Annotated in this window: 96 protein-coding genes, 3 tRNA genes, 2 pseudogenes and 1 riboswitch (1 of these 102 only partly in view); of the genes and pseudogenes, 31 read left to right on the top strand and 70 right to left on the bottom strand. The window is 70.2% G+C overall.

Annotated features, from left to right (window positions below; translation table 11 throughout):
• The 8 genes from pafA to HMPREF9062_RS07170 form a co-directional block, all read right to left on the bottom strand.
• Nucleotides 1–1,076 carry the 5' portion of a Pup--protein ligase gene (gene pafA / locus HMPREF9062_RS07205; protein ID WP_009749430.1) on the bottom strand. It extends 352 nt beyond the left edge of the window, so only the first 1,076 of its 1,428 coding nucleotides appear in the window; the start codon lies at nucleotides 1,074–1,076; its stop codon lies beyond the left edge, outside the window.
• Entirely contained in the window at nucleotides 1,073–1,252 is a 180-nt protein-coding gene (locus HMPREF9062_RS07200) for a ubiquitin-like protein Pup (RefSeq protein WP_034253922.1), read from the bottom strand. Before HMPREF9062_RS07200 ends, pafA begins: the two co-directional genes overlap by 4 nt.
• Before the next feature lie 46 nt (nucleotides 1,253–1,298).
• The gene (locus HMPREF9062_RS07195) at nucleotides 1,299–3,050 is read right to left on the bottom strand and encodes a proteasome accessory factor PafA2 family protein (RefSeq protein ID WP_009749428.1); all 1,752 of its coding nucleotides are present in this window, start codon (nucleotides 3,048–3,050) and stop codon (nucleotides 1,299–1,301) included.
• On the bottom strand, nucleotides 3,047–4,843 hold the full coding sequence (gene arc, locus HMPREF9062_RS07190; RefSeq protein WP_009749427.1) for a proteasome ATPase: 1,797 nt from the start codon (nucleotides 4,841–4,843) through the stop codon (nucleotides 3,047–3,049). Before arc ends, HMPREF9062_RS07195 begins: the two co-directional genes overlap by 4 nt.
• Entirely contained in the window at nucleotides 4,836–6,017 is a 1,182-nt protein-coding gene (locus HMPREF9062_RS07185) for a tRNA (adenine-N1)-methyltransferase (protein ID WP_009749426.1), read from the bottom strand. The genes arc and HMPREF9062_RS07185 overlap by 8 nt, the downstream gene beginning before the upstream one ends.
• A 127-nt stretch (nucleotides 6,018–6,144) precedes the next feature.
• Nucleotides 6,145–7,044 (bottom strand): methyltransferase domain-containing protein, encoded by a 900-nt coding sequence (locus HMPREF9062_RS07180; protein WP_050795264.1) that lies wholly within the window; start codon nucleotides 7,042–7,044, stop codon nucleotides 6,145–6,147.
• A 191-nt stretch (nucleotides 7,045–7,235) separates the two neighbouring features.
• A complete protein-coding gene (locus HMPREF9062_RS07175) occupies nucleotides 7,236–8,051 on the bottom strand; it encodes a polysaccharide deacetylase family protein (protein ID WP_253270679.1) in 816 nt (271 codons plus the stop codon).
• Between the two features lie 68 nt (nucleotides 8,052–8,119).
• Nucleotides 8,120–9,238 (bottom strand): site-2 protease family protein, encoded by a 1,119-nt coding sequence (locus tag HMPREF9062_RS07170; RefSeq protein ID WP_009749423.1) that lies wholly within the window; start codon nucleotides 9,236–9,238, stop codon nucleotides 8,120–8,122.
• A gap of 335 nt (nucleotides 9,239–9,573) precedes the next feature.
• Between HMPREF9062_RS07170 and HMPREF9062_RS07165 the strand changes: the two genes are divergently transcribed.
• The 4 genes from HMPREF9062_RS07165 to HMPREF9062_RS07150 all read left to right on the top strand — a co-directional run bounded on the left by HMPREF9062_RS07165 (nucleotide 9,574) and on the right by HMPREF9062_RS07150 (nucleotide 13,483).
• The gene (locus tag HMPREF9062_RS07165; RefSeq protein ID WP_034254835.1) at nucleotides 9,574–10,389 is read left to right on the top strand and encodes a PD-(D/E)XK nuclease family protein; all 816 of its coding nucleotides are present in this window, start codon (nucleotides 9,574–9,576) and stop codon (nucleotides 10,387–10,389) included.
• A gap of 627 nt (nucleotides 10,390–11,016) precedes the next feature.
• Nucleotides 11,017–12,165, top strand: coding sequence for a YeeE/YedE family protein (locus HMPREF9062_RS07160; RefSeq protein WP_009749419.1), 1,149 nt, complete (start codon nucleotides 11,017–11,019; stop codon nucleotides 12,163–12,165).
• 73 nt (nucleotides 12,166–12,238) lie between these two features.
• Nucleotides 12,239–12,460, top strand: coding sequence for a sulfurtransferase TusA family protein (locus tag HMPREF9062_RS07155; protein ID WP_009749418.1), 222 nt, complete (start codon nucleotides 12,239–12,241; stop codon nucleotides 12,458–12,460).
• Between the two features lie 48 nt (nucleotides 12,461–12,508).
• Nucleotides 12,509–13,483 (top strand): aldo/keto reductase, encoded by a 975-nt coding sequence (locus HMPREF9062_RS07150; protein WP_009749417.1) that lies wholly within the window; start codon nucleotides 12,509–12,511, stop codon nucleotides 13,481–13,483.
• A 580-nt stretch (nucleotides 13,484–14,063) separates the two neighbouring features.
• Here HMPREF9062_RS07150 and HMPREF9062_RS07140 read toward each other — a convergent pair.
• Together HMPREF9062_RS07140 and HMPREF9062_RS07135 are read right to left on the bottom strand one after the other, a co-directional pair.
• On the bottom strand, nucleotides 14,064–14,387 hold the full coding sequence (locus tag HMPREF9062_RS07140; RefSeq protein ID WP_009749415.1) for a hypothetical protein: 324 nt from the start codon (nucleotides 14,385–14,387) through the stop codon (nucleotides 14,064–14,066).
• A 10-nt stretch (nucleotides 14,388–14,397) separates the two neighbouring features.
• A complete protein-coding gene (locus HMPREF9062_RS07135; protein WP_009749414.1) occupies nucleotides 14,398–15,516 on the bottom strand; it encodes an FAD-dependent oxidoreductase in 1,119 nt (372 codons plus the stop codon).
• A 227-nt stretch (nucleotides 15,517–15,743) separates the two neighbouring features.
• Here HMPREF9062_RS07135 and HMPREF9062_RS07130 point away from each other — a divergent pair, with 227 nt between their 5' ends.
• On the top strand, nucleotides 15,744–17,486 hold the full coding sequence (locus HMPREF9062_RS07130; protein ID WP_009749413.1) for a pyruvate dehydrogenase: 1,743 nt from the start codon (nucleotides 15,744–15,746) through the stop codon (nucleotides 17,484–17,486).
• 248 nt (nucleotides 17,487–17,734) lie between these two features.
• On the opposite strand, the pseudogene HMPREF9062_RS07125 reads toward HMPREF9062_RS07130, so the two are convergent.
• From HMPREF9062_RS07125 to HMPREF9062_RS07105, 5 genes and pseudogenes are all read right to left on the bottom strand, one after another.
• Nucleotides 17,735–19,274 (bottom strand): annotated as a pseudogene (locus tag HMPREF9062_RS07125) (MFS transporter).
• 1 nt (nucleotide 19,275) lies between these two features.
• The gene (locus HMPREF9062_RS07120; protein WP_009749409.1) at nucleotides 19,276–20,445 is read right to left on the bottom strand and encodes a bifunctional GNAT family N-acetyltransferase/nucleoside triphosphate pyrophosphohydrolase family protein; all 1,170 of its coding nucleotides are present in this window, start codon (nucleotides 20,443–20,445) and stop codon (nucleotides 19,276–19,278) included.
• Between the two features lie 161 nt (nucleotides 20,446–20,606).
• Nucleotides 20,607–21,875 (bottom strand): MFS transporter, encoded by a 1,269-nt coding sequence (locus HMPREF9062_RS07115; RefSeq protein ID WP_034254832.1) that lies wholly within the window; start codon nucleotides 21,873–21,875, stop codon nucleotides 20,607–20,609.
• Nucleotides 21,876–21,956: 81 nt separating this feature from the next.
• Nucleotides 21,957–22,044 (bottom strand) — tRNA-Leu (locus HMPREF9062_RS07110).
• A gap of 101 nt (nucleotides 22,045–22,145) precedes the next feature.
• Nucleotides 22,146–23,003: a D-hexose-6-phosphate mutarotase gene (locus HMPREF9062_RS07105; RefSeq protein WP_009749407.1), complete on the bottom strand. Its 858-nt coding sequence runs from the start codon at nucleotides 23,001–23,003 to the stop codon at nucleotides 22,146–22,148.
• 73 nt (nucleotides 23,004–23,076) lie between these two features.
• On the opposite strand from HMPREF9062_RS07105, the gene HMPREF9062_RS07100 reads away from it, so the two are divergent.
• From HMPREF9062_RS07100 to HMPREF9062_RS07090, 3 genes are all read left to right on the top strand, one after another.
• Nucleotides 23,077–23,766, top strand: coding sequence for an HAD hydrolase-like protein (locus HMPREF9062_RS07100; RefSeq protein WP_009749406.1), 690 nt, complete (start codon nucleotides 23,077–23,079; stop codon nucleotides 23,764–23,766).
• A gap of 138 nt (nucleotides 23,767–23,904) precedes the next feature.
• Nucleotides 23,905–25,179: an AI-2E family transporter gene (locus HMPREF9062_RS07095; protein WP_009749405.1), complete on the top strand. Its 1,275-nt coding sequence runs from the start codon at nucleotides 23,905–23,907 to the stop codon at nucleotides 25,177–25,179.
• A gap of 225 nt (nucleotides 25,180–25,404) precedes the next feature.
• Nucleotides 25,405–26,883: an amino acid permease gene (locus HMPREF9062_RS07090; RefSeq protein ID WP_009749404.1), complete on the top strand. Its 1,479-nt coding sequence runs from the start codon at nucleotides 25,405–25,407 to the stop codon at nucleotides 26,881–26,883.
• Between the two features lie 29 nt (nucleotides 26,884–26,912).
• On the opposite strand, the gene HMPREF9062_RS07085 is transcribed toward HMPREF9062_RS07090, so the two are convergent.
• The 4 genes from HMPREF9062_RS07085 to HMPREF9062_RS07070 form a co-directional block, all read right to left on the bottom strand.
• Nucleotides 26,913–27,602 carry a beta-carotene 15,15'-monooxygenase gene (locus HMPREF9062_RS07085; protein WP_009749403.1) on the bottom strand — a complete coding sequence of 230 codons (690 nt, stop codon included), beginning with the start codon at nucleotides 27,600–27,602 and terminating at the stop codon, nucleotides 26,913–26,915.
• Nucleotides 27,599–28,315, bottom strand: coding sequence for a SatD family protein (locus HMPREF9062_RS07080; RefSeq protein WP_009749402.1), 717 nt, complete (start codon nucleotides 28,313–28,315; stop codon nucleotides 27,599–27,601). The genes HMPREF9062_RS07085 and HMPREF9062_RS07080 overlap by 4 nt, the downstream gene beginning before the upstream one ends.
• A gap of 324 nt (nucleotides 28,316–28,639) precedes the next feature.
• Nucleotides 28,640–28,715 (bottom strand) — tRNA-Val (locus HMPREF9062_RS07075).
• A 77-nt stretch (nucleotides 28,716–28,792) separates the two neighbouring features.
• Nucleotides 28,793–29,197 (bottom strand): DUF3052 domain-containing protein, encoded by a 405-nt coding sequence (locus HMPREF9062_RS07070; RefSeq protein WP_009749401.1) that lies wholly within the window; start codon nucleotides 29,195–29,197, stop codon nucleotides 28,793–28,795.
• Between the two features lie 350 nt (nucleotides 29,198–29,547).
• Between HMPREF9062_RS07070 and aceE the strand changes: the two genes are divergently transcribed.
• Nucleotides 29,548–32,295: a pyruvate dehydrogenase (acetyl-transferring), homodimeric type gene (gene aceE / locus HMPREF9062_RS07065; protein ID WP_009749400.1), complete on the top strand. Its 2,748-nt coding sequence runs from the start codon at nucleotides 29,548–29,550 to the stop codon at nucleotides 32,293–32,295.
• 179 nt (nucleotides 32,296–32,474) lie between these two features.
• Here aceE and aspA read toward each other — a convergent pair whose 3' ends face one another.
• Entirely contained in the window at nucleotides 32,475–33,950 is a 1,476-nt protein-coding gene (gene aspA / locus HMPREF9062_RS07060) for an aspartate ammonia-lyase (RefSeq protein ID WP_009749399.1), read from the bottom strand.
• A 248-nt stretch (nucleotides 33,951–34,198) separates the two neighbouring features.
• Between aspA and HMPREF9062_RS07055 the strand changes: the two genes are divergently transcribed.
• From HMPREF9062_RS07055 to HMPREF9062_RS07045, 3 genes are all read left to right on the top strand, one after another.
• Complete coding sequence (locus HMPREF9062_RS07055; RefSeq protein WP_009749397.1) at nucleotides 34,199–35,395, top strand: PucR family transcriptional regulator; 1,197 nt, start codon at nucleotides 34,199–34,201, stop codon at nucleotides 35,393–35,395.
• Nucleotides 35,396–35,522: 127 nt separating this feature from the next.
• Entirely contained in the window at nucleotides 35,523–35,771 is a 249-nt protein-coding gene (locus tag HMPREF9062_RS07050; RefSeq protein ID WP_009749396.1) for an acyl carrier protein, read from the top strand.
• Between the two features lie 64 nt (nucleotides 35,772–35,835).
• A complete protein-coding gene (locus HMPREF9062_RS07045; RefSeq protein ID WP_009749395.1) occupies nucleotides 35,836–37,047 on the top strand; it encodes a beta-ketoacyl-[acyl-carrier-protein] synthase family protein in 1,212 nt (403 codons plus the stop codon).
• Between the two features lie 56 nt (nucleotides 37,048–37,103).
• Here the strand turns inward: HMPREF9062_RS07045 and HMPREF9062_RS07040 are convergent, their stop codons facing one another.
• From HMPREF9062_RS07040 to HMPREF9062_RS07025, 4 genes are all read right to left on the bottom strand, one after another.
• Nucleotides 37,104–37,604 (bottom strand): DUF3145 domain-containing protein, encoded by a 501-nt coding sequence (locus tag HMPREF9062_RS07040; RefSeq protein ID WP_034254829.1) that lies wholly within the window; start codon nucleotides 37,602–37,604, stop codon nucleotides 37,104–37,106.
• Between the two features lie 248 nt (nucleotides 37,605–37,852).
• Entirely contained in the window at nucleotides 37,853–39,937 is a 2,085-nt protein-coding gene (locus HMPREF9062_RS12515) for a hypothetical protein (protein WP_009749393.1), read from the bottom strand.
• 230 nt (nucleotides 39,938–40,167) lie between these two features.
• Nucleotides 40,168–40,239: transfer RNA gene (locus HMPREF9062_RS07030), tRNA-Asn, on the bottom strand.
• A gap of 91 nt (nucleotides 40,240–40,330) precedes the next feature.
• Nucleotides 40,331–40,912: a hypothetical protein gene (locus tag HMPREF9062_RS07025; protein ID WP_156789985.1), complete on the bottom strand. Its 582-nt coding sequence runs from the start codon at nucleotides 40,910–40,912 to the stop codon at nucleotides 40,331–40,333.
• Between the two features lie 102 nt (nucleotides 40,913–41,014).
• On the opposite strand from HMPREF9062_RS07025, the gene def reads away from it, so the two are divergent.
• Together def and HMPREF9062_RS07015 are read left to right on the top strand one after the other, a co-directional pair.
• On the top strand, nucleotides 41,015–41,506 hold the full coding sequence (gene def, locus HMPREF9062_RS07020; protein ID WP_034253915.1) for a peptide deformylase: 492 nt from the start codon (nucleotides 41,015–41,017) through the stop codon (nucleotides 41,504–41,506).
• A 51-nt stretch (nucleotides 41,507–41,557) separates the two neighbouring features.
• Complete coding sequence (locus HMPREF9062_RS07015) at nucleotides 41,558–42,286, top strand: TMEM164 family acyltransferase (protein ID WP_009749390.1); 729 nt, start codon at nucleotides 41,558–41,560, stop codon at nucleotides 42,284–42,286.
• 39 nt (nucleotides 42,287–42,325) lie between these two features.
• On the opposite strand, the gene hemW is transcribed toward HMPREF9062_RS07015, so the two are convergent.
• The 5 genes from hemW to lepA all read right to left on the bottom strand — a co-directional run bounded on the left by hemW (nucleotide 42,326) and on the right by lepA (nucleotide 48,470).
• Nucleotides 42,326–43,603, bottom strand: a complete 1,278-nt coding sequence (gene hemW / locus HMPREF9062_RS07010; protein WP_009749389.1) for a radical SAM family heme chaperone HemW — start codon at nucleotides 43,601–43,603, stop codon at nucleotides 42,326–42,328.
• Between the two features lie 52 nt (nucleotides 43,604–43,655).
• Nucleotides 43,656–44,678 (bottom strand): AAA family ATPase, encoded by a 1,023-nt coding sequence (locus HMPREF9062_RS07005; RefSeq protein ID WP_009749388.1) that lies wholly within the window; start codon nucleotides 44,676–44,678, stop codon nucleotides 43,656–43,658.
• Nucleotides 44,671–45,672, bottom strand: coding sequence for a tRNA (guanosine(46)-N7)-methyltransferase TrmB (gene trmB, locus HMPREF9062_RS07000; protein ID WP_009749387.1), 1,002 nt, complete (start codon nucleotides 45,670–45,672; stop codon nucleotides 44,671–44,673). Before trmB ends, HMPREF9062_RS07005 begins: the two co-directional genes overlap by 8 nt.
• A gap of 18 nt (nucleotides 45,673–45,690) precedes the next feature.
• Nucleotides 45,691–46,527 (bottom strand): MOSC domain-containing protein, encoded by an 837-nt coding sequence (locus tag HMPREF9062_RS06995; RefSeq protein ID WP_034253912.1) that lies wholly within the window; start codon nucleotides 46,525–46,527, stop codon nucleotides 45,691–45,693.
• Nucleotides 46,528–46,592: 65 nt separating this feature from the next.
• Nucleotides 46,593–48,470, bottom strand: coding sequence for a translation elongation factor 4 (gene lepA / locus HMPREF9062_RS06990; RefSeq protein ID WP_009749386.1), 1,878 nt, complete (start codon nucleotides 48,468–48,470; stop codon nucleotides 46,593–46,595).
• A 964-nt stretch (nucleotides 48,471–49,434) separates the two neighbouring features.
• Between lepA and HMPREF9062_RS06985 the strand changes: the two genes are divergently transcribed.
• From HMPREF9062_RS06985 to ribH, 10 genes are all read left to right on the top strand, one after another.
• Nucleotides 49,435–51,174, top strand: a complete 1,740-nt coding sequence (locus HMPREF9062_RS06985) for an anthranilate synthase component 1 (protein ID WP_009749384.1) — start codon at nucleotides 49,435–49,437, stop codon at nucleotides 51,172–51,174.
• Nucleotide 51,175: 1 nt separating this feature from the next.
• The gene (locus HMPREF9062_RS06980; RefSeq protein ID WP_009749383.1) at nucleotides 51,176–51,919 is read left to right on the top strand and encodes an anthranilate synthase component II; all 744 of its coding nucleotides are present in this window, start codon (nucleotides 51,176–51,178) and stop codon (nucleotides 51,917–51,919) included.
• A complete protein-coding gene (gene trpD / locus HMPREF9062_RS06975; protein WP_009749382.1) occupies nucleotides 51,900–53,069 on the top strand; it encodes an anthranilate phosphoribosyltransferase in 1,170 nt (389 codons plus the stop codon). Before HMPREF9062_RS06980 ends, trpD begins: the two co-directional genes overlap by 20 nt.
• On the top strand, nucleotides 53,066–55,330 hold the full coding sequence (gene trpB, locus HMPREF9062_RS06970; RefSeq protein WP_009749381.1) for a tryptophan synthase subunit beta: 2,265 nt from the start codon (nucleotides 53,066–53,068) through the stop codon (nucleotides 55,328–55,330). Before trpD ends, trpB begins: the two co-directional genes overlap by 4 nt.
• A 1-nt stretch (nucleotide 55,331) precedes the next feature.
• Nucleotides 55,332–56,195 (top strand): tryptophan synthase subunit alpha, encoded by an 864-nt coding sequence (trpA, locus tag HMPREF9062_RS06965; RefSeq protein ID WP_009749380.1) that lies wholly within the window; start codon nucleotides 55,332–55,334, stop codon nucleotides 56,193–56,195.
• A gap of 308 nt (nucleotides 56,196–56,503) precedes the next feature.
• Nucleotides 56,504–56,764 carry a 30S ribosomal protein S20 gene (gene rpsT / locus HMPREF9062_RS06960; protein ID WP_009749379.1) on the top strand — a complete coding sequence of 87 codons (261 nt, stop codon included), beginning with the start codon at nucleotides 56,504–56,506 and terminating at the stop codon, nucleotides 56,762–56,764.
• Nucleotides 56,765–56,976: 212 nt separating this feature from the next.
• A riboswitch (FMN riboswitch) is annotated at nucleotides 56,977–57,104 on the top strand.
• Nucleotides 57,105–57,183: 79 nt separating this feature from the next.
• Nucleotides 57,184–58,326: a bifunctional diaminohydroxyphosphoribosylaminopyrimidine deaminase/5-amino-6-(5-phosphoribosylamino)uracil reductase RibD gene (ribD, locus tag HMPREF9062_RS06955; RefSeq protein WP_009749378.1), complete on the top strand. Its 1,143-nt coding sequence runs from the start codon at nucleotides 57,184–57,186 to the stop codon at nucleotides 58,324–58,326.
• Nucleotides 58,307–58,921 carry a riboflavin synthase gene (locus HMPREF9062_RS06950; RefSeq protein WP_009749377.1) on the top strand — a complete coding sequence of 205 codons (615 nt, stop codon included), beginning with the start codon at nucleotides 58,307–58,309 and terminating at the stop codon, nucleotides 58,919–58,921. Before ribD ends, HMPREF9062_RS06950 begins: the two co-directional genes overlap by 20 nt.
• Nucleotides 58,918–60,189: a bifunctional 3,4-dihydroxy-2-butanone-4-phosphate synthase/GTP cyclohydrolase II gene (locus HMPREF9062_RS06945; RefSeq protein ID WP_009749376.1), complete on the top strand. Its 1,272-nt coding sequence runs from the start codon at nucleotides 58,918–58,920 to the stop codon at nucleotides 60,187–60,189. The genes HMPREF9062_RS06950 and HMPREF9062_RS06945 overlap by 4 nt, the downstream gene beginning before the upstream one ends.
• On the top strand, nucleotides 60,186–60,656 hold the full coding sequence (ribH, locus tag HMPREF9062_RS06940; RefSeq protein WP_009749375.1) for a 6,7-dimethyl-8-ribityllumazine synthase: 471 nt from the start codon (nucleotides 60,186–60,188) through the stop codon (nucleotides 60,654–60,656). The genes HMPREF9062_RS06945 and ribH overlap by 4 nt, the downstream gene beginning before the upstream one ends.
• A 48-nt stretch (nucleotides 60,657–60,704) precedes the next feature.
• On the opposite strand, the gene holA is transcribed toward ribH, so the two are convergent.
• The 6 genes and pseudogenes from holA to HMPREF9062_RS06910 form a co-directional block, all read right to left on the bottom strand.
• Nucleotides 60,705–61,736, bottom strand: a complete 1,032-nt coding sequence (gene holA / locus HMPREF9062_RS06935; protein WP_034254823.1) for a DNA polymerase III subunit delta — start codon at nucleotides 61,734–61,736, stop codon at nucleotides 60,705–60,707.
• A gap of 131 nt (nucleotides 61,737–61,867) precedes the next feature.
• Nucleotides 61,868–62,842: pseudogene (locus HMPREF9062_RS13615) on the bottom strand (ComEC/Rec2 family competence protein); the annotation flags it as partial.
• A gap of 638 nt (nucleotides 62,843–63,480) precedes the next feature.
• Nucleotides 63,481–64,290: a helix-hairpin-helix domain-containing protein gene (locus tag HMPREF9062_RS06925; protein ID WP_050795331.1), complete on the bottom strand. Its 810-nt coding sequence runs from the start codon at nucleotides 64,288–64,290 to the stop codon at nucleotides 63,481–63,483.
• 144 nt (nucleotides 64,291–64,434) lie between these two features.
• The gene (locus tag HMPREF9062_RS06920) at nucleotides 64,435–65,262 is read right to left on the bottom strand and encodes a DegV family protein (RefSeq protein WP_009749371.1); all 828 of its coding nucleotides are present in this window, start codon (nucleotides 65,260–65,262) and stop codon (nucleotides 64,435–64,437) included.
• A 72-nt stretch (nucleotides 65,263–65,334) separates the two neighbouring features.
• Nucleotides 65,335–67,347 carry a DNA primase gene (gene dnaG, locus HMPREF9062_RS06915; RefSeq protein WP_009749370.1) on the bottom strand — a complete coding sequence of 671 codons (2,013 nt, stop codon included), beginning with the start codon at nucleotides 67,345–67,347 and terminating at the stop codon, nucleotides 65,335–65,337.
• A 76-nt stretch (nucleotides 67,348–67,423) separates the two neighbouring features.
• A complete protein-coding gene (locus HMPREF9062_RS06910) occupies nucleotides 67,424–68,647 on the bottom strand; it encodes a deoxyguanosinetriphosphate triphosphohydrolase (protein ID WP_253270756.1) in 1,224 nt (407 codons plus the stop codon).
• 267 nt (nucleotides 68,648–68,914) lie between these two features.
• Here HMPREF9062_RS06910 and HMPREF9062_RS06905 point away from each other — a divergent pair, with 267 nt between their 5' ends.
• From HMPREF9062_RS06905 to HMPREF9062_RS06895, 3 genes are all read left to right on the top strand, one after another.
• Complete coding sequence (locus tag HMPREF9062_RS06905; RefSeq protein WP_009749368.1) at nucleotides 68,915–70,141, top strand: alpha-glucosidase; 1,227 nt, start codon at nucleotides 68,915–68,917, stop codon at nucleotides 70,139–70,141.
• Between the two features lie 699 nt (nucleotides 70,142–70,840).
• Nucleotides 70,841–71,170 (top strand): maltose ABC superfamily ATP-binding cassette transporter permease, encoded by a 330-nt coding sequence (locus HMPREF9062_RS13220; RefSeq protein ID WP_009749366.1) that lies wholly within the window; start codon nucleotides 70,841–70,843, stop codon nucleotides 71,168–71,170.
• A 105-nt stretch (nucleotides 71,171–71,275) separates the two neighbouring features.
• On the top strand, nucleotides 71,276–72,301 hold the full coding sequence (locus tag HMPREF9062_RS06895; protein WP_034253910.1) for a LacI family DNA-binding transcriptional regulator: 1,026 nt from the start codon (nucleotides 71,276–71,278) through the stop codon (nucleotides 72,299–72,301).
• A gap of 136 nt (nucleotides 72,302–72,437) precedes the next feature.
• Here the strand turns inward: HMPREF9062_RS06895 and HMPREF9062_RS06890 are convergent, their stop codons facing one another.
• Together HMPREF9062_RS06890 and HMPREF9062_RS06885 are read right to left on the bottom strand one after the other, a co-directional pair.
• Nucleotides 72,438–73,646 carry a glycerate kinase gene (locus HMPREF9062_RS06890; protein WP_009749364.1) on the bottom strand — a complete coding sequence of 403 codons (1,209 nt, stop codon included), beginning with the start codon at nucleotides 73,644–73,646 and terminating at the stop codon, nucleotides 72,438–72,440.
• 16 nt (nucleotides 73,647–73,662) lie between these two features.
• On the bottom strand, nucleotides 73,663–75,063 hold the full coding sequence (locus HMPREF9062_RS06885) for a M20/M25/M40 family metallo-hydrolase (protein ID WP_009749363.1): 1,401 nt from the start codon (nucleotides 75,061–75,063) through the stop codon (nucleotides 73,663–73,665).
• Nucleotides 75,064–75,104: 41 nt separating this feature from the next.
• Here HMPREF9062_RS06885 and HMPREF9062_RS06880 point away from each other — a divergent pair, with 41 nt between their 5' ends.
• On the top strand, nucleotides 75,105–75,701 hold the full coding sequence (locus tag HMPREF9062_RS06880) for a DUF3043 domain-containing protein (protein WP_009749362.1): 597 nt from the start codon (nucleotides 75,105–75,107) through the stop codon (nucleotides 75,699–75,701).
• Here the strand turns inward: HMPREF9062_RS06880 and HMPREF9062_RS06875 are convergent.
• The 6 genes from HMPREF9062_RS06875 to HMPREF9062_RS06850 all read right to left on the bottom strand — a co-directional run bounded on the left by HMPREF9062_RS06875 (nucleotide 75,689) and on the right by HMPREF9062_RS06850 (nucleotide 82,554).
• Entirely contained in the window at nucleotides 75,689–76,969 is a 1,281-nt protein-coding gene (locus HMPREF9062_RS06875; protein WP_009749361.1) for an MFS transporter, read from the bottom strand. The two genes, HMPREF9062_RS06880 and HMPREF9062_RS06875, sit on opposite strands and share 13 nt — an antisense overlap.
• Before the next feature lie 167 nt (nucleotides 76,970–77,136).
• On the bottom strand, nucleotides 77,137–78,180 hold the full coding sequence (locus tag HMPREF9062_RS06870) for a quinone-dependent dihydroorotate dehydrogenase (protein ID WP_034253908.1): 1,044 nt from the start codon (nucleotides 78,178–78,180) through the stop codon (nucleotides 77,137–77,139).
• A gap of 402 nt (nucleotides 78,181–78,582) precedes the next feature.
• Nucleotides 78,583–79,632, bottom strand: a complete 1,050-nt coding sequence (locus tag HMPREF9062_RS06865) for a hypothetical protein (protein ID WP_009749359.1) — start codon at nucleotides 79,630–79,632, stop codon at nucleotides 78,583–78,585.
• Nucleotides 79,633–79,634: 2 nt separating this feature from the next.
• A complete protein-coding gene (locus HMPREF9062_RS06860) occupies nucleotides 79,635–80,066 on the bottom strand; it encodes a GNAT family N-acetyltransferase (RefSeq protein WP_172634834.1) in 432 nt (143 codons plus the stop codon).
• 67 nt (nucleotides 80,067–80,133) lie between these two features.
• Entirely contained in the window at nucleotides 80,134–81,360 is a 1,227-nt protein-coding gene (hemA, locus tag HMPREF9062_RS06855; RefSeq protein WP_009749357.1) for a 5-aminolevulinate synthase, read from the bottom strand.
• 18 nt (nucleotides 81,361–81,378) lie between these two features.
• The gene (locus HMPREF9062_RS06850; RefSeq protein WP_009749356.1) at nucleotides 81,379–82,554 is read right to left on the bottom strand and encodes an MFS transporter; all 1,176 of its coding nucleotides are present in this window, start codon (nucleotides 82,552–82,554) and stop codon (nucleotides 81,379–81,381) included.
• Nucleotides 82,555–83,207: 653 nt separating this feature from the next.
• On the opposite strand from HMPREF9062_RS06850, the gene HMPREF9062_RS06845 reads away from it, so the two are divergent.
• The 3 genes from HMPREF9062_RS06845 (at nucleotide 83,208) to HMPREF9062_RS06835 (ending at nucleotide 85,295) form a co-directional block, all read left to right on the top strand.
• Nucleotides 83,208–84,083, top strand: coding sequence for a MerR family transcriptional regulator (locus HMPREF9062_RS06845; protein WP_253270678.1), 876 nt, complete (start codon nucleotides 83,208–83,210; stop codon nucleotides 84,081–84,083).
• 282 nt (nucleotides 84,084–84,365) lie between these two features.
• On the top strand, nucleotides 84,366–84,878 hold the full coding sequence (locus HMPREF9062_RS06840) for a flavodoxin family protein (RefSeq protein WP_009749354.1): 513 nt from the start codon (nucleotides 84,366–84,368) through the stop codon (nucleotides 84,876–84,878).
• Nucleotides 84,879–85,043: 165 nt separating this feature from the next.
• The gene (locus HMPREF9062_RS06835) at nucleotides 85,044–85,295 is read left to right on the top strand and encodes a hypothetical protein (RefSeq protein WP_009749353.1); all 252 of its coding nucleotides are present in this window, start codon (nucleotides 85,044–85,046) and stop codon (nucleotides 85,293–85,295) included.
• 115 nt (nucleotides 85,296–85,410) lie between these two features.
• Here the strand turns inward: HMPREF9062_RS06835 and HMPREF9062_RS06830 are convergent, their stop codons facing one another.
• The 27 genes from HMPREF9062_RS06830 to HMPREF9062_RS06700 all read right to left on the bottom strand — a co-directional run bounded on the left by HMPREF9062_RS06830 (nucleotide 85,411) and on the right by HMPREF9062_RS06700 (nucleotide 114,977).
• The gene (locus HMPREF9062_RS06830; RefSeq protein WP_009749352.1) at nucleotides 85,411–85,689 is read right to left on the bottom strand and encodes a DUF350 domain-containing protein; all 279 of its coding nucleotides are present in this window, start codon (nucleotides 85,687–85,689) and stop codon (nucleotides 85,411–85,413) included.
• A gap of 264 nt (nucleotides 85,690–85,953) precedes the next feature.
• Entirely contained in the window at nucleotides 85,954–86,346 is a 393-nt protein-coding gene (locus tag HMPREF9062_RS06825; RefSeq protein ID WP_009749351.1) for a metal-sulfur cluster assembly factor, read from the bottom strand.
• 121 nt (nucleotides 86,347–86,467) lie between these two features.
• Entirely contained in the window at nucleotides 86,468–86,932 is a 465-nt protein-coding gene (gene sufU / locus HMPREF9062_RS06820) for a Fe-S cluster assembly sulfur transfer protein SufU (protein ID WP_009749350.1), read from the bottom strand.
• Nucleotides 86,933–86,934: 2 nt separating this feature from the next.
• The gene (locus HMPREF9062_RS06815; protein WP_009749349.1) at nucleotides 86,935–88,272 is read right to left on the bottom strand and encodes a SufS family cysteine desulfurase; all 1,338 of its coding nucleotides are present in this window, start codon (nucleotides 88,270–88,272) and stop codon (nucleotides 86,935–86,937) included.
• Between the two features lie 113 nt (nucleotides 88,273–88,385).
• Nucleotides 88,386–89,135: a Fe-S cluster assembly ATPase SufC gene (gene sufC, locus HMPREF9062_RS06810; RefSeq protein ID WP_009749348.1), complete on the bottom strand. Its 750-nt coding sequence runs from the start codon at nucleotides 89,133–89,135 to the stop codon at nucleotides 88,386–88,388.
• 54 nt (nucleotides 89,136–89,189) lie between these two features.
• On the bottom strand, nucleotides 89,190–90,479 hold the full coding sequence (sufD, locus tag HMPREF9062_RS06805) for a Fe-S cluster assembly protein SufD (protein ID WP_009749347.1): 1,290 nt from the start codon (nucleotides 90,477–90,479) through the stop codon (nucleotides 89,190–89,192).
• A gap of 98 nt (nucleotides 90,480–90,577) precedes the next feature.
• A complete protein-coding gene (gene sufB / locus HMPREF9062_RS06800) occupies nucleotides 90,578–92,017 on the bottom strand; it encodes a Fe-S cluster assembly protein SufB (RefSeq protein ID WP_009749346.1) in 1,440 nt (479 codons plus the stop codon).
• Complete coding sequence (locus tag HMPREF9062_RS06795; RefSeq protein ID WP_009749345.1) at nucleotides 92,014–92,748, bottom strand: helix-turn-helix transcriptional regulator; 735 nt, start codon at nucleotides 92,746–92,748, stop codon at nucleotides 92,014–92,016. The genes sufB and HMPREF9062_RS06795 overlap by 4 nt, the downstream gene beginning before the upstream one ends.
• A 377-nt stretch (nucleotides 92,749–93,125) precedes the next feature.
• A complete protein-coding gene (locus HMPREF9062_RS06790; RefSeq protein WP_009749344.1) occupies nucleotides 93,126–94,040 on the bottom strand; it encodes a glycosyl hydrolase family 32 in 915 nt (304 codons plus the stop codon).
• A 3-nt stretch (nucleotides 94,041–94,043) separates the two neighbouring features.
• Nucleotides 94,044–94,973 carry a carbohydrate ABC transporter permease gene (locus tag HMPREF9062_RS06785; RefSeq protein WP_009749343.1) on the bottom strand — a complete coding sequence of 310 codons (930 nt, stop codon included), beginning with the start codon at nucleotides 94,971–94,973 and terminating at the stop codon, nucleotides 94,044–94,046.
• 1 nt (nucleotide 94,974) lies between these two features.
• Nucleotides 94,975–95,880 (bottom strand): carbohydrate ABC transporter permease, encoded by a 906-nt coding sequence (locus HMPREF9062_RS06780; RefSeq protein WP_009749342.1) that lies wholly within the window; start codon nucleotides 95,878–95,880, stop codon nucleotides 94,975–94,977.
• A 74-nt stretch (nucleotides 95,881–95,954) separates the two neighbouring features.
• Nucleotides 95,955–97,250, bottom strand: coding sequence for an extracellular solute-binding protein (locus HMPREF9062_RS06775; RefSeq protein WP_009749341.1), 1,296 nt, complete (start codon nucleotides 97,248–97,250; stop codon nucleotides 95,955–95,957).
• 70 nt (nucleotides 97,251–97,320) lie between these two features.
• Nucleotides 97,321–98,328: a LacI family DNA-binding transcriptional regulator gene (locus HMPREF9062_RS06770; RefSeq protein ID WP_009749340.1), complete on the bottom strand. Its 1,008-nt coding sequence runs from the start codon at nucleotides 98,326–98,328 to the stop codon at nucleotides 97,321–97,323.
• Between the two features lie 135 nt (nucleotides 98,329–98,463).
• Nucleotides 98,464–100,122 (bottom strand): glycoside hydrolase family 32 protein, encoded by a 1,659-nt coding sequence (locus HMPREF9062_RS06765; protein WP_009749339.1) that lies wholly within the window; start codon nucleotides 100,120–100,122, stop codon nucleotides 98,464–98,466.
• A 223-nt stretch (nucleotides 100,123–100,345) separates the two neighbouring features.
• Nucleotides 100,346–101,014 (bottom strand): NUDIX domain-containing protein, encoded by a 669-nt coding sequence (locus HMPREF9062_RS06760; protein ID WP_009749338.1) that lies wholly within the window; start codon nucleotides 101,012–101,014, stop codon nucleotides 100,346–100,348.
• Nucleotides 101,011–102,756: a CTP synthase gene (locus tag HMPREF9062_RS06755; RefSeq protein ID WP_009749337.1), complete on the bottom strand. Its 1,746-nt coding sequence runs from the start codon at nucleotides 102,754–102,756 to the stop codon at nucleotides 101,011–101,013. Before HMPREF9062_RS06755 ends, HMPREF9062_RS06760 begins: the two co-directional genes overlap by 4 nt.
• Nucleotides 102,757–102,851: 95 nt before the next feature.
• A complete protein-coding gene (locus tag HMPREF9062_RS06750) occupies nucleotides 102,852–104,027 on the bottom strand; it encodes a glycosyltransferase family 4 protein (RefSeq protein ID WP_009749336.1) in 1,176 nt (391 codons plus the stop codon).
• Nucleotides 104,024–105,742 (bottom strand): murein biosynthesis integral membrane protein MurJ, encoded by a 1,719-nt coding sequence (murJ, locus tag HMPREF9062_RS06745; protein ID WP_009749335.1) that lies wholly within the window; start codon nucleotides 105,740–105,742, stop codon nucleotides 104,024–104,026. Before murJ ends, HMPREF9062_RS06750 begins: the two co-directional genes overlap by 4 nt.
• Nucleotides 105,739–106,689, bottom strand: coding sequence for a hypothetical protein (locus HMPREF9062_RS06740; protein WP_009749334.1), 951 nt, complete (start codon nucleotides 106,687–106,689; stop codon nucleotides 105,739–105,741). Before HMPREF9062_RS06740 ends, murJ begins: the two co-directional genes overlap by 4 nt.
• A 151-nt stretch (nucleotides 106,690–106,840) precedes the next feature.
• Complete coding sequence (locus HMPREF9062_RS06735; protein ID WP_009749333.1) at nucleotides 106,841–107,773, bottom strand: copper transporter; 933 nt, start codon at nucleotides 107,771–107,773, stop codon at nucleotides 106,841–106,843.
• A gap of 17 nt (nucleotides 107,774–107,790) precedes the next feature.
• The gene (gene steA, locus HMPREF9062_RS06730) at nucleotides 107,791–109,017 is read right to left on the bottom strand and encodes a putative cytokinetic ring protein SteA (protein ID WP_009749332.1); all 1,227 of its coding nucleotides are present in this window, start codon (nucleotides 109,015–109,017) and stop codon (nucleotides 107,791–107,793) included.
• Nucleotides 109,014–110,858, bottom strand: a complete 1,845-nt coding sequence (locus HMPREF9062_RS06725; protein ID WP_009749331.1) for a DNA repair protein RecN — start codon at nucleotides 110,856–110,858, stop codon at nucleotides 109,014–109,016. Before HMPREF9062_RS06725 ends, steA begins: the two co-directional genes overlap by 4 nt.
• Nucleotides 110,855–111,721 (bottom strand): NAD kinase, encoded by an 867-nt coding sequence (locus HMPREF9062_RS06720; RefSeq protein ID WP_034254814.1) that lies wholly within the window; start codon nucleotides 111,719–111,721, stop codon nucleotides 110,855–110,857. The genes HMPREF9062_RS06725 and HMPREF9062_RS06720 overlap by 4 nt, the downstream gene beginning before the upstream one ends.
• Before the next feature lie 77 nt (nucleotides 111,722–111,798).
• Nucleotides 111,799–112,659: a TlyA family RNA methyltransferase gene (locus HMPREF9062_RS06715; protein ID WP_009749329.1), complete on the bottom strand. Its 861-nt coding sequence runs from the start codon at nucleotides 112,657–112,659 to the stop codon at nucleotides 111,799–111,801.
• A 73-nt stretch (nucleotides 112,660–112,732) separates the two neighbouring features.
• Nucleotides 112,733–112,942 (bottom strand): hypothetical protein, encoded by a 210-nt coding sequence (locus HMPREF9062_RS06710; protein ID WP_009749328.1) that lies wholly within the window; start codon nucleotides 112,940–112,942, stop codon nucleotides 112,733–112,735.
• Nucleotides 112,943–112,954: 12 nt separating this feature from the next.
• The gene (locus HMPREF9062_RS06705; protein ID WP_009749327.1) at nucleotides 112,955–114,031 is read right to left on the bottom strand and encodes an HAD-IIA family hydrolase; all 1,077 of its coding nucleotides are present in this window, start codon (nucleotides 114,029–114,031) and stop codon (nucleotides 112,955–112,957) included.
• A 1-nt stretch (nucleotide 114,032) separates the two neighbouring features.
• Entirely contained in the window at nucleotides 114,033–114,977 is a 945-nt protein-coding gene (locus HMPREF9062_RS06700) for a hypothetical protein (protein ID WP_009749326.1), read from the bottom strand.
• Between the last annotated feature and the right edge of the window lie 366 nt (nucleotides 114,978–115,343).

The raw sequence follows: 115,343 nt of genomic DNA, 5'->3' as shown, positions 1-115,343 counted from the left end.
TCGTCCAACTCGGCGCCCGTGCGCTCTGCGTAACGGGCCAGGAGCTGGTGCTTGGCCGCCCAGTCCAGGTCCGCGGCCACGTCCTGGGGCGTGCCCGCGCGTACGGCGTTCAAGCCCCGCTCCCACAGGTCGAGGACCCGACGCTGCAGGTCGGTCAGATCCAGATTCCGCGCGTGCTCGCTCACCCGGGCCAGATGCTCGGCCTGCAGGTCCACCGGGGTGATGGTGCGGCCGTCGGCCAGCTCCAGGGCGACCGCACCGGTCAGATCGTGACAGGTATCGCGGATGGCCTTCATAGGGTTGGCGAGTTGAAGATCGACGAGGCGGCCGCCCTTCTCCAGGTAGTCCAGAAGAAGATCCATGGCGCCGACCTTGAGCAGAGTGGAGCTCTGAGCGATATTGGAATCCCCGACGATGACGTGCATGCGCCGATAAAGCTCAGCGTCGGCATGCGGCTCGTCACGGGTGTTGATCAGGGGACGCGAGCGGGTGGTCGCCGAGGAGACGGCGTCCTCCATCTGGTCGGCGCGCTGGGAGAAGACGTACCGGGGCCCGTGGACCGCATCACCGGGCAGGACGCGCCCGGCGCCAATGAGGATCTGGCGGGTGACCAGATGGGGCACGAGGGTGCGCGCGTCGTTCCAGAAGCCGCCGCGGCGGCGCACGAGATAGTTCTCGTGGCAGCCGAAACCGGCACCTCCGGCATCGAGGTTGTTCTTGAACATGTGGATGCGACCGGGCACCCCCCGGGCGGCCAGGCGGTCGGTGGCCCGTTCGGCGAGATCGGCCATGATCAGCTCCCCGGCCCGGTCCTGGGCCAGGAGATCGGCCAGGCCGTCACACTCGGCGGTGGCGAACTCCGGGTGGCTGCCGACGTCGAGATAGAGGCGGGCCCCTCCGCGGGTAAAAATATTGGAGGAACGTCCCAGCTGCACGACGGGATCGAAGAGCTCGCGAGCGGCGTGGTCGGCGTCCAGGGGCGGCGCACCGCCCGTGGTCGAGGCGCAGGTGATGCCGTACTCCGTCTCGACGCCGATGATCCGCCGCGCCGGCCGCCGCGGGGGCGGCACCGTCACTGACCGCCCTTCTGGACGAACCCCTGCACGAAGGCCGCCGCATCGGTCTCCAGGACGGTGTCGATCTGGTCGAGGATGTCGTCGACGCCACCGGCGACCCGCTCCTGGCCGCTCGTGTCGGCGGCCCCGTCGTCGGCGGACCCCCCGGTAGGCTGGATCTGCTCGTGGATGCTCATAGTGCCTCCTGACTGGTGGAGGGCGCCCTCCGACGCCCCGATGAGCTCAGTCTCCCCCCGAGCGGCGACGTGTCCCAATCGTTATCGTGATCTGGTCGAGCATGTCGGCGACCTGCTCGGGATCGGCGCGCACGTCGTCGGGCAGGGCAAGGCGCAGCAGGCGCTCGCGGTCAGGCAGGTCGAGCACGAGGCTCGTCCAGGACGCGGCGACGACGGCGCCGTCACGGGCCACGGCGGCCCCGCGGATGGCGGCGCGCGTGCCGGGCGGCGGGTCGCCCGCGGCGGCCTCGGCCTCGGCGTCCGCGATGAGCCTGCGAGTGCGACCGGCTGCGATGAGCCTATCGGCGATGCCATGACCTGCGCGCAAGTCCGCCCACCGGATGTCGAGGGCCGCCAGGCGCGGGTCGTCCCAGCCGGCGTTCGTTCTCATCCGCAGAGCGTCGCACAGTTGCTTTTTGGCGATCCACTCCACGAGTGCGGCAGCGCGCGCAGTGGCCCCCGGCCCGCCAGGCGTGCCCTGCGCGGCTGCGTAGCCCTCCAGGACCGACAGCGTCTCGTCCCACAGGGCGATGGCGGCGGCGGTCTCCTCCCCCACGTGCCCGGGCTCTACGCCTCCGTAGTCCTCACAGAGGGCCCCGACGACCGCCGCCAGATGGGCGCGCTGGATCTCCAGGGCAGTCATCGGGCCGCAGGCCGTGGCCAGGGCGTGAGCCAGGGCGGTGTCGTGGGAGACCGCCCAGTGCTCCTCCACCGGGTCGCCCGTCAGGCGCACGCGTCCCAGCGCGCCGAGACGCCGACCCCGCGCCGAGGCGCGCTCGAGATACCACAGGAGAAGGTCGGTGGTGGCGATCTTGAGGTAGTCGGGCACATCGAAGCGGTTGGCGTCGCCGTTGATGACGTGGAGGCGGCGGAAACGGGACGCGTCCGCATGGGGCTCGTCGCGGGTGTTGACGATCGGACGGTTGAAGGTGGTCTGCAGACCGATATCGGTCTCCACGTAGTCGGCGCGCTGGCTGATCTGGAAGCCGGGACGCTGGGAGCGCTGACCGATGCCGACGCGGCCGGCTCCGACGAGGACGGGGCGCGTGACGAGGAAGGGGATGAGGGCCTGCACCAGGTCGTCGAAGACCAGGTCGCGGCGCACGAGGTAGTTCTCGTGACAGCCGTAGGCCGCGCCCTTGCCGTCGACATTGTTCTTGTACAGGACGACTTCGCCGTTCGCCGCGCCCCCGGGGCCGTCGGCCAGAGCGCTCATGGCACGGCGCGCGATCAGCTCACCGGCGCGGTCCCACACGACGGCGTCACGAGGCGTGAGCACCTCCGGCGAGGAGTACTCGGGGTGGGCGTGGTCGACGTACAGGCGAGCCCCGTTGGTCAGGACCACGGTGGAGGCGCGCGGGAGGGCCGCCTCGGCCGCGCTGGGGCGGGGCCTGGTCCCCCACGGCGCGGGCGGAGGGTCCGCAGGCCGCTCGGCCTCAGGGATGTCGCCGGCCGGAGCGAGGCGGTTCGGATCATCGGTGAGCAGGCTCGGATGAGCGACGGCGCGGTCGAGGCGACCCCCGCGCAGGTCGGCGAGAGGGTCCTCGCCCTCGTAGTCCCAGCGCACCGCCCCTGCGGGGGAGCCGTCAGGCCCGTTGACGCCGGGCCGTGAGACGGCTCCGTAAGCCTCGACGATCCGGCTGGCCATGACGACCGCATTGGCGTACGGGTTGCCGGGCTCGAGGACTCCGAGCTCCGTCTCGATGCCGACGGGCCGCACAACCGGGCCCTGCACCGGTGGCGTGCGCGTCTGACTCATACGTCCTCCCTCATGTTCTCCCGCGGCATCCGGGCGGACGCGGCAGTCAAATTCCGCACCGAGCGGACTGTCTCGTCGCGACGGCCTATGAGCCGGGCCCAATCCCTCGGGCCGGTGGCGCCGGTGATCTCCTCGTTCTGCCGGGACTCCACGGCGATGGCCTCCAGCAGACGAGGAGTCGAGATTCCTCCGCTCCCGCCGTCCAGCTCATCTTTGATGGCAGCGGTCTTGGCGCGTGCGACGACAGCGGCGAGCATGGCGCCGCTGACCAGGTCGGCGAGGTGAAGAATCTCCCGCCCACCGGAGGCGTAGGCGACCTCCAGCACTTCGGTGGCGGGAGTGCGGGCGTACAGGGCTCGAACGGTGGCCCGGCGCATGGTCTCGGCGGCGGTCTCGCGATCTCCACCGGCGGCGGCCAGCTCGGACGGGTCGAGCGGCAAGTCGGCCGTCAGGTGCTTGGCCAGGACTTGTCGGGCGCCCTCGGCGTCGGGTCTGCCGATCCGGATCTTGATATCGAGGCGTCCGGGGCGCAGTACGGCCGGGTCGATCATGTCCTCCCGGTTGGAGGCCCCGATGATGACGACGTTGCGCAGCGACTCCACACCATCGATCTCCGCCAGGACCTGCGGAACGATCATGGTCTCGACGTCGGAGGACACCCCCGTGCCGCGGGTGCGGAAGAGCGCCTCCATCTCGTCGAAGAAGATGACGACGGGTCGGTCTTCGGCGGCGACCTTGCGGGCCTGCTCGAAGATAGCGCGGATCTGCCGCTCGGTCTCGCCGACGAATCTGCTGAGCAGTTCGGGACCCTTGATGTTCAAGAACGCGGCGGACGGCGTTCTCCGCGCCCCGGCGGACGCCGACGAACCGGCCAGGGACGTGGCCACGGCCTTGGCGATGAGCGTCTTCCCGCAGCCGGGAGGGCCGTACAGGAGAAGTCCCTTGGGGGCGCGCAGGCCGTAGGAGCGGTAGAGGTCGGGATGGGTGAAGGGCAACTCGAGAGCGTCGCGGACCTGCTCGATCTGGGAGCCGAGGCCCCCGATGTCGTCCCAGGAGACGTTGGGGGCTTCGGCGACGACGAGCTGCTCGACACTCGTGCGTTCGACCAAGGCCGTGGCCAGGCCGGCCCTCAGGTCCGCGGCCAGCGTGTCGCCGGGGCTGAGGGCCTCGGCGTCCAGGCGGCCGGCCAGGTGGAGGATGCGGGTGGCTCCGCTGCCGGTCGTGACTAGGGCTCGGGGGGCGCGGGAGCCGGACGAGACGAGGACCTCCTCCACGGTGACGGCCTCGCCGGTGTCGGGAGCGGGCAGGGCGTCGACGACCAGCATCCGGTCGTTGACGGCCACCAGCTGCCCCACTGCCAGATCCCGGACGTCGATGCTCGCGTGCAGACCCAGACGCATAGGTCGTCCGGAGAGCATGACGTCGACCTCCGCGGGCCGGTCGACGTCTTCGATCTCGACGTCGACGCGTGGATGAGAAATGGTGCGCTCATGGGTGTCGTACCCACCCGCCCGGCCGGGGCTGTCCAGACGCGCCCGGTCCTCGCTCGGCCGGTCGGCGCCGTGCCGCCTCCCCCCGGCGGGAATGCCGGTCAGGAGTGCGAAGGTGACCGGCGGCAGTGTGACGGAGTCGAGCTGGGTACCCAGCTCGACGATGCGTTCGCGGGCCTCGGTGAGCGCGGCGACGAGGCGCTCGTTCTTCGCGGCCAGGCTCACCGCCTCGGCGCGGGCCTCGCGCAGCTGGTGACTGGTGAAGTCGCGTGAGGACGTGCCCGGGCTCCGGCGCTCAGACATCGGACCGCACCCGCTCGTCGTCGGCCGATCCGCAAACGCCGGGCAGAACGGGGGTGGCATCCTCGGGCTGCTTGGCGAGACTGTCACGCAGGACTCGTCGGACCTTGCGGTCGGTGCTTGTGCGCTCCCCCACCTCCTCGGGCGTCCAGTATCCGCCGTCGTCGTAGGCGCCGCGGGCGGGCGGGCGCCGACGGGTCAGCGGGCGGGAGCCGGCAGCCAGGCGACGGGCGGTCAGGAGGAAGCCGGTATGGGCGACCATGCGGTGGTCGGGGCGCACGGACAGGCCGTCAACGTTCCAAGTGCGCACCATCGACTCCCAGGATTCGGGCTCGGTGAACATCCCAGAGTGGCGCAGGGCCTCGACAGTGCGGGAGAGCTGGGTCGTCGTGGCGGAGTAGACGACCAGTACCCCACCGGGGATGAGTACGCGCGCCGCTTCGACGATGTTCTCCCAGGGGGCGAGCATGTCCAGCACGATGCGGTCGACGTCGGCGTCGGGAACGCGAGCGGCGGTGACGTCGGCGAAATCACCGGTGCGCAGCTCCCAGGCGGGATGATGGCCCCCGAACCAGGAGTCGACGTTGGACGCGGCGATCCGGGCGAAGTCCTCGCGCCGCTCGATGGACAGCAGGCGGCCGGTTTCCCCGATGGCCGATAGGAGACTCATGGTCAGCGCTCCGGAGCCGACCCCGGCCTCCAGGACGCGGGCGCCGGGGAAGATGTCCCCCATAGCGACCACCTGGCCGGAGTCCTTGGCGTAGACGACCTGGGCGCCCCGGGGCATGGACAGGACGTAGTCGGCCAGCAGCGGACGCAGCAGGAGCAGCTCATGGCCGGATTCGGTGGTGATGACGGTGCCCTCGTCCAGGCCGACGACGTCGCAGTGGCGGAAGCCGCCGCGACGGGAGCGGAAGCAGCCGTGCGGGTCGAGTCGGAAGGTGTTCCTGGTGCCCTTGGTGTCGGTGACCTGGACGCGCTCACCGTAGCGGAAGGGACCACGGCGACCGGCCTGCCCGAGGGTCTCCTGGACGCCGGACCTCGGGGGGTGCTCCGACGCGGACGGTGCGGTCCTCGTCGGCTCCACGGGCTCATCGGCACCCGTGATCGTCGAACCGGGGCCGATGGCTCCGGCGCCATCGGCCCCGACGGGTCCCGGACTGCGCTGCTCACTCATCACGGCGAGTCTAATGAGTCCTCCCGGCGGATCGCTCGACCGTTCATCGGAGCGACGGCCCTCCTGAGACCCGTCGGACGGGGCGGGGCACGGGTCCGTCGTCCACGGCTCGAGTCCCCGGGGGCGCTCAGGCCGGCTCGTCGGCGCCCTCCGACGACGGTGCCGGGACGGCCTCCCCGCCGCCCCGGCGCGCGACGACGAGCAGCTGGAGCGGGAGCATCTCGCGCATCACCGGGTCGGTGAGGCGGTAGCCCTCCCGACAGGGCTCCATGAGATCCGGCCAGCGGCACCAGGCGGAGACGCGCGACTCGGCGACCTCGTCCAGGACGAGTCCGGCGCGGAGGAGAGCCGTGAGGACCTCCCCCACCGCGTGGTTCCACTGGTGGTTCCGGGTATGGGCGATCGGCGGGGTCCCATCGGGCGCGGCGACGTAGGAGCCGTCGTCCTCCCAGGTCATGGGCTCGGGCTGCTGGAAATAGGGCTCGTGGAGGGTGAGCCCGTGGGCGGTGTCGTCCCCCACGGCCATGAGAACGGGGTGATCGTCACGCAGCAGCAGGCGACCGCCCGGGCGCAGGAGGGAGGCGATGACGCTCGCCCACGCCTCGACGTCCGGCAACCAGCACAGAACGCCGAGAGTGGTGTAGACGAGGTCGAAGGAGCCCGTGACGACGGCGCGGGCGTCGTAGACGTTGGCCTCGACCAGCTCGATGCCGGCTCCGGCGCGCGCGGCCAGGGCCCGGGCGCGGCGCAGCGACTCCGGGGAGAGGTCGAGGCCGACGACACGGGCCGCCCCCAGCCGTGACAGAGAGATGGTGTCCAGGCCCAGGTGGCACTGGAGGTGGATGACGTCGAGACCGGTCAGGTCGCCGAGGAGCTCGGTGTCCCGGGCGACCTCCCGGGTGATGGCACCGGGCGAGGCGAGGAGCTCGGCGATGCCGTAGCCGCTGGCCTCGTGAAGAGCCGCGCGGTCATCCCAGTTGGCGCGGTTCTCCGCGAAACGAATGGCCTGATCAGACTGCGATGTCATGAATGGCGCCGCGGAGGATGCCGTCGTGGGCGCCGACTGCCCCATCATGAAAGAAGCCTATACGGACGCGGCCGCGCGGGCGCGCTCCGGCGTCCGGCGCGGTGACCGGGCGGCCTCCTCCGACCGACCGCCCGGCGCAGGCCGGCAGGAGCCGGCGACCACGGTGCAATCATGGCGTGGTCATGGCGTGGTCACGGTTCGATCACGGTGCCGATGCCGCCTGCGGCGCCCTCCAGCATTCGACTGCCGGTCACGAAGGCCAGTCCTCGCGCCTGCAGCGCGGCGATCGACTCGCCCAGGGTGCGCAGCAGCTCTTCGCTGGGCTGGCTGCGCCCGTCGTGGCACAGGATCACCGAACCAGCATGAGCCGCGCCGGCCGCGTCCGCCGCAGCCTGCGCCGTCGGCGTGTGCTCGCTCCACAGCAGGACGTCCAGCCCTCGTTCGGCCGCCACCATGAGAGCGGGAGCGTCGACGCGGCCGTAGGGCGGACGCCACAGGCGTGGTGCTGACGCCCCGGCGTCCTCGATCGCCGCGATAGTCCGGTCCACCGAGTCCCGCAGCTCGCCGACCTCCACCCCGTAGACATCGGTGTGCGCCCAGTTGTGAATCGCAACCTCGTGCCCGGCCTCCGCCTCACGGGCGACGAGCTCGGGGTGAGCGGTCACCGCCTCGCCTAGCACGAAGAAGGTCGCGGGCACGCCCAGGTCGGCGAGAATGTCGAGAACGAGCGGCGTCCAGCGCGGGTCGGGGCCATCATCGAAGGTGACGCAGGCCCGGGCGCAATCGGACGCGCCCTGGAAGAGGACGCGGACCGCATACCGGCCCGGTTCATCGGGCCGCGGCGCCACGCGCGCCGTGGGCGACAAGTGGGTGTCGGAATAGCGGACGGCGCCCGCTCCGGCCCCGCCGCCGACGGCGAGCGCCGCCGCGCCCGTCAACCCCACGCGCAGAAGACCGCGCCGGCCGGTGCTCTCCGGCGGATCGGCGGCGGGTACGGACGTGGGCACGGCGCAAGCGTAGGCCGGGACGGCCGACATGGCTTCATCCCGTCCCGGCCCCGAGGCAGGGGCGGCCGTCACCGCGCCCCGGTGGGCACGGCGCCGGTCATGCGGCCGTCCTCGATAACGATCAGCCAGCGAGACACAGAACGTGCACGCTTGAGGGCGTCGGCAGCGGGCCGACCGGTGAGCTCGTCGCTGACGGCGGCCGCTGGAAGCGCGGTGCAGACCTCGCTCGCGGCTGCAGACCCTTGGGACCCCTGCGGCAGGGCGAGCTCGCCCAGGCCGACCTCGTCGATGACGCCCAACAGCACGGGGCCATCCACGACCAGCACGACGGCGGCCCGCCCGCTGAGTTCGACACGGACGCGATCGACGGTCGCCGCCGCCTCAACCACTGCCACCGGGCGCATGAGTGGACGCAGGTCGAACCGCTCCGCCGCTCGATCCCCGCCCGCGAGCCCGAGAACCCGCCACGACGTCGAGGCGATCGGCCAGGCGACCATGACGACCAGGATCAGGGAGAAGGAATCGGGTTGCGAGCCGTGAGCCACCAGCGGCTCCAGAACCCAGCGCCAGAGGATGCCGGCGACCAGGAGCAGGCCTCCGACGGCGGCGACCCGCCGGCCCGCCTGCGGCCGCCCGGTGAGCTGGGCGATGAGGGATGCCAGGGCGTGCCCTCCATCCAGCGGCAGCGCCGGCAGAGCATTGAAGACGGCAAGAGCGAAGTTCACCCAGGTCAGTGCCGAGATGGCCACGTGCACCGGGGCCGAGACGATGCCTCCGCCGCCCAGCAGTGCACGGCCGGCCGCCCACAGGGCGAGATTCGCCGCCGGCCCGGCCAGCGAGGTGACGACGTCCTTCCACGGCGCCCAGGCCCGAGACGACCCGAAGGTCGTGCGCCCGCCCCACAGGTAGAGCTCGTAGCGCACGGGCCGTCGCCCCAGAACGGTGCCCGCCAGGCCGTGGGACAACTCGTGGACGAGGACGCTGAGCCCCACGCCCAGCACCGTGCCCGCCACGGTCACCAGGACCACAGGGGCGCCCAGGCCCAAACGCGCCAGGGTGGAGGACACCGGGGGATACCAGGATGCGGCGATGAGCAGGCCCAGCAGGAGCGAGGTCGGGGAGACGACGACGGGTGCGGCGCCAATCCGCCCGAGCACCCAGCCTTGGGGCGTGGAGGCAGGCGACATGTCCGTGAGCCTAACCGGCCTGGAGGGGAGGGCGGGGCAACCTCCGGTCGACGACTCCGAGACGCCACCGCCTCGAGACGCGAAGCCATCGGAACGGGCGGCGGGAAGCGCACGAACGCCCGCAGGACGCACCGATGACGGCTACCTGTGGACAGCTGCACGGGCACATCGACCGAGCGGGGTAGGTTCGTTCCGTGAGCGAGAACATCACATCAGCGCCCTCGACCGTCTCGGCCGCCTCGTCGGCCGAGGTACCCGGGATATCGGAGCGGGCCGCCCGGCCCCGCACCACCGGGCCCGCAGCGGGCCGCGCTCGCCGCTCCGGCCGAGCGGCGCTGTCGCCGTCGCGCGCCAAGGACTTCATGCAGTGCCCGCTCATGTTTCGTCTGCGCACGGTGGATCGCCTCCCCGAACCGGGTTCGCTGGCCACGCACAAGGGCACCCTCGTCCACGGCATCCTGGAACGACTGTACGACCTGCCCGCCCGCGAGCGCACCCGGCGGGCGGCCCTCTCCATGCTCCCCTCCCAATGGGAGGCGCATCGGGAGAAGAACCCCGTCGTCATGAGCCTGTTCGAGGACCCGGCCGCGGTCGGTCCGTGGCTCGGCGAGGCGGAGAGCCTCATCGACTCCTACTTCCGGATGGAGAACCCCACGCGTTTGGAACCGGCCGAGCGCGAACTCTTCATCCAGACCGAGACTGGCGACGGTCTGCTGCTACGCGGATTCATCGACCGCCTCGACGTGGCCCCCGATGGGGCGATGCGCGTGGTCGATTACAAGACGGGCCGCTCCCCGGGGCCGAGGTTTCAGTCCGAGGCGTTATTCCAGATGCGCTTCTACGCCCTGGCGCTGTGGCGTGCGCGCGGCCGTGCGCCGCGGCGCCTGCAGCTGCTCTACCTCAGGGACGGCCGTACTCTGACCCATGATCCGCGCCCGCCCGAGCTCGAGGCGACCGAGACCAAGGTCGCCCGGATCTGGGATGAGGTCGAGGAGTGCGCCACCACTGGCGAGTTCGTCCCTAGACGCTCGCGACTGTGCGACTGGTGCGCCTACCAGACTCAGTGCCCGATCTTCGGCGGCGCCACCCCGCCGCTGCCGCGAGAGGGGCTGGAGCGGCTGCTCACCGCCCGCCGGTGCACAGCGGCCTGAGGCGCCGCGAACTCGACGCGAAACCCGAACAGGGCGGCTTCCGGTGATGCCGTTGGAACCATTTGGAACCATGCAGACGCCATCCGAGGCCGTCCCCCGCCCGCGCCATCTCCTGTGCACTCTGCGCTCCCACTGCATCTCGGGTTCCCACGCACCGTCTCACCCGGTGGAATCCTCTGGCCGTCGCACCGATCGCGATTCTATGGTGCTGACGGAACTGCCCGACGTGTTCCGCGGTCGTCAGGACCGCGTCCGGACCGTACGGCCGCTTCACGTCCTTAGTCCATCGGAGATTCTCATGAGCCGTCAGCCGCTGATCACGCCCCGTCGCATCATGCGCGGAGCGTCGTGCTGTACGCGCAGCCTGGTCGGCGGGCGCTGAGGCTGCCGAACATCTACGGCATCCCTCCCCCTTCCGGCGATACGGCGCAATGGCGTGCGTCGATCAGCCGTCTTCGACCAGGCCCCCGCCCCATCCCCTCGTCACGGGCGCGGGCGCGTTAGGCGCACCCGGGCTCAGAAGCGGTCTGCGCCTCATCCTCTCCCCGGATCCGATGCGCCCGCCGGCCCACTGGGCCCACGAGTCCGTGACCGCTCCAGGTCTCAATGACCGGAACAGGACCATTCATGCTCTTTACCGGACTTCTCGTCGGGGCCGCACTCGGCCTCGTCCTCCAACGCGGACGTTTCTGCATCACCGGCGCGTTCCGGGACCTGTGGGTCTCGCACTCCCCACGCTGGTTCATCGCCTTCCTGCTCGCGATCGCCGTCCAGGCTCTCGGCGTCGCGCTTCTGACCGCTCTGGGCGTGATCGCTCCTGAAGTCCCGCGCCTGTCCGTCATTGCGACGGTGCTCGGCTCCTTCCTGTTCGGGGCGGGCATGGTGCTGGCGGGCGGGTGCGCCACCGGCACGTACTACCGCGCCGGCGAGGGGCTCGTCGGTTCCTGGTTCGCCCTCGCCGCCTACGCCCTGTCCGCGGCCGCGGCCAAGAGCGGGGTCCTGGCACCCGTAACGCAGCATCTGAGGCGTGCGTGGACCACCGGACTGACGACGCTGCCCGCCGCCGTCGGGCTGCCCGACTGGGTCGGGGCCATCGTCCTGGGCGTCGTGGCGGTGTTCGCCGTGCACGCCCAGCTGCGCCGTGAATCGGCCCGCCGGCCGGCCATGGCGCTGCCGGCGCAGCGCACGGGGGTGAGCCGTCTGCTGTTCGAACGCGCATGGAATCCCCTGACGACGGGCGTCCTGGTCGGGATCGTCGCAGTCATCGCCTGGCCGGCCTCCTGGGCGAGCGGGCGGCATGACGGGCTGGGCATCACCACGCCGTCGTCGAACCTCGTGGGTCTCCTGGTCACCGGTGACCGCTCGTGCCTGGACTGGGGCGTCCTGCTCGTCGTGGGCATCCTGGTCGGCTCCTATCTGGCGGCCAGGGCCTCGGGCGAATTCCGCGTGCGAGTCCCCTCGGCGCAGGTGATCCAGCGCTCGATCGTCGGCGGCGTCCTCATGGGCGTCGGCGCGGCGTGGGCGGGCGGCTGCTCGATCGGCAACGCGCTGGTCCAGACATCCCTGCTGTCCTGGCAGGGCTGGATCGCACTCGCGTTCCAGATCCTCGGGGTCGGGGCGGCCGCGTGGGTCACGATCATCCGACCGCGCGAGCGCCGCCGGAGGGCCCGGGCCCTCCGGCGGGAGGAGCCCCAGGAGGCGTCCGCGGCCTCGTCCGCCCTCACCGGCGCCCCCGCTCTCCCGGCGCGCCCGGTCTCCCCCGCCCGCGCTCGCTGACGCCGTCACCCGGCGACGCGTCAGTCAATATTCCGACCCAATTCCGACCCACCAACCAGTCCAGGAGGCGATCATGCGCACTGTTCTTCGCACCGAGGGGCTCGTATGCCCCTTCCCCGTCATCGAGGCCGAGGAGGCGATGGCCGACCTGGTCGACGGCGACGAGCTCGTCATCGGCTTCGATTGCACCCAGGGCACCCAGTCGCTGCCCGCGTGGGCGACCGACAACGGCTACACGGTCACCGACTTCGTCAGGACCGGCGAGGCCAGCTGGTCCATCACCGTGCGCAAGTAGGGACACGCGCAAGCGCAGTGGACCGCGGGACCGTTTACGGTTGTCCCCATGGAACACAGGAAGCTCGGCAGCACAGGGCTGCGGGTGTCGTCGGTGGGGCTCGGCACGATGACCTGGGGACGCGACACCGACGAGCTCGAGGCCAGGGACCAGCTCGACGTCTTCCTCGACGCCGGCGGCACCCTGGTGGATACCGCCGCCTCCTACTGCGAGGGCTCCGCCGAGGAGGTCGTGGGCACTCTGATGACCGACCATGTCGACAGGCGCGAGCTCGTGCTGGTCTCCAAGGCCGGGGTGCGCACGTGGCGCACCGGAGCTCGTGCCACCGTCGCGGACGCCTCACGGGGCGCGCTGCTCGACACCCTCGACGACTCTCTGGCGCGTCTGGGAACCGACCATCTCGACCTGTGGCTGGTGCAGGTCCCCGACCCCACCACTCCTCTGGAGGAGACCGCCGACGCCCTGCGTGCGGCGGTGGTCTCCGGCCGCACCCGCTACGTCGGCGTGTCGAACCACCCGGCATGGGCCTCGGTGCGCGCAGCCGACCTGCTGTCCTGCGCAGGCCCGGGGCTGGCCGCGGTCGAGGTCGAGTACTCCCTGGTGTGCCGCGGTATCGAGCGCGAGCTCGTCCCGGCGGCCGACGCGCTGGGCTTCGGGGTGCTCGGCTACGCCCCGCTGGGGCGGGGAGTGCTGACAGGCCGCTATCGGGCCACCACGCCTCCGGATTCGCGCGGCGCGTCTCCGCATCTGCGGTCCTATGTGGCGCCGTACCTCGGGGAGCCCTACGTCGGCGTCGTGGAGGCAGTAGCCACGGCCGCCACGGGGCTGGACCGCAAGCCGGTGGAGGTGGCCCTGGCCTGGGCCCGGGACGCCCCGGGCGTGACGGCCGCGATCGTGGGCGCACGCACACCCTCCCAACTGCGGGGGGCTCTATCGAGCGACGACCTCGTCCTGCCCGCGCAGATCCGTCACGCCCTGGACGAGATCACGGCGATCCGCACGGGATACCCTGAACGGTTCTGACCCGCGCACCGGGCGCGACAGTGCGGGTGCGGCGCCGATCCGGCGGGCGCCCGAACGACCGGGCGGGGACCGCTCACCTCCACACCAGGGCGACGCGGCGGCCCCGATCTCCTCGTCGAGATGGCGGTCGGTCAGGCAGGTCCATCCACCTACCCCAGGATCTCCTCCGCCACGGTCTGGCTCGCGTTGGCCCGGGCCTGCGCAGCGGTGTTGAAGGAGGTGCCAGGATTGTGACGCGGCTGGTGAGGGTGTCGGTCACGGTGGCCGAGGACCAGCCACCGCCCGCCGCCTGGTGGGTCGCGGCGTCAGTCGCGGACGCGGAGGAGGCCGACGCCGAGGACGCCGTGACGCTCATGTCGATGGTGGGGACGCCGCCCGAGGACACATCCGACGGCGGGAGAGCAAAGACACCTGGGCTCCGATCCTGGTCAGGCAACAGAGTTTATGAAAGGCAAGCCTAAACTAAATTCGCGTCGCCGCCACCAGATGTCTCACAAGATGGCTGAGAGCGCCCCTGCCCGAGCAGGTGCGCGCGGGCTCCCGCCGTCCACTACAGCAACCGCACGCCCGCGAGCGGGGATCAATCCTCGTACTCGTTCTCATCGTCGTCGCCGTCACCGTCGTCGAACTCGCCCTCGTCATCGCCCTCATCGCCGTAGTCGTCCTCGTCATCGTCCTCATCGCCGTCCAGGTCGTCGTCCCCCTCGGAGTCGACGATGTCGAAGGGCAGCTCGATGTCGTAGGCGGTGAACAGGGCGTCATCGTAGGTGAAGAAGGCGTTCTGGAGGGCGTCCTCGGAGGCGATCACGGCCGGCGACAGCTCGTCGCCGGTGGCGGCCGCGTCCAGGTGCGCCTCGAAGGCGGCGATGAGTCGGTTGAGCGCAGACCGCGGGTCGTTCGTCATGCAGTCCACACTACCGGCCCGGACGAGGTCGGCGCACCGGTGGTCTCCCCAGAGCCTTGGCGACGTAGCCGAGGAAGAGGTCCTCGCCCTTCATGCGCGCCGTCTCCTCGGGGCCGACGACGACGCGTACGCCGTCACGCAGCACCTGGGCCGCTCCCCCGTCGGGTCCCAGCGGGAGCACGACGTGCTCGGGCTTGGGCGCATAGGTCGCCTCGGGGGATCCGCCCTCGATGAGCGAGCGGATGTTGGCCGCGACGACCCCGGCGTGGGCCAGGGCCGCATCAGCGCGCTTGGTCTCGCGCACGTCCGTGACGTCTCCAATGGCCCACACGCCGGGGTGGTCGACGACTCGCAGATGATCGTCGACCCGGATGGTGCCGTCGTGGTGGCGGATCTCGTCGTAGTCCTCCCCCAGGAAGCCCGTGGCCGCCGAGGCGCCGTAGGCGCGGAACCACAGGTCCGCTTCGAGCTGGCGGCCGGCGGCGGTCATCACCCGGAACGGCGAGAGGACTCCCGGATCCACCGGCGGCAGGGAGGCCAGGGCGTCGCCGGTGATGATCTCGACGTCGCGCTGAAGGAGCTGGAAACGGATGGCCTCACGCAGCTCGGGCTTGTAGTCCCGACCGTGAAGGATGTCGGGACCGGACTCCAGGAGTGTGACGGCGATCGTCGGGAATGCGGAGGTGATCTCCCCGGCCAGCTCGATGCCGACCTCTCCGGCGCCGGCGATCAGGACCTGCTCGGAGTGCTCGAGGTTGACGTGGGCGCGCTCGATACGGGCCTTGGCGATGACCGAGGAGGACTCCAGGTGCTTGGCGGGAAACGGGTAGGCGGTCCCGGTGGCGAGCACGAGGTGGTCGGCCTCGAGATCACCGTGCCCCGTCACCGAGACCGTGGTGCCCCCCACTCCCAGCGCGGTGCCGTGCACGACGCGTCCGCGTTTCAGAAGTGCGTCGTAGGGCAGGAAGAGCCTCTCGGCCCACTCGCGGTCGACGGTAGCGCGCAAGGCGGCTGCGTGGTTGACGAAGGTGTCCTTCTGCTCGACGAGGGCGACCTCGCAGGCGTCGTCGAGAGCCTTGGCGACGGCGATACCGCCATATCCGCCCCCAATAATGGTGACGCGAGTCATATGTGTGTCCTTCCGGTTCGCGGTACGAGGTGTGCAAGGCGGGGTGCGCAAGATGGTGCGCGATGCGGTCGAGGCGCTGGGGCCATCGTGCCATGAACGGACAGTCTCATCAGTGACAATGGATCACACTTCCTAGGTCCATAGTCCTACATGACGTAGTGTGGCGTCCTCGCTAACGTCGGCGGCCCCTCGATCCGCCGTCACGCATCCCAGGGAGAAGCACACGCATGAACGTCGCCGAACAACTCGTCGCCCAGCTCGTCAATGCCGGTGTCCACCGCATCTACGGCATCGTCGGGGACTCTCTCAACCCTGTCGTCGACGCCGTGCGCAAGACCGGCGGTTCCGCCAAGGGCGGGATCGACTGGGTCCACGTGCGCCACGAGGAGGCTGCCGCCTTCGCCGCGGCGGCCGAGGCCCAGCTGACCGGGAAGCTCGCGGTGTGCGCGGGCTCCTGCGGCCCGGGCAATCTCCACCTCATCAACGGTCTGTACGACGCCCAGCGCACGGGCGCTCCGGTCCTGGCCATCGCTTCGCACATCCCCAGCGTCCAGGTCGGCGAGTCCTACTTCCAGGAGACCCACCCGGACCGCCTGTTCAACGAATGCTCCGTGTACTGCGAGCTCATCTCCACCCCCCAGCAGGCTCCCCGCGTCGTGACCTCCGCCATTCGCCACGCGGTCGCGCTGGAGGGGGTCAGCGTCATCACACTGCCGGGCGACGTCTCCAACGAGAAGGCCGTGGCTCACGCTCCGGAGTACTCCCCCGCCCGCCGCGCGACCCTCGTCCCCAACCCGGCGGATGTCGAGGAGGTCGCCGAGCTGCTCAACAGGTCCAAGAAGGTCGCGATCTTCGCCGGCGCCGGCGTCAGGGGCGCGCACGACGAAGTCGTCTCCCTGGCCGATACGCTCAAGGCGCCGATCGGCCACTCGCTGCGCGGCAAGGACTTCATCCAGTACGACAACCCCTTCGACGTGGGCATGACGGGCCTGCTGGGCTACGGTGCCGCCGCCGAGGGGATGAAGGACGCCGACGTCCTGCTCCTGCTCGGCACCGATTTCCCCTACGACCAGTTCCTGCCGCGGACTGCGACCGTCCAGGTGGACAACCGCGCGCAGAAGCTGGGACGGCGCACCGACGTGTCCTACGCGGTCCACTCCGATGTCGCTCCCTTCGTCAAGGCGCTCCTGCCCCGCATCGAGGCGAACCGCTCCGACGCGTTCCTCAAGGCGCAGCTGAAGAAGCACGCCAAGATCATGAAGGCGACCGTGGGCTCCTACACGCGCAAGGCCGACAGGCTCAAGCCCATCCACCCCGAGTACGCCGCCCACGTGCTCAACGAGGTCGCCGCCGATGACGCGATCTTCACCGCGGACACCGGCATGTGCAATGTGTGGACCGCCCGTTACATCGACCCCCTGGGCACCCGACGGCTCATCGGTTCCTTCCTGCACGGCTCCATGGCCAACGCCCTGTCTCACGCGATCGGGGCGCAGGTCTCCCATCCGCATCGTCAGGTCATCTCGGTGTCCGGCGACGGCGGCCTGTCGATGCTCCTGGGCGAACTGGTGACCGCCCGCATGCACAACCTGCCGCTGAAAGTCATTGTTTTCAACAATTCGACGCTGGGCATGGTCAAGCTCGAGATGCTCGTGGGCGGCCTGCCTGATTTCGGCACCGACGTCCACGACGTCAACTACGCGGGCGTAGCCGAATCCATCGGTTTCCATTCCGAGCGCGTCGACGACCCGAGGAACCTGCGCGAGGCCTTCCAGAAGGCCTTCGACGTCGACGGCCCGGCACTGGTGGAGATCATCACCGACCCCAATGCCCTGTCGCTGCCGCCGGAGATCACGGGTGAGCAGTTGATCGGTTTCGCCACAGCGATGAGCAAGATCGTCCTCAATCGCGGCGCGGGCGAGGCCGTGAGCATGGCGACCTCCAACATGCGCAACATCCCGCGCTTCTAAGACGGGGTCGAGCACACCTCCGGGCGCGCGTCCGGGCGTCCACGGCCTTCCACCACATCAGCAGCGGATCCTACGCGATCGTCCCGATGGGATCCTCGCGCGCGGACGTGGCAGACGATGCCGCTGCGCGTGAACCCGCGCTGCTCGGCGGCAGCCTCGAAGGTCAGCCCCCAGTCGGCTCGCCCACGCGCCCGATGGCGGCCCGGGCCCCGACACGACGCGCTCCCGGTTGGACCGACACGCGGCGCTCAGCGCTCCTCGACCGGGTCGAGCGGGTCTGCGGCGGGCACATACCGCCAAGCCATGGCGCCGGCCAGCAGGAGGATCGCTGCGGCGACGACCGCCGTCATCTGCATGGCCTGGGTGAAGGCGTCCCGCGCCTGGGACAGCAGCTGCGCCTGGTCGGGCGCGAACGCGTCCACAGCCCCGGACAGGTTCGCCAGGGACTGACGCGCGGCGTCGGCGACACGGTCCGGAACGTCCGCGAAGCTCCGGCCGATCAGAACGCGGTAGCCGACGTCCTGAATCGTGCCCAGAACCGCGATCCCCAGAGCGACACCGAGTTCGAGACCCGTCTCGGAGATAGCGGAGGCGGCTCCGGCCCGGTCCGCCGGCACCGAGCCGAGAACCGCGCCGGTGGAGACCGTGAAGGCCAGCCCGAGCCCGGCGCCGATGACGAGCAGGCCGACGCAGATGAGGACGATTCCTCCCCAGGATTCTGCCACCGCCACGACGATGAGCCCTGCGGCGGCCATGATGAGCCCCTCCCCGAGCGCTCGGCCATTGCCGAGACGCCGCACCGTCGTGGACACAACCGCGACGACGGCGATGGAGGCCAGAGACGCCGGTATCTCGGTCATGCCCGCCCGAAGAGTGGGATAGCCCCGCACCAACTGGAGGTACTGGGAGAAGAAGTACAGCAGTCCGGATAGGGCGAAGACCGCCAGAACAGTGGCGACAATGGCTCATGTGAACGCCGGGCGCTTGAAAAGGTCGATGTCGATGAGAGGGGCTGTCAATGCGCGCTGACGCCGCAGGAAGACCCCTCCGGCGGCGATCCCTGCGAGCAGGGAGACGGAGGAGAGAACCGTCGGGCCGTCGTGGGCGAAGACCTTGATGGCGTAGATGACGGGCATGATCGCGGTGGCGGACAGGACGGCGGAAACCAGATCAATCGGTATGCCCTTGTCACTGCGGGACTCGGGCAGGAGCCACAGCCCGCCGAGCACCACGAACACCATGACGGGGACAGACGGGGACATTGATGAGGAAGACGCTGCCCCACCAGAAGTGCTCCAGCAGGGCCCCGCCCACCAGCGGCCCCAGAGCTGTACCGCCCGAGCTGCCGGCCGACCAGATGGCGACGGCGGCGGCGCGACGGCGGGCATCGGGGAAGATGCTGCGGATAAGGGAGAGGGTGGAGGGCATGATCGTGGCGCCGCCGACGCCCAGCAGGGCCCGTACGGCGATGAGAGCGCCGGCGTTCGGCGCGAAGGCGGCCAGGACGCTGGAGATCCCGAATCCGGTGGTGCCGATGAGCAGAAGACGTCGCCGCCCGATGCGGTCGGCGACGTTGCCCATGGTGATCAGCAGGCCGGCCAGGGTGAAGGAGTAGATGTCGCCGATCCACAGCAGCTGACTGGCAGTAGGACTCAGATCGGCGCTGAACGAAGGTATCGCCAGGGCGAGAACGGTGGAATCGACGGCGAGAAGGGAGACCGCCGGAGTGAGGACGGCCAGGGCGGCCCAGTCGCGCGGACGCGGAGGCGTCGACACGCGGTCTCGCATGTCAGCGCTCCCGGGCCCTGGAGGAGATCCCCAGCACGCCGACGATGTCCGGAGGGAAGTAGCCCGGCCCCTTGAGGACCTTGCCGTCTTCGCGGTAGATCGGCTTGCCGTCGGCGCCCAGCTTGGACATGTTGGAGCGCTGGACCTCGGCCAGGACCGCTGCCAGATCAATGCCGGTCTCCAATGCCATGCCGTAGACGACGTAGACGAGATCGGCCAGGGCGTCCGCGGCTTCCACGGTGTCGCGTCTGCCGTCATCGGCGGCTGCGGCCCGCTCGTAAGCGGCCTCCACCTCGCCGCGGGCGACCTCCCCGTAGACGGCGCCGACGAGCTCGGCGAACTCCTCGGCGATCAGGCTCATGCGCATCGTGAGGCTCTCCCGCTCCAGACCGGGGCCGTCGGTGCGCACGGGCAGTCCGTAGACGTGGTGGAAGCGGCGCACGAGGGCCTCGGGGTCGTCCCCCTCCCGTTCGCCGACGCCGTCCGCGTCCACGAGCGGGGTGGCGGCGCCTCGGGTGTGGGAGGAGCCGGCCGCTCGCCCGCCGACGGTGACTGGACCGTCCCAGGGGGCCACTGGCCGGCGCGGGTCGCCGGGGAGGAGCGTGCCGACCCAGCCGTCGTGAAAGGCGCCGTCGTTGGCGAGGAAGGAGCGCACCCGCCCCTCCCGGCGGAAGCCCAGCCCCCAGGCCACGCGCCAGGACGCCCAGTTGGGCACGCCGGCGTGGATGTCGCAGCGCCACCGCAGGGCGACGGCGCGCAGCGGGCCGTCCGGGTCGAAGGCCGTCTCGATCAGAGCGCGAACGGCGCGGGAGACGATCCCCCGTCCCCGGGCCTCGGGAGCCAGCCAGTAGCCGATCTCCCAGGTGCCCTCCGCCTGCCCGGCAGTGCCCATCATGCCCACGAGGACGGTGCCGTGCGGACGCTCCTCGCGCACGGCCCAGTTCAGGTCCCTGCCGCTCTCCCAGCCTCTGACGACTGCTCCGGTCACGAAACTCTCGGCGTCGGAGCGGGCGTAGCCGCGCGGGAGGGTGGTCCACTCCTGGATATCGGGGTCCCGGCAGATCACGGCGATCCGGTCGATATCGGCCTCGGTGGGGACGGACAGCAGGAGCGCGGGCGAGGGCTCGCCACCCCGTTCGTCGGCGGGGATGCGGATCTCGAAGGGTTCCATGCCCGGCGATCATAGCCCGCCCGGTACGGGCGGCGGTTTCTCGGCCGGGAAGTCGCGGATGAGTGAGCACCGCCCGCTCCGCCCCGCCCTCCTGGTGCGAGGCCGCCGACGCGAAGGCGCAGGCGCACCGCCCTGGAAACGGTTTGCACTGCTGCGAGACGTCAGGAGAGCGCACCTTCACCCGCATGCGCCCGTGCGCGTCCGGCCCCGCGCAGCACCGGCCAGCTCACCAGAAGGACCGCACCGCCCAGAAGCCCGTAGACCAGAGCCGCCCGGGTTCCATGGGCGTCAGCGAGCCGGCCGACGATTGGTGGACAGATCACCATGATGAGCCGTGACAGCCACGACACGATCGTCAGACCCCGGCCCGGGCGCAGGCCGGGGACGTCGTCGGCGGCCGCATAGGCCACGGGAACGGCGACGGCGCAGCCTGCACCGGCGACCCCCATGCCCGCGAGGGTGCCGGGCACGCCGGACGTGACGAGAGCCAGGGCCATGCCCGCGACCACCAACGCGCCGCCCCCGCCGATCACCGCGCGCGCCCCGAGCCGGTCGACGACCGCATCGCCCACCAGGCGTCCGAGGATCATAATCGTTTGCAGGCAAACCATGCCCATGCCCATGGCGCCGGGCGCCGCCCCCCGCTCGGCCAGCAGCAGCGAGGACCAGTTGCCGGCGACATCCTCGGGGAACATGGCAGCGGCACACATGAGACCCAGCACGATGACGACGCCGACGGCCAGCGGGCGGGGGTACCGGTCTCCCGGTCGCGCGGACCGCGCCCCGACGAGACCGGCGGGGTCGGGCTCGCGCACGGTCCCCGCTCGGTCCCGGGAATCGGGCCCCGGGATCGTCCACGGCAGGGCGGCCGCGCAAACGACGGTTAGCAGCACGAGGACGCCGGCCATGTGCAGCCCAATGGGAACGCCCGCACCGGCCACGGCCTGCCCCATCGCGGCCCCGAGCACGGCGCCCAGGCTCCAGGCCGCGTGGAAACTCGTGATGATACTGGAGCCCCACCGGCGCTCCACACGCAGGCCGTGCGCGTTCTGGGCGACGTCGACGACGGCATCGGTGCCTCCGACCCAGGCCATGCATAGAGCGAAGACCGCCCATGAACCGGCCAGACCGGCGCCAAGAAGACCCAGGCCGAGGACCATCATCCCCACCGAGGCCACCCGCGCGGAGGTGAACCGGGCGATGCACCACGAGGCCGCCGGCCCGGCCAGGATCGCGCCGATCGCGGAGAACATGACGGCCTGGCCGAAAGCGGCCTTGTCGATGCCCAGATGCGCGAGCACCTCGGGGTAGCGGGGCACCAGGTTGGAGAACCCCAAACCGTTGGCCAGGAAGGTGAGGCAGACGGCGATCCGCGCCTTGATGACGGGAGACGGGCGCCCCGTGACGGGGGCGGAGTCGGGGCGTGTCACGATAGGGCGGTCCTTGCTGTTGCGCACGACGGCACTTGATGACGAGGGCTCCGATCTCTCGATCGGAGCCCTCGCACCCGGTGTCCGAGGGGGGACTTGAACCCCCACGCCCGTTTCATTAGGCACTAGCACCTCAAGCTAGCGCGTCTACCTATTCCGCCACTCGGACACTGCTATCGCCATCCTTGGAAGGCGCACTCGCCGCAGCGACGCAGAGAAATCTAGCACGCCTCCGGCGCAGCGGAACAACTCACCCCCCGGTGCGGTCCGTCACAGGGCCTCGACTGCGATGGCGGCGCTCATCGACCACGACGCCCCCGGCTCGATCACGGGTGCATCTCGGCGCGCCGCCGCGGTCTCGACGCACACGAAGGAGGCGAACTCGTCGTCGGCGAGGTCGGCGAGCTCTGCGGCGCCCCGCGACCACGGGTTCCACACCACCGTCGTCGGCGAGCCCGTCCCCGTCACCACGATCATGCGGTCGTTACCGGGATCGGTCACGCGCACCGGCGCCTGGGAGCGGTACATGCGATCGATGGGGCCGGTGACCCTGACCGGACCCGTCTGCCGCCCCGAGGCGCCGGCCTCGGTGTAGTCGGCGCCCTCGAGACCGGTCAGAACGCAGGCGGTGACATCGTGCACGGCCACATAGGTGTGCAGCGCCGCCTCCACCAGCCGCGGCTCGACCCCCGTGTTGCGCAGGGACAGGGTCATGGTCAAGGTCCGCCCCACCGTCACCTCGTAGAGCACCGAAACGGCGTCGTGCTCCAGACTCAACAGCGCGCGCACGCCGCCGGCGCGCGTGGTCTCGACCGAGCGCAGCGTCCAGCTCATGATCCGTGCCCAGCCGTGCTTGGGGCGGGAGACGCCCCGGGGTCCCACGCTGAACCACGGCAGGCACAGGGGGACTCCGCCGCGGATGCTGGTCTCCCCGTCGAAGCGGGCCCGCCGGGAGGTGAACAGGACCGGCCTGCCGCCCTGAGGCGTCCAGGCGGTCACGTGCGCCCCGAAGAGGTAGAGCTCGGCGCTGCCAGTGGGCGCGTCGACTAGCAGACGCGGCTGGCCTCCTCGGCCCGCACTCAGGGCGGCGGTGCGCGGAAGGCGGGGGTGAGCGGCTTCAATAGTCATGGGCCCACGCTAGTAGGCTTGCACCGTCCGCTCCCCGAGTTCGAGCACCCGTTGAAAGTGAGCATTCGCGACCATGAGTCCCCCCTTCCGTCCCGCGCGAGGCTCAGCGGGAGAATTCTCCTCCGTCCTGCTCGACCTGGACGGTACTCTCACGGACTCGGCTCCCGTCATCCTCGCCTCCTTCCGCGCGACCCTGACCGATCTGGGCATCCCCGTACCCGACCGCAAGACCCTCCTGAGCTTCGTCGGGCCGCCCCTGGCGTCCTCCTTCAGGGACTACGCCGGGCTCACCGGCGAGACGAACGCCCGCGCCGTGGCAATGTACCGGTCCCATTACTGCGAGCGCATGCACGAAGCTCCCGTTTACCAGGGAGTGCCCGACCTGGTGCGGTCCCTGAGCCAGGCCGGAGTGCCGTTGGCGCTGGCCACATCCAAGCAGGAGCATCTGGCCCGGCAGATCATCGAACACACGGGGCTCGGCCCGTGCTTCACCGTCATAGCGGGGGCGACCGACGACGACCGCGGCGGAGCGAAGGCCCTCGTCATCACCCGTGCGCTCGAACTGCTGGCCGAGGCCGGAGCCAGTACGTGGCGGGCGGTGCACGTCGGCGACCGCCGCTACGATGTCGACGGCGCCCGGCAGGCCGGCGCGCAATGCATCGGCGCGCTATGGGGATACGGCGATGCCGCGGAGCTGGCGGGGGCGCAATGGCTCGCCGCCGATACCCGCGAGCTGGCCCGGCTCCTGGGGACGGAGGACTGAGGCTTGAGGCAGGACGAACCGCAGCGGAATACCCCGTCCCCCGCTCCGGCCCCGACCGAAGGGCCAGAGACCTCCGGCGGTACGGCCCCGAGCCCGACCGGCCGGAAGGCGGGCCCCCATCAGCCCCCCCGACTCGGGGTGGGGGCGCGTCTGCGCAACAGTCGCGCGGCCCTGTCGCGCACCATCGACCGGGCCGAGGAGGCGAGACGGACCGCACGAGCGGAGCAGTTGCGCTACGTGGGTGAGGAGTCATCCACCACCCGCGGCGGGTCGCCGTCAAAGACCGCCAGCGCCAGCGCGCGCGCCGCGGCCCTGGAGACGCTGCCTTCATGGCTGGTGCGCGGAGGGATCGGAGCCTGGCTGCTGCTCGGCCTGATCATCGTCATCGGGCTGGTCTTCTTCGCCACCTCCCGAATCATCCCGGTGTTCATCGGGGTGTTCATGGCTCTGGTCTTCACCGCCATCCTCCAGCCGCTGGTCACCCTGTTCACCCGGATCATGCCGCGCTTGCCCGCCACCTTCCTGGGACTGCTCACGGCCGTGGGCGCGGTGGCCGGACTCGTCTTCTACGTGGTCACCTCGGTCACCAGCCAATGGAGCACTCTGGCCACGCAGTTCTCCAACGGTGTGGACACGATCCTGGATTTCGTGGAGAACGGACCGCTCCCCCTGCACCTGACGGAGGCGGAGGTCATGGGGCAGGTCCAGCGCCTGGTCGAGCAGGGACAGGACTACGTGCAGTCCAACGCACCGGCCCTGGCCACCGAGGTGCTCTCGAATGCGGGCACGGTCGTCGACGTCTTCGCGGTACTGGCGCTGGCGATCTTCTCCACGATCTTCTTCCTCGCCTCGGGCGGACGCATGTGGCGCTGGTTCCTCAACGAGCTGCCCGCTCCCATGCGCGAGTCCGTGCACCGGGCGGCCGGGGCGGGGTGGTACACCTTCGCCGGCTACGCGCGAGGCACGGTGATCGTCGCCTTGACCGACGCCGTCATGGCGGGCGTCTTCCTGCAGATCGTGGGCGTCCCGCTCGCGGCGCCGCTGGCCGTGCTGGTGTTCATCGGAGCCTTCATCCCCATCATCGGCGCGCCCGCCGCCATGATCATCGCGATGGTGGTGGCTCTGGCCTCCAAGGGTTTCGTCACGATGATCGTCGTGGGTCTGGGGGTGGCCGGAATCGGCCAGATCGAGGGGCACATCCTCCAGCCGCTCATCATGGGTCGTCAGGTTTCCCTCCACCCGGTCGTCGTCATCATCGGCGTGGCGGTAGGCACGTACGCCGTGGGACTGCTCGGGGCGGTCGTCGCCGTGCCGCTGATCAGCGTGCTGTGGTCGGTCTACTCGGAGCTGCACGTCAAGGACGCCCCGGTGGTGGGCGAGCTTCCCGCCTACTCCGGTGGAAAGGAGGGCTGAGGGGACCGGCGGCGCCTCGGCCGTCGGCACCAGCCGCGACCGTCGGGCGAAGCGATGCCCTTCAGGACTTCAAGACAGCGGCAGCCAAGGCGTCGGGGCCGGCGGCGTCGCCGGACCCGGACGCGGCAGGCCCGAATACCGGCCTGGCCGCGGAGAAGACTAGGGTGAGGCCGCTTCGGGCGCGCGCCCCCGCTCCGCCCACCGACCTCGATCCCGGGACGCATCATGCCCACACCCACTGCTCGCACGGAGCCGTCCGCGACGCCGGAGCCCGCTTCCGCCGAAGGCCTGCGCCGTTCGCTGCGCAGCCGCCACCTGACGATGATCTCCATCGGCGGTGCGATCGGCACCGGCCTGTTCGTGGCCTCGGGCGCCACGATCTCCCAGGCCGGCCCCGGCGGTGCGCTGGTCGCCTACGCGGCGATCGGCATCATGGTGTGGCTCATCATGCAGTCATTGGGGGAGATGGCCGCCTATCTGCCGGTGGCCGGGTCCTTCGGCGAGTACGGGACGCGCTTCGTCTCACCGTCCTTCGGCTTCGCCATCGGCTGGAACTACTGGTTCAACTGGGCGATCACGGTGGCCGCGGAGCTGGTGGCGGCCGCGCTGGTGATGAAGTACTGGCTGCCGGAGGTCCCCTCGATCGTATGGTCGGGTCTGTTCCTGCTCGTCCTGTTCGGGATCAATGCGCTGTCCACACGCGCCTACGGGGAGAGCGAGTTCTGGTTCGCAACCATCAAGGTCGTGGCGGTGGTCGCCTTCCTCGTCCTAGGCACAGCCATGATCGTCGGCATCATGGGCGAGGCCCCGGGTACCGGCAATTGGACGGGGGACGAGGCGCCCTTCGTGGGCGGCGGGGAGGGAATCCTGCTCGTGCTCCTAGTGGCCGGCTACTCCTTCCAGGGCACCGAGCTCATCGGCACAGCCGCCGGCGAGGCCGAGCGTCCGCAAACAACGATACCCAGGGCGATCCGCACGATCTTCTGGCGCATCCTATTGTTCTACGTTGGGGCGATCGCCGTCATCGGCTTCCTCATCCCCTACACCGACCCGAATCTGCTCAACACCTCGGAGGAGAACGTCTCGATCAGCCCCTTCACGCTCGTCTTCGAGCGGGCGGGCGTGCTGGGGGCGGCCAGCGTCATGAACGCAGTCATCCTGACCTCGGTGCTCTCAGCGGGGACCTCAGGTCTGTACTCCTCGACCCGCATGCTTTTCGCCTTGGCCGAGCACGGTCACGCCCCGCGCTTCCTAATGCGGTTGAGCCGCCACCAGGTGCCGCTCAACGCCCTGATGGCGACAACGCTGGTGGGCCTAGCCGGATTCCTGACCTCCTTGGTGGGCGATGGGAGGGCCTACGAGCTGCTGCTGACGGTCTCAGCCCTGGCGGGTTTCATCACCTGGGCCGGGATCTCCTGGTGCCATTGGAAGTTCCGCGGGGCCCTGCGGGCTCAGGGGCGACCCTTGAGCGAGCTGCCCTACCGGGCGCGGTTCTTTCCCGCCGGCACGGTCATTGCCCTGGTCGCCTGCGTGGCGATCATCGTGGGACAGGCCTACGGGCCGGCAACCTCCGGGTCCTCTACGGGTGACATCCTCATGTCCTATGCGGGTGTGCCGGTGTTCTTCGCCCTGTGGTGGGGGCACAAGCTGGTGACCCGGGCCCCAGGGGTGGATCCGGCGACGGCGGAGCTCGGACGGGACTGAGCTGAGAGCCCGCCCTGATAGTCCGCCGCTCAGCGGGTCAGAAGCACCGCGGCCAGAGCGGCGAGGGTCCACGAGGCGAGGGAGCCGACGAGGAACTCCTCGGCCTTGGTCTCGGTGCTGTCCTTGGAGATCTCGGGGAAGCGGATAGCACCTTTGGCGGCGATGAGGGCGGCGACTGCCTGGTGGGCCCCGGTGCTCGCAAGCAGGAGCATGAGAACGCGTTCCAGCGGACCGATCCAGCGCCCGCCGCGCAGGGCCGGCTCCGGTTCGAGCACGTCGGTACTCTGCGTTCGAGCCTTCCCGCGGGCGATGCCGAGAAGGTCGGTAACGACGCGATTGGCGGGTGTTGTGAGCAGGAGGAGGCAGCCCGCAGCCCGGCACAGGTCAGCCAGGCGCTGCACCCCGGCCCCCGCCCGCCCGTCCTGAATCGCTGCGCACAGGGCGACGACGGCGATCGCCGCGATCCAGCGGCCGAGGGTGACGCGGGGACCGGGGGCGAATCGGGCCAGAGCGGCCCAGAGGCCGGCCGTCAGCGCGACCACGGCGATCTGCCACCACGGCAGGTGGAGGATAGTGATCCCGAGCAGCACTCCGAGAACCAGAGCGGCGCTCTGGGCGAGCGCCGAACGGGTCCCGGCCCCGCGGCGCGGATCGCTGGAGGCTCCCGGCGGAACGAGAACCGCCGTCGCCCCCAGCAGGAGGGTCAGCAGAGCCGTCATCGGAGCCCCTCCCGTCCCCGTCCACCGTTCGGGTCGGCGAGCAGGGTCTGCGCCTGGAGCACTCCCGCCCCCGTTCCCCGCACCAGCGCTGAGACGGCCGACTGGGTGACTCCTTCGGCGCCGGCTGCCTCCGCCTGCGTGGCTCCCATGAGGAGACGCCCCATCAGCCGACGCGGACGCTCGCGCATCCGTTGGACGGCCTGATCCCTGAGCGTGAGCATCGCGTTGACGACTTGCTCGTGCTCACGGATCCCGCACGTCGCGGCCGGCCCCTCGTCCTCGTGGCCGCCTCGGACGCCGCCGGTCTCCTCCGCGTCAAGCCGCGCCCGGGTGCGGACGAAGTCGACTCCCGCGTCCTGGGCGGCATGGGCGGCGTCGATGGCTTCGCGCGCCAGCCACCAGGCGGGACCGTCCCGGATGGGAGCGTCCTCGCCGACACCCACCTCTCGGACCTCGCCTCGCCCGACGCCGAAGCGCAAGGACAGCCTGCTGGGGAGCAGCAGCTGGGTGCGCAGTGTGAGGGTGAGCGCCGTGGCAAGATCGGAGGCGACCGCCTGGAACTCGTCGCCCACGGTCGCGTACGGAGCCCCGGGCAGGTCGAGTCCCTTCCCAGCGCGGACGAGGACATCGAGGAAGATGCGCTGCGCGGCCTCGCGGTCGGGGAGGCGGCGTGAGCCGACGATATCAGCGATGATGGCGTAGCGAACAACCATACTCAAGGATAATCCTGATATCATGCGCAATACAAAGTTCTAGTTTCAGTCGTGGTGCGCATCGCGGCGCGATTCCGTCATCCTCGCGCACGGGGCCCATCGTCGCGGAGCCGACCGTCGGGCCCGGAAAGAGCCGAGGCTCTCGGCGCCCGCGCGCACCGCCCCCGGAACGTCAGAATACGTCCGACTCCTCGCAGGCGGAGGCGCAGCACGGCGGCGGGTCCCGCCCTACCGGACTACGAGCGGGGAAGGAGCGGCTCAGCGATACCGGCTTGAATCGGGTCCACATCCGCCTTGCGAGCCGACGGTTCGTACAAGAACGTGTGGTGGACCCGGCCGGATTCGAACCGACGACCGACGCGGTGTAAACGCGTTGCTCTACCAGCTGAGCTACAGGTCCACGGCCCCTCGAGGCCGAGTGCGAGCGAGGCTACCAGGCCCAGCTGCGCACCGGGCCCGTGCAGTCAGACGAATACCTCAACGTCGGCGGCTGGAGATGCGGATGCCGCTCCAGCGCTCCCCCATCGAGGCCGCTGACGTCGCGTGCATGCCGGCGGTTCCCGCCGCCTCCTCGATCTCGGAGGCCGGAACAGCACCCGTGGTCCGCGCCTTGGGCGTGAGCACCCACAGCACGCCGTCGCCGTCGAGATTGGCCTGCGCGTCCACGAGCAGGTCGGTCAGGTCGTCCACGTCACCGTCGTCGTGGCGCCACCAGATGAGTGCGGAATCGACCACGTCCTCGTAATCCTCACCAACGAGCTCGGTGTCGGTCTCGGCCTCCGCCGCCCGGCGGAGCTTCTCATCGACATCATCGTCGTACCCGAACTCCTGAATGGTGAGGCCCGAGGCGAAGCCGAATGCCCCGCCCGCTGTGCTCGTCACTATCGTCTGCTCCCTTCCTGGGCGTACGCCCCTTCGCGGCCCTGTCGAGCCGTGAGGCCTAGCCCACCCCACGAAGGCCGCCATGCGCAAGCGCACACGCGCCTTCGGCTGTGGCGGATACGGGCTGCACGGGGCGGTGCGCGTCCGTCGTCGAGTCACAGGTGTTTCACCTCACACGTGAAGTGGGACTTTCTTCCCGTCAGGAGGAGACCTCGTCCACTCGGAGGTCCTAGATTTAGAACCGTCAGTCAAGAGCGGTTTCCGATGGTGCGCCCGGTACCCGGCCCGTCGCCGCCGGTCCACCGTCCGCCGAGCACTCGGACCGCACAGACGCGAGGAAAGAGGAACCCGTGAGCCCCACCAGTGACTCCACACCGCTGATCGACGGCCTTCTGACCAAAGTCACCGACAACGACCCGGAGGAGACCAGGGAGTGGCACGAGTCTCTCGACGCCCTCATCCAGGAGAAGGGTGGGCCGCGGGCTCGCTACATCCTCCTGTCGATGCTCGCGGAGGCCCGCAAGAAGAACGTCGTTCTTCCCGTGCAGATCGCCACTCCCTACGTCAACACGATCTCGGTGGAGAACGAGCCCTACTTCCCTGGCGATGAGGATGCCGAGCGCACCTACCGCCGCTGGTTGCGCTGGAACGCGGCCGTCATGGTCACGCGCGCCCAGCGCCCCGGAGTGGGCGTGGGCGGGCACATCTCCTCCTACGCCTCGACCGCCACGCTCTACGAAGTCGGCATGAACCACTTCTTCCGCGGCAAGAACCATCCCGGGGGCGGGGATCACATCTTCTTCCAGGGCCACGCCTCTCCCGGCAATTACGCCCGAGCCTTCCTCGAGGGACGTCTGAGCGAGGCCGACCTGGATGGTTTCCGTCAGGAGTACTCCAGGCCCGCCGGCGGCCGCGGACTGCCCTCCTACCCGCACCCGCGCCGCATGAACGATTTCTGGGAGTACCCCACCGTCTCCATGGGTCTGGGCCCCTCCGAGGCCATCTACCAGGCCTGGTTCGACAGGTATCTCGCCGGCGCGGGCATCAAGGACACCTCCGCCCAGCGCACTTGGGCATTCCTGGGCGACGGCGAGATGGACGAGCCCGAATCTCGCGGCATGCTCCAGCTGGCCGCCTCCCAGCAGTTGGACAATCTCACCTTCGTCATCAACTGCAATCTGCAGCGCCTCGACGGCCCCGTGCGTGGCAACGGCAAGATCATTCAGGAGCTCGAGGCCTTCTTCAAGGGTGCCGGCTGGAATGTCATCAAGGTGATCTGGGGCCGCGGCTGGGACCAGCTGCTGGCCGCCGACAAGGACCACGCCCTCGAGCACCTCATGATGGAGACCCTCGACGGCGACTACCAGACCTTCAAGGCCAATGACGGCGCCTACGTGCGCAAGCACTTCTTCGGCCGGGACCCGCGCACGGCCGAGCTGGTCAAGGACTGGACCGACGACGAGATTTGGGCCCTTCAACGCGGCGGCAACGACTACCGCAAGATGTACGCCGCCTACAAGGCCGCCACCGAGCACAAGGGGCAGCCCACGGTCATCCTCGCCCACACCGTCAAGGGCTACCTCCTGGGTTCCCACTTCGCCGGGCGCAATGCCACCCACCAGATGAAGAAGCTCAAGGTTGACGACCTCAAGGGTCTGCGGGACCGTCTGCACATCCCGATTACGGACGAGGCGCTCGAGGCCGACCCCTACATGCCCCCCTACTACCGGCCCGACCCCGATGACCCGGCGCTGCTCTACATGCTCGAGCGTCGCCAGCAGCTCGGCGGTTTTCTGCCCGAGCGCCGTGACGTCGGCTCCCGTCTCGAGCTGCCCGGAGACAAGACCTACAGCATTCTCAAGGGCGGTTCGGGCAAGCAGGAGGTCGCCTCGACAATGGCCTTCGTGCGTCTGCTCAAGGAACTCATCAAGGATAAGAACATCGGACGACGCATCGTGCCGATCGTCCCCGACGAGTCGCGCACCTTCGGCCTGGAATCCCTCTTCCCCACCAAGAAGATCTTCAACACCCAGGGGCAGAGTTACACGCCGGTGGACGCCGACATGATGCTGTCCTACCGTGAATCCGAATCCGGACAGATCATGCACACCGGCATCAACGAGGCCGGAAGCGCCTCGCTATTCCAGGTCGCGGGCACGAGCTATGCCACCCACGGCCAGCCGATGATCCCCGTCTACATCTTCTACTCCATGTTCGGCTTCCAGCGCACCGGCGACCAGCTGTGGGCCGCAGGGGACCAGCTGACCCGCGGCTTCGTCATCGGCGCGACGGCGGGACGCACGACCCTGACCGGTGAGGGCACCCAGCACATGGATGGCCACTCCCCGCTCCTGGCCTGGACGAACGATGCGTTCGTCTCCTACGATCCGGCCTACGCCTACGAGATCCGGCACATCGTGCGCGACGCTCTGGAACGCTGGTACGGCCCGGAGACGAACCGCAATCGCGACGTCATGTACTACCTGACGGTTTACAACGAGCCGATGGTCCAGCCCGCCGAGCCGGCCGGGGTCGACGTCGAGGGCATCATCAAGGGTATCCACAAGATCGCCGACGCTCCCGAGGGCGATGGACCCGAGGTCCAGCTGCTCGCCTCCGGCGTGGCCGTGCCGTGGGTCCTCGAGGCCCGCCGCCTCCTGGTCGAGGACTGGAACGTGCGCGCCTCGGTGTGGTCGGTGACCTCCTGGGGCGAGCTGCGCCGCGAGGCGCTCGCAGTGGAGCGGGAGAATCTCCTGTCGGGTGCTCAGCGCGTGCCCTACCTGGTCGACAAGCTCACCGGAGCGCAGGGGCCCTTCATCGCCACCAGCGACTTCGACCACGCTCTGCCCGACCTCATCCGCCCCTGGGTTCCCGGCCGCTATGACGTCCTGGGGGCCGACGGCTACGGATTCTCCGACACGCGGGCCGCTGCCCGTCGTCACTACCTCATCGATGCCGAATCAGTCGTCGTCAAGGCGCTTCGGGCCCTCGCCGACGAGGGTCGGTTCGACCGCAGCGCGGTACGGCGAGCCGTGGAGCGCTACGACCTGGGCAACGTGAACGCGGGACGCTCGGGCGCCCAGGGCGGCGACTCCTGAACCGCAGAACGTCTCCGTACGACTCGTGCGGGCGGGCAGGGGCTCTGGGCCCTGTCCCGCCGGCCACGGGCAGGGGCCGCATCGCACCCGCGCAATACGAGCGTGCGGCTGCGCGGCACCCCCCGTCCGAGGCCGTCGCCCCGCCAGATGCGACGCGCGACGGCCTCCACCGCTCCGGGCTACCGATCCTGCTCCGGTGGCGTCCCGTCCACCGGCACCGACGGATCGGAGCCGGAGTAGTGGCTCGTGTCCCGGTAGCGGGGCCGTAAAAGGTTCTCCACACTGAGCAGCTCGTCGAGGACGTCCTCGTCCAGCAACCCCATCTCCAGAACCACCTCCCGCACGCTACGGCCCGAGCATGCGCACTCGCGTCCCACCAGGTCGCCGTTGTGGTGGCCGATAACCTCATTGAGGTAGGTGACGATGCCGATGGAACCCAGCACGTTATCACGGCACACCGCTTCGTTCGCCTCGATACCGATGATGCACAGCTCGCGCAGCGTACGCATCGCATTGCGCAGAAGACTGATCGACTCGAAGCTCGTCTGACCGATGACCGGCTCCATGACATTGAGCTGGAGCTGCCCCGCCTCGGCGGCGAAGGTCAGCGCGACGTCGTTGCCGATGACCTTGAAGCACACCTGGTTGACGACCTCGGGAATCACGGGGTTGACCTTCGCCGGCATGATCGAGGAGCCGGCCGCCCTCTCCGGCAGGCGGATCTCTCCCAGGCCCGCCCGCGGGCCGGATGACAGCAGACGCAGGTCGTTGCAGATCTTGGAGAGCTTGACCGCCAGGCGCTTGATCGCGGCGTGCATGGAGACGTAGGCGCCGGTGTCACTCGTGGCCTCGAGGAGATTCGCGGCCCCCTTGATATCCAGGCCCGTGATCTCGCGCAGGTGACGCACCGCCGCCTCCTGGTACCCCGGAGGGGTATTGAGCCCCGTACCGATGGCCGTGGCACCCAGGTTGACCTCCAGAAGCAGGTCGGAGTTGTGGATGAGACGCTCGACCTCCTCATCCAGGAGCACGGCGAAGGCCTTGAACTCCTGCCCCAGGCTCATCGGCACCGCATCCTGCAGCTGGGTGCGCCCCATTTTGAGCACGTCGGCGAACTGCCGTGACTTGCCCAGAATGGCGTCGATGAGTTCGCACAGCTCCGCCTCCAGGGCCTGCACCGCCGCGTACAGGCCCAGCCGGAAGCCCGTGGGGTAGGCGTCGTTGGTCGACTGGGACTTGTTGACGTGGTCGTTGGGGTGGACGATGTCGTAACGGCCCTTGGCATAGCCCAGGTGCTCCAGGGCGAGGTTGGCGACAACCTCGTTGGTGTTCATGTTGAGACTCGTTCCCGCGCCGCCTTGGAAGACGTCGATGGGGAACTGGTCGAGGCACCGGTCGGCTTCCAGGATCTGATCGCATGCCCACACGATGGCCTCCGCCACTTCGGAGGTGAGGGTGCCCAGTTCCCGGTTGGCCAGGGCTGAGGCCTTCTTGACCTGAACCATGCCGCGCACAAAGGCCGGCTCCTCGCCGACGGTCGATCCGGAGATGCGGTAATTCTCCGTGGCCCGCAGCGTGTGGACGCCCCAGTAGGCCTCCAGGGGGACCTGACGCGCTCCGAGAAGGTCCTCCTCGGTGCGGGTGGCTCGTGTCATCGTTGCTCCTGCTCCTGCTTCTGCGAATGTACCGCGCGTCGTCTCAACCGGACCCGGCGGACCGGGCGGGCACGCCGCCCCGCATCCATGCCGTGGGCCACACTACCCGCCCCCAGAAGGCGAGGAGGCACCGATAAGATGCCGTGACGCCTTAGGCCGCGGCGCGCGCCCCGGCGCTCGGGCAGCAGCATCCTGCCCGGGGGTAGGGAAGCCCGCTTCCGCAAAGAGTGCTCTGTACCATCCACAGTATGGATGAGCTCAGCACCCCTGCAGTGGCTTCCCTGAGGCAGGCACAGAACATCATTATCGAACACTCCCTCGATCGCATCAGCGCCGCGCACCCGTGGTACCGCACGCTGCCCGAGGCGCCCAGACGCCAGATCGAGTCCGTCGCACGCCTGGGCGTGACGATGTTCGTGGACTCCGTGGAGACGCCCGACGCTGCCGTCATGCCGTCGCGCATCTTCAACGTGGCGCCCGCCGCGCTGACCGGCACCATCACGCTCGAGCAGACCCTGGCGCTGGTGCGCACCGTCCTGGACGTCGTCGTCGACGAAGCGCCCCAGGTGGTCCCCGCGCAGGACCACAATGCGGTCCGTATTCTGGTGCTGACATTCGGACGCGACGTCGGCTTCGCCGCCGCCGAGGTGTATGCGCACGCCGCCGAGGCCCGCGGAGCCTGGGACGCGCGCCTGGAATCCGTCGCCGTGGACGCGATGCTTCACGACTCCCCCTCGGACGCCGCTAGCAGGGCCGGCACCGCCGGCTGGCGCGGCACCGGCCCCGTGGTCGCCATCGCGGCCCGTACGGGACTGGACGCCATGGCGACCTCTCACCTGCGCCACACTTGCCGTCAGATCACCACCGACAGCCTGGTCTCGGTGCGCGGGGACTCCGTCATCGTGGTCCTGGGAGGGCCGCCCACACCGCCGAGCGTGCGTCCTCTGAAGAGCAGGAGGGCCGATCCTGATCAGGCCATCGACAAGGTGGCGCTCGAAGTGGCGGGAAAACTCGATGCCGCCGCCGTCATCGGCCCCGTCGTCGCCGGTATCAGCCAGGCCGGCCGCTCCCTGCGATCGGCGCTGGCGGGCCTGCGGGCGCTCCCCGGGTGGGCCGAGGCGCCCAACCCCGTCCACGCCGACGATCTGCTGCCCGAACGGCTCCTGGCCGGCGACGAACTGGCCGCCGAACAGATCACCGCCCTGGTCGGTCGACCTCTGCACGTCATGGGTTCGCCCTTCGAGGAAACAGTGGCGACCTACCTGGCGCTGGGCGGGAGTCTGGAGGCCACCGCCCGCACCCTGTTCGTGCACGCCAACACCGTCCGCTATCGGCTGGGACGCGTCAGCGAACAGGTCGGCTGGGACGCCACCGACCCGCGCGATGGACTCATGCTCCACATGGCCGTCATTATCAGCCGCCTGGACGCGGACTCGGACGACTGAGGACGCCGCCGTGTCGACCGGGTCGCAACCGTCCGTCGGATCCCGCCGGTCAGCGGGCCCCGACGGTGGGCGACAATGGTGCCCGCAGCGGCGCCGTGCCGTTCGGACCGAGCCGAAGGAGGCCCTCATGGCTGACATGCCCATCGACATCCTCACCGTCGTCACCGAGATCACCGCCGAGGAGGCCGGAGTGGAGGCCGCGCTCGTCGACCGGGAGTCGCGCTTCGTCGACGACCTCGACATCGACTCTCTCGGCCTGCTCACCATCGCCACTCAGGTCGAGGAGCGTCTGGGAGTGACCCTGGACGACTCCCTGATCACCACCCTGCCGACGGTGGGCGCGCTGGTCGACCTCGTGGCCGAGCAGAAGGCGTGAGGTGACTCCTACGGCCCTCCCGAGAGGTCCCGGGATCGGCGGCCGGCCCGACCGTGCAGTCGTTGTGACCGGGCTGGGCACCACCAACCCCCTGGGCGGTGACGTCGCCTCCACATGGGCAGCCCTGCGCGCATCACAGTGCGCGGTCCGTAGGTTCGACGCATCGCCGACGCTGGACCCGCAACTGCCGGTTAGGCTCGCGGCTCCGCTGAGCGTCGAACCGACGCCTCTGCTGACGCCTCGGGAGCGCCGACGCCTGGACCGTGCCAGCCAATGCGCCCTGCTGGCCTCCCGCGAGGCATGGGAGCGGGCCGGCAGCCCCGAAGTCGACAGTGAGCGGCTGGCCGTATCGCTCTCACCCGGAATGGGGCCGGTCCGCTCCGTCATGGAGGCCTGGGACACCGCGCGCGAACATGGGCCGCGTCGGGTTCCGCCCACGGCGATACCCGCCCTCATGCCCAACGCGCCCGCCGCTGCCATCGGCATCGAGCTCGGAGCTCGAGGCGGCGTCCACTCCCCCGTGTCGGCCTGCGCCTCGGGGGCCGAGGCCATCGCCTACGGCGCGGATCTCATCGCGCTGGGACGCGCCGACATCGTCGTAGCCGGCGGAACCGACGCGGCGCTGCATCCCATGGCCGTGGCGGCCTTCGCCTCCATGCGAGCGCTCTCGAGGCGCAACGACGACCCGTCCACCGCCAGTCGCCCCTTCGCTCCCGACCGCGACGGCTTCGTGCTCGGGGAGGGCGCGGGCGTGCTCGTCCTCGAGTCCGCGGCCCACGCGAAGGCCCGGGGAGCCCGAGTTCTCGCCGTCCTGGCCGGCGCCGCGGTCACGGCGGACGCCTTCGACGTCGCCCGGCCCGAACCGGGAGGGGCTCAGCAGGAGCGCGCGCTGCACCTGGCCCTGGAGCGCTCGGGCATTCCCTCCGGGCGCGTCGGGCACGTCAACGCGCACGCGACGTCCACCCCTGTCGGGGACCGAGTCGAGGCCGAGGTCCTGGCGCGTACGATGCCGGGCGCAGCGGTCTCGGCCACCAAGTCGCTCACCGGCCACCTTCTGGGGGGAGCGGGCGGCCTGGAAGCGGTTCTGACGGTCATGGCTCTGAACGAGGAGTGGCTGCCCCCGACGCTCCTGCCCGGCGGAATCGACCCCGAGATCAGCCGACTCGGTCTCGATATCGTGGGGCCGCACGGGCGCCGGGCCCCCGGACTCACGACGGCGGTGAGCACATCCTTCGGCTTCGGCGGTCACAACGTCGTCCTGGTCCTCTCCCGCTGAGATGCGAGTGGGGCCCGCCCCCGCTGCACCCCGCAGAGCCATGAGCGTCGTGCGCTTCACCCCACCCGGTGAAGCCAGCGGACCGGCGCGCCGGCGCCGGCGTAGCGGAACGGCTCGAGCTCATCGTCCCAGGCCTGCCCCAGCGCCAAGTCGAGCTGACGGCGCATGGCCGCCGGCTCCTCAGCGTGAAGCAGGGCAGCACGGATGCGGTCCTCGGGGACGACGACGTTGCCGTGCACGTCCGTCTGGGCGTGGAAGATCCCCAGATCGGGGGTGTGCGACCAACGGCCGCCGTCGTTACCGGGCGAGGCCTCCTCGGTGACCTCGTAACGCAGGTTCGCCCAGCCGCGCAGGGCACTGGTGAGTCGCGCGCCGGTCCCGACCTGGCCGACCCAGCTCGTCTCGGCGCGCATCATCCCGGGAGCAGCAGGCTGCTCTGTCCAGTCGAGGTGGATACGGGAGCCGAGAACCTCGGCACCCGCCCACTCGATGTGCGGGCACAGCGCACGGGGCGCGGAGTGCACGAAAAGTACACCGCGGGTGTAGGCACCGTTCACCATGGATCGCCTCCTGGTCGTTTCGAGATTCGCCTTCCCCAACGGTCTCGACTCGTACCGGGCGTTCAATGTGAAGCACGCGGCGTGCGCCACTATCGTGCCAGACAGCGGCGGCCAGGTCCAGGCGGGTTCGAAGCTCCCGCAGAGCGCGGAGCACAGGCGTCGTCCAGAGCAGCGGGATCTGCGCACCCGCGGGCCGGCCCGCAGGAGCGCAGATCCCGCGGCGGCCCGGTCCTCGCAAAGGTGCCTCAGTTCCCGCCGTCCTCGTGCGCAGTGGTGTTCTCCCGCCGATCGGCGTCGGCGGACTCGCTCTCGTCCTCGTCGACCGGTTCGTCGGCCGTCGCGGCAACGCGGCGTGCGGCGGCCCTGCCATCACCGCCGTCGGTGTCGGCATTCTCACGTGCGACGGCGCCCCGGACGGTGGAGTCCTCGGCCGACCCACCCTCATCGGCGACCGCCGCGCGCCCGCTCCGGACGCCATGAGCCGCCTCCGCGTTCCGTGCAGCCATAACGCTTCGCCAAATGGCGGCTTCCTCCCCGCCGCGGGCGAAGGTTCCCCCAACAGGCGCGGACGTGGGGGCATCGGAACTCGGCGCAGGCTCGGTCGGAGCCGGAGCCCCGCTGCTCAGCGCGGGGGCGGCGGCCTCCCCCTCAGCAGCGGGAGACCCTCGATCGACGGAGACGGAGCCGGCCACCGCCGCGCCGCCCGCCGGCTCTTCCGGCGGCTCGACATCGGCCGATGAGGCACCAGCAGCGTCGGAGGTATCAGACGGTTCGCCGGTGCCGGCATCGCCGGCCTCATCACCCTCGCCGGGATCGGCATCGCTCGCCAGAACTCCCTGCACGCGTGCGCCATCGTCGTCGGGCTCGTCAGCCGTGGCCGCCCGGGGCGCTTCCCCGGGGCTCGCGGACTCGGGCACTCCCGCGGCGTCGAGGCGGGAGGGGGACGTGTGAGCAGTGACATCCTCGGCCCTCACCGCGCCGGGCTGGTCGCCATCGGTGAGGGCGACTCCCGCTGCAGCGCCCGCGCCGAACCCGTCGGCGGAATCGGCTGTCGCGGGATCGGGTCGCGCATCCGACGCATCCGGCTCGCCCGGCGCGCTCGCAACCTCCCCGGGCGCCACGACATCCCGCCGCCCCGCCGCCCCGCCGGGCGTGCCCTCCGCCACGGCGGCACGAGCGGTCGCAGCCCCGCCCTCCGCCACGGCGGCGTCCCCTGAGGTCCCTTCGTCGGGTGTGCCCGCACTGGCCGCGCTTACGGCACTGGCCGCGCTGTCAGCGGTCGCGGCGTGCTGCCCGTGCGGCTCCAGTCCCTCCTCCTCCTGGGCGACGAGAGCCTCCGGGATCACGACATCGGCCATGCGCCGCATGGCGGCGGCGGCCAGCGGGTGCCTCGGGGGCCGGACATCGAAGCCGCCGCCCTGACCCACGTTCCACACGCCGACGCCGTCGACGCCGGCGTCGGCGCAGGCCTCCCGAACGCGAGCGAACCAGTCGGCCCGCCCGGCGTCGGAGTACCCCTCGGCATTGCGTCCGGTCTCCTCCAGGATGAAGGGCTTGCCCAACGCGTGGGCGTAGCGCGTCAGCATGGGCAGGGCGTCAAGGGAGTCCTGGTCGTAGGCGTGGGTGGTGCACACGTCGATCTCGATCAGGCTGTAGACGGCGGTGATGTCCAAACCGGCGTCAGTGCCGTTGCCATCGGCCGTATGGTGAATGAAACCCCCCGCCGCCACAGGCCGGTCCACGCCGGCGCGGCGCACCACGCGGGCCAGACGCTGGTAGAAGGCGATGAGGTCCTCGGCTGTGTCGGCTTTCTCATTGGGGTCATCGCCCCAATCGACGTGGGGCTCGCCGGGCAGGGAGACGTAGACGATGTGCTCGCTGGTGCCGTAGGTGCCACCAGTGGGGAAAGGGCGTGCGAGCAGCGGCGCGACGTAGGTGCTCCAGTCGAAATCCTCCTTGTAAGGGTTGCGTCCCGCCCTGATCGCCGCGTTCCGTATGAACGACAGGTCCAGGACGACGCCCATGCCGGCATCGGCGGCCGTTCGAGCCTTGAGGTCCATCTCCTCGTACTTGCCCTCGGGGTCGTTCAGGCAATCCTCGAGGCCGGTCTCAACGATGTCGGTCAGACGCATGACGGTCACGCCCATCCGGCGGGCGTCGGCGACCCACTCGTCCGCGTCCGGCGCCCCGTAGGCGGAGGCGATGACGAGCTTGCGGCCCTCGTCGGTGCTGTCGCGGCCGCCTGTTGGCACGGGGCGGTCGTGACCCGCATGGGCCGAGTCCTCGGTGATCGGGGCGGCGGGGGCTTCAGGTGCTGGCGTATCGGTCATCACCCAGATCGTAACGGTTAGAGCACGCTGATGGCACGAACAGACCGGTTCACGACACGCGCGTCGCACAGCCCGCGGGGCCATCGCGGGCCGACCGCCCCGGTGAGAGCGGGGTGCCGGGCCCCGTCCCTTCGCCCGGGGCCGGCGAGAGGCCGGGCCCGGGCGAAGGGACGGGGCCGGCGGGCCGACCGACGAAGGGGTCCGACCGTACCCGGTCGGACCCCTGCCGGCTCCCGCGATTGGACTCGAACCAATAACCGTCCGATTAACAGTCGGATGCTCTGCCATTGAGCTACGCGGGAATGGCGCTCGACGCGCAGTGAACTTTAGCAACCGGCGCCGCTGACGTCGAATCCCTTCTCGGACCGGAACCGTTGTGATGACGCGTGCATGTCACGTTGTGGGCAGCCCCACAGCGTCGCGGACACGATCCTCCAGGGAGGTGAGAGCGTCGATGTCGTCGAGGCCGAGTTCCCGGTCCGCATCCCCACCGCCGACGGGCGGATCGGTGACCGAATAGAGAACGCCGTCGGGACGGCGGCGCACACTGGCCGTGATCCGCCGCCCATCGGGCAGAGTGGCGGACGCGTGGTGGATGATCGCCGCGTTGACGCGCTGACGCAGGGCCAGGGCGAACATCTTCTCCTCGACAGCGCGCTCGCCGTCGCGCCCGTCCTCCGTCGCGGTCGAGACGCGGTCGGGCACGACCAGGACCAGCGGCTCGGCCTCATCGAGGAGTTCGAGTGTGAAGGTGCGCTCCCGGGCGTCCCAGGTCCCGCGGTTGATCCGATCCCAGGCATGGCGGACGTCGATGCCGTCCTCATCGAGAATGATGACGCCGCTCGGAGCGGCAACGGCCCATCGTCCCCCGGCCTCGTCGAGGGGGACGGCGCCCAGGACCGGTTCGGAGGCGGCGGCCATTCGCGCCAGACGGGACGGCAGGGCGGCGGATGAACGACGGCGAGGCAGACGCATGCGGCCATGCTATCGGCCCACCGGGCCGGCATGCGTCGGCGCGCGCAGCGGCGCCGGGCGCGCGATGAGCTCGGCCGTGAGCGTTCGTGCGAGGATGCGCCCATGGCTTACCGCGACATCCGCATCATCGGCGATCCCGTCCTGCGCACGCAGTGCGAGTGGATCACGGACATCGACGAGAGTGTCAAGGCGCTCGTCGAGGATCTGCTCGAAACAGTCGACGAGGACGGGCGCGCGGGGCTGGCGGCCAATCAGATCGGCGTGGGCATGCGCGCCTTCTCATGGAACATCGATGACCGGATCGGCTACATCCTCAACCCGAGGATCGACGAGTTGAACTTCGAGGAGTACCAGGACGGGGAGGAGGGCTGCCTGTCCGTGCCGGGCCTGTGGTATCCGACCAAGCGCGCATGGTACGCCCGTGCCGTGGGCACCGACCTGGACGGCAAGGAAGTGATCGTCGAGGGCGAGGAGCTCATGGGGCGCTGCATCCAGCACGAGTGCGACCATCTCGAGGGGCGCCTGTACATCGACCGTCTGGACCGCAAGAACCGCGTCATGGCGATGAAGGAGCTTCGCGCCCAGGGACTGTAAGGGCGGCAGCGTTCCTTCGACGGCTCTCAGGGCGCTCAGTAGCATGGCAGCGTGAAGCGCTTCTTCTCCCTGACGGCGGAGCCGATCCCCATCGGTGGCCCGGACCACCTCATGTACGTCGCGCTGCTCGTGCTCGCCGCGGCTCTCCTCATCGGCTGCCGGCGCTGGGTGCGCGAGCACGCCCGGCAGGTGCGCGCAGGGGTGCTCATCGTCTCAGTGATGCAGCAGATGCTGATGTACGGCGTATACGTGGCGACAGGGTGGGGCTGGGCGCAGGTGCTGCCCTTGCACATCTCACGGGTGTCGGCACTCCTGTGCGTCGTCTATCTGGCGACCGGGTCCGAGCGCGTCATGGACGTGCTGTTCTACTTCAGCCTGTGGGCGTGGTTCAGCTTCTCCTACCCGCAGGACATCTCACCGATCACCAATCTGTTCGGCTGGAGCTTCCTGATCAACCACGTCATCACCCTGCTCATGCCGGTGCTGGCATGGGTGACGACCGACTGGAGGCCGAGCAGGCGCGCCCTGGGACGAGCCTTCGCGTGGATGGTTGTTTTCTCGCTCGTAGCGGTGGCGGCCAATGCGATCACGGACGGCGACTACTTCTTCCAGCGGAGCATGCCGGTGCTCGGCTCGCTCGGTCAGCCCGCCTACTACCTGGGGACGCTTCTGACCGGGCTCATCCTGTTCTGGCTCGGCTACGGCATCTCCAGACTCGTGCCCGACGGCGGTGCGGGCGCCGCCGAAGGGCCGAACCGGGCGTCGCCTCCAGCATCGTGACATCCACCCCGGAGGGCGATCGGAGCAGGAAGACCGGTCTCACCCCACGAGCTCCCGGGTGACATGGTCGGCCATGAGCCGGCCGCGCAGAGTGAGCACCGCACGACCAGCCGGGGCGGCGTCGTCGAGCAGGCCATCATCCACAAGCCGGCTCACCACGGGCACGAGCCGCCTCGGCGTCCCGTCCGACATCGTCGGCTCGGCTCCGTCCCGCCCGATGCGCACCAGACGCGCCAGCTCCAGGCCCTCACGCATGCGGATTCCGAGCATGACCCGCTCCAGCTCACGCGCCCCGGTGTCGACCACCTCGTGCCCGGCCACCGGCAGACGCCCGGACCGCACCCGACCGGCCCAGGCCACCGGATGCTTGACATTCCACATGCGCACATCCCCCAGGTGCGAATGCGCCCCCGGACCAGCACCCCACCAGTCCCAGTCACGCCAATACGCCTCATTGTGCCGGCATTCGCGCCCCGGCCTCGCCCAGTTCGAAATCTCATACCACTCATACCCGGCCGCCGCCAGAATCGCATCCGCCATCTCGTACTTGGCGGCCTCATCGTCGTCTCCGGGCATCTCCAGCTCGCCGCGGCGCACCCTGGCCCACATCTTCGTGCCCTCCTCGATCACCAGCGCGTAGGCGCTCACATGGTCCGCTCCAATGGCGATCGCCTCATCCAGGCTGCGAGCCCAATCCCCCGCGGACTCCCCCGGCGCCCCGTAGATGAGATCCAGACTCGTGCTCAATCCCGCACGCCGTGCCCACCGGACCACCTTCGGCACCCGCTCGGGCGTGTGCACGCGGTCCAGCACGGCCAGCACCCGCGGTACCGCCGACTGCATGCCGAAGGACACCCGCGTGAATCCGGCTCGCGCCAGTCCCGCCAGGTAGCGTTCGTCGACTGTCTCCGGGTTCGCCTCCGTCGTCACCTCGGCAGCCTCGGCCAGCCCCCACGTACCGCGTACGAGATCGACCATCCGGGCCAAGTCGCCGACCGGAAGCATCGTCGGCGTCCCGCCGCCGACGAACACCGTTCGCACCGCCCGCTGCTGCAGGCCGGCGGTGTCCATGGTCGCCCGCGCCAGGCGCAGCTCGCCCGCCAGTGTGTCCACGTAGTCGCCCGCCGACGCCCCCCGCCCCATGGCCAGATTCGTATACGTGTTGAAGTCGCAGTAGCCGCACCGCACCCGGCAGTACGGCACGTGCAGGTAAACCGAGAACGACCCGGCGTTCGACCGGGATGTCGCCGTCCGCACCCGGTCGGGCAGCACGTCCCCGCCCGGCAGGGACGCCCCCTCCGGCGGAGCCGGACTCATGCCCCCTCCCGCCGGCCCCGGCCGGGAGCCGGGTCGCCGACCGCCGCTGCGCTCACTGCCCCTCGCCCTCAAGAAGCCGGTCGACGGCGTCGACGGCGGTGATCAGCCGCTGCTCGAAGCCTCCGCCGACCTCGACGATCTCCACACCGTGCTCGGCCAGCAGAGTGCGCAGTTCCGCATCGGCCTCCTCGCGCTCATCGCCCAGCAGTCGGGTGCCGTCGTCCACCCACGGCACATCGGGCGGCAGGTAGAGAACCAAGTCGTAATCCTGCAGGCGGGCGATCTCGTCGATGAGACGCTGATTGAACCCCTCGTAGAGCCGGGAGTAGTTCTGGACGACCAGTGCCTCGGTGTCCACGAACAGGACTCTGCTGGCCCGCGCCCGCGCCCGATCGACGGCCAGGTGGTGGGCCATGGCGATACGCGGGTAGTCCTCGAGGATCATGTCGTTGTCCCCGGCCTCCCGCAGCAGGGTCCGCCCGGACTCGGTGACGCACTCGGTGTTGTAGTACAGGGCGAGGTTGCGGGCCAGCACCGTCTTCCCAGTGGACTCCGGCCCCACCAGCACGACCTTCTTGACCAGGAAGGCGCGTACGACGGCGGGGATCATCGCCCAGTAGCGCAGGGCGCCCTCGGTACGGATCCGGGCCGAGGAGACCGGATAGGGGTTCCAGTCCGGTTCGATGAGAACGTGCTCCGCGTCGGGGCCGAACGCATCGACGGCGGCCCCCTGTTGCGAGGAGAACACGTGCGTGATCGGTGCGCCGATGCACTGGGTGATCGCCTCGACGCCCGCCGTTCGATCGGCTTCGTCATCCCCCGTGCGAGGCTGGTGCACGGCGTGCACCAGCACGTGCGGATGGTCGCGGAAGACCGTGCGCAACCACCGCTCGCGGTAGCGGGAGGGGAAAAAGGGGATGCGTGCGCCGCGGTAGAGGTGCTCCCACTCCCAGGCGTCGTCGGTGGCCACGACGACGTGCAGCACATCAACCATGGTCGAGGCGCGCACGATGGCCGCGACATGGCCGCAGTGCAGCGGTGAGAACCCGCCCTCGAGAAGACCGACGCTAGACACGGATGTCCTCCTGCGCAGTAGCCCGCCCGGCGGCCCCACGCCCCGGGTCCTCGGGCAGCGGCCCGCGCCGGTCGCACCGACCGGCGCGCCACGGCGTACTGGTGCGCACGACGCTCAGATCGCGTACGGTGCGGCCGGCCCGCACGCCCCTGTCTTCGAAGCGAGTCGTCACCCGACCGGCGAAGCGCTCCGACCAGCCACCGCGCACGCCCGCCGGGGACCCGGGATCCGGTCCGTTGCCGGGACTCCCTTCCACGGCGCTTCCAGCTCCCAGGTCGGGGCGCTCCCCGGCGTCGTCGTACCGGAAGTAGACGTCCGCTGGGCCAGCCCCGTCCCCCCCCGTGGCCGGGACGGGCGGCGCGGCTCCCGCAGGCGGGACGGAGACCGCCTCGAGAACGTCGCGCATCTGCCAGGCGTAGTCCGCCCAATCGGTGGCGAGCCTCCATACGCCGCCGGTGCGCAGCACCCGGGCGACGCAGTCGGCGAAGGCGACATCGACCAGGCGCCGCTTGCGATGGCGGGGCTTGCGCCACGGGTCGGGGAAGAAGACCCACACCTCGTCGACCGAGCCCACCGGCAGAGCCGTGGCTAGCAACTGGGAAGCGTCGGCGGGGGCGACCCGCACGTTGCGCAGATCCCGCTCCGCCGCGCCGCGCACGATCTTGGCGATGGCGGTCTGCCACACCTCGACGGCCAGGTGATCGACATCCGAGTGCTCGGCGGCGTGGGCGAGTATCGCCTCCCCGCCGCCGGAACCGACCTCGACGACCAGCGGCCGCGTACGACCCGGGTGAGCGAAGGCCGCCCGCGGGTCGAGATCGAAGCCGGCGTCGACCGTCCGCACGGCGTCGGCACGGGGGACGTCGAGGACGTAGCGGTCGCCGTAGCGGGCCAGAGCGCGCGCCTGGCCGTCAGACAGGCGACCACCAGCGCGGGAGAAGGAGCGCACGCGGGAGCGGATGGCGTGGGAGCGGGGCGGATGGTGCTGAGGCATGGGGCGTCCCGTCGGACCTCAGCCGACCTGCTCGTGGGCAGCCGCCCGGACATATTTCCTGGTGAAGGGGGCGATGACGCAGTTGCCGAAGATCTCGGAGTTCAGCAGCGCCTGGGCGTCGCGCGGGTCGTGGTGGGCGAACCATCGGGTGCAGGTCACGCGATGCCCCGGGGAGGAGATGACACGGACCTCGTCCCCGGTGCGCACCACGCCCTCGGTGAGAACCGACAGGTAGACGCCCACACGGACGCGCGCCGAGAAGACCTCGACCCAATCCGCGCGCCCCACCCCGCGGGCGAAGGTCGGGCAGGGGTTGCGCACACCGGTCACGCGCACCCGCACGCCGCCGGCCGTCGGATCGCCGAGCGAGAGGATCGCACCGAGCTCGACGTCATCGATGCCGCCGCGCTCGCCGGGCACGACGAGCATGTTCTCCCCCAGCCGGCCCGGCGCGACCCCGCCCAGCACTCCGTTCCAGTGCGCCTGCTCGGCGGCGTCCATGACATAGAGAGCCTTGGCCTCCCCGCCGTGATGCGTCTTGTCCCCGTGGGCGTCACCGACCAGACCGGTGCGCGTGACCCGAACCGGGCCGTCGACCGCGGTCTTGCCGATAGCCGACTCGCCTGCCTCACCGGCGTCAGGGCGCATACGCGAACCCACGCAGATCGGGCCGACGGTCCCCACAAGATCGCCGTCGTGGAAGGGCGAGGGCTCCCCGCGATGCCGCCCATCCGCCCCGGCGTGCGGACGGGCGAGGTCCCGCGCCAGCGGCAGAGCGCCCAAAGCGGCGCCGTCCTCGCTCATAGCGGCATCCAAGATCCCCCGGGTCGTGGGGGCGCCGTCGATCTGCTTCATGATTCCTCCAATAACGCGTCGGAATGACGCGGGCCGATGGCGGCGAGCGCTCACCGGACTCCGTCTCACTTGCTCCTGGTGGCGGGCCGGTCCGCCCCCAGCGCAGCGATGAAGGCCTCCTGGGGCACATCCACACGGCCGATGGCCTTCATGCGCTTCTTGCCCTCCTTCTGCTTCTCCAGCAACTTGCGCTTGCGGGAAATGTCGCCGCCGTAGCACTTGGCGAGCATATCCTTGCGCAGGGCGCGGATCGTCTCGCGAGCGATGATGCGCGCGCCCACCGCCGCCTGCACGGGCACCTCGAACTGCTGGCGCGGAATGAGGTCCTTCAGACGCTTGGCCATCATGACGCCGTAGGAATAAGCGGCGTCCCTGTGGACGACGGCGCTAAAGGCGTCGACCCGCTCACCGTTGAGCAGAATGTCGACCTTGACCAGATCCGCGCTCTGCCGCCCGTCCATCTCGTAGTCCAGGGACGCATAGCCGCGGGTGCGCGACTTCAGAGCGTCGAAGAAGTCGAAGACGATCTCCGCCAGCGGCAGCACGTAGCGCATCTCCACGCGCGAGGGCGACAGGTAGTCCATTCCCGCCATGGTGCCGCGCCGCGAGACGCACAGCTCCATGACGGTGCCGACGAACTCGCTGGGCGTGAGGATCGTGGCCCGCACGACCGGTTCGCTGACCTGCGCGACCTTCCCCGAGGGGAACTCGCTCGGATTGGTCACCGCGTGAACGCTGCCATCCTCCAGGGTGACCTCGTAAACCACGGAGGGGGCGGTGGAGATGATGTCGAGACCGAACTCGCGCTCCAGGCGCTCGCGGATGATCTCCAGGTGCAGCAGACCCAGGTAGCCGCAGCGGAAGCCGAAACCGAGAGCCGCCGAGGTCTCCGGCTCGTAGGTCAAGGAGGCGTCGTTGAGCTTGAGCTTGTCCAGGGCGTCGCGCAAAGCCGGGAAGTCGGAGCCGTCCACGGGGAACAGGCCGGAGAAGACCATCGGCTTGGGATCCTGGTAGCCGGCCAGCGGCTCGGCGGCCGGGGAGGCGGCCGCTGTGACGGTGTCCCCGACCCTGGAGTGGCGCACGTCCTTGACCCCGGTGATGAGGTACCCGACCTCGCCGGCTCCCAGGCCGGCCGACGGCGCGGGCTCGGGGCTGATGACGCCGATCTCCAGCAGGTCGTGGACGGCACCGGTCGACAGCATCTCAATGCGTTCGCGGGGCCGCAGAGCCCCGTCGACGACGCGCACGTACGTGACCACGCCCCGGTAGGTGTCGTAGACGGAGTCGAAGATCATGGCGCGGGCCGGGGCGGCCGGATCTCCATGCGGGGCCGGGACCACCTCGACGATGCGGTCGAGAAGTTCGGGCACGCCCTGGCCGGTCTTGCCGGAGACCTTGAGGACGTCATCGACATCGCAGCCGATGAGAGAGGCGATCTCCTCCGCATGGCGCTCCGGTTCGGCGGCCGGAAGATCGATCTTGTTCAGGACCGGGATGATGGCCAGGTCACCCTCGATGGCCATGTAGAGGTTGGCCAGAGTCTGGGCCTGGACGCCCTGGGCGGCATCGACCAGGAGGACGGCACCCTCGCAGGCGGCTAGTGAACGGTTGACCTCGTAGGAGAAATCAACGTGACCGGGGGTGTCGATCATGTTGAGGGCGTAGGTGGTCGGGGCGTCGTCGGGCCCGATCACGGTCCAGGACATGCGCACGGCCTGCGACTTGATGGTGATGCCCCGCTCGCGTTCGATGTCCATGCGGTCCAGGTACTGGGCGCGCATGTCGCGGGGCTGCACCACGCCGGTGGCCTGAAGCATGCGGTCTGCCAGGGTGGACTTGCCGTGGTCTATATGCGCAATGATGCAGAAGTTGCGCAGCTGAGCCGACGGCGTCGAAGCAGGCGTGACGGCGGCCGCCTGCTCGGGCGTGGGGATCGGTGACACGTGAGTCTCTGTCTCTTCCGGTGCGTGGGTCTGGTCTGAATCCGGGGCCAGTGTCCCACGAGTGGCGAGGCCCCGACGACGGCGTGCGCCACCGCCCGCCCAACAAACCACCCACCCGACAATGCGCGTTTGCGCTCCGCGTCGCACGTCCCTAACGTTCACACGGCGACGACCAGCGCTCCCCCGGCTTCGCACCCACCGCCACCCGCGTCCCCAGCGGTCCGCTCGGGCCCGAACGCCCCGGCAGCACCATGCCCGCCCGCGTTGACGATGCCCCCGCGAGACGATCCTGCCGGCCTTCTTCGCGGGCGCTTCGGCGGCCAGGAGGTCCCGACCCCCTTCTGCCGGCCTCGACGAGCTCGAAGCGGCCTTCACCCGGACGTCGCCGATCCCGTCTTCTGGCGGAGCTCGAGAAGCTGCAAATCGACCATCCGAGCTGTCTCACCCTCATCTACGAGTGCCGCAACCTTCCGTCGGGCGACGGAGCGCGCATCGTCCTCACAGTCCTTAAACGCGAGAACCTCGTCCACGGCGGCGCCCACAAGGGCACCAACGCCCTGAGACGCTGCTGGCCAAGCGCATGCAAAACGCGGCTCATCGCCGAGACCGGGGCGGGCCAGCACGTGAGCGCAACCGCCATGGCGGTTGCGCTCACGAGCCTGGACTGCGCCATGTCCTGGACTGAGGAGCCGGCGCCCTGGAGGATGGAGGCCTCCCGACCAGGCAGTGCGGACGCCCCGTCTCAGCCCCCGCCACCGATTTGGTCGCTTCATGACCGCGTTCTACTCTCGATGCCATGACAGCGTTCCACGCCCGCCAGTGGTGGTGGCTCCCCAGCAGGCGAGCCTCCCGCTCTGTGTGAGCGGAAACTGTGAATGGAAACCAGGAACCGAGAGCTCGCCGCCAGGCGGGCTCTTCGCGTATTCGCAGGCGCGTCTTAGCGGCACCGACAGGAAGGCACCCCATGACATCCTCCCCGCCGACCGTGCTGACGCGCCCAGTGCGCTACCAGGGCGATAGCGGCCTGCTGCTCGAGCACCTCACCGCCGCCGGCCTCATCCCCGCCGACGACGCCGGGGCCGGCCGGATGCGCCCCGCCGATACCGTCCTGCTGGAGAGCGTCGACATCGCCACCGGGGCCTCACGTACTACCATCACCGTTCTCGACGCCTCCGCTCGGCTGACCTGCACCGGGGACGCCGTTGCCGTCGAGGTCCTCCCGCAGGCCGCCGACGACGGCGAGGCCGTGCTGGACCGCCTGCGCGCCGCTCTGGGCGAGTACATCACTGCGCAGGCCGCCGCCGGCCCGGGTACCCCGGCCTCCCTCACGCTCACCATCCCCACAGCCCCCGACGACGGCGCCCTAGAGGAGCGCGAGCGGCTCACCTCGCTGTCCACGGTCGAACCGCTGCGCGTGCTCGCCGCCGCCGAGATCGACCACCCCCACCTGCCGCTGGAGGCCGGCGTCGTCGCCTTCGACTACCTGGCGACCTTCGAGGCCCTCCCGCCAGTGCCGACGGGCGCCAACACCTGTCCCGACTACCTCTTCTACGACGCCCGCATCATCCTCGTCATCGACCACTCCACTGCCGAAGCGACCCTCGTGGGCGCGTCCGTCGACGCCGCCGGACTGGCCGCCCGCATGGACGAGCTCTCAACCGCCATCAATGCTTTCGACGCCGCCCATGCGGATCATGACGACGGTGCCGACGCCGCCCGGGACGCGGCCGCATCCGCACCCGCGCCCACGACGCACCCATCGGGGAGGCCTGCCCCCGTCGTGCACGCCGTCCCCACTGTCTCCGACGCCGACTACGCCGCGGTCGTGGAGCGCATGAAGAAGGCCATCACGGCCGGGGAGGTCTATCAGGTGGTGCCCTCGCGCGGCTTCACCATGCCCTGCCCGGACGCCCTGGCCGCCTACCACCGGCTGCGGGAGGCGAACCCCAGCCCCTACATGTTCTACGTCAGCGCCCCGGACTTCGAACTGCTCGGCGCCTCCCCCGAATCGGCGCTTCTGCACTCGGCGCGCACCGGAGAGGTCGCCATCCGCCCCATCGCCGGAACCCGACCGCGCGGCCTGAAACCGGACGGGACCGTGGACCACGAGCGCGACACCCGTCTGGAGCTGGAGCTGCGCACCGACGCCAAGGAAGTCGCTGAGCACGTCATGCTTCTCGATCTGGCCCGCAACGACGTCGCCCGAGTGAGCGTGCCCGGTACCCGCAGGGTCGGCGACCTGCTGCGGGTGGACCGCTATAGCCGTGTCATGCACCTGGTCTCCGAGGTCTCCGGCCGACTCGCCCCGGACCTGGACGCTCTGGACGCCTTCCGCGCCTCGATGACCATGGGCACGCTGACCGGTGCCCCCAAGCTGCGCGCCGCCGAGCTCATCCGCTCCGCCGAGGGGGCCCGCCGGGGCGCCTACGGCGGCTACGTCGGTTACCTCAGGGGCGACGGCGAACTCGACACGTGCATCGTCATCCGCTCGGCCTTCGTAACCGGCGGGCGGGCCCTCGTCCAGGCGGGAGCCGGCGTCGTCGCGGACTCCGTGCCCGCTATGGAGACGGCCGAGACCGTCCACAAGGCCAGCGCCGTCCTCACCGCGATCGCGGCCGCGCAGGGCGCGGACCTCATCATCGACCCGGACCCCGCGGACTCCACCCCGGGGACGCCCGCCCCCGAGACCGGTGAGGAGAGCTGAGATGCGCGTCGTTCTACTCGACAACCGCGACTCGTTCGTCTACAACCTCGTCGACCAGTTCGCCGCTCTGGGCGCGGACATCGAGGTCTACCGCAACACGGCGCCCGCGGCCACGGTCCGCTCGGCCCTGGAGCCGACGAGCCGGGAAGCCTCGCACGGGCAGCGCCCTGTGCTGGCTCTATCCCCGGGGCCGGGTCACCCGCGCACCAGCGGGTGCCTCATGGAACTGGTCGCGGCGGCACTCGCCGAGCGCGTTCCGACGCTCGGCATCTGCCTGGGCTTCCAGGCGATCGTCGAGGCGTGCGGGGGCGACATCGAGGAGGTCGGTCCGGTCCACGGCCGCTCGGTGCGGGTTCGGGTCACCCCCGCGGGGCGCGCCGACCCCGCCTTCGCCGTCCTGACTGGTGGCCCGCTGGACGTCGCCCGCTACCACTCCCTGGGAACGCGCGAGCTGCCGCCGTCGCTGACCTGCCTGGCCCGAACCGTCGAGGGGGACGGGGCGGGCATCGTCATGGCCGCCCGCCACATCACCGCCCCGGTGGTCGGGGTGCAGTTCCATCCCGAGTCGGTGCTCACCCCTCACGGGCCGGGCATCCTGCTCTCCCTTATCGAGGACCTCGCCGCCCCCGGCCGACCCGACCGAATCGACGCATCCGGCATCCGCGCAGTCGTCCCGCCCACGACGCACAGCGCAACAGACACAACAGACACAACAGGAGACGCACATGACCCCCGCCCCCGCTGAGAACAACGCCATGAGTACCACCGGCCTCCCGGTCGCCGACGCCGAGGACGCCCACCGCCTGCTGCGCTCGGTCATCCAGGGCAGCCGGCTGACCCAGGAGGAGACGGGTGTCGTCTTCGCGGCCCTGGGCGCCGGCGACCTGTCCGAGGCGGAGACCGCCGCCCTCCTGGCCGCTCTGCACTCGCGCGGCGAGACGGCCGAAGAGGTCGCCGGGGCCGCGAGCGCCTTCCGCGCCGCGGCCCGCCCCTTCCCGGAGGTCGCCTTCCCACTGGTCGATGTCGTGGGCACCGGCGGGGACGGCGCGGGCACCATCAACATCTCCACAGCCGCCGGAATCGTGGCCGCCTCCATGGGGATCTCAGTGGCCAAGCATGGCAACCGGGCGGTGTCATCCAGAACCGGCGCCGCCGACGTCGTGTCCGCCCTGGGCCTGCCCCTGGATCTGGGCCCGCAGGAGGCGGTGAAGGTTCTGGCGCGCGACCACTTCACCTTCCTGTTCGCTCAGGCCTACCATCCGGCCATGCGGCATGTGGCGCCGATCCGCAGGGCGCTGGCGACGCCGACGATCTTTAACGTGCTCGGCCCCCTGCTCAACCCAGCCCGCCTGACCTATCAGCTCATGGGCGTGGCCGACCCGGACATGCTCGACATGATCGCCGAGGCGATGTCGCAGCTGGGCCGCAAGCGTGCCCTTATCGTCCACGGCGCCGGCACCGACGAGATCGCCGTGCACGGCACGACGCTCGTACGCGAGGCGACCCCGCGGGGCGTCAAAGCCTACGAGGTGACTCCCGAGGAGCTGGGCGTGGGCCGCTGGGAGCTGTCCGACGTGCTCGGCGGGGCGCCGAAGGAGAATGCTCGCCTGCTGCGGGAGGTGTTCGCCGGCCGAGGGCGGCCGGCCCATCGTGACGCGGTCGCCGTCAACGCCGGTGCGCTGCTGTACCTGGCGGGGCCGGCCGACAATCTGACGGATGGTACCCGCATGGCTCTGGAGCAGTTGGCCAGCGGCCGCGTGGCCGAGCATCTGGAGTCGATGACCAAGGACTCGCAGGGCCCGACGAATCCCGACGATTCCGAGGGCCGGCAGGATCGGAGACAGGACCCGTCCCGGGGTCGGCCCCTCCGCGATGCCGAGAGGCCGACCCGATGAGCGGGGAGGGCCCCGTGGACGGGCGCCCTCGCAGGCGGCCGGTGGACGAGCGGCTTATCGCCACCGGCACGGTCCTGGACGCCATCATCGAGGCGCGTCGTGCCCGCATCCCCGAGCTGCGCAGGCGCTTCGAGCATGTGCGCCGAGTCGCTCCGCCCCGTTCGGAGCTCTCCTTCGCCCAGGCCCTGCGCACCCGGTGCGGCCCGGCGGCGACCCCGCGTCCGGCCTTGATCATGGAGTGCAAGTCGGCCTCGCCCTCGCGCGGGACGATTCGCGCCGCCTATGATCCGGCACAACTGGCCCGCGCCTACGCGCCCTGGGCCTCGGCTGTCTCGGTGCTCACCGAACCCGACCGTTTCAACGGCTCCTTCGAGGACCTGGCGGCGGTGCGCGCGACGGTGGACGTGCCGGTGCTGTGCAAGGACTTCATCGTCGACGAGGTGCAGGTGCTAGCCGCCCGGTCGCTGGGGGCCGACGCGATCCTGCTCATGCTCTCGGTGGTGCCCGACGACGTCTACGCCGAGCTGGCGGGATTGGCTCACCGGCTGGGCATGGAGGTGCTCACGGAGGTGTCCACCCCCGAGGAGATGCACAGAGCGGCGAACCTGGGGGCGGGCGTCATCGGGATCAACAACCGGGACCTGCGGACCCTGACCACCGACCTGGCCCGCACCGAGGAGTACGCGCCGCTGGCGCCCCCGGGCGTCGTGCTGGTCGGGGAGTCCGGAATCGGGACCGCCGATGATGTGCGACGCCTGGCCGGGGCGGTTGATGCGCTGCTCGTCGGATCCTCACTGTCGGCGGCCTCCGATCCGGCGGCGGTCGCCGAGTCCCTCGCCACGGCGGTGCCGGTCCCCGACGGCCCGTCCTCCCCCCGGGGGGATTGCGGCCCGGGCGGCGGAATCCGGCCCGGTTCCGCGGAGCAGCGGAACGCCTCGTGCGACCGTGCCGGGGGCGCGGAAGGCTCCGGTCGCGACCACCCGCGGCTGAATCCCTACTTCGGTTCCTACGGTGGGCAGTTCGTGCCCGAGCTGTTGGTGCCGGCCCTCGACCAGCTCGAGGACGCCTTCATCGAGGCGCAGGCCGACCCCTCCTTCCACGCCGAGCTCGATGAGCTCCTCACCCGGTATCTGGGACGTCCTACTCCGGTCACCGAGTTGCGCAACCTGCCGCGCGAGGGCAGCGCACGGATCTTCCTCAAGCGCGAGGATCTCGTTCACGGCGGAGCGCACAAGGGCAACCAGGTGATGGGCCAGGCGCTCCTGGCCAGACGCATGGGCAAGACCCGCATCATCGCCGAGACCGGTGCCGGGCAGCACGGCACCGCCACCGCCATGGTATGCGCGCTGCTGGGCCTGGAGTGCACGATCTACATGGGGGCCACCGATGTCGTGCGCCAGGAGCCCAACGTCGAGCGCATGGAGCTCATGGGGGCGAGGGTCGTGCCGGTGGCCTCCGGCGCGGGCACGCTCAAGGACGCCGTCAACGAGGCGCTGCGCGACTGGACGGCCTCCTTCGCCACGACCCACTATCTGCTGGGCACGGCGGCGGGGGCTCACCCCTTCCCCACCATTGTCCACGAATTCCATCGCTGCATTTCACGGGAGGCGCGCGCCCAGGTGCTCGCCATGACGGGTCGGCTGCCCGATGAGGTCATTGCCTGCGTGGGCGGCGGCTCCAACGCGATCGGCATGTTCAGCCAGTTCGTGGAGGACGAGGGCGTCGGGCTCATCGGCGTCGAGCCGGCCGGCGAGGGCCTTGACACGCCCCGCAACGGAGCGCCGATCTCCAACGGCACGGTCGGCATCCTGCACGGGGCGCGCTCCTATCTCATGCGCACGCCGCAGGGGCAGGTCGAGGAGTCCTTCTCCGTCTCGGCGGGACTGGACTATCCGGGCGTGGGGCCGGAGCACGCGTGGCTGGCCGACACCGGACGGGCCCGCTACGTCGGCGTCACCGACGACGAGGCGATCGAGGCCTTCCGGCTGCTCAGCCGCTGGGAGGGCATCATCCCGGCTCTGGAGTCGGCCCACGCGCTGGCGCAGGCCCTCAAGATCGCCCGCGCCACACCGCCGCACGACCCGGTTCCGCACCTGCTCGTGTGCCTGTCGGGCCGCGGCGACAAGGACCTGGACCAGGTGCGCGCGCGCCTGGGCGGGTCGTTCTCGACCGATTCGGCCGTCAGGCGGGCTGCTCTCATGGTCGGGGAGATGGGCAAGCGTACCGAGTACCTGTCGCTGACGAGGAAGCAGGAGGGTTGAGATGTCCCGCTACCCCGAGATGTTCGCCCGCCTGGCCGTCCGCGGCCAGGGAGCCTTCGTCCCCTTCGTCATGGTGGGGGATCCGACTCCGGCGCTGTCCGAGACCGTCATCGAGGCACTCGTCGACGGGGGCGCCGATGCCCTGGAGCTGGGCCTCCCCTTCTCCGATCCGGTCGCCGACGGCCCCACGATCCAGCGCGCCCACATCCGGGCGCTCGAGGCCGGGGCCGACTTCGCCGCCTGCCTGGGGGTGATCTCCCGGGTGCGCGAGCGGCACGCCGAGCTGCCCATCGGCATGCTCGTCTACGGCAACGTGCCCTTCGCCGTGGGAGTCGGGGAGTTCTACTGCCGGTGCGCGGATGCGGGCGTCGACTCTGTGCTGCTGCCGGACGTGCCCGTGCGCGAGTCGCCGGCCTTCTCCTCCGCCGCGCGGGCTGCCGGGATCGATGCGGTCTACATCGCCCCCCCGTCGTCGACGGCCCGGACCCTGGACGCTGTGGCGGCCTCCTCACGCGGTTACGTCTACGCGGTCTCGCGCGCCGGTGTGACCGGGATCGAGCAGGCGTCCTCCACCGTCGGCCTGGCCGAATCGGTGGCCCGACTGCGCGCTGCCGCCGCCGCGCCCGTCATGCTGGGATTCGGCATCTCCCGTCCAGAGCAGGTGGCCGCGGCGATCGCGGCGGGCGCCGACGGCGCGATCTGCGGGTCGGCTACGGTCGCGATCGTCGAGGGACACGCACCGGCCCTCGCCCGCCTGGCGGCGCGAACGGGCGAGGATTCAGCCGCCTGGGACGCCGAACGGCGGTCGCTGACGGCCGGGCTGCGCGAGTTCGTCGCCGCGATGAAGGCCGCCACCCTCCGGTGAACCGTCCGACGCCGGAATCGGGTACCGGTGCGCACCCTGTGACCCTGGCGGCTCCCCCCGCTTCGGGCGCCCGCCGCCCGAGGCGAGGCCCTCGGGGGCGACGCACCTCACGCGTCGCACCCGGTCCGGTCCAGCGCCCCCGCGTCGCCGGATGCTAGAGTGCTAGCTCGGACCTCCGGCCTGGTCGGCTTCGGGGTCCGGCGACCGGGCTCCGCCGGGTGCTTCCACCACCTTCTTGTGTCGGCCCGCGTGCGCGAACCCTCTTTCCGGCCACTGTCCGCACTCGAATCAAGAAGGCTTCACCAACCGTGGCGAACATCAAGTCCCAAATCAAGCGTATCAAGACCAACGAGAAGGCCCGCCTGCGCAACCAATCCGTCAAATCCGAGCTCAAGACCTACGTGCGCCGCGTACGCGAGGCAATCGACGCGGGTGACAAAGCGGCGGCCGAGGAGCATCTGCGCAAGGCCTGCCGCAAGCTGGACAAGGCCGTCTCCAAAGGCGTCATCCACAAGAATCAGGCTGCGAACCGCAAGTCCAAGCTGGCCAAGCGCGTCGCCGCCCTCTGACGAGGCTCGGCGAGCTCGACGCCGTGGGCACCGAGCGGTCTGCGAGCACACGCTCCGACGCCGCCGGCACTCGTGAGACCAGCGACCGGGGCCGGTACGCGGCTTGCGGACAACGTCCTCTCGCAGATGCATACGACGAGATGCTCCTCACATCCGCGTGCGGGGCTCAGTTCCCGCGCACCGACGGGGTAGATTCATCCCCCGAGTAGAACTCGTGTGTTCTGGGGTCGGTGGAAGTCCGAACCGGCGGTGATGAGTCCGCGACCCGGTCGCAAGCGACCGGTTGACCAGGTGGAAATCCTGGACCGACGGTGAGAGTCCGGATGGGAAGCACGCACGAGGCATACGACGCCGTCATGGGTCCCCGGGCTCGGGGCGGCGTACGGGTGTCTCCCCCGGAGCCCGGGGGAAAGGACCCGATGGCCTTGTTCACAGCCGCCGAGACGGCGGCGATGAGGCGCGCTCTTCGTCTCGCCGTTTCACCCGATGCCCCGCCCGGTCCCAATCCGCGGGTCGGCTGCGTCATCGTGAGCGCCGAGGGGCGCATCCTGGCCGAAGGGCACCACCGGGGGGCGGGCACCGCCCATGCCGAGGTCGACGCGCTGACCCGCGCCGGCGAGCGCGCGCGAGGCGCCGTCGCCGTCATCACTCTCGAGCCCTGCGACCACCGAGGACGCACCGGGCCGTGCACCCGAGCGCTCCTCGACGCCGGCATCGCCGAGGTCGTTTACGCCCAGGACGACCCCAATCCGCTCGCCGCGGGTGGAGCGGCGAGGCTGCGAAAGGCCGGCGTGCGAGTGCGCTCCGGGCTGTGCCGTCGGGAGGCCGAGCGCCTCAATCGCGCGTGGACCTTCGCTGTGACCCGCGGAAGGCCACTGGTGACCTGGAAGCTGGCGGCGAGCCTGGACGGGCGCGTGGCCGCCGCCGATTCCACCAGCCGATGGATCACCCCGTCGGTCGCACGTCGCGATGCCCACAGCTTGCGCCGCGAGTGCGACGCCATCATGGTGGGCACCGGCACCGTCCTGGCCGACGATCCCGCCCTGACCGTGCGCGACGAGGACGACCGGCCGCTGCCGCGCGCCCTTCAACCGCTGCGCGTCGTCGTCGGACGCCGGACGGTGCCCGAGGGCGCACAGGTGCTCGTCGACGACCGGCACCTGCTGGTGGCCGACCATGATCCGCGCTCGGTCCTGGCGGTCCTGGCCGGCCGGGAGGTCCGCCACGTGCTGCTCGAAGGCGGGCCGACGCTGGCCGCCGCCTTCCTGTCGCGAGGCCTGATCGACGAGGTCGTCGCCTATCTGGCCCCTGTTCTGCTGGGGGCCGGCCCCGCTGCCGTCGACGACTTCGGGGCGGGCACCATCGCCGCCGCCCTGCGTCTGACCCGCCCCCGGGCCCGCCTCCTGGGCGAGGGCGACGACCTGGCCGTGCGGATCGTCGCCGACGTCCCCGACGGCCCGCCCGGCGGCGAGGGGGGCGAGCCGCCCGACGGCGGCCGTCCTTCGCCACCCGCACCATCGGACATGCGCAGGAGGATCACCGATGTTCACCGGAATCATTGAGGAGCTCGGAGACGTCGAGCGCGTCGAGCGCGCCGAGGACTCGGCCCGGCTGACGATCCACGCCCCCCTGGTCATCGAGGGGACCCGAAGCGGGGATTCCATCGGTGTCAACGGGTGCTGTCTGACGGTCGTCGAGGTCCGCGCCGACGCCTTCACCGCCGACCTCATGGCCGAGACCCTGAGGCGGACGTGTCTGGGCGAGCTGGCCGCCGGCAGCCTCGTCAATCTGGAGCGGGCGCTGCGCCCGAGCGACCGCATGGGCGGTCACATCGTCCAGGGTCACGTCGACGCCGCCACCCGGATCCTGGAGCGTCACCACGCCGAACGGTGGGACCTCGTCCGGATCGGCGTTCCCGACGATCTGATCCGCTACGTCGCAGTCAAAGGTTCAGTCGCCGTCGACGGGGTGTCCCTGACCGTCGTCGAAGTCACCGACTCCCCCGGATCATTGACCGTCTCCCTGATTCCCGAGACGCTCAACCGCACGACGCTGGGCGCGAAGCAGGCCGGGCGGAGTGTCAACCTGGAGGTCGATATCATGGCCAAGTACATCGAGCGCCTCATGGGCGCGGGCATTCGGACGGAGCAGCGGTGAGTCGCCCGGACACCCGCCTGGATACAATCGACCGGGCTCTGGCCGCCCTGCGCGACGGGGGCGCTCTCATTGTCGTGGACGACGTGAGCAGGGAGAACGAGGGCGACCTCATCTTCCCGGCGGCCACGGCGACCGTCGACCGGCTCGCCTTCTCCATCCGCTACTCCTCGGGCATCATCTGCGCGCCCATGAGCGGCCGAGAGTTGGACCGGCTCGCCATCCCCATGATGACCGAGCGCAACACCGACCCCAAGCGCACCGCCTTCACTCTGAGCGCGGATGCGCGTACGGGAGTGTCGACCGGGGTCAGCGCGGCGGATCGGGCCCGCACCCTCCACGTGCTGGCCGACCCCGCGTCCTCACCGGCCGACCTCGTGCACCCCGGTCACGTCTTCCCGCTGCGGGCCCGCGAGGGCGGGGTTCTGGCCCGGAGGGGCCACACCGAGGCCGCCGTCGATCTCATGCGTCTAGCCGGGCACCGTCCGGTCGGAGTGCTCGTCGAGGTCGTCAACGACGACGGCACCATGGCGCGCCGTCCTCAATTGCGGGCTTTCGCCGACGCCTACGGCCTGCCCATGATCTCCATCTCCGACGTGGAGCGCCACCGATGGCTCACCGAATCGCTCGTCGAGGAGGTCGTGAGTACGCGCCTGCCCACGGCCCACGGCGATTTCGTCGTGCACGGCCTGCGCAGCCGGGTCGACGGCGCCGAGTATCTGGCGCTGGTGCACGGTGAGATCGGCGACGGAACCGACGTGCTCGCACGTGTTCACTCCATGTGCCTGACCGGGGACGTCCTGGCCTCCCGACGGTGCGACTGCGGTCCTCAGCTGGGCGCCGCCCTGGAGGCGATCAGCTCCGAAGGCCGCGGCGTGCTCGTCTACGCCAGCGACCACGAAGGACGGGGCGTCGGTCTGCTGGCCAAGCTGCGCAGCTACGCCCTGCAGGAGGAGGGCTTGGACACCCTCGACGCCAACGTCGCCCTGGGACTGCCGGCCGACGCCCGCAGCTACGCCACGGCGGCCCAGGTTCTGCGCCACCTGGGTGTGCGCTCGGTGCGGCTGATGACGAACAACCCGGACAAGGTCGCCGGTCTGGAGCGCTACGGTGTGAGCGTCGCCCGGCGTGTGCCGACCCCGACCTTCACCACCGGTGAGAATCTGGCCTATCTACGCGCCAAACGCGATCGCATGGGTCACCTGCTGGCGGGGCTCGACACCCCGGGGCGGCCGGGACACAACGGACGCGACGAAGGACGGGAACGATGAGCGGATCAGGGGCACCCGGGCAGGTCGCGCCGGCGGCCCACGGGATGACGGTGGTGATCATCGCCGCCCGATGGCACGAGCGGGTCATGGACGGTCTGCTGTCCGGCGCCCTGCGCGCGGCCCGCGAGGCGGGCGCCGAAGCCGAGGTAGTGCGGGCAGTGGGCTCCTTCGAGCTGCCGGTGCTCGCCGCAGCCGCGGCCGAACGGGCGGACGCGGTGGTGGCGCTGGGCGTGATCATCCGCGGGGGCACGCCGCATTTCGACTACGTGTGCCGCGCCGCGACCGACGGCCTCGCTCGGGTTGCTCTCGACAGCGGCGTGCCCGTGGGCTTCGGGCTGCTGACCTGCGAAGACGAGGCGCAGGCCCTCGCCCGCTGCGGCGGCCCCGGGGCGAACGAGGACAAGGGCCATGAGGCGGCGTGCGCGGCCATGGAGACGGCGGCGGCGCTGGCGTCCCTGCGCGGCTGAGGGGCCGGACCGCCGACGCCGCTGCGAAGCGGGCGGGTGCGCCGCCGTTCACCGGCGCGGGCGGGGACGGGCGCGCCGGGCCGTGCAGATGGCGAGCACCGCCCGTTCGACCGCATGCACCGAGTCCCGGGCCTCGCCCTTGACCTCAACGTCGGCGCGGGCGACGGCCACGATGGCCGCGGCCAGGGCGTCGTCCGACCATCCGGACAGTTCACGGCGGGCCCGATCGACCTGCCAGGGCGCCATTCCCAGCTTCTTGGGACTGACGCCCCGTCTGCCCCCCAGCGCGGCCACGCGGGCGAGCTGGCGGACCTTCATCGCCAGAGCGGCGACGATCGGCACCGGCTGCGTGCCGGTGGCGATGGCGTGACGCAGGGAGGTGATGGCCTTGGCGACGTCACCCGCGACGGCGGCGTCGGCGACGGTGAAACCGGTGGCTTCGAAACGTCCCGCGTAGTAGGTGTTGACGGCGGCTAGGGTGATGGTGCCTCGAGTGTCGGCGATCAGCTGCTCGACAGCCGAGCACAGCTCGCGCAGATCCGATCCGAGGGCGTCGACGAGCGCCCCGACGGCCTGCGGCTCTATGCGACGGCCGGCCCTGCGCACATCGGCGGAGACCAGGGCGGCCTTATCCTTGGGAGACTTGACCGCGTCGATGGTGACCACCGGGTGGGGCGATCGCGCCAGGGAGTCGAGGAGCTTCTTTCCGCGCCGTCCGCCGTTGTGACGCAGAAGGAGGACGACGTCGGGATCGGGGGCGGCCGTGTAGGCCAGCAGGTCACTGGCCAGCGCGTCGGTCATCCGTTCCAGATCCGGCACGAGGACCAGCTTGGGCTCACCGAACAGGGAGGGGGACACGAAGGTGTCGAGCTGGTGGGGCTCGTAGGCGGCGGCCTCGACGGTGCTGATCTCAGTCGACGCGTCCTTCCGACGCGCCTGGTCCAGGAGTCGGGCGACGGCTCGATCGGCGAGGATCTCCTCGCCCGCACGGATGAGGACGACCGGCGCGAGATCGACCTGGTCCCAGGCGGGTCCCGCCGGTGCGCGCCGAGAGCCTCGGGGGGGTCGGGTCGGTGCCATGGAGCAAGCCTGCCACGTACCGTCGCCGCGCTCATGCCCGCCACCGCGGCGAGGACCCGAGGCGCAGCGCGCAGGCGCGCGCGTCCCCGTCGCGAGGCGAGGACCGCGCCGGCGGCTTCGAGGCCGGCCAGGGCGAGTGCGCCGGCGGCCCCACCCGGCCATCCCGGGTTCGCCCCCGGCAGGGAGGCGAAGAATCCGGCGACGCCCACCAGCCAGGCGCAGGCGGCTGTCGCCGGCCAGGCGACAACCGCCGCCAGGGCGGGCCACCACGGCGCCAGCAGCGCGGCGAGGAGGCCGGCGACCGTCGCCAGGGGCACGAGCGGGGCGGCCAGAACGTTGGCGGGCACAGCCCAGGTGCTCACCTGGGGCTGGAGGAGCACGAGGACGGGCCCGCAGGCTGCCTGAGCGACCAACGGCACGGCCAGAGCGCCGGCCAGCCACCGGGGCAGCCGACGGGTCAGGGCCGCCCGCACGGGTTCGGAGCCCAGAAGGATGCCCGCAGTCGCCACCACGGATAAGGCGAAGCCGTAGGAGCGCGCCTGCCAGGGGTCGATGAGGAGCAGGACGGTGACGGCGGCGCACAGCGCCGGGAAGGAGGCGGAGCGCCGTCCCGCCGCCACGCCCGCGAGGAGAACTCCGCCCATGGCCGCCGCGCGCAGGACGGAGCCGCCGGGCCTGACCAGAGCGACGAGTGCCGCTAGGACCACGACGCCGGCGGCGGCCCGGCACCGCCTGGGCAGCACGCCGAGCCCACTCATGATCAGCCCTAGGACGATAGCCACATGCTGGCCGGAGACCGCCGTGAGGTGGGTCATGGATACCACCCGCATGTCGGAACGGACGTCGGCAGGCAGGGCATGGTCGTCGCCCAGGGCCACCCCGCTCACCAGTTCGCGCGCGCCCTCGGGCCAGTGCCACCGGCCCGACGCCGTCGTTGGTGCTCCCACGACGTCGGCCAGTCCCGCTCGCAGGGATCCGACCGTTCCCAGCACGCCGTCGGCGGGCGCCTCGAGCCGTACGGCGGCGTCGGATCCCAGGACGACCGCCCGGGCGTCGCCCGCCTCACCGGGACGGGGCGTCGCCCGCACGCGCACGACGGCGCCCATGGGCAGGTCGTACCAGTCCTCGTTACCCAGGACCAGGGCGCTCAGGCGCGAGGCGCTCCCGTCGACGTCGGTGACGGCCAGGTCCGTGAGTACCACTGTACGGCGGGGCCCGGCCACCACCCGCGGCTCGGTCTGCACAGTGCCCAGGAGTGTGACGGTGCGCCCGTCGGCCGCAGCGCGGGTCAGGGGATCTTCGGCCCGGCTCCACGAACCGGCGGCGGACACGGCGAGCACCGCAGCCATCGCGAGCACGGCCAGCAGGATGCTCGCGATCACCGACCCGAGGGCGGACCCGTCCGGCGCCTCCGCTCCGGGACGCGGGTCGTAGCGGTGGCGCGGCGGCCGGAAACGTCGGGCCGCCAGACTCAGCGGGATGGCCGACCCGGTCAGGGCCAGGACCCCGAGCAGAATGGTGCACCAGGCCCGCCGTCCAGGCAGGCCGACGGCCCAGGCGGCGCCCACCCAGGAGGCCAGCGCCGGCGGGAGCAGGCGCACGTCCAACGGGGCGGGCGCGGCGTCGCGCAAGCGGTGATGACGCCGACGACGGGGCGGCTCCCCCTGCTCGCCCCGAGGCGTCATGCCCGCGGCGGTCCGCCGGCCTCCCCTTCCCGGCGGGAGAGCCGGACCACTCGCGCGGTTCATACGGTCGCCTCCGTCCTGAGGGCCTCGAGCTTGGCCTTCCCTATGCCGGGCACGTCTGTGAGGTCGTCAAGGCTTTTGAAGGGACCGTTGGCCTCACGGTGACTGACGATCCTCTCGGCCAGGGCGGGTCCAATGCCGGGCAGCGCCTCAAGTTCGGAGGCGGTGGCCGTATTGACGTTGATCGGGCCCGCACCGCTGCCGCCGGAAGCGGTCGACGAGGCCTGCGGTCCGGGTGAAGCGGCTTCGAGCACCTCGCCGACGACAGGCACGCGCACCTGCTCGCCGTCGACCACCGGCCTGGCCAGATTGAGCTGATCGGTGTCGGCGTCCTCGCGCGCACCGCCCGCGGCCTCGATGGCGTCGACGACGCGGGCGCCCTCCGGCAGGCTGACGACGCCCGGAGCGCCAACGGCTCCGGCGACGTGCACGAGGAGCCCGCCGGTGCCGGAGGAGCCGGCGGAGGGGCCGCTCACGAGTTCGGCGGAGGTGTGGGCCGCGGCCGATCCGGGGCCGCCGCCCGGTTCTGCCGGCGCGGACGCCGCGACCGTCGATCCCCCGCTCCCCGACGCCCCCGCCGAGGTGACCGGGCCCGCCGCGGCCGGGCCGCCGGGTGCGGCCAGCACTGTGCGCAGCGCGAGAAGGAGAGCGAGTCCGATGAGAACCGCTCCCAGAAGGATGGCCGCACGCGGTGCTACGGCCGCACGTCGGGGCCGGCGGACCGGTTCATCGGGGTCGGTGGAGCAGGCCAGACGAACCAGGTCATCCAGGGTTCGTCCGCTGCGCCGCGCCGTCCGTCGTCCGCTCATGATCACGACGGTAGGTCCATGCGGGCTCACGGCCGCCGCCGGCGCCCGGATCCTGTGGACTCGCGCCCCCGCCGGGGCGCACGGGTCCGCCTGTGGAGCCCCGCAACGCCCGCCCGGTCCGTTGCCCGCCGGGACGGCTCCCGCTCACCGGCCGCGTCCCGGCCACGGGACGACGGCGACGCCCAGGGCGCCCGGTCCCAGGTGGACGCGGTGGGCGGCGTCCACCGGCGAGCGCATGACCGACTCGACGAGGGCCCCGGCCCGCGCCATCGCCTCCGTCACGTCGTTCTCGAGCTGACGGCCCCGGGCGGGGTCATCTCCGTAGTGGACGGCCAGCCGCACGGGCTCGAGCGGGGGGCGCGGCCCGCTCAGCCGCGTCCCGCCCGCCGCGCGCACGGCCTGGGCCACGAGGTGGCGGCGGGCCCGTGCGGCGCCGCGCACGGTCTCGGCGACGGTGATGCCCGCAGCGGACATAGCGAGCACCGGGCGTATCCCGAGGGCCCCACCCATCAGGGCGGTGGTGCGGTCCACGCGCCCGCCGCGCCGCAGACCGGCCAAGTCGTCGACGAGGAAGAATGTGCGCGAGCGCGCCGCGCACTCGCGGGCGCGGGCGGCCCCGCGGCGCGCGTCTCCGGCCTCCCCGGCGGCCAGGACGGCCAGACCGAGCGCTCCACCGGAGACCCCCGAGTCGAGGACGGTGATCGAGCGCCCCCCGGCGGCGAGCTCCTGGGCGGCGAGGCGGGCGTTGTCGATCGTGCCTGACAGGACCGAGGCGATGTGGACGGCCAGGACTTCGTCGGCACGGTTCAACGCTGCCGTGTACGCCGCCGCGAGCTCGGCGACGCTGGGACGCGCGGTGGTGGGAGCCACATCATCGTCGATCACGTGGAGTGGCACGACGTCGATGCCGTGGTTGCGCGCGAGCTCGGGCGGCAGGCAGGCGGCGGAGTCCGTGACGACGGCGAGGGTCATGGCCTCAAGGGTAGCTCCGCTCCCGAGCGCGTTCGCATGGGACGTCGGGTCGGCACCGGCGCGATCATCCGCCTAGGAGAGCTGGGCGATCTGCATGCGCCGGTTCTCCAGGCCCACGATCTGCTCGAAGAGCTCGCGGTAGCCCTCGTCGTCTGAGCTCATGCGGCGCTGCCGGGCGCGCAGCTCGGCGAGCTGACGATTGATCCCGGTGCGGGCCAGGGCCGACAGGACTCCTCGGGCGTAGCGCTCGACCGCGTCCGGATCGGGCTCAGCGCCCCCGCCCCGTGGCGGCGCCAGGGGCAGGGGCGCCACGGCCAGTTCGGTGATGGCGGCGCCGACCGGTCCGATCGCCCCGGCGCGCACCTGCTCGATCCAGTGAACGGTGGCGCGGTCGACGGCGTCGGCGCGAGTCAGACCGGGAGACTCAGCGCGGGAGATGAGGTCGGAGACCTCGCCGGTCCCTCCGGCCGCCTCGACAGCTTCGAACACGGCTCGGTGGACGGGCACGGCGAAGGCCGCCGGACTGATGTCGTCGGCGCCGACCTGCGCGGCCGCCACCGGCATCTGGACGATGATCTCCAGCGCCTGGCGCTCGAGCCTGGCCACCGGATCGTTGACAGGCGGCAGCCCGGCTCGGGCGGGAGGACCCGCTGACTGTCTGGCGGCCCCTCCCGCCGGTTCGGACCCGGAAGGACCTGCGTCCGCGCCGCGCCGCTCGGCCGCGCGCACGGCCCCCACGGCCTCGCTCTCGGGCATACCCAGCCAGCCGGCCAGACGACGGGTGTACTCCCGGCGCAGCGCCCGATCGCGGATGCCGGCGACGACCGGCGCGGCCGAACGTAACCCGCGCACACGTCCCTCGGCGGTGTCCAGGTCGAGGTCGGCCAGGCAGGTGCGGATGACGAACTCGAACAGCGGCACGCGCCGTTGAAGCAGCCGAGGGATCGCATCGTTGCCTTCAGTCATGCGCAGATCGCAAGGATCGTAGCCGTGCGGATCGACGGCGACGAAGGTCTGCGCCGCGAAGTGCTGGTCCTCCCCGTAGGCGCGCAGGGCGGCTTTCTGACCGGCGGCGTCACCGTCGAAGGTGAAGACGACCTCTCCGCCGCGGGCGCGGCGCCCGGTGATGACGCCGGCCGACGGGTCAGCGACATCCCCCAGCAGGCGGCGCACGATGCGCACATGGTCCGCGCCAAAGGAGGTGCCGCAGGTGGCCACAGCCGTGGTCACCCCCGACAGGTGGGCGGCCATGACATCGGTGTATCCCTCGACGACGACGATGCGATGATCACGAGCGATGTCCCGCTTGGCCAGGTCCAGGCCGTAAAGCACCTGGCCTTTGTGATAAATGGCGGTCTCGGGGGTGTTGAGGTACTTGGGGACGGTGGCGTCCTCCTCGCTCAGGCGCCTGCCGCCGAAGCCGACGGTGGCACCGGTGACGTCGCGGATGGGCCACATGAGCCGGTCGCGGAACCGGTCGTAGACCCGCGACCCTCCGGCGCCACCGCGACCGCACAGGCCCGAGGCAACCAGCTCGTCCTCGGTGAAGCCGTTGGAGCGCAGCATGTTGGCCAGGTCGTCCCAGCCGGCGGGTGCGTAGCCGATCCCGAAATGGTCGGCCTCCTCGGGTCCGAAGGCGCGCCCGCCCAGGAAGGTGCGGCCCGCGCGCGCGGCGGGAGTAGCAAGCTGCTCACGGAACCACGCCTCGGCGAGCCGGTTGGCCTCCAGGAGCCGCTGGCGCGTCCCGGGCTCGATGCCGCGAGTGACGCGCCCGTCCCCCTCCTCGTAGCGCAGCCGGACGCCGACTCGGTCGGCCAGGTACTCGACGGCCTCGGTGAAGGACAGCTGGTTGATCCTCTGGACGAAGGAGATGACGTCCCCGCCCTCGCCGCAGCCGAAGCAGTGCCACAGCCCCAGCTGGGGGCGGATGTTGAAGGAGGGGGTGCGCTCGTCGTGGAACGGGCACAGCCCCTTGAGCGACCCCACCCCCCCGCTCTTGAGAGTGACGTGCTCGCCGACGATATCCTCGATCTTCGCGCGCTCGCGCACCGCGTCGATGTCCTCGCGCTTGATCAGCCCCGCCATGGCCTCATCCTAGGCGAGGACTCCGACATGGCCGACCCGCTCTTCCACGGCCCGCCGGCATCGGAACGGACCCGGGTCAGACTCGCGAGAGCAGGCCGCACAGGCGCGCGTGCCAGGCGCGCGCCGAGGTGTCCGTCAACGAGGCGATCTGGTCGACGACCGCGCGGGTGCGCCCCGCCTCGTCACCGGCCCGGCGCCAGGCCGCGGCGAAGATCGGCTCGAGGTGCCCGCTCCCGCTCGACAGCAGAATGTCAGCCAGGTCGAACAGTTCGGTGCGCTGACGCAGGTAGACCGGCTCATGCTCACGCGGGGCCATGACGTAGTGCACCGCGGCGCCCTTGAGGACCAGGATCTCGGCCGCGGTCTCGTCGGGGATGATCAGGTCGGCGCCGTAGCGGGTCAGGGCGCCGGAGCCGAACACGTCGCGGGTAGCCGCGGCGACGGCGGAGACGAAGCGGCCAATGAGCTGGCTGGTCAGGTTCTTCAGTGCGGCGGCGTCCGCAAGCGCACCGCAATAGGACGGTATCCAGCTGGGCAGGCGGACCAGTCGCTCCCACGCCGCACCGAGTCGACCCGGGTCGATGTCGGCGCCGTACCAGGCGCGGGCGTCCTCGATGATGGAGGCGACCTCGCCGTCCTCGCGCAGCCGGGCGGGATCCATGCGGAACAGGGCGATGGCATCCTCGACGTCGTGGACCGAGTAGCCGACGTCGTCGGCCAGGTCCATGACCTGAGCTTCCAGGCAACGGCGCCCGCCGGGGGCGCCCTGACGCATCCAGTCGAAGATCTCCCGGTCGGCCTCGTAGCAGCAGTACTTGCGTGCGCTGCGGCCCTGCGGACCGCCCGGCCCCTCACCCCGGGCCCACGGGTACTTGGCGACGGCGTCCAGGCTGGCGCGCGTGAGGTTGACGCCCACGGACCGTCCCGAGCAGTCCAGAGTCTTGGGCTCCAGACGGGTCAGGATGCGAAAAGTCTGGGCGTTGCCTTCGAAGCCGCCGACGGACTGGGCGATGATATCGAGAGCCTTCTCACCATTGTGCCCGTAGGGCGGGTGCCCCAGGTCGTGGGACAGGCAAGCGGTGTCGACGACGTCGGGGTCGCAGCCCAGGGCCTGTCCGAGTGCGCGCCCCACCTGGGCGACCTCCAGGGAGTGGGTCAGACGGGTGCGCGCGAAGTCATCGCTGGAAGGCCCCAGAACCTGCGTCTTGGCGCCAAGACGCCGCAGAGCGGAGGAGTGGAGGACGCGAGCCCGATCGCGTTCGAAGGGGGTGCGCTGAGGATTCTTCGCGGGTTCGGGCATGAAACGGGCGACGTCCGCACGCCCGTAGCGTCCGTACTCGTCCGGTCCGCCGCACCTCCCGCTCGCGGGCCCGAGGGCGTCGCCGACATCACCAGAGTCGAAACCGCGAACCGGCGCCTGGTGGTTGGACATGGTCACAAGGTATCGCAACAACGCGTTAGGATGACGACGCACGTGTGCGATTGTCCTGTTCACCCGTAAGAACACGGGTGGCGTGCGCGCGAACCGATTGTCCGGGCCCGACCCGGCGGAAGGGAGCAAGCAGCCGTGACTACCACGACGACGCTCGTCCACCGCGTTTACAACGGGCCACTGGAATGGTGGAGGGACGGGCTCGTCTACGAGATCGGCTCCAGCGAGGTCGGCGCCGCCGATCTCGACGCGGCTCACAGTATCCTGGACCACATCAGCTCGCTCGGGTTCAACGTCATCCTCGTGCGCCCCTCCCAGGTCCCCACCCGCGGGGACCTGTCCTCGTTCCGTTCCTTCGCGCAGCGGGCCCACGAGCTCGACCTGCGCGTGATCACCAGGATCTCGGGGGCGCTGGGGCCGGTCACCGGGATGCACGCCGGCGATGCCAATCCGATCTTCACCGGTCAGGAGCGCGGTGAGAAAAGACTTCTGGAGCGCGCGGCCGCCTTCCTGGCCGAGGGCGCCGACGGCGTCGATCTGGGCACCATCGTGCCGCCGGAGGTCGATCGGCAAACCGACCTGAACCGGCTCAGCGACTACTTCGCCATCCTTCAGGCCCTCGTGGCCGAGCACGTCGACGAGGGCCTGATCGGAGCCGACGTCTCGGCCGTCTATCCCGAGGCGCTGCGCCACCACCTGGAGGACGACTGGCTGCACCACCTGCGCGATGACGCACTCATGCTCGCCTGTTGGGATGCGGATTCTCTGACCCGTCACATCACGCACTCCCTCGACGAGCACGATCGGTTCGGCGCTCCGCCCGTGTGGCGCTACCTGCCCAGCTACCGGCTCATGGAGCACACCGATCCCGGTGACGGGCGTCGCTGGTTCGAGACGAGCGATGAGGAGCGCGTTCGCCGCTCATTGGCACTGCAGGCGCTCACACTCTCCCTGCCCGGGGCGGTCTATCTGCGCCAGGGGGATGAGATCAATCTCCCCGACAAGGACAAGCCAAGTGACACGCAGGATCTCGCCAGGTTGATCAATGAGCGCTCGGCCGAGCAGGGTGACCGGTTCGGCTCCCCTCTGGCCACGGTGCGCCGGGCCACCTACGTCCGACGGGAGCACGCCCTGTCGACCGGGCCCTTCGCCTTCGTCGTCGGTCTCGACTGGTGCCCGCCGGGTGTCCTGACCTTCCTGACCCGCGATATCCTGGTGCTGGTCAACACTTCCGCGAACGACGTGGTGCTGCCCGAACAGGCCCAGGTCCTCCTGGCCTCCGCGATCCTGCGTCAGGAGGGCGGGCACCTGCTCGTCCCGCCCACGACGACGGTCTGGCTTCAGGCCTCGACCGTCGCCTGAGCCCGACACCGCCCCCTCTCCATCCCCGTCTCTTCCCCGCGATCGACCGACCCGCCCGCATCCGGACAACGTGCCGTTCCCTCTAAGTTGTTCGCCCCCATCTGCACCTCCGCCGCCGGCGCGTCCGAGTCCGTTCTTTCATCGGCGCCCGCAGTCAACGTTCGTAATTGTTGTATGTATGCGTTACCCGTGTTTCACAACGGGTCTCCTCCTCTCTTTCAGATTCGAAGCAGAATCACGGTGACTGTCAATCTCCGGTCTTTTCTGTCTCTCACCGCTTTCACCACCACTTCGGCAGCCGCAGCGGTCTGCAGCTCCAACGGCTCAGGCTCCGCCGCCTCCCAGTCCTCATCCTCCGCAGGGGACGAGGACTGGGCGAGTCAGTCGTCCGCAACGCCAATGCCGACCTGCTGATCTGGGCCGATGAGAAGAAGGCTCTACACCAATAAAGTGCTAACCGGCACGGCCTCCCCCGCAACCGTCGAAGAGCTGATCCAGGCGCGCGGGACCGCCGGCGCCGAGCAGGTCCCGGCCTACCCGTGGGACAGACCGGCAACGGCTACTTCATGCAGCCCTTCTACTCCTCAGCAGGCGGATACCTGGTCCGTGCGGCAAATTTTTACAATCGCGACTACGGGTCGGTCAATGAGATACTGCATCTGCACATCAACTGGCGCGGCACCCCCCTGAGCAAAGGTCGTGGTGTTGCTGACCAACCTGTGGATGGGCTTCCTCTACATGTTCATCGTGTGCACCGATGCCCTCCAATTGATCCCCGCCGACGTCGAAGAGGCCATTAGAGGAACGGTTCACCCACTGGCGGTTCCCCGTATCGTCCTGCTGTCCACACTCAGGCCGATTATTGCCACGACTTTCCTGCTGGCCCTCGCGGGCGTGATCTCCGAGTTCATCCTGGGTTCGACCTTCCTGACTGATAGGGCTGATCGGACGTCGTCCTCCCCTTCACCGGTGCCCGCCGCCGCGCCCCGGGCCGGTGGACCGCGTCGTCCGCGACCGGTACGGTCATGAAGTGGACACCGGCGCGGACGTGCCGTGCCGCGGCACGTCGCGTCCGCGCCGACCCGGGTGCGCCGGTGCACAGCCGCCCGGACCGACACCTAGGAGATGACCACCGTGCAGCAGCGCCCCACTCTCGCCGACATCGCGGACCAGGCGGGGGTGTCCACCGCCACGGTCTCGCGCGTGCTCAACGGAAAGTCGAACGTCGCCGACGTGACCCGCCAGCAGGTCCTGGTCGCACTCGACCTTCTGGGCTATGAGCGCCCCGAATCCCTACGACGCAGCTCGCGGGGCCTGGTCGGTCTGGTCGTGCCCGAGCTGAGCAACCCGATCTTCCCGGCCTACGCCCAGCAGATCGAGCAGCTCCTGGCCGCCAGCGGGCGCACCCCGCTGCTGTGCACCCAGACCCCCGGCTGCACCAGCGAGGACGAGTACATCGAGATGCTCGTCGACCGCGGGGTGTCGGGAATCATCTTCGTCTCCGGTCGTCACGCCGACACCGGCGGTGACGTGACCCGCTACCAGAGGTTGCGCGAGCGGGGCGTTCCTCTGGTGACCATCAACGGCAACGCCCCGACGATCAGGGTCCCCGGTTTCACCACCGACGACCGCGCCGCCGCCCGCGTCGCGGTGGAGCACCTCATCAGCCTGGGGCACCGCCGCATCGGCCTGGCGACCGGTCCTCTGCGCATGGTGCCGGCCCAGCGCAAGCGAGCCGGGTACGCGGACGCCATGCGCTCCGGACTGCCCGACCAGCCGCTGCGGATCCTCGAGACGCTCTACACCTATGAAGGCGGCGCCACCGCCGCGGACCGGCTCGTCGATGAGGGCTGCACGGGCATCATCTGCGGCTCTGACATCATGGCTCTGGGCGCTATCAGCGGTGCGCGGAGCCGAGGGCTGCGCGTGCCGGACGACCTGTCGATCATCGGCTACGACGACACGGCTCTTATTCCCATGACCAACCCGCCCCTGACCACCGTGCGCCAGCCCGTAGCCGCCATCTGCCGAGCCGCCGTGACCACGGTCATGTCCATGATCGGCGGCGAGGAGACGCCCGACGCGGAGATGCTCTTCGCCCCCGATCTCATCGTGCGCGGGTCGACGACGCCCGCCCCCCGATCGGCGAGCGCCGAGTGACGCCCGGTCTCCTTCCGTGCTCCGCCCGGCGGGCGGCATCGCCTTCCCGAACCCCGACCACGCCGTTCCCGGCCTCCGGGGCCCGGCCCGAACGGCCGACACAACGACCCCGGATCGGTCGGCAGCGTCCGGCGCCTCAGCGCGACCAGGAGCTGGCCAACCTCGCACCCATCTCGACCAGGCGCCCGCGCACGGCCCGTCTCCCGCCGGCGTTCCAGGCGACCGGCCGGGCGGTCGCATCCCGCGGCGCTCCCGCAGACTCCAGGGCGTAGGCACTGACGATGCCGACCTCGGCGAGTTCACCGTGCGGGATCGCAGTGCGTCCCGCGACGAGCACGGCCGGCAGCGCGAGAGAGGCCGCCGCCGTTCCGACGACGGCGATGACGGAATCGGCGAGCACGCCGTAGGCCTCTCCGACGCTGGTGACGACCAGGTCCTGCTCGCCCACCGCCTCGTCCAGGCCGAGCAGATGAGCCATCACCCGCGGTCCCGGCATGGCCCGGGCGCCCAGCGCCCGCAGCACGGCCGCGCCACCCCCGGCCGCACCGGTTCCCCAGGAGGTCACCGACAGTCGCCCGCTGACGGCGAGGGAGTCGCCAACCAGGTCGAGCGCGCCCGGGTGCGGCGTGCCCACGAGGTCGATCACCCGCGACGCCGCCGTGCACGCCAGGCGGTCGCGCTCCTGAACCTGGGCGGGTTCCAGAGCGGTGAGGCTCGTCAGAGCCTGGCCGGCCCCCGCCAGGCCGCCCAGGGCGACGTCGTCGGCGAGCGCGAGCAGCACGTCGCGTCCTTCCATGAGCGTGCGAGCCGCCTCCAGCCCGCCGAGGCCGTCGAGCATCCCGCGGCCGCCGTCATGGACGGCCGAGCGCGCCAGGCCCACGACGAGGGTGTCGCGGGCGCCGACGAGCGCCAGTGCCTGGGCCAGAGCTTCCCCCAGCCCGTCGGTGGTGCCCTCGCGCGCCTCCCGGGCCGCCAGCTCGGCGTCGGCGGGCAGGGCCGTCAGCCGGGCGGCGTCCAGGAGCCACGTGCGCGCGTACTCGTCGCGGGTCCAGGCCCCGCTCGGCTCACGCAGGCGTAGCAGATCGACCTCGCGGACCTGCCCGAGCGGGCTGCACGCCTGAAGAGCGCGGCGTGCCGCCACGCGCCGGGCATCGACGGTCTGAGCCGTGCCCGGGCCCCCGTCGGGCAGCGGTAGAAGAGTCAGTTCGTCGCCCGGGCGGCGCATCCTCCAACCGTCCGCGAGTGCGAGCGCGACGTCGCCGGCCGCCAAGCCGGTGCGCGAGTCGACGAGGGGGACTCCGCCCGGTTCGGGATACATCCCCCCGGGCGCCAGCAGGATCCTCACGAGCGCTTCGCCGCCCTCACCGATCGCCCTCGTCGAGGATCGTCCCGCCCAGCCGGGCCAGCAGGAGCGCCTCGCCGGTGACGATGCGCTCGAGATCGCCCAGGTGCATGGATTCGTCCTCGCTGTGAGCGCGGGTGTCGGGGTCCTCGATACCGGTGACGAGTACCTGGGCGCCCGGGAACGTCTCTGTGAGGGTGGAGACGAAGGGGATGGAGCCGCCCTGGCCGATCTCGACGCACTCGTGGCCGAAGGCCGTCGTCAGGGCCCAGCGGGCGGCACGGCCGACCGGGTTGTCCGAGGAGCCGTCGAAGGCGGGGCCGGTCTCGCCCCGGGTGATGGCCACACGGGCGCCGAAGGGAGCGTGCGCCTCCAGGTGGGCGCGCAGAGCCTCGAAGGCCTCGACCGGATCCTGTCCGGGGGCGACGCGCATGGACAGGCGGGCCGTGCAGGCGGGGGCGAGGACGTTGCCGGACACTTGAAGCGGTGTGACGTCCATGCCGATGACGGCCAGGGCGGGCCCGGTCCACAACCGCGCGGTCAGATCGCCGGTGCCCGCCAACTTGACCCCGTCCAGAACGCCGGCGTCGGCGCGGAAGTCGGCCTCGGAGTAGTCGGGGGCGTCCGGGGAGGCCTGCGAACGGCGGACCAGCCCGGGAACGGCAACATCCCCCGTCTCATCGTGGAGGGTGGCGATCAGCCGGCACATGGCGGTGACGGCGTCGATGATCGGGCCACCGTACTGGCCCGAGTGCAGGGCGTGGTCGAGGATGTCCAGGCGCACGTCGGCCTTGACAACGCCGCGCAGCGACGTCGTCAAGGCCGGAACCCCGACTTTCCAATTCGAGGAGTCGGCGACGACGATGACGTCGCAGTCCAAGTAGTCCCGGTGGGCCGTCAGGAAGGACTCGAAGGTGGGAGAGCCGACCTCCTCTTCCCCCTCGACGAACACGCTCACCGAGCACGGCAGCTCGCCTCCTCCGAGCGCGGCGAGAGTGCGCAGGGCGTGGACGTGAGCGATGACGCCGGCGCCGTCGTCGGCGGTGCCCCGGCCGAACAGGCGCTCCCCGCGGCGCTCGGCGGCGAAGGGGTCGGCCTGCGCCCAGGCGGCCGGATCGCCGACGGGCTGGACGTCGTGGTGAGCGTAGAGGAGCACGCGAGGCGCCCCGGCGGGACCGTCGCGGTGGGCCAGGACGGCGGGCCGACCGGAGACGCCGTCGGCCCCGACGAGGCTGAGCACCTGCGCGCTCAGACCGGCGCCGGTCAGGAGGCCGGCGACGTGCTCGGCGCTGCGGAGCACCTGGGCCTGGTCGTGACTGGAAGCGGATACCGACGGGATGGAGACGAGCTCGACCAGGTCGGAGACGACCGACTCGAAGGAGTCATGGACGGCGGAGCGCACGGCGTCGACGGTGATCATGGATTGCAGGGTATCGCGAGTGAGCCGCTACTCTGTGCTGCGTGAAGCTGTTCAAGAAGCGCGATGCTGCGCCTGATCCCGAGCCCGCCGCGGCCCCCGTCAAGATCGAGGGCAAGGGCCGCGCCACCCCCAGGCGCAAGGACGCCGAGGCGCGCCGCCTGCACCCGGTCGTCCCCACCGACCGCAAGGCCGCCAAGGCCGAGGCTCGCGCCAAGCGGGACGAGGCCTGGAGGCTCCGGAGCGAGGCGATGAAGACCGGTGACGAACGCTACCTTCCGGTCCGCGACAAGGGGCCGATCAAGCGGTACATCCGCGACTACGTGGACGCGCGCTTCAGCCTAGGCGAGGTCTTCATCCCGCTGGCCTTCGTGCTCATGATCGTGGCCTTCGGCATCCAGACGCGCCTGGCCCAGACCGGCCTGCTGCTCATGATGGGTCTGTACGCGGTGCTCATCCTGGCCGTCGTCGACGCCGTCGTGTGCTGGTGGCTGGTGCGCCGCAGGCTCTACGCCAAATTCGGCCAGGACACGGTCAGATCCCAGGGCATGATCTTCTGGTACATCCTCACCCGGTGCTTCAGCCTGCGCCGCATGCGCCAGCCCGCTCCGCAGGTGGCGCGCCGTCACTACCCGTCTTGATCCGGGTGCCGTGAGCGGCCGTGCCGTCGTGCGCGCCGGCCATGGCGGCGCACCGCCGCCTCTCCCAGGGCCAGGGCCGTGACGCATCCGCCGGCGATGGCGGCGGGCGCGTTGCCCAGGTGGAGGTTCTCGCCGATCGCGCCGGTGATCACGCTCCCCAGCGAGACCCCCAGAACGTTGCACGTGGATGCCACGGTCATGACGCCGGTGACCTGGTCGGCGGGAGAGAGCTCCTCCACGCGCGAATAGCAGGTCACCAGCATCATTCCCACTGCCGCACCCAGGCAGAGGATGACGATTTCGGTGAGCACGGTGGGCGGCACGCTCGTCAACGCCGTGGAGCACAGGAGAACGGCGAGTCCACCGACGGCGGTTTTCCCCAGGCGCCCGGCCCGCAGGCCTGGGCTCACGAGGCCGGCCGCCGCGGAGGTCAGCCCCATGGAGCCGTAGACGGGGCCGGTCAGGCCGGGCGTGCCGTGAGCGGCGTGGACGGCGGTCAGGGCCGTCTGGGTCGTGCCGAAGACGACGCCGACGCACACGACGACGGTCAGAACGGGCGCCAGTGGGCGCATCGATGCCGCAGCGGTCCGCGCGCGGCGGTCCCGGCGGGCGGGATCGCCAGGCCCATCCGCGCACGGACGAGCAATTTCGCGGTGTCCCAGCAGCCAGAGAACGAACACGCCTTCGCCGGCCAGGGTCACCGCCGCCAGAGCGACGACGGCCCCGCGAGCGCCCAGGAGGGCGACGAGCCCGCCCGCCGCGGCGGGTCCGATGACGAAGCTCGTCTCGTCGGCAGCGGTCTCCCACCCCATGCCCAGACGGGCGACTCTCAGGGCGCGGTCCCGCTGGCCGCTCGCCCGCGCCAGGTGGGACCAGGCGGCGCGGGCCACGGACCCGACCTGCGGATTGGCCATGCCCGTGACGGCCCCCGCCGCCAGGACGATCCCATCGGCCGCACCGCAGTCGGTCGCCCACCGAATGACGGCCAGGGCGCCCGTCTGAACCGCGAGAGCGCAGACGGTGACCCGCCAGGCTCCGACACGGTCGTGCAGTCGGCCGATGCCCGGCGCTCCGAGCGCGGTGCCCGCTCCGACGGCGGCGACCATGGCGCCCGCGAGCGTCAGGCCTCGCCCGGAGGCCGAGACGACCAGAAGTAGGCCGAGCTGGTTCATGGCGGCAGGCAGGCGCCCCAGGTAGGCGGTGACGAGGAAGCCCACTCCGGCGGTGTCCAGGAGAGTACGGGGGGCGGAGGCGGTGGATGCGATCACGGGCGGCGAGGGGGGCGACGGCCTCGGGCCGCCCGACCGTCCCCGCAGGCGGCCTCTCCTCCCTCTGCCGTGCAGGCCACCGGATGCGTCGTAGCGCGGGGCCGGGCGCCCACGTGCCTTGCTCCCCTCGTCACCCGTCGTATTCTCCGGGTCCTGCGCGTTCCCCGTCACCGGCGGCGGGCGGTGGCCAGGGTCCGGTTGAGACGGCCCGGCCAGGCCGGACCGTTGTAGACGAAAGCCGTGTAGGCCTGAAGCAGATCGGCGCCCGCGTCGAGCATGAGCTCGGCGTCCATGATGGAGGAGATGCCGCCGACCCCGATGACGGTGGGCCCCTCCCCCAGCCGGGCGCGCAGACGGCGCACGACCTCCAGTGAGCGCGGCAGCAGCGGGGCCCCGGACAGACCGCCTTCGCCCAGGTCGTGGTCGATCGTGGTGTTGGTGGCCACGACACCGTCCAGTCCCATGCCGGTGACCAGATCCGCTACGGCGTCGACGTCCTCGTCGGCCAGATCGGGGGCGATCTTGACCAGGAGCGGCACGTGCCGACCCGCGACGGCGTCGCCGGCCTCGCTCACGGCGACGAGGATGGGGCGCAGCGCCTCAACGCTCTGCAGGGTGCGCAGGCCGGGTGTGTTCGGGCTGGAGACGTTGACGACGAGGTAGTCGACCCACCTGGCCACCCGCGCTGCCGAATAGCGGTAGTCCTCGACGGCATCGACCAGCGCCGTGGTTCTCGTCTTGCCGATATTGGCGCCCACGACGATGGAGCGGCCGCGCGCGGTCGCCCGCAGGGCTCGCAGACGCCGAGCGGCCTCGTCGGCGCCCGGGTTGTTGAATCCCATGCGATTGCGGATCGCACGAATACGCGGATGGCGCCACATACGAGGCCTGTCGTTACCCGCCTGGGCGCGGGCCGTGAAGGTGCCGACCTCGACGAAGCCGAAGCCGAGCATATCCATGCCCTCGACGGCCCGCCCCTCCTTGTCCATGCCAGCCGCCAGGCCGAGCAGACCCGGCACGGGACGCGCGAAAGGACCGCCCTGGTTGGCGCTGGGCACGGGAAGGATGGGGCGGCGCCCCCACATCTGCCTCACCGCGTCGCGCACGAGCGGAATCCCGCTGGTGACCTCGATGGCCTTGACGCATGCGTCATGGATCAGCTCGGGGTCGGTACGCGTCAGGACGGTCTTGTACAGCAGGTCGTAGAGCACGCCGCCAGCGTACTCGGACCAGCGCCTGCGCGACGCTACGCCGCTATCCGGCCTCCTCCCCTCCCCCGAGGTCACCATGAGCCTCAACCGCGATATCACGATCGATCCGAACCGCATCTCCGCCTTGACGGGAGGCGCGGTGCCGACCGTCGGGACGGGGTCTCACCTCTGACTCAGTGCTGACTCGGTGCATCTGGAACTGCAGGCCGATCGCTACGCGGGCGTATGGGTGCACTACGCCTCGACGACATCTTCGAGGAGCCCGGGCAGAGCCTGTGAAGAACTCTGAAGGCTCTGAGAACCCTCCGAGAATCCCCGAGCGCGACGGCACTCCCCCGACACCGGCGCAGGAGGCCGTTGGCGTCCCGGGTCGGCACCGTCACTCGGCGGCTCAGTGGGTCGTCAGCCGAGCCGCTCAAGATTGTTCCTATCGAGAGTCGTTCGACGCGGCCCTCGGCCATATCGCAAGGAGAACACCTCCCCAGAGAAACGATGAATGCTGGCGAGAAGACGCTGCAGACCAACAGCTTCAACGAAGGTGGTGTAGCGACGACCATGATCACCCCACAGGATATCCTCGGCGAATAGAGAGAGCTTCCCGCATGTCTTCGGAGCCGTTCCACCGGTGATGAAGGCTGTGTCGGTGTCCTGGCACAGTCGGGCACCATCGGCGCTCCAGTGCCGAAGACGATCGTGATCCCAGCCGGGGTCGTCAAAAGTAAGCTCGATGTATTCGCGGATACCGTCGTCACCGACGAGAATGATATCAAAGGCGCGTCGCCGGTCAGGATGGGCGAAACTTGAGTATCCCGTGACGGCGACGCCATTCATACTCGCCATGATCTGCACGGACTCGGGAGTGTCGTCCGTAAAACTGGCGTAATCGGAGTTGATGACCGCAGCATTGTGCAGATGAACATCCTCAGCCGATGCGCCGGTGAGGTAGCAGCACAAGTCGAGGGGATGCACGACTTCGCTGACGACGCCCACGGTGGGCCGCGGATCATCGAAGCGGTTCTTCGCCCAGGTGAAGTCGATTCGTGCGATCCGCAGATCACGGTGATGTGTCTGCGCGAGAACGTAATCGACTGCCGGAGAATAACGTTCGATACAGTTCATCGCAAATCTATCGCCGCTCCCCCACGCCTCCGTCCAACGATCAGGGATGGAATCCTGAGGCGCAACGAGGGGCTTCTCCGAGAGGATGAATCCGTCGACATGTTGAAGAATATTGAGGACATTGAGATGCTGGTCGTCATTGGTGGCGTTAACGATGACATCGGAACCCTCACACATCAGATGAATCCGTGCAGGGTCATCGGCCAACGAGGCAGTATCCGCACGTGAGTAAGTGCGCACATCGACGTCCTCCTCTCTTCCTGTGGCAACGTACTCAAAGGATCGGGCGAGTCGGGTTCCGGCGTAACCGGCGCCGATGAGGTCGATTCTCACGGTCAATGCAGTTCCTTCCGCAAATGCGGCTCGTCGTTGATGACGTAGCCCAGGCGCGCGTACATCCGCAGTGCACTCGGAGTGGAATCCAAGTAGATGGCATCTGCACCACGGTCGGCGAGCCAATCCTCGGCCGCTTGGGTCAGGGCGGTACCGACTCCGAGCCCTCGGGCGGACTTGTCGACATAGACGCCCTGAATCCAGCCTTCAAGGCCGTTCGGATTGGCAGGATTGGCCAGGCGTCGATCGATGATCGCGGTCGCCGTACCCACGGGCACGCCGACCGCGACTGCAAGGAAAGTCGCCTGCGTCGACACGATTCCGTCGATCTCCTCCTCCAACTGCGCGCGATAGACCGCCTCCCAACCGCCAGCATCGCCTCGGGCCCAGTGAGCCTCGCCGGCGGTAAGAAGATTCCGACGCAATGCCAGCACGGCCTCGGCATCGGCACGGGTCGTCCGTCGTACCGCGATCGTCGAGCGAGCGACGCGTATCGTTGAATTACCGGGCATTTTTCTTGTTCTCAGAAATTCCCAAGCGACTGAAGACCTCATCGAGGGAGTCGGCGAGGTGGGTAACCTGCTCCACCGTGTGAGCAGGTGTGGCGTTGATGCGGAATCGACTTGTACCCAACGGCACGGTCGGCGGATTGATCGGCTGGATATAGATCCCGTATTCATCGAGCAGCATCGCCGCAGCGGTTCGGCAGTTGCGGGCGTTGCCGATGAAAACCGGAAGCACATGCGTCGTCGAGGAGGGCATGATCTCGATGCCGCGAACGCCCAGTTCATGTCGCAGTTGCGCGGTTCGGCTCTGCAGTAGATCACGTGCGTGATCGTCGGCACGGACGATCTGAATACTCGCCCGGCAGGCGGCGGCCACCGCTGGAGGCATGGAGGTTGTGAAGATGAATCCCGGAGCGAAACTGCGCACGGCGTCGACGAGCCAGTCAGGACCCGCGATGAACCCTCCTATCACACCAACGGCCTTCGCCATCGTCCCCTGGATCACATCGATCCGGTCCAGGATGCCTTCTCGATCGGCGATCCCGCGTCCTTGCTCCCCGTAGAGTCCGATGGCATGGACCTCGTCAAGATAGGTCAAAGCGTTGTACTGCCGAGCCAGGTCGACAACTCCGGGCAGGTCGGCCGTATCTCCGTCCATGGAGTACACAGATTCCAACGCGATGAGTTTGGGTGTAGACGGATCGTCGGCGGAGAGAAGCTTCTCGAGGTGATTCAGATCGTTGTGGCGCCACACGCGACGTCCATTCTTGTTACGGCGAATCCCGGATATCATAGACGCATGATCGAGCGCATCGCTATAGATCAGCAGATCTGGATATATCAGGCTGAAAGCCTCTAACGCAGCATCATTGGAGCCGTAGCCCGTCGGGAAGGCCAAGGCTCGTTCTTTGCGGAACCAGTCCGCGATCTCCGCCTCGAGAAGAGCGACCTCCTGGTGGGTGCCCCCAATGTTACGGGAGCCGCCGGCTCCTACACCGTAGCGGGCTGCGGTGTCCTGCATCGCTGCGATGACCGTCGGGTGCTGGGACATGGCCAGGTAGTCGTTACTGCACCAGACCTGCACATCTTCATATATACCGCCATCGCACTTTACCGTAGCCATGGGGTATCGTCCAGCATGTCGATTGAGAGTCACGAAGGTCCGGTAACTGCCGTCCCGCTTAAGGTCGTCAAGACGTTCGAGGGCCGTATCTGCGTACATAAAGAATTCTCTTTCTTTTCATCTTTTCTCGTCGTGGTCGCCGTTCGCAACCGGTGTCATGCGATGCATGCGGATGCGCAGCAGCTGCAGAGCGAGTGCCAGCAGGGCCGGAATGGCGGCGAGCAGGGCCAGGTTCGTGCCGGTCACTCCGACGGCGAGCACGCCCGCGCCGAGGGCTGATCCGATCGCTGAGCCGAGGTAGTTCGCCGAGGCGTTCGCGGCGACCGCGGTCGCCCCGTCCCGCGGATTGGTCTCCAGCAGCGTGTCCTGCTGAGGGGCCAGGGAGGACCATCCCAGGGCGCCCCAGGCGAACAACGCGGCCGCCAGCAGCCACACGGCCGGGCCGGTGCCGAGCACGAACAGAACGATCGTCAGGAGCGCCAGGATCACAGCGGTGATGCGGAGCGAGTCGCTGACCCGATCGACCAGGCGGCCGATGAGCATGACGCCGACGGCACCGCCCACGCCCCACGCCCAGATGCCGGCCGTGGGATGGGAGGCGAGGCCGGTATCGCCCAGGAGCGAGGTGATGTAGGTGTACAGGCCCAGGGAGGCGATCCCGGTGAACAGGGTGACGGTGACGGTCATGAGGTTCGGTCCGGATCCGATCGAGCGCAGGCGTGCGCCCAGGGAGGGGGCGTCCACGCCGGGCAGCTCACGCCCCCGGGAGGAGAAGATGCCGATCAGGGCCAGCGCCCCGACGATCGTGATGAGCAGGATGCTCACCCGCCACGATGTCAGCCCTCCGAGCAGGAGGCCCAGCGGGACGCCGAACACGGTGCCCATCGCCAGCCCGGCCAGGACGAGGCCGAGGGCCCGGCCGCGACGCTCCTCCGATACGGATGCCGCTGCGACGGCCGAGGACAGGGGCGAGTACACGCCCGCGGCGGCGCCGGCGAGCACTCGGGCGATGAGGAATACGGCGATGGTGGGCGCGCCCGCCGTGACAAGGTTGCCCACGGTGAACATCGACAGGGCGATCGCGAGTCCCCGTTTGGAGCGGCGGCCCGCGGCGCCGGCGAGCAGAGGCCCCGAGATCGCATAGGCCCCGGTGAAGGCGGTCACCCCGAGCCCGGTTACGCCCTCGGTGGCGGCCAGGTTCTCCGCTATCGCGGGTAGCAGCCCTGCGATCATATAGGCGTCCAATCCGAGCGCGACGCCTCCGATAATGAACGGCCAAAGCCGACCAATCACGTCTATTCCTCTCTTTCCACTCATCTGGTGGCCCTGCCACCCACCTACCGATCGACTAGTCAGGACTGGTCGTCCACGCCGTCCTATGACACCCACTCACGGGGCGGTCGTGGCAGAGTCGTACGGCGAACAAACCCAGTGGCCCCGTGCTCGTAGAATTCGTAGAACCGTTCTTCTCCTGGTGCCGGTTAATCCGGCATCGGCACATCCCGGCCAGATAGTCGCGGAGAGACACGAATAACCGTCGTCAGACATGACACACGTACCGAAGAACATTGAGGCAGTTCTGCGGAGAAAGGCAGAAGAATACGGTGCAAACAGTGCTTCGTCAGGGCCTTCCGATAGCCATCATCAACGCAGGACCGCCCTGATGGCGCATGTCAGCGTATTGTCATTGAACGCGACATCGATTCGAGTAGAACGTCCAGAAGACCATCATCGTTCCTTACGAGGTGCTGCGAGGATCAGGGCCAAGGCCTCAGCTGCAGTCAGTAGTCTAAGCGCCGTGTCGCCGCTGTCAATATCGGTTCTGTTACGACCTCGGTCTCCTCTCCACGCGGGTGCCACCCGGGCCGGGAGTCCCGCGCCGATGCGACCGGAACCGCCACAGGTCGCAGTGGGTGCTCTTCTCGGATTTCGAGAGGACTCCCCTCATGATGCAGACTCACTGCATGCGCGTCGCCCAGATCGCCCGGCTCACGGGCACAACCGTGAGGACCGTGCGCTACTACCATCGCCTGGGTCTGCTGCCCGTGCCGGCCGAGCGCGGCGGATGGCGGGACTACGAGCTGTCGCACGCGGCCCGGCTCTCTCGCATCCGCTGGCTGACCCGGGCCGGGATCCCGCTGGAGACCATCGCGCGGGTACTGGATGCCGAGCCTGCCACCGATCCCGGCGACGAGGCCGACGACGAGAACCTCGAGCAGGACGCCCGTGCGCGGGACCGCACCGACGATGCCGCCCCCGCGCCGGAGGTCGTCACCGATCTGAGCGCGGCGCTGCGCGCCGTCGAAGGCCGCCTGGCCGAGGTCGCCCGTCAGCGCGATATGCTCGCCGGCCTGCTGCAACGGGCCGAGGAGGGGCTGACGGTCTGTCCCATGTCCGCGCGCATGGTGGCCTTCTTCGATCGGCTGGAGCGCGCGGCACCCGACGAGCGTACTCGTAGCGCCGTGCGTCACGACCGCGACGTCGTCGACCTGGCCTGCTACTGCGGGCGGATGCCACCTGAGGCCGAGGATCTCTTCCCCGAGCCGGACAAAACCGAGGACGCCGCCGCTCTGGTCGGCTACGGCAGAGATCTGGATGCAGCCACGCAGGGTGAGCTGACCGAGCACGCCGACTGGGTCGTCTCCCGTCTGGAGGGCCGGCTCACCCCCGATCGGGCCCAGCGCCTGGCGCGTCAGACCGATATCGGCGCCGTCAGATCACTCTACCGCCTGATCGCCGATGTCGATCCGCGCTCCGCTCGGCTCGCCCCACTTGTCGAACAGCGTCTTGTGCGGACCATCGAGCGCTGGCGCTCCGTCTGAGCGGGGCGGGCGAGCGGCCGCGGAGCGGGTGATGAGCGGCTGCTACCGCCGGGCTTGAGTACGACGCGGCGTCGCACCCGAGCCTGGGGCCATGACAGCCCATCACGACGGCCTCGGCTCTCCCTGTCCTCGAAGTGGGACCCGGCCACGAGCCTCGGGCGCCGGTTCCCGCCGGTCCGGATCTCGTCCGGGTCGGCGGAATCCGCGCCCGAGCGGTCGCGAGTGCCCGACTCGATCGCGCCTGCGGCATCCGCCCTCACTCTCCGTCGAAAGGAAAACGCTATGACGACCGCAGCAGCACTCGTAATCGTCGAGTCGTACTTCGGCGCGACCCGCACCGTCGCCGAGGCCGTCGCCGCCGGGCTGACCGACGCCGGAGTGAGGGCCCGCGTCCTCGACGTCGACCGGGCGCCCGACGCCCCGCCCGCGGACCTCGACCTGCTCATCCTGGGCGCTCCCACCCACAACCGGGGTCTGCCGACCACCAGTACGCGGGCGACGGCCCGCAAGCGGGGAGCGGCGACACCAGCCCGGGGCGTGCGCGAATGGCTGGCGACGGCGTCGATCCCGGCCTCGCCCCGTGTGGCCGCCTTCGACACGGTCACCGCGAAGAACTGGTTGGCCGGTTCGGCCGCTAAGGCGATCGCCAAGACCCTGCGCCGTGCGGGGCGGAACGAGTCGGCCGTCACGAGTTTCCTTGTCAGCTCGGACCGGGGTCTCCTGGCCGACGGGGAGGAGACGGCCGCCCGCGCCTGGGGGTGCGAGCTGGCCGGTGAGGGCGCGGTTCGTCGATGAGGAAGAAGGAATAAGAAATGAGTGACGACGAGGAGCGGAAAAGAAGATGAGGACAGAACGAGGAAAACAAGGAATTGGGGCGGCAGAACAAGAATGGGCGGATTCGGTATTGCCGGCATCTGCCTTGCAATATGAGGCCTCCTCACCCTGATCTGGGGAGGCGCGGTGGTGCCCGTCAGCCTCACAAGCCCCGACTTCATGTCGTTCGCCAGCGACGGCCTGGTTCTGCTGGCGGTCGGGGCCCACCTGGTCCCCGGCCTGCCGTCCATCTGCCCGATCGCCGCCATCTGGCTGGCGGCGCTGGCAACGACGGCCTACCTCTTCTCCCTTGGGATGGACACGATCGTGAGCCTGATCGGCTGCATCCCGGTTGCCGGTCTCGCCGTCTGGCTGACCACCGGGTTCCGAAGGCGATGACGCGGCAGAAGCGGAGCAGAGCCGCGGCCGACGGCGGTCAGCGGCAGCGCTCACCGCCTCCTGCCGTCGTGGGCCTCGCCGCCTCTCCCACCGCCGACCTCATCGACGCTGACACTCAGCCGCTGATGGTCGCGGCGACAATGATCGCGATGGCGATCGCCGTCCCCGCGAAGGCCACACCGAGACCGGGATTCTGATCCTCGAGCAGCTCCCGCCGAAGATCCAGCTTGAACACCTTGTTGACGACCCAGCTGAACAGCATGAGCAGCAACACGCCCAGAACCGCGTACACCACGGTGCTCAGCAGCGTGAGCGCGTCAAGGCCGTGGGTCGCCACGAGTGACGCTTCGTCCGTGTCGATGAGGTCAGTAGAACCGCCAATGAACTGCAGCATATCTTTCTCTCTCGTCATTCGCCGGCACCGTCGTGGCCTTCGTCGTAGACGCATCGCAACTTCGGGCGGCTCCGCCAGGCACGCTCCCGATGTCCGCTCAACCCCGTCGAAACCGATCAGACTTCACGGCACGGCGAGGACACCTCGCGCTCACAGGCAGGCGCCTACTGCGACAGGACCCTAGCAAAAGCGCTGAGAGCGCAGCAACACGCAGTACCGCCCGAGGGGAGCCCCTGTCGAAGGTCTTTGATGGCCGGTGGCGGCTCAGACATTGAAGCCGAGAGCCCGCAGCTGTTCCCGACCCTCGGGGGTGATCTTGTCCGGGCCCCACGGCGGCAGCCACACCCACTGGATGCGGACCCTGTCGGCGATGAGGCCGAGCGCCTGCTGGGCCTGTTCCTCAATGACGTCGGTCAGTGGGCAGGCCGCGGTGGTCAGCGTCATGTCGAGCACGATCGTGCCGTCCGGTTCGACAGACACCCCGTAGAGCAGCCCGAGGTCGACGACGTTGATGCCGAGCTCGGGATCGATGACGTCGCGCAGGGCCTCCTCGATGGCGGCGACGTCGGCCTCACCCCCGGCTGCGGGGGCGTGCTGGGCGGCCATCGGATTGACGGCCTCGCCCTGGATGGTACCGGGAGCGTTGCTCTCGCTCATGGCTCCTCCTCGCGTTTCTTCACGTCGGTCATGTCGGTCAATGCCGGTCATAGTGGTCGTGGCAGTGATGAACTGGACGATGGATGGTGGCGATGGCGCACGGGTGGTGAACGTCCATCGGTCAGGTCTGCTCGGCGGGCAGCGCCACGCCGGCCTTGGCCAGGGCATCCCTGAGCGCCATCCACCCCAGGAGGGCGCACTTGACGCGGTTGGGGTACTGCGAGACGCCCTCGAATGCGGCACCGTCCTCCAAATCGTCCAGCACGACGGCATCGACGCCGCGGCCGCGCGAGTGCATGAGGGCGTCGAAGTCCTTCTCCAGGCGGGAGACGGTGGCCAGGTCGGCCCCGTCGACGAGGTCGTGCATGACGGAGATGGAGGCCTGCGAGATCGAGCAGCCCTCTCCCTGCCAGCCGGCCAGGCGCAGGCGCCCGTCAACGACCCTGACGCCGAGGGTCACCTCGTCCCCGCAGGTGGGGTTGACCTGGTGCGACTGCCCGTCGGGGTCGATCAGCGCGCCGGAGCCGTGCCGCTCACGGGAGTGATCGAGGATGACCTGCTGGTAGAGCTGGTCGAGTTCGTTCATACTCACCTCTGGAAGTAGGCGCGAACGCCGGCGGCGGCCTCCAGGAAGCGGTCAACCTCACCGGCCGTGGTAGTCACCCCGAAGGATACCCGGGCGGAGGAGGACACCGAGAAGTGGGCGTGGATCGGCTGGGCGCAGTGGTGGCCGGTGCGCACGGCCACACCGGAGGCGTCGAGGACCTGTCCGACGTCATGGGGGTGGACGCCGTCGACCGTGAAGGCCACGACACCGAGCCGCTCGCGCGTGTCGGCCGGGCCGAGAACGCGCACCCCGTCGAGGGCCGCCAGACCGTCCAGCACCCGCTGCATGAGGTCCAACTCCCCGGCGTGGAGGCGGTCCATGCCCAACCCGGACAGGTAGTCCACAGCCGTGCGCCACCCGGCGGCCTGCGCCAACGGCTGACTGCCCGCCTCGAAGCGGGCGGGGCCGGACATGTAGGTCGAGGACTCCATGCGCACGACCTCGATCATGGAGCCGCCGGTCAGCACCGGCGGCATGGCCTCCAGCAGCTCTTCGGCGGCCACGAGCGCGCCGATGCCCGTGGGGCCGAGCATCTTGTGGCTGGAGAGGACCATGGCATCCACGCCGGCGGCATGCAGAGCAGCGAAATCCAGCGGCAGGTGGGCTGCGGACTGGCACGTGTCCAGTACGACGAGCGCACCGACCGCCCGGGCCGCCGGCAGGATATCGACCAGTGGAGTGATCGCCCCGGTGACGTTGGAGGCGTGGGTGAGGGCGAGCAGGCGGGTGCGCTCGGTGATGACGCGGACGGTGGTCGGGTCGATGCGCCCGTCCTCGGTCAGGTCGAGCCAGCGCAGGCTCGCCCCGGTGCGCGCCGCGAGCTCCTGCCAAGGCACGAGGTTGGCGTGATGCTCGGCGCGAGTGACGACGATCTCATCGCCGGGGGCGATGACCAGGCGACGGGCCGGGTCCGCGTCGTCGGCGCCCGCCCCTCCGCGCGCGGCGGGCCGGCCCGCGCTGGCGTGCCCGACGGCCAGGGCGACGAGATTGATCGCCTCCGTAGCGTTCTTGGTGAAGACGAGCTGAGAGCCTCGGGCCCCCACGAAGCCGGCGACGGCCTCTCGGGCGTCCTCCCACACCCGGGTGGCCTCATCGGCGATCTGGTAGGTCGAGCGTCCAGCGGCCCCGTTGGTCATGCGGTAGAAGGACGCCTCGCGCTCGATGACGTCGGCGGGCTTCTGGCTGGTGGCGGCCCAATCGAGGTAGGCCAACGGCTCGCCGTTGCGCGCGGGGCGCTTCAAGTAGGGGAAGTCGGTGCGGACAGCATCGATCTCGGCCGCGGTCAGCGGCCGCGCCGACGCGGACTCGTGCGATGTCATGGGGGTGCGCCTCCTGGCGGCTTTCGGTGCGGTGATTCGGTTGGTGATGCGGTGCTGGCCGGCCGCAGTGCTCGGACCCGCGGCCGGCGGACGTCGACGCCGGCCCGAGTGTCTCAGGCGAGGAAGCGGTCGTAGCCCTCCTCCTCCAGGCGGTCGGCCAGGCCGGGGCCGCCCTCCTCTGCGACGCGCCCGTCGACGAAGACGTGGACGTGGTCCGGTTTGATGTAACGCAGGATCCGCGTGTAGTGGGTAATGAGGAGGAAGCCGGCGTCGGAGGAGTCGTGGAGGCGGTTGACGCCCTCGGAGACCACGCGCAGGGCGTCGACGTCCAGGCCCGAGTCGGTCTCGTCCAGAACGGCGAAACGCGGCTTCAGTAGTTCCATCTGGAGAATTTCGAAACGCTTCTTCTCGCCTCCGGAGAAGCCGGCGTTGACATCGCGCTGAGCGAAGGCGGGGTCCATGCGCAAGTTCGTCATGGTCTCGTTGACCTCGGAGATCCACTGGCGAACCTTGGGAGCATGGCCGTCGACGGCAGTTTTGGCGGTGCGTAGGAAGTTGGCCACAGTGACGCCGGGAACCTCGACGGGGTACTGCATGGCCAGGAAGAGACCGGCGCGGGCGCGCTCATCGACGGTCAGGTCGAGGAGGTTGGCGCCGTCGAGGAGGACCTCGCCGTCGGTGATCTCGTACTCGGGGTGGCCGGCGATGGAATAGGCCAGTGTCGACTTGCCCGAGCCGTTGGGCCCCATGATGGCGTGCACCTCATGGGAGTCGACCTCGAGATCGACGCCTTTGAGAATGGGCTTGGGGCCGTCATTGGTGGCGACCTGGACGTGAAGGTTCTTGATCTTCAAGGTACTCATGAGTGCTCTTCTCCGAAGTCTGCTGGGTTGTTGGTCCCGCTCGGGGTAGCCTGCTCAGGCCCGGGCGCCGGTGGATTGCACGGCGCAGGCGCCCTCCCCCTGCCGGGCGTTGATGAGGCCGGTGAGCGCGAGCTCCTTCTCAATCTCCATCAGGAGGCGCTCCTCGACCTCGTTCACGCCGATCTCGGCGACGATCTCGTTGAAGAAGCCCAGGACCACCAGGCGGCGGGCCTCGGTCTCGGGGATGCCGCGCGCGCGCAGGTAGAACAGCTGCTCGTCGTCGAAACGGCCGGTGGCACTGGCATGGCCGGCGCCCTCGATATTGCCGTTCTCGATCTCGAGATTGGGGATGGAATCAGCTCTGGCCCCCTCGGTCAGGACGAGATTGCGATTGAGCTCGTAGGTGTCGGTGCCGCGGGCGGCGTGTCCGATGAGGCAGTCGCCGACCCACACCGCGTGAGCGTCCCTGCCCTGGAGGGCGCCCTTATAGGTCACGCGCGAGTAGCAGTGGGGCTCGGTGTGGGCGACGTAGGGGCGATGCTCCTGATGCTGGCCGGCGTCGGTGAAATAAACGCCGAAGGAATCGATGCGACCGCCCTCGCCGTCGAAAGCGAAGTCGGAGGTGATGCGCACATCCCCGCCCAGCGAGACGACCACGTGCTTGAGGGTCCCCCGGCCGGCGACCCGCGCACGGTGACTGGAGGCGTGGACGGCGTCGTCCTGCCAGCCCTGGATGGTCACGAGGGTGAGCTCCGCGTCCTCGCCGACCGCGATCTCGACGGTCTGGGCGAGGGCGGCCGTGCCCGCGTGATCGAGCACGACCGTGCCCCTGGCCCCCTTCTGGGCCCTGACGAGGATGTGCTGGGCGGCGGGGAGGGCCGGGGCGTCGCTGGTGCGCTCACTGTCATCGGATCCTCCGGTGCCGCAGACGCTCATGCGCACGGCGCGCTCAGGACGCTCACCGGCGGCGAGAGTGATGACGGTGGACTCCCGGAAGCCAGCCCAGGCGACGACGCCGGTGCGGTCGACGGGCTCGCCGGCGACTCCCAGACGGGCGTCGTCGCGGGCGGCGGTCTCCACGCTCACGCCCTCGGGGGCGTCCACGTGGACGGCGGGCGATCCCCCCTCCGCCGTGCCGGCGGCGACGGCGTCGAGGTCGAACAGGGGGGCGAAGCGTTTCATCGGAGTGAAGCGCCACTCCTCCTCTCGTCCGTGCGGGGTGGGGATATCCGCCGGGTTGAAGGACGTGGGCCGGTCGGCCCGTGAGGAGACGTAGCGGGCGGGCTCGGGGGCGGCGGCCTCGGACGCCGCCTGCGAGTGGCTGGTGGTGGACGGATCAGGCATGAGTGCTTCCTGTGCCGGCTGGTGATGGGTGAGGAGCGTGCTGCGATGGGAACGGCGCCGGCCGGGATGAATCCGACGAACGGCCGTTTGCGGGGGCCTCAGCCGACCGAGTTCTCCATCTGCAGCTCGATGAGGCGATTGAGTTCGAGGGCGTATTCCATGGGCAGCTCACGGGCGATGGGCTCGACGAAGCCGCGCACGATGGTGGCCATGGCCTCAGTTTCGGTCAACCCGCGCTGCATGAGGTAGAAGAGCTGATCCGCGCTCACCTTGGAGACGGTGGCCTCATGCCCCATCTCGACGTCGTCGGTGCGCACGTCGACGTAGGGGTAGGTGTCGGAGCGGGAGATCTCGTCGACCAGCAGAGCGTCGCACAGCACGTTGGACTTCGAGTGCCGGGCGTTCTTCAGAATCTTGACCAGACCGCGGTAGGCGGAACGGCCGCCATGACGAGCGATGGACTTCGAGACGATGTGACTGGAGGTTCGCGGCGCCATGTGGATCATCTTGGCTCCGGTGTCCTGATGCTGATCAGCGCCGGCGAAGGCGATGGACAGGGCCTCTCCGCGAGCGTGGGGACCCATGAGGAGGACGGAGGGGTACTTCATGTTGCGTTTGGAGCCGATATTGCCGTCGACCCATTCCATGGTGGCGCCCTCGGCGCAGGTGGCGCGCTGAGTGACGAGGTTGTAGACGTTGTTGGACCAGTTCTGGATCGTGGTGTAACGCACGCGGGCGTTTCTCTTCACCACAATCTCCACGATAGCCGAGTGCAGGGAATCAGTGGAGTAGATCGGTGCCGTGCAGCCCTCGACGTAGTGCACATAGGAATCCTCGTCGGCGATAATCAGAGTGCGCTCGAACTGGCCCATATTCTCAGTATTGATACGGAAATAGGCCTGCAGCGGGATCTCGACATGGACCCCCTTGGGAACGTAAATGAACGATCCCCCGGACCACACGGCCGTGTTGAGCGCGGCGAACTTGTTGTCGCCGGCGGGAATGACCGTGCCGAAGTACTCGCGCATGAGCTCCGGCTGCTCCTTGAGGGCGGTGTCCGTGTCGAGGAAGACGACTCCCTGCTCCTCCAGATCACCGCGGATCTGGTGGTAGACAACCTCGGACTCGTACTGGGCGGCGACACCGGAGACGAGACGCTCGCGCTCGGCCTCCGGAATCCCGATACGGTCATAGGTGGCTTTGATATCCCCGGGCAGGTCGTCCCAGGAATTGGCGGGCCTGTCGGTCGAGCGCACATAGTACTTCACGGCGTCCATGTCCAGCTGGGTGAGGTCGACTCCCCAGGTCGGCATGGGTTTGCGCTCGAAGATCTCGTAGGCCTTCAGGCGCCTAGCCAGCATCCACTCCGGCTCGCCCTTGGTCGTCGAGATCTCCCGGACGACCTGCTCATCGAGACCCCGTCTGGCGTTGGCGCCCGCCTCATCCGAGTCGTGCCAGCCGAACTCGTAACTCGCCGAGATCGAGTCGATGATCTCGTCGTCGCTGACGCGAGCGGTGTCGGTCGTGGGTGATGTCATCGGGTTCCTTCCGTTCTCCGGGGCCGGTGGCTCCGCGTGTCTGCAGCTGCTCGGGCCGCGCGTTTGCGCAGGGCCGGCATGGCGATGGGAATGTGCGTGGTGCACACGTGCTCGCCTCCGGCCAGCGTGGCCAGGCGCTGGACGGGCACGCCCAGGAGCCGTGAGAAGGCCTGGGTCTCGGCATCGCACAGCGTGTGGAACTGACCGGCGACGTCGCGCACGGGGCAGTGGCCCTGGCACAGCTGAACAGCGTAGGTGCCGTCGCCGACGTCGCGTATGGTCGCCGCGTAGCCGTCGAGGGTCAGGGCGTCGGCCAGAGCGCGGGCCCGTTCGGACGGCTCCTTGCCGGCGGCCTCGACGACCCCCATGTAGCGGCGCTCGAGGTCTCGGCCACGTGAGGCGGCGAAGGAGTCGAGGGCCTTGTCCCCCGCCACCTGCTGAAGATATGACAGAGCCCGATTGGCGATCTCGGAGTAGCCCTCGGCGAAGGTGGTGCGGGCGGACCGGGTGGCGACGTAGTGGCGCGCGGGCCTGCCCCGTCCGCGCTTGCCCGGCGAGGCCGCCGTGTGCACCTGGATCTCACCGGCCTCCTCCAGAGCGGTGATGTGACGGCGGACCGCAGCCGGAGTCAGATCGAGGACCGCCGCGAGCTGCGCGGCGGAGACCGGCCCCTTCTCGACGATGAGGTCGAGGACCCTGGCGCGGGTGGAGTCGTCGTCGTTGTGGCTCATGCTTGCTCCTCTCCATCGCCGCGGTGGCCTCGATGATGGCGGCGGGCCTCCGGTCCTGTCCTGAGTGGTCAGGCCGGCCGCCGAGGGGCCCGGGGGCCGGTCGGCGCCGCCGTCCAACTTTAACCAAGATCTTCGTTCCCATATTCATCATAAGCAAGCTTTGGACCTTGGTCCCGACGTGGTATGGAGCACGCACTGTCGCGAAAAGCATCGTCATGTAAGGCTTGCCTTACCTAATAATGACATTCGCGGGTTCGGACGCGTCGGGGTCGTGCACCGCGTGCACGACCCCGACGCGCGGGTCCGCGGTCCGACTCCACCCGCATCGGCGGGCGACATCGGCCCCGGCTACGGCACTCCGGTCAGCATCCCGGCCATCACCGGGCGACGAGTTCGACCCTCTCCCAGGGGACGGGGTCCGGGGCAACGCCCACGAAGCGTCCGTCAACGCCCTGGTCGAAACCGGTGAAGACCCACCGCCCCTCGCGCAGGGGCAGGACCTGTCCCGCGTAGAGGTGCTCGGGGCGAACGTACCGGGCTCGGCCCATGTCCCAGGAGCCGAGCGGCCCGCCCCCTTCGGCGACCCAGACGCCGCCCGGCCCCGGCTCGGCCTGCATGTCGGCGCCGCAGGAGAAGACCAGCAAATGCTGCTCACCGATGGTGCGCGATTGGCTGACCTCCAGGTGCCCGAAGACGGACGGCTCGGTCAGCGGCGCCAGGACCTCCCAGTGGTCGAGGTCGTCGGAGACCGCATGGCCGATGACTCCGCCGTGCAGCCGGTCCACTCCCCTGGCCCTGGCGGTGATGAGCATGTGCCAGCGCCCATCGTCGTGCTTGAAGACGAAAGGGTCGCGCCAGGCCTCGTCCCAGGGATAGGAGGGATTCCACGTCTCATACCAACGGTCGTCCGCCACGAGCGGCTCGGCGCACGTCCTGCGGAAGGTGACGCCATCGGCCGAATCGGCCCAGCCGATGCGTTGCACCATGCCGCCCTCGGCCCGGGAGATCCCGGTGTAGAAGACCCGCAGGCGCCCGTCGGCCCCAACGACGGTCGAGCCGGTCCAGATCGCCTGGTCGTCGAAGGCCGGCCCGTCACTGTGCACCAGGGCGTCCGGGAGCAGCTCCCAGGTGCGGGCGTCCTCGGAGACCGCGTGCCCCAGCGAGGCCCGCCAATGCCGCCGCTGAGGGTTGTGCAGCGCGCGCGAGGCGCGCAGGAAGAACAGGTGGTAGCGCTCGCCGTCGTCGGCGATCCAATGGTCCCACAGCCAGTGGTCGGGCAGAGACAGCGCCATGGCTCACCCCTTGACGGCGGTGCCGGCCAGCGACTGGACAAACGAGCGCTGGAAGACAACGAAGATGATGAGAACGGGCAGAGTGATCAGCGTGCCGTAGGCCATGATCTGCCCCCACACCGGGTTGAGCTGGAAGAAGTACTGCATGCCCACACTCACGGGCCGCATTGACTCCTCCTGGACCACCATGAGAGGCCACAGGTAGGAATTCCAGGCCGGAAGCATGGTGATGATGGCCACCGTGGCGAAGGTCGGGCCGGACAGGGGAACGACGATCCTGCGGTAGATGGTCCACCACGATGCGCCATCGACCCGGGCGGCCTCATCGATCTCCCTGGGGATATCGCCGAAGTGCTGGGCGAACAGGAAGATCGCCAGGGCGTTGGCGATGAAGGGCAGGATCTGGACCTGATAGGTGTTGAGCATTCCCTGCTTGATCAGGAAGCCGTCGACGACCCATTGCATGGAGGGAAGCTTGGCGACCCAGAAGACCAGCGGCACGGCGATGGTCTCGAAGGGGACCATGAGGGTGGCCAGCACGAACGACAAGATGATGCTCCTGCCCCTCCACCGCATGCGCGCGATGGCGAAGCCGATCATCGAATTGACGACCAGGCCGAGCCCGACAATCGCCGCGGTGACGACGACGGAGTTGAGCAGGAAGCGTGCGGCGGGCACACGCTCGAAGACTCCCGAGTAGTTGTCCAGGCTCAGATGCCCTGCGGGCAGGAAGGCCTTGATGGTGCCCAGATCGGCGAAGATCCGGTCGTCGGTCTTCAGGGAGGAGAAGATCATGAACACCAGGGGGAGGACGGCGACGCAGGCGGCGACGGTGAGTCCGATGTACGTCAACGCCCTGACCCGCGCCCTGTTGGCGGCACGGCCGCGGCCCTTCTCGACCTGCGGGGCGTTCCCGGATGTCGCGGCGGTCATATCAGTCCTTCTCCCTGGTGAGCCAGCGCTGGATAAGTGAGATGAGGAGCACGACGACGAAGAAGATCAGCGAGATGGCGCTGCCGTAACCCATGTCCTGCTCGCGATAGCCCTTGCGCACGGCGTGATAGACGAGTGTGGAGGTGGCGTCCTGGGGCCCGCCGGAGGTCATGACGTCGACCTGAACGAACAGTCCGAGGGCGGCGATGGTGATCGTCACGAGGATGAAGACCATCGTCGAGTGCAGACCGGGCCAAGTGACGTAGCGGAACCGCTGCCAGGCGTTCGCGCCGTCGAGGTCGGCCGCCTCGTAGAGGACCGGGTCGATCCCCTGGAGGCCCGACAGCCAGATGATCATGTGCAGCCCGACGGCCTGCCAGATGGACAAGGCGATGATGGCGGGCATGGCCGTGCCGGGGTTGTTGAGCCAGGCGACGGCGGTCCAGGCTCCCCCGGTGACGGTCGTGAGCATGGAATTGATCAGACCGTCGTCCTCGTAGAAGAAGCTCCACAGGATGGAGACCACGACCATCGAGGTGACCACGGGCATGAAGATCATGGTTCGGAACGCGGTCACGCCCTTGACCTTGGCGTTGACGAGGACCGCCAGGGCGAGGGCCAGGCCCGACTGGCAGGGCACGACGATCAGGGCGAAGAACGCAGTGTTCGTCAACGATCGCAGGAAGGTCGGATCGCCGGTGAAGGCGCGCACGAAGTTGCTCAAGCCGATGAAGCTCGGAGGGTTCGGGGAGATGAGGCGGGCGTTGGTGAAGGACAGGGCGAATGTCAGCAGAATGGGAATACCCATGAACAGCAGCAGGAGGATGAGGGCGGGCGAGGACATGAGCCAGGCCATCCGCGCCTCCTTGCGCAGGGGCTTGGATCGGCGCCCGGTGACCGACGGCATGAGGTCTCCTTCCCGGTGGGACGCCGCGGCGCCCCACCGGATAGCGGGTGGCTGGGACGATGGGCGTCAGACGGTCACGCCGCCTGATAACCGTTGTTGGACGCGATGTCGGCATCGATGTCCTTGACGGCCTGGTCGAGAGCGGATTGGACGTCGGAGCCCGAGACGATGTCGCGAGCGGCCTTGTCGAAGACGGAGGAGATCACCTTGTATCCGGGTGTGGCGGGACGCAGCAGCGCGTACGTCGTACCGATCTCGTAGACGGGCTCGAGTGGTTTGCCCTCGCCGTAGTTATCGGTCTGCGCAGTGGCGGAGGCCACCGACGGGAAATTGCCGATCGCGTTGGAGTACTTGACGAGGTACTCGTCCTGCATGAGGAACTCGATGAACTTGTTGGCGATCTCGGAGTTCTTCGAAGTCGCCGAGACGCCCCACTGCCAGGACCCGCCGCCCACGTGCGCGCCCTTGCCGAAGTCGACCGGCGGCAGAATGAGGACCTCGTCCTCGCCGAGGGCCTCCTGGGCCTTGAGCACCTTCCAGCCGCCGGTGTAGACGAGCGGGACCTTGCTCTGGAGGAAGTCGGTGCCGTCGGTGCCCGGGGTCTGGGAGGCGTACCCGTCGGCGAACAGGCTGCGGAACCAGGTGCCCCACTCGACGGCCGCGGTGCCGTTGAGGAAGCCCTCGGCCGTCCGATAGGTCTCGCGGTCGATGAGGTCGCCGCCGAAGGACTGAAGCATGGGGGCGTAGGCGTAAGGCCACCACTCGGCGGTGTCCCACACGCCCATGTCGACGGCGACGTCGTAGTCGGGCAGCTGACCGAGCTTGCTCAGGGCGTCATTGAACTCGTCCTTGGTCCAGGGCTTATCGACCGCGGGCACGGGCACGCCCGCGGCGTCGAAGGCGGACTTGCGGCCCAGGAAGCACAGGGAGGTGTCGTAGGGGCCGATGGAGTAGAGGGTGTCATTCCAGTAGCCCTTGGCGGAGTCAATGATCCTGCCCTCCAGGTCGGAGGAGACGCTCAGCGGAGACAGGTAACCGGCCCAGGCCCAGTTCGGCATGATCGGACCGTCGAGGTCGAGGATGTCGGGCAGGTCGCCGGAGACGGCGGCAGCGGCGATGGAGTCGTTGTAGGAGGCCTGGGGGAAGGACTTGAGGTCGACGGAGGTGTCGGGATTGGCCTCGTTGAAAGCGTCGACGGCGCTCTGGACGACGGCGAGCTCGTCCTCGTTACCGCCGTTGTGGGTCCACAGCGAGATGCCGCCGCCGGAGCCCCCGGAGCTCTCGCCCCCCTGGGACGAGCACGCGGCAAGGGTGACGGTCGCGGCCGCGGCGGCGCCGAGGCCGAGAAAAGTGCGACGAGTGGTGGGCATGGGGCACTCCTTTGTGTGTCTTCCGTAGGGGTTGGCCGGGAAGGGATCCCGGGAATCTGGGGAGCGCGGATCAGGGCGCAGGGGGCGGGGCGGTCGATCCCCGCCCGACCAATCGGCAGTGGAAGCGCACCGTGCGGGGAGGATCCGGCAGGTCCCCGGCGACCAGGCCCCGTACGAGCCAGTCGGCCATGGCGTAATGGGGCAGGCGCATGGTCGTCAGCGGCGGCTCCAGGTTGGTGGAGATGAGGGCCAGATCGTCGAATCCAACGACCGACAGATCCTCGGGAATGCGCAGGCCCAGTCGGGCGGCCTGACGGTAGACGCCCGCGGCGATCGCGTCCTTGAAGCAGAAGACGGCGGTGGGCCGATCGGGCCGCTCCAGGACGGTCCGAGCCGCGGCATCGGCACCGGCCGGGTCGTCCTCGCCGTAGACGACGAGGCCGTCATCGGCCTCGAGGCCGGCCTCGGTGAGCGCCTGCTCGTAGCCCGTGCGGCGCAGTCCAACGGCGATGACGCCCGGGGAGACGGCCGTGACGTGCGCGATGCGCCTGTGGCCGAGCCCGATCAGGTGGGCCGTGGCCTCGCGGGCCGCTGCGACCTCGTCGGGCACGACGCCGACCACGTCCTCCCGGTCGGCGAAGCCGTTGAGAACGGCAACGGTCTCGAGCTCGGGTGCGACATGCACCTCCTGGTGGTACATGGCCGCATGAACGATGGCGTCGACCCGGCGGGACTGGAGCTCGCGAACCGCGCGGCGGGTCTGCTCCTCGTCCCCGCCGGAGTCGGTCAGCAGGACCGACCATCCCAGCTGCCGACTGGTCGTCAGGACGGCGTCGATCATAGCCACGGCGTAGGGCGTGGACAGAACCCGTTCGCCGAGTACGCCGATGGTGCGGGTGCGCCGGTTGCGCATGCCGCCGGCCAGAGCGTCGCGCACGTAGGCCATGGAGTCCGCGGCGGCGCGCACGCGCTCGGCCGTCTTGCGGGAAACCCGCCCCTTGTCCTTCCCGGACAGGACGAGCGAAGCCGTGGCCGTGGACACGCCCGCGGCGGCGGCCACCTCGACAAGAGTCGTCATCATCCCTCCTTCCACGGGCAGGACACGAGCAGAGTCGGCCCGGACGATGCAAGAATGCCCCATCGAGCTCATATACGTCAACCGATTAACCCCTTGTGTTCAGAAGCCTGAGCACCGGCTTCCAAGGCGGGCGGGTCAGTCGCAGTCGGTCGCGCGCCAGACGATGTTGGAGAAGGTCGCCTCGCCCTCGTAGGAGTACAGCCGCAGACCCTCGTCCCCGTCCATGAAGTACACCTGCTGGGAGAGCACCGTGTGCCCGGCGTCGACGAACACTTCGACGCTCTGCATGTCGACGAGGACCCTCAGGTGAACCCAGCGGGAGGACGGGTCGATGGGGGCCTCGGCCCGCCAGTAGGGCAGGAAGGAGCACCACTCGAGGTCGCAGGGGCCGCGGTCGACGTAGATCGTCCCGTCGGTCACTCCGATGCTCGTGTAGCGCGAGTCGTCCTCGGAGCACCCGACGGCGACCCCGACGTCCGTCGCCGCGTCCCATTCGATGTCCAGCTCGAGCTCGTAGGCGCGCCCGCTCCACGCCAGCGCCTGCCAGCCGCTGACCCGCTGCGCGGAGAGCTCGCACGGTTCATCCATCACGTCGCGCAGCGCCGGGACGGGATCGCTCTGAAGGGAGTACCAGCCCTCGGGCTGGCGAACCAGGCGGATCCGTCTGACCACCGACATCTGCCCGTTGTAACCGTCGGAGGCGTCCGTGGGCACATCGCGCGCGGCGTAGCGCCAGTTGTTCATCCAGGCGATGGCGTACCGCAGGCCCTCCGGATCGTCGGGCGAGGGCCATGTGACGGCCGAGTACCAATCCCAGCCCCGATCGAGCCACTGGGGCATAAGGGTGTCGGTCGTGAAGTTCGCGCCGTCCCACCGCCCCACCCAGTAGGCGTAACCGGTCGGCAGCCCGGCGTCGTAGGCGTCCATGCTGGCCCCCAGCACCCAGTGGGCGGAGCCGTCATCGGCGACGATCCTGAAGATGTCGGGGCACTCCATTCCGCCCAGGTCGGGCACGTCCCCGCGCAAATAGTCGAAGTTCGACGCCCAGGTCCAGTCGGTCAGATCGGCCGAGACGTAGAGCGAGAGGTACTTGCGCCGACCGATGACGCAGATCCATTGCGAGCGGTCGGGGTCCCAGGTGACCTTCGGGTCGCGGAACCACTCGGCATTGTCGACCTCCTCCGCGGTGACGGCCGTGTCCGCGTCCGGGTTGGCGATGACGGGGTCGGGCCTGAGCGAGAAACTCTCGCCGTCGCGGGAGAAGTACATGTACTGCTGCTGGCGGATGGGCTGGCCGTCGGGCAGCCGCGTGGCCAGGACGACCAGCGTTCCCGCGCCCAGGCCCGCCGTGTCGTCCTCGTCGACGACGGCCGATCCCGTCCACACCGGCTCGTCGCCGCGGGGCTCAATGACCTGCTGGTGGTCGACGAAGGTGACCAGGTCGTCCGTCGTGGCCAGGTTCCAGCCTCCGGCACCGGCGTTGTCGTCGGCGTGCAGGTAGTAGAAGAAGGTTGTCCCGTCATAGCGCAGCGGCCGCTGCCCGTCGCACAGCCAGCCCGACGGCGGCGTCATGTGGAAGCGGGCGCGCAGGCTCTGGGTCGATGATGACACCGAGGACACCGACGAGGTCGACGCGGCCGGGAGGGCCGACGGTCTCGGCGACGCCGCGGACGCCGACGACGCCGGAGCCGAGAGCCGGCTGACACCCTCGACGAGTCCGGCCACGGCGCCCAGGCCCGTCACCACGAGCACGGCTCGGCGGGACAGCGGGGGCATCGATGCGATGAAGGACACGTTCCTCTCCCGTCCTGGATCGTCGCGGGACGAGAGGGCGGCACTCCCCGAGGATCGCCGTCTAGGCCCCGGAGGTTGCGCACCGGCGGAACCGGGGAGGAAGCGCTCAGACGAGCAACGACATACCCTCGCGCCCGCTCGTCACGGTGTGACGATAACCGCACCACCGTCGAACGTCAAGCGTTTAACGTCGCACGGCGCCGCGGAGTACGGCCTCAGTGGCCTACAGGCTGCGCGGGCTTCTCAGCCACGGGGCGTCCGCCGGGCGCAGACCCTCCCAGCTGTGAGCCCGCGCCCGGGCGGCGGCCAGGACCCCCACAACGGTCGACGGATTGTGCAGCCGTCCGCCCGCGACGGCGTGGACCACGTCATCCAGGAGGAACCAGGTGGGCACGAACTCGGCCTCCTCGGCCTCGCGCCGTATGCGCTGGTCGACCGGCAGCGGATGCAGACAGCGGGCGAGGAAGACGCGCGAGCCCTCCGTTGTGAATCCGGGAGAGGCGTAGAAGTCGACGAGGACGTCCCACCGGGCCGCGACGTAATCGGTCTCCTCGGCGAGCTCGCGCCGGGCCGCGGCGAGCGGCGCCTCGCCGGGCACATCGAGCAGGCCCGCCGGCACCTCCCACAGCATGGCGCGCACAGGATGACGGTACTGGCGCACCATGAGGATCTCGGCGGCGCCGTCGTCCCGGGAGGAGTCCTGCCCCTCGCGCAGCGCCACGATCGACACGGCGTCGTGGTGGACCACGGTCTGGCGGCGCACCGGCTCTTGTCCCTCGGCCAGGACGAGCTCCTCATCATCAACGGCGCAGATCGGTCCGCTCCAGACCCGTTCGTGCGCACGAACCGCCCGGCCGGTTTCACGGGCGTCAGCCGGCCCGACGGGGCTCACCGCCCCTCCTCGCCCGTCTGTGACGCCTCGGCCTCCGGATCTCCGGGACGGTGGGAGGCGTAGACATCCCGGCGACGCTCCAGCCCGGCCCGCACCAACGCGGCGAAGAGCGGATGCGCCCGAGTCGGCCGGGATTTGAACTCGGGGTGGGCCTGAGTGGCCACGAAGTAGGGATGCAGCTCGCGGTCCAGCTCGACGAACTCAGCCAGGCGCCCATCGGGTGAGGCGCCCGTGACCCTCAGCCCGACAGAGGCCAGGGCATCGCGGTAGGCGTTGTTGACCTCGAAGCGGTGACGGTGGCGCTCGCGGACCTCGGTGGCGCCGTAGGCCTCGGCCACGATCGAACCGGGGGTGAGAACCGCAGGGTAGGCGCCCAGGCGCATGGTGCCGCCCAGATCTCCGCCACCGGTGACGAACTGCTGCTGAGAGTCCATGGTGGTGACCACCGGGTCGGGGGTCTCGGGCTCCATCTCGGTCGACGAGGCCGCCGTCAGACCCAGCAGGTCGCGCGCGGCCTCGATCACCATGCACTGCAATCCCAAACACAGACCCAGGGTGGGGACCTCGTGCTCGCGGGCCCAGCGCAGCGCACCGAGCTTGCCCTCGATGCCCCGCACCCCGAAGCCGCCGGGCACCACGACGGCGTCCACCCCCGCCAGGGCCCGCTGCGCGCCCTCGAGGCTCTCGCAGGTGTCGGAGGCGACCCAGCGGATGTCGACGCGCGCGTTGCACGCGAAGCCGCCGTGGCGGATGGCCTCGGAAACCGACAGGTAGGCGTCGTGCAGGTCGACGTACTTGCCCACGAGGGCGACCTCCACCCGGTAACGGGGGTCGTGGACGCGCCCGAGCAGACCATTCCACTCGGTCCAGTCCACGTCCCGGAATGGCAGGGCCAGACGCTGGACGAGAAAGGCGTCGAGCCCCTCGTGGTGCAGCGTCGGGGGCACCTCGTAGATGCTGGCGGCGTCCCTGCACTCCACGACAGCCGAGGCCTCGACGTCGCACATGAGAGCAACCTTGCTCTTAACGCCGTCCGGCAGCGGCCGGTCGGTGCGCAGAACCAAGGCGTCGGGCTGGATGCCGATGGAACGCAGGGTCGCCACCGAGTGCTGGGTCGGCTTGGTCTTGAGCTCACCGGCCGCCGGAAGGAAGGGGATGAGCGAGACGTGCACGAACGCGACGTTCTCCCGCCCCAGGTCCGCACGCACCTGGCGGGCCGCCTCGAGGAACGGCTGGGACTCGATGTCCCCCACCGTCCCCCCGATCTCAGTGATGATGACATCGGGCACCTCGCCGTCGGCGCCGGGAGCGGCCTGGGCTCGCATGACGCGTTTGATCTCGTCGGTGATGTGCGGGATGACCTGAACAGTGTTCCCCAGGTACTCCCCGCGGCGCTCCTTGGCGATGACCGTGGAGTAGACCTGGCCGGTGGTCGCATTGGCTGCACCGGTGAGGTTGACATCCAGAAAGCGCTCGTAGTGGCCGATGTCGAGATCGGTTTCGGCGCCGTCCTCGGTCACGAAGACCTCCCCGTGCTGGAAGGGGTTCATCGTGCCGGGGTCGACGTTGATGTACGGGTCGAGCTTCTGCATGACGACGCTCAAGCCGCGGGCCCTCAGGAGACGGCCCAGACTGGAGGCGGTCAGTCCCTTGCCCAGGGAGGAGACGACTCCCCCGGTGACGAAAATGTGGCGGGGGACGTCGGGCAGGCTTCCACTCAGGCGCGCACGGTTGCTGTTCACGGGCCTTCAACCTAGCAGGTCCGATGCAACACGCCCGTCTCCCGCCTCGGCGCGGCCCGCCGATGAGTGCCGGGAGCGAGGGCGGAACCGCGCTGTCACCGGCCGTCAGCGGCATCAACCCGACTCGCCCTGTCCGGGGGCGGCAGGATCCCGGCGAGTTGGTCGGCGAGATCGTCGTCGGTCGGCAGGTCGTTCGCCGCCGCGCAAGCGCGCCCGCGGGCGTCGGAGAGCGCGGAGTCGTCGGTCAGCAGAGCGGCGATGGCATCGGCGACGGCCCGCGCTCGCGGCTCGACAAGCACGGCCCCGCCCCGAGCCGTCAGGGCCGTGCCCCCCACATCAGTGGCGACAACGGCGGTGCCGGCGCGCAGCGCCTCTTGGATGATCAGGGGCTGCCCCTCCCACAGGCTCGTCTGGACGACGACGTCAGCCTCCTCCAGGAGCACGGCGATGTCCTCGCGCCTGCCCAGCAGCCGCACGGGCAGGCCCGAGGCGCGCACGCGCTCCTGCACGGCCGGGGCCTGCGGCCCTTCTCCCGCCAGCGCCCATACGACGCCGCCCAGCCCGCCGGCGTTCACCCGTTCCTGCAGCAGGGCCGCAGCCTCCAGCAGCAGATCAATGCCCTTCTGCGGGGCCAGTCTGGCCGCCGTCAGCACGCGTCCGCCTCCGCCCCGCCACGCCGATTCCGCCGGGGAGGCGCGGGGGGGCGAATCGGTGCTGGGCCGACGCGGTGCGGGGACGACGGCGATCTCGACCCGCGCCGCGCCGCACTCCAGAGCTCGCTCGGCCAGATCCGGGCTGACGGCCAGCACCAGGTCCGCCCGGGCGGCGATCAGCCGTTCCAGGCGCGCGCCGACCGCACGAGTGATCCAGCCGCCGACGGTGAGATTGTGGAGGGTGACGACCAGGCGGGTGCGGCTATCGCGCCGCCGCCCGAGCGCCAGAGCGGCGGCGGCGCCGGCGCGCAGCCCATGGGCGTGGACGACATCGGCGCGTCGCCCCAGGAGCCGCAGCCGGGCGACGGCGGCCGCATCGCCCGCAGCGGGCGCAGCGCCAATCTCAAGGGCCCGCCCCCTGGCGCCGCCGAGGTCGAGGCCGGCCAGAACGGCGGCCGGCGCCTCGACGAGAACGTCGTGCCCCGCTCGGGCCAGCAGCCGCGCGCAGTCGCCCAGGTGGGCCCGCACCCCCCCGGCCGCCGAACCGCTGACCTCCAGGACGCGCCACCTGCGCGCGCACGTCGGGGACGTCGGGGCGGTCGTGATTCCAGATGTCATCGTGTCTCCTCACGAGTCGGTGCACCAGCGGCGCCGGACCGCAGGACGCCCGGGAGCCCGCGGTCGGCCGCCACGCAGGCACCCAGGGTCAGGAACGCGCAGGCTGCGGCGCCCGCAACGGCCAGGGCGATCGAGCCCGGGGCCGAGCTGATGGTCGTGCTCAGCGCGCGCACGACCGCGCCGGTCGCCAGCGCCGTCGGCGCCCCCACGGCGAACACCCGCAGGGTCGGACGCAGGGCGCCGCCGCCCACGGTGCGGGCCAGCGCGAGAAGCATGCCGACGCCGGCGACGCCCATACCGGCCGTCAGCCCGATCGCCAACGCGATGAGGGTGGCTCTCCCATCGCCGCCATCGGGCGCCATCAACCGCACTGCCGCGGCCGAGGCCCCGACGACTGTCAACCATCCCAGGACCGTGACGCGGGCGGCCGAGCTGGCGCGATCGGCCGCGAAGAGGATCCGGGTGACCTGATAGATCAGCGCGTAGCCGACCACCGCGGGCGCCAGCACCAGCAGGGAGGCTCCCATGCCGTCGACATCGGCGTGCAGCAGGGAGAAGAAGCGCTCGGCCCCGGACGACACGCCCACCAGCGCGCCGGCTCCGGCGAGTGAAACCGCCGTAACCAGAGCGGTGGAGGAGGCAGCGAAACCGTAGGCGGGCGAAAGGCGGCGATCCTCCGCCCGCCCTGTGGCCCCCGCGCGATCCTCCTCGAAGGCCGCCGCCAGACGCGGGTAGACGACCGTGGCCACAGGCACCGCCATAACGGCGTAAGGAAGCAGGTAGACGGCCTGCGTGTACTGGTAGACGGCCACCGTCCCGGTCCGCCCGCCCGAGCGGGCCAGGGCCAGGACGGCCAGAACGCTGACCTGCTGAGCCACGAGGGTCCACACCCCGGCCCCGCCCAGCCGCAGCGCCCGCCAGGCGACCGCCCGGTCCAGGTGCAGGGTCGGGCGCACACGCACGCCCGAGCGCACCACCGGGTGGAGCAGAGGCAGGCTCAGGGCGGCGACGCCCGCCGTGGTCCCCCACCCCAGGACGTGCAGCGCGGCGGACTCCGCCTGCCCGCCCGCGTCGGAGGTCATGACCCCGTAGACGGCGTAGGTCGCCATGACCACGAGGCTGGACAGGACCGGAGTGAGGGCCGGCCAGGTGAAGCACCCCTGGGCCTGGAGCACCCCGGTGAGGACCACACCGATCCCATACAGGGGCACCTGGAGGGCGAACATGCGCAGGAAGTCGGCCACGAGGCCCGCCTGAAGCGACGGATCCACACCCGCTGAGGCGGGCAGGAGTGCCGCGATGGGTCCGGCCATGACCGTCAGAAGCAAGGCGAGCGGGGTGAGGACCGTCAGGACGACGCCGAGCAGCCCCGAGGCGATGCGCGAGGCCTCCTCGCCGCGCCCGGGGATCGCCGCGGCGGCCAGCAGGGGAACGATGGTGGCGGCTAACGCCCCGCCGACGACGATCTCGTACAGGACGTTGGGCACCTGGTTGGCGGTGGCGTAGGCACCGGCGACCGTACCGGCGCCGACGGTGGAGGCCTGGACGATCCACCGGGCGAAGCCCAGCGCGCGCGATACGAGGGTGAGGCCGGCGACACCGGTGGCGGCGCCGAGCAGGCCCCGCGTGCGCGCGGGCCGCAGCCCCGCGGATCCGGGCGGCGTCCTGGCCGACGGGCCAGGATCGGAGGCGCCGGCGGGGGCGGAGGCGGTCATGAGGGCCGGCGTCCCAGGGAGTCGAGGAGGGCTAGAGCCGGGGTGCGGGCGATCACCCGGGTGAAGGAGACGCGCTCACTGGTCAGGATCAAAGCGGTACCGGCCAGGGCGGCGGCGGTGCGTACTGCCCGGCCGGGGTGGGCGGCCAGAGCCGCTCCCACGAGGGCGCCCAGGGCGTTGGAACCCGTATCGCCCAGCATGGTGTCCTCCATGAGATCCTCGGGCAGGGCCGCGACCGCGGTGCCCAGCACGCCGGCCGCCAGGATCCTGGCCGCCTCGGCGCTGGGACGCCGGTCGGCGAGCAGGGGAGCGCTCAGGGCGGCCGCTGCCTTCAGGGCGCGGCCGGGTCGCAGGTCGAGCAAGTTGAGGACGTTCGCCCAGGCGGCTACGTCCACGGCGCTGGTGGCGGCGTCGACGGCGGTGGCGCACGGGCCGCGCGCGCCGACGGCGCTGCGGTGGCGGGCCAGGAGCACCCCTGAGACGAGGGCGCCGGAGCCGATGACCGCGATTTTGATGACTCCGGTGGTCACCCGGCCGCGGGCGAGGGCGCCGAGGTGGCCTGCCAACCCTTTGGCGGGCGCGCCGCCGTCGTGGGCGCCAGCGTCCATGTCATCTACGAGGCCGGCGGCGCCGGCTGACATCGTCGCCACGAGGGCCGCCACCGCCACGCGGCTGGAGCCGGGCGCGGACGGGCCGGCCGCGCAACTCCCCACCCGTGCACCGGCGGCGACCGCGCCCACCGCCACGCCGATGCCCCCGCGCAGACTCACGGTGCGCCCGCGGAAATTGGTGCGCTCCAGCCGCCCGCGCAGCCTCTCGAAGGACCTCAATCCGGTCGACCAGGATAAGGTCGCACCCAGCGCGCCAAGGGCGACACCGCCCGGCGAGCGGTCCGGCGCGGTTGTGAGGGCGCCGACGCGCCCGGGCGCGCGGCTGTCGGGCTTCATGAATGTCACGGGCTCAGCGTATCGGGAAGACCGCGATATCCCGATTCCGAGGACCTTCTACCACCTACCAGCCCGAGGATGAGCGGAGTACTGCTCCGCCGGCGCCGCGAGGACCTCGGCTCGCCTCCACGACGGCGAACCCCGACCCGCCTCACTTCGGTATCGGCGGCACGACCGCATCCGCCCCCTTGTCGAAGCCGTAATCACCCTTGGCTCCCGAAGCCGTGGAGGCCAGGGCCAGCGGTGTGGAGACCGCGGCCGCCGCCTGCCCCACCGAGTCGATCGTGGTGACAGGGGCCTTGTCGGCGCGCAGGGCGGCAACGACGTCGGTCTCCGCGTCGGCCGCGCCGACGACGACCGTCGAGGCGGCCGACGCGGTCCCCGTCAGGGCATCCACCCAGGAGGCCGCACTCTGCGCGGGTGAGGCGGAGGCGTCGACGTCGTCCCTGGATTCCGCAGTCGCACCGGTGCCGCGCGGGCCGATGACGACGATCATGTCCGCCAGACCGCCGGGCTTGGCGTCGACGGAGACCAGCGGGGTCTCAGTCGCGGTCAGCAGATCCATCAGTGTTCTGGCGCTGTCCGAGCCGCTGGTCAGCGCCGTGCCCAGTCCCTGGCCGAGCACCTTATTAGCATTGGAGGAGGCCTCCGAGTCGAGGTAGCCGGCCAGCTGTTCCGAGTAGGTCTGCCGGAAGGCGTCCCGCGAGGCATCGCTCCACACGTCCGTCAGGCTCACGCGTCCGGTGACCGTCCCGCCGGCCGTCTGAATCTGAGCGGCGACGGCATCGAGGTCGTCGTCCTCCGCATCGGGCATGAGCACCAGGGCGGCCTTCTTGCCGTCGAGAACGCCCGGCAGGTAGGCGCCGGCCGCGGCGGTGATGTAGGCGTCGCGATCATTGACGGCGGCCGCGGTCTGCTCGAGCTGGACCTGGGTCTCGTTGCGGTTCTCCCGCAGAGAGGTGACCTGGTCGTTCAGCGCCGTGCCCAAGGAGTTCTGCAGCGGGCCCGCTCCGAGCACGATTCCGATGGCCAGTGCCAGGAAGACGGAGATGAGCGAGACCAGGTGGTAGCGGAAGTCGATCATGGCGGTCCTGTCCTTGCTCAGACGGAGGGGGTGCTCGGGGCCAGGCCCACGAGCGAGCGGAAGAAGTTGACGACGTCGTCCCACACGGCGCCGGACAGGCCCAGGAAGGTCTGCCCGCCGGGGGTGGAGGCGAGGGCGGCGAACAGGGCGACGAGCCCGGCCAGTGCCAGCAGGCTCAGCTGCCAGCCGGAGATGCGGGCCCGGTACAGGCGCGAAACACCCTTGGCGTCGATCAAACGGCCACCGACCTTCAGGCGGGTCAGGAACGTCGATGACATCCCCTCGCGCCCTTTGTCGAGGAACTCCAGGAGCGTGACGTGCGTGCCGACCGCCACGATGAGCTCGGCACCGGTCTCGTCGGCCATGAGCATAGCAATATCCTCACTGGTGCCGGTGGCTGCGAAGACCTCGTGGTCCACTGCGAGTTCCTCAACACGCGCCAGACCGGGCGCCCGGCCATCGCGGTAGGCGTGAACGACGATCTCAGCTCCGCACCCCAGGGCCTTGTCGGACACGGAGTCCATGTCGCCGACGATCATGTCCGGCTTGAGTCCCGCCTCCAGGACGGCGTCGGCTCCGCCGTCGACACCGATGATCACCGGCTTGTACTCACGGATGTAGGGGCGCAGGGCCTTGAGGTCCTCCTTGTAGGAGTAGCCGCGCACAACGATCAGGACATGGCGCCCGCTCATCTGCGTGCGTATCTCGGGCACGCCCACGCCGTTGAGCAGGAGGTCGCGCTCTCCGCGCAAGTAATCCATGGTGTTAGCGGCGAAGGCCTCGAGCTGGACCGACAGGCCCTCGCGGGCCGCGTCCATCGCGGCCTCGATCGTCCGCCGGGTCTGCAGCACGCCTTCGGCGAGAACCCCGCTCTCCCCGGCCACGCGTACCTTCGCCGCCCCGTCTCCCTCGCCGTCGATGTCGACCTCGACGTGCTGGCCCTCGTGCAGTCGCATGATGTCAGGGCCGAGGTCGTCGATGAGCGGGACGTCGGCATCCAGAAGGATGCCCGGGCCGAGGTTGGGGTAACGGCCCGAGACCGACGGCGCCGCGTTGAGGACCGCCGCGGGGCGGGCCTCAACGAGGGCTTCGGCCGCCACCCGGTCGAGGTCCGTATGATCGATGACGGCGATCTCACCCGCCTGAAGGCGCTTGGTGAGTTTCTTCGTGCGCGCGTCGACGCGTACCGCCCCGCTCGGACGATCCGGGTCCGACGGCGCCGGCCTGTGCAACGGGTTCCTCACGTCGGGGATTGTGCCACGCGGGCTTCATCGAGGAGTTCCGTCGCATGTCGGAGAGCGGCCCGCGAGTTCTCGTGGCCGGAGAGCATGCGAGCCAGCTCGGTGACGCGCTCGGCCCCCGCCACCCGCACGACCCGGGTGCGGGCGGTCTGCGCGGCGGCATCCGACGCCGCGCAATCCGACGCCGTGGTGCGGGGTGTTTCCTTGATGACGACGAGCTGCGTGTGGGCCCAGGCGGCGACCTGCGCGAGATGAGTGACCACCACCACCTGGTGACGACGTGCCAGGCGTGCGAGTCTGCGGCCGATCTCACGCGCGGCGCGTCCTCCGACACCCGCATCGATCTCGTCGAAGACGAAGGTGCGCTGGTGCTCCGCGGGGCCGGTTCGGTCCGGAGCCCCGGCCGGATCCGCGTTCGTCGCGGCATCGGCGGCTGCTCGGGGGGCGTCGGCGGCGTCCGCCAGGACGACCTCCAGGGCCAGCATGATGCGGGACAGCTCACCGCCCGAGGCTCCCTTGCCCAAAGGCAGGGCGGGGGCGCCCGGGTGGGGCGCCAGCAGCAGTGCGACGTTCTCGGAGCCCGTGGGGCCGGGCTCGTCGAGCGCCTCGAGCTCGACGACCAGCCGCGCCCCCTTCATCTGCAGACCGTCGAGCTCAGCGGTCACGGCCGTCTCGAGCCGCTGGGCGAGCGCGCGGCGGGCGGCGCTCAGCTCGCCGGCGGCCTCGTCCAAATCGGCCTGAGCGTCGGCCAGCGCCTGCTCAAGGGCCGCGGCGCCGCCAGCGGACCCGTCGATCTCAGCCAGACGTTCGGCGGCGGCTCGCCCCCAGGCCAGGAGAGCGTCGACGTCGTCCAGTTCGACGTCCGCACCACCGATCTCGCGGCAGGCCCCGGCCAACTCGCCGCGCCGATCCTGGATCCAGGCGAGCCGGGCCGGGTCGGCGTCCAGACGGGTCAGGTACTCCCCCAGGTCGGCGGCGACGTCGGCGGCCAGGATGCCGAGCTGACGGGTGCGCTCGGCGAGCTCGGCCAGGGCGTCATCGAGCCCCTGCGCCCCGGTCAGGGCGCGCTGCGCGCAGGCGAGAAGAGCGGCCACGTCAGCCTGCTCCCCGGCCGCGGCATCCTCCTGGCCGACCAGGGCCGCGTGTGCGGCCCCCACCGCCAGACGCAGATCCTCGGCATGGTCCAGGCGCTCGGCCTCGATGGTGAGCGCATGGTCCTCACCGGAATCGGGGGCCACCTCCGCCAGCATCTCAAGCCATCCTCGCAGACGATCGGCCTCCTCCCGGCGGGCCCGCGCCTCGGCGCGCCACCGTCCCAGCGCCTCGGCGGCCTGCGAACGGGCCCGGTAGGCGCGCGCGTAGCGTCGGCACACGGCCGCGTGCTCGGGGCCCCCCAGGTTGTCCAGAGCGGAGCGCTGCGCGGACGCGCTGCGCAGACGCAGTTGGTCGGACTGCCCGTGGACCGACACGAGGTGCGACCCGACGTCGGCGAGTACGGAGGAGGGGACGGCGCGACCACCCAAGTGCGCTCGGGAGCGCCCGGCGGCCGGAACCGTTCGGGAGGCCAGCAGAAGATCGTCGTCGAACTCGGCGCCGGCCTGTCTCGCCCGCTCGGCGGCCCGGGAGCCCGGATCCAGCGCGAATGCCCCCTCGACCAGAGCCCGCTCGGCACCGGCACGCACGACAGAGGCCTCCGCCCGCCGCCCCAGAAGAAGACCCAACGACGTCAGCACCATGGTCTTGCCCGCGCCGGTTTCGCCTGTCAGTGCGGTCAGGCCGGGGCTCAGCAGGAGGTCCGCCGTCTCGATGACGCCGAGGCCCTCGATGTGGAGCGACTCGATCATGCGATCCCGCCCGGGTCGTCGCTTGTGGCGCGCCAGCCCTCGACCGGCAGGTCGAACTTGCGGACGAGCCGGGTGGCGAAGGGCGCGTCGTTCAGCCGCGCCAGGCGCACGGGCCGATCCGCCCGCGTGACGCGGATGCGCGAGCCGGCGGGCGCATCCAGACTCCGTCGCCCGTCGCACCAAACCTCGGCACCGCCCAGGCCCGCATGCTGGATGACGACCTCCATGCACGACTCAGGGCCCAGAACGAGGGGCCGGGTGAACAGAGCGTGGGCGACCAGGGGAACGAGCAGGAGCGCCTCGACCTCGGGCCACACGACGGGGCCGCCTCCGGAGTACGCGTAGGCGGTCGAGCCGGTAGGCGTGGCCATGACCAGACCGTCGCAGCCGAAGGAGGAGACCGCCTGGCCGTCCACGCCGATGGCGACTTCGAGCATGCGGGCCCGGTCGCACTTCTCCAGGGCGGCCTCGTTCAGCGCCCAGCCGTGCGTGACGCCCCCGTCGGGGGCGGTGACCTCGACGTCGATGGTCATCCGGGTCTCCACCGTGTAGCGGCCGTTGACGAGATCGGCGACGACTCCCTCGACCGCGTCCGGGTCGGCCTCGGCCAGGAAGCCGACGTGCCCCGTATTGACGCCCACCAGGGGAACGTCGCGCTGGCGGGCGATCTCCGAGGCCCGCAGGATCGTCCCGTCACCGCCCAGGACGAGAACGAGGTCGACTCGGCCGCCGAAGGCCGGGTCGACGGCCTGCACGCCGTGGGCGCGCAAGGCGGCCTTGGCCCGCATGACGGCAGTGGCGGTCGGTGCGGCCTTGCGGTGCGGAGGAATCGGCGCGTCACCGCGATCCCTCTCGAGCACCATGACCCGATGCAGAGCTCGACGGCCGACGCCCGGCTGCGGGCCGGCGCCGCAGGTCGCGGGGGATGGAAGGGCGGCGTTCACGGGCGTTCTCCTTCCGCGCGGCGACCGGCGGGGCCGTCGGCGACGGCCCGTCGAACCTCATCGCTCAGCGCCCGGCCGGTCAGGTCGGCGGAAGCTCCAGCCCGTCCTGCATGCAGATTGATGAAGTACTCCACGTTGCCCGCCGGGCCGGGCAGAGGCGAGGCGGTCACCGCGTCGACTCCGGCACCCAGCTCATGCGCGCGGCCGAGCACGGTCAGGACGGCCTTGACGTGCAGCCCGGGATCTCGTACCACTCCCCCGTGGCCCAGGCGCTTCCGGCCGACTTCGAACTGGGGTTTGACCATGAGCAGGAGGTCGGCGTCCCGGGCGGCGCAGGCGAGCAGCGGGGCCAGGACGAGAGTCAAGGAGATGAAGGACAGGTCGCCGACGACGAGCCCCGGCGCGGGAGCGACGTCCAGCGGGTCGAGTGCGCGCACATTCGTGCGATCCAGGACTGTGACTCGCTCGTCGGACTGCAGGGACCAGGCCAGCTGACCGTAGCCGACGTCGACCGACGTCACGTGGGCGGCACCGCGCCGCAGCAGCACGTCGGTGAACCCCCCTGTGGAGGCCCCGGCGTCCAGGCACCGGCGTTCGGCCACCTGCGGCGCCAGCCCCCGGGCCCCGAGGGAATCGAGGGCGCCGACGAGCTTGCGGGCGCCGCGCGAGACGTAATCATCCCCTCTCGGCGCAACGACCTCGAGCGCCTGAGCCGGATCGACCTGACGAGCGGGTTTGACCACGACGGCCCCGTCGAGCGTGACATGACCGTCGGCGACGAGGCGGGCGGCATGGGTGCGCGAACGCGCGAGCCCGCGTCGGACGAGCTCGGAGTCGAGGCGGATGAGTCGTGCCATGCGATGACGGTGTCTGTTCTGGGTTCCTCAGGTGCTGCTTATGTGCTGTCGGACGCGTCGAACCGGCGGCCCGTCAGTCCTCGGCGTCCCGAAGTTCGGAGGAGAGGGTCTCATGGATCGCCGCCAGGATGGCGGCACGTTCCTCCAGCGGCGCGGCGCCCGCCTTCCGAATCCTGTCGGACAGGTCGGGAAGCCGCTCCACACGGGTTTCGACGGCATCGACCCGGTCGGTCCGCGAGGGGGCCGGAACGGGAGCGGAGTCGGACAGGTCGTCGGACGTCACAGGCGGTCGGGCTCAAGCGCGCACGCGCAGATCGGGAACGGTGGGAGCGCGGTTCCCGCCGTGCTCATCCAGGTACTCCCATACGGCGCCGGCCATGGCCCGATAGGTGTCGAGTGTGATCTCGACCTCCTGCCCGGTCAGGGGGCCCGCGCCATCCAGGACGACGGCGTCATCGTGAACGCGGCAGTGCGCCGAGCCCGCGGTCCACCAGCCGGCGTCCGCGCCGCTCCTCACACGCACGGGGGCCGGATGAGGTTCGAGCAGACCGCGCAGGTCCGTGTGGAGGTAGGCGGGGCGCTCCTCGGGCCTGGCCAGGACGACGTCACGAGCGGTGCTGACACCGGTGAGCACGTGCAGTCCGGGGATGCCAGCTGCGCGGGCACCCACGTGGTCGGTGTTGAGCCGGTCCCCGACGGCCAGCGGCCTGGTGCCCCCGGCGCGGGCGAGAGCCCGCTCGTAGATGCCGGGGAAGGGCTTGCCGCCCGCCAGGGGCTCGCGGCCGGAGGCATTGACGATGGCGGCTACGAGACTCCCGTTGCCCAGTGCGAAACCGCGCTCGGTGGGCAGGGTCGCATCGAGGTTGGTCGCCACGTGGAGGGCTCCATTCGCGATGGCGTACAGGCCCTCCGACATCATCGCCCAGTCCACCACGGGATCCCAGCCCTGGACGACGGCGGCGGGTTCGTCATCGGCCGAGGCGACGACCTCGAATCCCTCGTCGGTCAGGGCGTCACGCAAGCCCTCACCGCCGATGACCAGCACCGCGGAGCTCTCGGCGAGGTGCTCGTGCAGGAGGGCCGCGGCGTCCATGGCGGCCGAGAAGATCTCCCCGGGGAAGGCCCGGATGCCGTTACGGCCCAGTTTGTCGACGACGGTCCGGGGAGCACGGGAGGCGTTGTTGGTCACGAATGACAGACGCATGCCCTGCTCGCGGGCGCCATTGACGCTCGCGGCGGCGTACTCGACCCTGGCGTCACCGGCGAAACAGACGCCGTCCAGGTCGAGTAGCGCGGCGTCGTACGCCTGTACCAGAGGGCACTGGCAGTCCAGAAGCGCAGCTGTCCCAGGCTCCGGCGTCGGTGCGGTCATCTCAGGTCTCCTCGTCGTGGATCGCGTCGTCCGCGTCCTGTTCATTCTCGTTCTCGCCGAGCAGTTCGGCCATCTCGGCCTCGACCCGTTCGCAGAAGGTGGCGGATCGCCTGTCGTCCTCGCCTGCCTCACCGCCGCCGTTCGGCGGCGCCGGCGCCTGAGCGCGTGGATTCTCCACCCCGCCCTGACCGTGAAGCTCCCGGACGTCGTCGTCGGAGGCGTCCTCCGGCGGCGTCCGCTCCCGAGTGACGGCCTGCGCCTGCTCCTGCTCGTAGTCGTCCTCGATGTCGTAGACCTCGACGACGTCGGCGTCGTCTTCGGAGCCGTTCCGGGGAGCCTCGCCAATGCGCTCGCGAACCGCCGCGGCCTCATCGATCCGGCCCAACTCGTCGAGACGGTCGGCGCGCACGGAATGCAGGCGCCGACGCGTCTCCCGGTCGCCGCGGAACATCAGGATGGCCTTTTCAATGACGACGAGTCCGGTGTCGCTGTGCCCCATCTCATGGTGCACGCCCGAGACGACCATGGCGAGCTCGGCCTCCTCGAGGTCGTCGAGCTGATCAGGGTCGACCTCCTCGGCGACCTTCAGCGCCTGCCGGTAGCGCCCCAGACCGCGTTCGCAATCGGCCTCGATAGCGCAGTGCATATTGAGGCCCGACAGGCGTCGAGCGGCGCGGATATCACGCAGAGCCTCGGTGTAATGGCCGGCCAGATAACCGGCAATGCCGGCGGACTCCCGCACGACGGCGACTCGTCCGGCATGCGAGACGGCATAACGGGCATGCCGGTAGGCCAGTTCCGGGTCCGTGTCGAGCAGCCGCTGAACCATGATGAGATGACGCGCGACGTTCTCAGCGTTGGCCCGACCCAGGGCGCGCAGCTCACGGCGCGCCGAGGCCTCCAGACTTCTGGCCTGGACATCTGCCGGTACGGAAGGTTCCGGCACACGGGAGCGCTGAGGCGGACGCCCCTGGCCCCGCCCCTTACCGCTGTCATCCGTGGACCGACGTCCGCGACCTCCCTGTTCGACGCGGGAACCGCGACGCCGACCCGCGTCAGGCCGGCCACCGCCACCATGGGCGGAACGGCCCGGAGTATCGCCGTCAAAGGATCGTGCACCATCGCCGACCCGTTCGCGGAAGCCATGACGACCGCCGACGCGGCCCGACCGAGAGTTGCGGGGGCGCCGTTGGTCGTTACGCCTGTCCTGGGCCATGATCCTGCTTCCTTAGGGGTCTCTCGAGCCGCCTTCGGAGCCCGACATGCCTCAGCCTACCGGGTGTGATGTGAGGGGTTGGTTCATATACCCCTG

It is taken from the genome of Actinomyces sp. oral taxon 448 str. F0400 (assembly GCF_000220835.1).
In the GTDB taxonomy this organism is placed as follows: domain Bacteria; phylum Actinomycetota; class Actinomycetes; order Actinomycetales; family Actinomycetaceae; genus Actinomyces.
Note: the sequence above shows the minus strand (reverse complement) of the source record. Positions and strands in the feature narration are given on the sequence as shown.

Coding starts and splice junctions, on each gene's coding strand:
- HMPREF9062_RS07200 (WP_034253922.1), bottom strand. CDS start 1,252: ATGAGCATCCACGAGCAGATCCAGCCTACCGGGGGGTCCGCCGACGAC.
- HMPREF9062_RS07195 (WP_009749428.1), bottom strand. CDS start 3,050: ATGAGTCAGACGCGCACGCCACCGGTGCAGGGCCCGGTTGTGCGGCCC.
- arc (WP_009749427.1), bottom strand. CDS start 4,843: ATGTCTGAGCGCCGGAGCCCGGGCACGTCCTCACGCGACTTCACCAGT.
- HMPREF9062_RS07185 (WP_009749426.1), bottom strand. CDS start 6,017: ATGAGTGAGCAGCGCAGTCCGGGACCCGTCGGGGCCGATGGCGCCGGA.
- HMPREF9062_RS07180 (WP_050795264.1), bottom strand. CDS start 7,044: ATGACATCGCAGTCTGATCAGGCCATTCGTTTCGCGGAGAACCGCGCC.
- HMPREF9062_RS07170 (WP_009749423.1), bottom strand. CDS start 9,238: ATGTCGCCTGCCTCCACGCCCCAAGGCTGGGTGCTCGGGCGGATTGGC.
- HMPREF9062_RS07160 (WP_009749419.1), top strand. CDS start 11,017: ATGCTCTTTACCGGACTTCTCGTCGGGGCCGCACTCGGCCTCGTCCTC.
- HMPREF9062_RS07155 (WP_009749418.1), top strand. CDS start 12,239: ATGCGCACTGTTCTTCGCACCGAGGGGCTCGTATGCCCCTTCCCCGTC.
- HMPREF9062_RS07150 (WP_009749417.1), top strand. CDS start 12,509: ATGGAACACAGGAAGCTCGGCAGCACAGGGCTGCGGGTGTCGTCGGTG.
- HMPREF9062_RS07140 (WP_009749415.1), bottom strand. CDS start 14,387: ATGACGAACGACCCGCGGTCTGCGCTCAACCGACTCATCGCCGCCTTC.
- HMPREF9062_RS07135 (WP_009749414.1), bottom strand. CDS start 15,516: ATGACTCGCGTCACCATTATTGGGGGCGGATATGGCGGTATCGCCGTC.
- HMPREF9062_RS07130 (WP_009749413.1), top strand. CDS start 15,744: ATGAACGTCGCCGAACAACTCGTCGCCCAGCTCGTCAATGCCGGTGTC.
- HMPREF9062_RS07120 (WP_009749409.1), bottom strand. CDS start 20,445: ATGGAACCCTTCGAGATCCGCATCCCCGCCGACGAACGGGGTGGCGAG.
- HMPREF9062_RS07105 (WP_009749407.1), bottom strand. CDS start 23,003: ATGACTATTGAAGCCGCTCACCCCCGCCTTCCGCGCACCGCCGCCCTG.
- HMPREF9062_RS07100 (WP_009749406.1), top strand. CDS start 23,077: ATGAGTCCCCCCTTCCGTCCCGCGCGAGGCTCAGCGGGAGAATTCTCC.
- HMPREF9062_RS07090 (WP_009749404.1), top strand. CDS start 25,405: ATGCCCACACCCACTGCTCGCACGGAGCCGTCCGCGACGCCGGAGCCC.
- HMPREF9062_RS07085 (WP_009749403.1), bottom strand. CDS start 27,602: ATGACGGCTCTGCTGACCCTCCTGCTGGGGGCGACGGCGGTTCTCGTT.
- HMPREF9062_RS07080 (WP_009749402.1), bottom strand. CDS start 28,315: ATGGTTGTTCGCTACGCCATCATCGCTGATATCGTCGGCTCACGCCGC.
- aspA (WP_009749399.1), bottom strand. CDS start 33,950: ATGACACGAGCCACCCGCACCGAGGAGGACCTTCTCGGAGCGCGTCAG.
- HMPREF9062_RS07055 (WP_009749397.1), top strand. CDS start 34,199: ATGGATGAGCTCAGCACCCCTGCAGTGGCTTCCCTGAGGCAGGCACAG.
- HMPREF9062_RS07050 (WP_009749396.1), top strand. CDS start 35,523: ATGGCTGACATGCCCATCGACATCCTCACCGTCGTCACCGAGATCACC.
- HMPREF9062_RS12515 (WP_009749393.1), bottom strand. CDS start 39,937: ATGACCGATACGCCAGCACCTGAAGCCCCCGCCGCCCCGATCACCGAG.
- HMPREF9062_RS07025 (WP_156789985.1), bottom strand. CDS start 40,912: ATGCGTCTGCCTCGCCGTCGTTCATCCGCCGCCCTGCCGTCCCGTCTG.
- def (WP_034253915.1), top strand. CDS start 41,015: ATGGCTTACCGCGACATCCGCATCATCGGCGATCCCGTCCTGCGCACG.
- hemW (WP_009749389.1), bottom strand. CDS start 43,603: ATGAGTCCGGCTCCGCCGGAGGGGGCGTCCCTGCCGGGCGGGGACGTG.
- trmB (WP_009749387.1), bottom strand. CDS start 45,672: ATGCCTCAGCACCATCCGCCCCGCTCCCACGCCATCCGCTCCCGCGTG.
- HMPREF9062_RS06995 (WP_034253912.1), bottom strand. CDS start 46,527: ATGAAGCAGATCGACGGCGCCCCCACGACCCGGGGGATCTTGGATGCC.
- HMPREF9062_RS06985 (WP_009749384.1), top strand. CDS start 49,435: ATGACATCCTCCCCGCCGACCGTGCTGACGCGCCCAGTGCGCTACCAG.
- HMPREF9062_RS06980 (WP_009749383.1), top strand. CDS start 51,176: ATGCGCGTCGTTCTACTCGACAACCGCGACTCGTTCGTCTACAACCTC.
- trpD (WP_009749382.1), top strand. CDS start 51,900: ATGACCCCCGCCCCCGCTGAGAACAACGCCATGAGTACCACCGGCCTC.
- trpB (WP_009749381.1), top strand. CDS start 53,066: ATGAGCGGGGAGGGCCCCGTGGACGGGCGCCCTCGCAGGCGGCCGGTG.
- trpA (WP_009749380.1), top strand. CDS start 55,332: ATGTCCCGCTACCCCGAGATGTTCGCCCGCCTGGCCGTCCGCGGCCAG.
- ribD (WP_009749378.1), top strand. CDS start 57,184: ATGGCCTTGTTCACAGCCGCCGAGACGGCGGCGATGAGGCGCGCTCTT.
- HMPREF9062_RS06950 (WP_009749377.1), top strand. CDS start 58,307: ATGTTCACCGGAATCATTGAGGAGCTCGGAGACGTCGAGCGCGTCGAG.
- ribH (WP_009749375.1), top strand. CDS start 60,186: ATGAGCGGATCAGGGGCACCCGGGCAGGTCGCGCCGGCGGCCCACGGG.
- holA (WP_034254823.1), bottom strand. CDS start 61,736: ATGGCACCGACCCGACCCCCCCGAGGCTCTCGGCGCGCACCGGCGGGA.
- HMPREF9062_RS06925 (WP_050795331.1), bottom strand. CDS start 64,290: ATGAGCGGACGACGGACGGCGCGGCGCAGCGGACGAACCCTGGATGAC.
- HMPREF9062_RS06920 (WP_009749371.1), bottom strand. CDS start 65,262: ATGACCCTCGCCGTCGTCACGGACTCCGCCGCCTGCCTGCCGCCCGAG.
- dnaG (WP_009749370.1), bottom strand. CDS start 67,347: ATGGCGGGGCTGATCAAGCGCGAGGACATCGACGCGGTGCGCGAGCGC.
- HMPREF9062_RS06910 (WP_253270756.1), bottom strand. CDS start 68,647: ATGCCCGAACCCGCGAAGAATCCTCAGCGCACCCCCTTCGAACGCGAT.
- HMPREF9062_RS06885 (WP_009749363.1), bottom strand. CDS start 75,063: ATGATCACCGTCGACGCCGTGCGCTCCGCCGTCCATGACTCCTTCGAG.
- hemA (WP_009749357.1), bottom strand. CDS start 81,360: ATGTACGCAGATACGGCCCTCGAACGTCTTGACGACCTTAAGCGGGAC.
- HMPREF9062_RS06845 (WP_253270678.1), top strand. CDS start 83,208: ATGATGCAGACTCACTGCATGCGCGTCGCCCAGATCGCCCGGCTCACG.
- HMPREF9062_RS06840 (WP_009749354.1), top strand. CDS start 84,366: ATGACGACCGCAGCAGCACTCGTAATCGTCGAGTCGTACTTCGGCGCG.
- HMPREF9062_RS06830 (WP_009749352.1), bottom strand. CDS start 85,689: ATGCTGCAGTTCATTGGCGGTTCTACTGACCTCATCGACACGGACGAA.
- HMPREF9062_RS06825 (WP_009749351.1), bottom strand. CDS start 86,346: ATGAGCGAGAGCAACGCTCCCGGTACCATCCAGGGCGAGGCCGTCAAT.
- sufU (WP_009749350.1), bottom strand. CDS start 86,932: ATGAACGAACTCGACCAGCTCTACCAGCAGGTCATCCTCGATCACTCC.
- HMPREF9062_RS06815 (WP_009749349.1), bottom strand. CDS start 88,272: ATGACATCGCACGAGTCCGCGTCGGCGCGGCCGCTGACCGCGGCCGAG.
- sufC (WP_009749348.1), bottom strand. CDS start 89,135: ATGAGTACCTTGAAGATCAAGAACCTTCACGTCCAGGTCGCCACCAAT.
- sufD (WP_009749347.1), bottom strand. CDS start 90,479: ATGCCTGATCCGTCCACCACCAGCCACTCGCAGGCGGCGTCCGAGGCC.
- sufB (WP_009749346.1), bottom strand. CDS start 92,017: ATGACATCACCCACGACCGACACCGCTCGCGTCAGCGACGACGAGATC.
- HMPREF9062_RS06795 (WP_009749345.1), bottom strand. CDS start 92,748: ATGAGCCACAACGACGACGACTCCACCCGCGCCAGGGTCCTCGACCTC.
- HMPREF9062_RS06790 (WP_009749344.1), bottom strand. CDS start 94,040: ATGGCGCTGTCTCTGCCCGACCACTGGCTGTGGGACCATTGGATCGCC.
- HMPREF9062_RS06785 (WP_009749343.1), bottom strand. CDS start 94,973: ATGACCGCCGCGACATCCGGGAACGCCCCGCAGGTCGAGAAGGGCCGC.
- HMPREF9062_RS06780 (WP_009749342.1), bottom strand. CDS start 95,880: ATGCCGTCGGTCACCGGGCGCCGATCCAAGCCCCTGCGCAAGGAGGCG.
- HMPREF9062_RS06775 (WP_009749341.1), bottom strand. CDS start 97,250: ATGCCCACCACTCGTCGCACTTTTCTCGGCCTCGGCGCCGCCGCGGCC.
- HMPREF9062_RS06770 (WP_009749340.1), bottom strand. CDS start 98,328: ATGACGACTCTTGTCGAGGTGGCCGCCGCCGCGGGCGTGTCCACGGCC.
- HMPREF9062_RS06750 (WP_009749336.1), bottom strand. CDS start 104,027: ATGACATCTGGAATCACGACCGCCCCGACGTCCCCGACGTGCGCGCGC.
- murJ (WP_009749335.1), bottom strand. CDS start 105,742: ATGACCGCCTCCGCCCCCGCCGGCGCCTCCGATCCTGGCCCGTCGGCC.
- HMPREF9062_RS06740 (WP_009749334.1), bottom strand. CDS start 106,689: ATGAAGCCCGACAGCCGCGCGCCCGGGCGCGTCGGCGCCCTCACAACC.
- HMPREF9062_RS06735 (WP_009749333.1), bottom strand. CDS start 107,773: ATGATCGACTTCCGCTACCACCTGGTCTCGCTCATCTCCGTCTTCCTG.
- HMPREF9062_RS06725 (WP_009749331.1), bottom strand. CDS start 110,858: ATGATCGAGTCGCTCCACATCGAGGGCCTCGGCGTCATCGAGACGGCG.
- HMPREF9062_RS06720 (WP_034254814.1), bottom strand. CDS start 111,721: ATGGTGCTCGAGAGGGATCGCGGTGACGCGCCGATTCCTCCGCACCGC.
- HMPREF9062_RS06715 (WP_009749329.1), bottom strand. CDS start 112,659: ATGGCACGACTCATCCGCCTCGACTCCGAGCTCGTCCGACGCGGGCTC.
- HMPREF9062_RS06705 (WP_009749327.1), bottom strand. CDS start 114,031: ATGACCGCACCGACGCCGGAGCCTGGGACAGCTGCGCTTCTGGACTGC.